The organism is Streptomyces sp. Y7 (assembly GCF_043195415.1).
In the GTDB taxonomy this organism is placed as follows: Bacteria; Actinomycetota; Actinomycetes; order Streptomycetales; family Streptomycetaceae; genus Streptomyces.
On record NZ_JBIDDQ010000035.1, the window covers coordinates 1 to 86,391 of the forward strand.

Here is an 86,391-nt window from a genome sequence, read left to right on the forward strand (position 1 = left end):
TCACCGGCCCACCCCGACCGGCTCCTCCGGCTCGGCCTCGCCGAGGAACGTGCGCCACAGCTCCGCGTACCGCCCGCCCAGCGCCAGCAGCTCCTCATGCGTACCGTCCTCGGCGACCCGACCGTGGTCCATGAGGACCACCCGGTCCGCCCGCGCGGCCGTGGTCAGCCGGTGGGCCACCACGAGGGTCGTGCGGCGCCCCGCGAGCCGGTCCGTGGCCTGGTTGACCTGGGCCTCCGTGGCCAGGTCCAGCGCGGCCGTCGCCTCGTCGAGGAGCAGCACGTCCGGGTCGACCAGCTCGGCGCGGGCCAGCGCGATCAGCTGACGCTGGCCGGCGGAGAGGTTGCGGCCGCGCTCGGCGACCTCGTGGAGGTAGCCGCCCTCCAGGGTCGCGATCATCTCGTGGGCGCCGACCGCCCGGGCCGCGGCCTCGACCTCGGCGTCCGTGGCCTCGGGCCGGCCGTAGGCGATGGCGTCGCGGACGGTGCCCTGGAAGAGGTACGCCTCCTGCGGCACGACGCCGAGACGGTGCCGGTACGACGTGATGTCCAGGGCCCGCAGGTCCTGGCCGTCGACGGCGACCCGGCCGCCGGTCGGGTCGTAGAACCGGGCCACCAGCTTGACCAGGGTCGACTTGCCGGCTCCGGTCTCACCGACGAAGGCGACCGTCTGCCCGGCGGGGATGCGCAGGTCGATCCCGCTGAGCGCCTCCTCCTCGTCGCCGTAGCTGAAGTGCACCTCCTCGAAGGCGACCTCGCCGCGCAGCGACAGCACCTCCATCGGCTCGGCGGCGGACTTCGTCGAGGTGGGCTCGCGGAGCAGTTCCTGGATGCGGCCGAGCGAGACCGTGGCCTGCTGGTAGCCGTCGAAGACCTGGGAGAGCTGCTGGACGGGGGCGAAGAACAGGTCGATGTAGAGCAGGTACGCCACCAGCGCGCCGGTCGTCAGCGTGGCCGCGTCGATCCGGGTGCCGCCCACGATCAGCACCGACGCCGCCGCGGCCGACGACAGGAACTGCACGAAGGGGAAGTAGATCGAGATCAGCCACTGGCCGCGGATACGGGCCTGGCGGTAGCTGTCGCTGCGCTCGGCGAACCGCGCGCCGCCGTCCTGCTCGCGCCGGAAGGCCTGCACGATCCGCAGCCCGGACACCGACTCCTGGAGGTCGGCGTTGACCACCGACACCCGCTCACGGGCGAGTTCGTACGCCTTCACGCTCGCCCGGCGGAAGTAGTACGTGGCGACGATCAGCGGCGGCAGCGTCGCGAAGACGACGAGCGCGAGCTGGATGTCGATGACCAGCAGGGCGACCATGATGCCGAAGAAGGTGACGACCGAGACGAACGCGGTGACGAGGCCCGTCTGGAGGAACGTCGACAGCGCGTCGACGTCCGTCGTCATCCGGGTCATGATCCGGCCGGTCAGCTCGCGCTCGTAGTAGTCGAGCCCGAGCCGCTGGAGCTGGGCGAAGATCTTCAGCCGCAGCGAGTACAGCACGCGTTCGCCGGTGCGCCCGGTCATCCGGGTCTCGGCGACCTGCGCCGCCCACTGGACGGTCACCGCGAGCAGGCCGAGCAGGGACGCCGCCCAGATCGCGCCGAGCGCGGCGGCGGTGACACCGTCGTCGATGCCGTGCCGGATCAGCACGGGCAGCAGCAGGCCCATGCCGGCGTCCATGGCGACCAGGCCGAGGCTGATCAGCAGGGGGCGGCCGAAGCCGCGCAGCAGCCGCTTGAGTCCGTAGGACTCCTCCGGGCGCACCGCGCGCCCCTCGTCGATGTCGGGGACGTCGGTGGCCGGGGGCAGCGCCTCGACCTGGGCGAGCAGCTCGGGTGTCGCCGGTGACTCGGCGAGCGCCAGGTCCTTGGGCTCGCGGTCCCCGGTCCACAGGCGCGGGGTCACCCCGCGTTCGGCGTCGAACTCGGCGTCCAGCTCGTCGCGTACGGACGTGTCCTCGCGCGGGCAGGCCGGCTGGGCGTGGCCGGGTGAGACCCCGCCGAGCTCGTCGGGGTCGGTGAGCAGGCGCCGGTAGAGCGCGGAGCGTTCCTGGAGCTCGTCGTGGGTGCCGATGTCGGCGAGACGGCCGGCGTCCAGGACCGCGATGCGGTCGGCGAGGCCCAGCGTGGAGCGGCGGTGGGCGATGAGCAGGGTCGTGCGGCCCTGCATCACCTGCCTGAGCGCCTCGTGGATCTCGTGCTCGACGCGGGCGTCCACCGCCGAGGTCGCGTCGTCGAGGACGAGCAGGCGGGGGTCGGTGAGGATCGCGCGGGCGAGTGCCACGCGCTGCCGCTGGCCGCCGGAGAGAGTGAGGCCGTGCTCGCCGACCTTGGTGTCGTAGCCCTCGGGCAGTTCGGCGATGAAACGGTCCGCCTGGGCGGCGCGCGCGGCGGCGTCGATCTGCTCGTCGGTGGCGTCGGGGCGGCCGTAGGCGATGTTGTTGCGGACGGTGTCGGAGAAGAGGAAGGAGTCCTCCGGCACCAGTCCGATCGCGGCCCGCAGCGAGTCCGTGGTCAGTTCGCGCACGTCGTGGCCGCCGACGAGGACGGCGCCGCGCGTGACGTCGTAGAAGCGCGGCAGGAGCAGCGAGACCGTGGACTTGCCGGAGCCGGAGGAGCCGACGACGGCGAGGGTCTCGCCGGGCCGGATCTCGAAGCTCAGCCCGTCGAGGACGGGGCGCTCGTCGGCGTAGCCGAAGGACACGTCGTCGAACTCGACCGACGCGGGCGCGTCCGCGGGCAGCGTCTTGGTGCCGTCCTTGATCGACGGCTCGGTGTCGATCAGCTCAAGCACCCGCTCGGTGCCGGCGCGGGCCTGCTGGGCGACCGTGAGGACCATGGCGAGCATCCTGACCGGGCCGACGAGCTGGGCGAGGTAGGTGGAGAACGCGACGAAGGTGCCCAGCGTGATGTGCCCGCGCACCGCCAGCCAGCCGCCGAGGGCGAGCATCGCGACCTGGCCGATGGCCGGGACGGCCTGGAGCGCCGGGGTGTACCTGGAGTTGAACCGGATGGTGCGCAGCCGGCCCGCGAAGAGCCGCCGCCCGACCTCGCGCAGCTTGCCGGTCTCCTGCTCCTCCTGCCCGAAGCCCTTCACCACCCGGACACCGCTGACGGCCCCGTCGACCACACCCGCGACGGCGGCGGCCTGGGCCTGGGCGTACCAGGTGGAGGGGTGCAGCCTGGCCCGGCTGCGCCGCGCGATCCACCACACGGCGGGGGCCACCGCGAGGGCGACCAGCGTCAGGGGCAGCGACAGCCAGGCCATGACGACCAGGGAGATCAGGAACAGGGCGAAGTTCCCGATGGTCATCGGGAGCATGAAGAGCAGGCCCTGGATCAGCTGGAGGTCGCTGGTGGCCCGGCCGACGACCTGCCCGGTCGACAGCTCGTCCTGGCGCCGGCCGTCGAGCCGGGTGATCGTCCCGAACATGTCGGTCCGCAGGTCGTGCTGGACGTCGAGGGCGAGCCGGCCGCCGTAGTAGCGGCGCACGTAGGTCAGGACGTAGACCGCGACCGCGGCCGCTATCAGCAGCCCCGCCCAGACGGCCATGCCGCGGCTCTTGTCGCCGATCACGTCGTCGATGATCACCTTGGTGATCAGCGGCACGATCGCCATGACCGCCATACCGGCGAGGGACGAGCCGAGTGCGAGGACCACGTCCTTGGGGTGACGCCAGGCGTAGCCCCACAGCCGTCGTGCCCATCCCCGTTGCGCTGCCACGCGGTGCCCTCCGTCCGTCCTGATCTGCCGGAAGGCACCAACGCCGACGAGCCCCGATTTCATCCCGCCGCAACAAAAGCGGCGGGTGCCGTGCTCAGATCCGTACGCGCAGCCGGTAGAACCGGGTCGTCTGGGCGGCGTTCTGGTTGTCGTCGCTGACCAGCAGCACCTTCAGGCGGCCCTTCGAGTACCCCGTGATCGCCATGCCCTCGATGTTGTCGAGGAGCGGGTTCGGCTGGGGCTGCTTGGCGGTCGCTCCCAGTGACGGGCAGTTCACGATGTCGGCGAGCAGGGTCTTCTTGATCAGGCGTACGCCGTCCTGGCCGGTGAGGTTCTCGACCCCGCTCGTGTCCGTGGCGCGACGCGGGTCGGCGAGGTAGAGGCGGACCGTGTTGCCGACGCCGGCGGTGAAGCCGCGCTCCAGGACGAGGAGGCGGCCGTCGGGGGTGGCCTGGACCTCGGGGACGCCGAGTCCGGTGTCGGTGCGGTAGGCGTACTGCCGGCCGAGCTCGAAGCGGTCGCCCTTGCTCCGGTTCCAGGTCTGGAAGCGGACGATGCCCGCGCTGTCGCCGGAGAGCGCGTACTCCATCGAGGCGAGCAGGGTGCGGCCGCCCGGGAGGAGGGTCAGGCCCTCGAAGGTGCCGTTGGAGACGGCGCGGCCGGCCGGGGCGACCCGCAGCGCGTCCGGGACGGGGAGGCGGTCGAGGATCCTGCCGTCGCGGGAGTAGCGGCGCACGGACGGCTCGGTCTCACTGGAGATCAGCCGGGTGCCGTCCCGGTCGATGACCAGGCCCTCGGAGTCCAGGGCGGCGCCGCTCTCGTCGGCGAGCGCGACGACGCCCTTCGGCGCGAGGGTCCGGCCGTCGAGGCGGAACAGGGCGGAGCGGTCGGAGACGGCCGCCAGCGAGCCGTCGCGCTCCACGGCGAGCGCGGAGAAGTTGCCGACGAAGGTGCCCTCGTACGTCGTCTTGTCGAGCGCGTCGGAGAAGCGGTCGATGGAGACGGAGGGAGAACAGGCGTGGCCGGACGGCGAGTCGGGGTGGGCGGTCGCCGGGCCGGCGGCGGTCAGACAAGTGGCCGCCGCCAGGCCCGCGGTGGCGGTCGCGAGTACGGTTCTCAGGCGCATGGGGGTCACCGTAGGGCGGGTCGGTGACGCAGGGGAGGCCGGCTCATGAAGCGTCGTCCTCGGCTCCCTGGGGCCGTCAGCTCGCGGCGAGATCCTTGTGGATGGCCTTGGCCACGCCCTGGATCGTCGCGATGCCGTAGTTCATGGTGCTGTTGTCGTGGGTCAGCACGGTGATCATGTAGTCGTGGCCGCGGCCCTTGAACGCGCCGACGCTGTGCACCCGCCAGCCGTGCGTGGAGCGGGACAGCCAGCCGTTCTTCACCGCCACGGAGACACCGGACGGCACGCCGTACGGGGTGCCCCAGCGCTGCGAGGAGACGACCTGGCCCATCAGCTTCAGAATGTAGGCGCGGGCGTTGTCGCTGAGCACCGTGTTCTTGGCGGTGATGAGCTTCAGCAGCTTCTGCTCGTCGGTGACGGTGATCTGCGTCAGACCCCAGTAGCCGTCGGCGCCGGGCTTGGTCTGGGTCATGCCGGCCGCCGCGAGGAAGCCCTTGACCTTCGTCAGGCCGAGCTGCTTCCAGAGCGTGCTGGTCGCGGCGTTGTCCGACTTGGTGATCATGGCCTTGCTGAGGGAGGCCTCGCGGTCGGTGAGATAGCGGTTGTGCTTCTTCGCGTCCCACAGCAGCGTGGCCAGCACGGTGACCTTGACGACGCTGGCGGAGTCGTAGGCGCTGGAGGCCCGCAGGCTGCAGTTGGTGTTCGTCGAACGGTCGTACAGCCCGACGGCGATCGTGCCCTTGCGGCCCGCGAGGGCAGCCGTGATGTCCTTCTTCAGCTTGTCGGCGAGGCCCGCCTTGGCGGACGTACAGCTGACGGTGGGGGCCGCCGCGGCGGCGGGACCGGCGGCGATGACCGGTATGAAGACGCCGGCACCCACGCCCGCCGCGACGACGGCTCTCACACGTCTGGAAACGCCCCTTGACTTCTCTCTCCCGTGAGTCATGCCCTCAAGACTCGTGAGACCCGGGGAAAGGTTGTACGCGAACGGCACCTGATACACCGTCAGGATATTGCCACGGGATCCGTGCGGCTCCGGGGATCGGCGGCGGCGCGTACCCCGCTCCGGCCGCGGTGGGCGCGGGGGCCGTTCCCCGGCGGACTCCTTTGCGGACTCCTTGGAGATTTCACAGCCGGCCGCCAGGTACGGCACAGCCCGCACCCACCCCCGCCGCACACGATGCGCTGGTGACCTCAGCCACCGATCCCCACCCCCACCCGACCGTGACCGCCGACGCGCCCCCGCCGGCCCCGCACCGGGCGCCCCCGGACCGGGCACCGCGCTGGTCACTGCCCGCGCTGATCGCGATCCTGCTCCTCGCGGCGGCGCTGTACTCCTGGAACCTGTCGGGCTCCGGCCTCAACAGCTTCTACAGCGCGGCCGTGATGAGCGGCACGCAGAGCTGGAAGGCGTGGTTCTTCGGCTCACTGGACGCGGGCAACTTCCTCACCGTCGACAAGCCGCCGTTCGCCCTGATGGTCATGGGCCTGTCCTGCCGCGTGTTCGGCTACGGCACCTGGCAGATGATGCTGCCGATGGTCCTTCTCGCGCTGGCGACGATCTGGATCGTGCACGCCTCGGTGAAGCGGGTGTGGGGGCACGCAGCGGCGACGGTGGCCGCGCTGGTCCTGGCCCTGACTCCGATCACGGTCGCCATCAACCGCGACAACAACCCCGACACCCTGCTGGTCTTCCTGATGGCCGGCGGCGCGGCCCTCGCCCTGCGCGCCGTCCACAACGGCAGGCTGCTGCCGCTGGCCGGTTCGGCCGTCTGCTTCGGCCTCGCCTTCAACACCAAGATGCTGCAGGGCTACATCGCGCTGCCGGCCGTCTTCGCGGTCTATCTGTACGCGGCGAAGCCGAAGCTGGTGAAGCGGATCGTCAACCTGCTGATCGCGGGCGTCGCGCTGGCCGTCTCCAGCTTCTGGTGGGCGGGCGCGGTCTCGCTGGTGCCCGCCGACGACCGCCCCTACATCGGCGGTTCGACGGACGGCACGGCCTGGGACCTGATCATGGGCTACAACGGCCTCGGCCGGATCCTCGGCGGCGACGGCAACGGCGGGGGCGGCGGGGGCGGAGGCGGCGGCTTCTCCGGCACGGCGGGCATCGGCCGGCTCTTCAACGACATCCTCGGCGGCCAGATCTCCTGGCTGATCCCCTTCGCCGCGATCGCCTGCGTCGGCGGCCTCCTGCTGTGCGGCCGCGCGCCGCGCACCGACCTCACCCGTGCCGCGCTGCTGATGTGGGGCGGCTGGACGGCCCTGCACTACCTGACCTTCGCCCTGGCCGAGGGCACGATGCACCCGTACTACACGACCGCGCTCGCCCCGGGCATCGCGGCGCTGTGCGGTGGCGGCGGCGTGATGCTGCTGCGCGCGTTCCGCGCCGACAGGCGATGGGCGTGGGTGCTGCCGGCCGCACTCGTGGTCACGGCCGTCTGGGCGGTCGTGCTGCTGCGCCGGGCCGAGGGTTGGAACACCTGGCTGTGGCCGGCCGTCGCGGTCGTCATGGCGCTGGCGATCGTGGGTCTGTTCGTCTTCCGGTCCGCGACCGGGATACGCGTGCGGCTGCTCGCGGCCTCCGTGACGGCGGCGGTCGTCGCCGCGGTGGCCGGTCCGGCGGCGTACGCGTGGTCGGTGCCGGCCGGCTCGGGCGGCGGCATGGGCGGCACGAACCCGACGGCCGGGCCGTCGACGGGGAACGGCTTCGGCGGCGGTCCGGGTGGGGGCGGCGCTCCGGGTGGCGGTCAGGGTGGCGGTGGCGGCGGGCAACTGCCGGGCGGCACACAGCAGGGCGGCCAGGCCGACGGGCCGAGCGGCGGCTTCCCCGGCGGTCAGCCGGACGGCCAGATGCCGGGCGGCGGGAACGGCCAGTCTCCCGACGGCACCCCGCCGAACGGCACCGGCGGTACCGTCCAGGGCGAAACGGACGCGGCCACCGGCAATGGCACCGGCACCCGTCCCGGCGGCACGGGCGGCGGAGGCTTCGGCGGCGGCATGGGCGGCGGCGCGAGCACCGAGCTGGTCGCCTACCTCAAGAAGCACCAGGACGGCGCCAAGTGGCTCCTCGCGGTGTCGAGTTCGCAGAGCGCGGCGCAGCTGATCCTGAGCAGCGGTGAGCCCGTGATCTCCATGTGGGGCTGGTCGGGCAGCGACAAGGCGATGACCCTGGCCAGGCTCAAGGAGCTGGTGAAGAAGGGCGAGCTGCACTACATCCAGATCGGTGGCGGCGGCATGGGCGGCGGCCCCGGCGGCGGAAGCGACGTGAGCACCGAGGTCACCCAGTGGGTGCAGAAGAACGGGACGGCGGTGAAGGAGAGCGAGTACGGCGGCACGACCGGCTCGGACACCGCCCAGTCCCCTTCGTCCTCCCAGTCCTCTTCCTCGCAGTCCACTTCCTCGTCCTCCTCTTCCTCCTCCCAGAGCAACCAGTCCACCGTCTACCGCCTCGACCCGTCGGACGCCGCCTAGCGACACCCGGCGCACCGCCAACGGCCCCCGGCTCACCGCCGGGGGCCGTTTTCGGTGTGTCAACTCGCGTAGCGCTGCCCCGGTTTGCCGCTCCCCGTCACCCGATGGACACGTGCAAGCCCTCGACACGGCTACATGTCCATGTCACTCTCCCGATTGCCGCCTCCATTCAACCCGCGTAGATGGGACACCCCACATGCTGGCGACACACATACGCCCCCGACGCTGGAAGTCGGTGGCGCTGACGACGGCCGCCGTCCTGGCGGGTCTCACCACCCCCACGCTGACGGCGACCCCGGCCGCCGCCACGACGACCGCCTACGACGCGACGTACTACAAGAACGCGGTCGGCAAGACGGGCACGAGCCTGAAGTCGTCCCTGCACACGATCATCAGCAGCCAGACCAAGATCTCCTACTCGGCGGTCTGGAACGCGCTCAAGGTCACCGACCAGGACCCGAACAACAGCAACAACGTGGTCCTGCTGTACAGCGGTGCCTCCCGCAGCAAGTCCCTCAACGGCGGTGACGTCGGCGACTGGAACCGCGAGCACACCTGGGCCAAGTCGCACGGCGACTTCGGCGAGGCGATCGGCCCCGGCACCGACCTGCACCACCTGCGCGCCTGCGACGTACAGATCAACAGCATCCGCGGCAATCTGGACTTCGACAACGGCGGCAGCACGGTCACGGGCGGCGGCGGCAGCACCGTCGACTCCGACTCCTTCGCGCCGCGCGCCGCGGACCGGGGCGACGTGGCCCGCATGATCCTCTACATGGCCGTCCGCTACGAGGGCGACGACGGGTGGGCCGACCTGGAGCCCAACGAGAAGGTCGGCAACGGCAGCGCCCCGTACATGGGCAAGCTCTCCGTCCTCAAGGCCTGGAACGAGGCGGACCCGCCGAGCGCCTTCGAGGAGAGGCGCAACCAGGCGATCTACGACACCTACCAGCACAACCGCAACCCGTTCATCGACCACCCGGAGTGGGTCGAGGCGATCTGGTAACGGTCAATTCAGCTGAACTCCCCGGCTATGAGGGGAGTTCAGCCCGACTTACCGAAGATCACCCATCCAGAGTCGTCGGCCCAACTCATCAAGGTCCGCTCGCCGCTCTTCGTACTCGGGCAGTGCGGTCCGCAGCAGCCGCCAGAAGTCCTCCCGGTGCCCGGACACCTTCACGTGGGCCAGTTCATGGGCGATGACGTAGTCGATCAGATGCATGGGCAGTTGGAAGAGCGGCCACCCGAGACTCATCAGACCCTTTGCCCCCGCCCCGGCCTGCGGCGGCCGGTACGACCCCCATCGGTCTCCCAGGTCCCGTACGTCGAGTTCCGGCTCGGTCACCCCCATGCGGGCCGCCCAGGGCTGAAGCCTCTGTCCCGTCCAGTTCCGGCCGGCCCGGCAATACCAGTCGACCAGCGCCGCCCGGCCCGCCTGCGGCTCCGCCGCCAGATCCGGGCCCATGACGAGGCGCCCCGCGATCAGCCGGACCCCTCCGCCCGCCCCGTGCTCACCGGACACGGCCAGCCGATACGTCCGCCCCAGATAGCGGAAGACCTCTCCGTCGGCGAGCTGCTTGACGGGGCTGAGCGGGCGTGTGCGCTCCCGCTCCCGCCGCTTGGTCAGCAGCCAGTCCCGGTGCGCGCGGACGAACTGCTCTGCCTCGGCCGTCGAGCGCCCGGCCGGGGTGTGCAGGGTGAGGGTCGCGTCGGTCTCAACGGTCAGGGCGAACCGTTTCCTGCGGGCACTGGCACGTACCCGCAGAGACAGTCCGTCCACAGTGAGGAGGGCTTCGGGGGCGGAGTACGTCGAAGGATCGGCCGGCGCGGTCACCCGCCTATTCTCCCCTCGCCCTGCTCCGGAACTGCCGCAGGTTGTTCTGCGCGAAGGACGCCAGGCGCTCAGCCGCGTTGTCCAAAGACGACCAGTCCCCGCCCACAGGCCGGACATCGTTACTGAGCAAGACTTCCTGGAGGTCTCCGGCCAGCATGCTCATGTCCTGGTGCTGCCCCTGGTACGACGCCCTGGCCATGACCCTGGTGGCCACGTCGCACACCTTGCCCGCGAGCCGCCTGACGTCTCCGTCACCGGCGAGCCTGATTCCGGGGGTGTCCTCCAGGATCTGCTCCACCAGCCGGTACACCCGCTGTTCGAGCGGCGTGAGTCCGGCGAGTTCCGGGGACTCCTCCTGTTCCTGTCGGGCCTCATCGATCAGCGGGCCGAACTCCTCGATCTGCTCCTCGAAGCGGCCCGGCATCGTGCGCAGGATCTCTTCCAGACGCTTGGAGAGCCGCTCGTACTTCGCGGGGTCCTCCCTCTTGGTCCGCTCCTCCAGGTGGAAGCGGAGCGCGTGCCCCATCTCCGCCGCAGCCTCCTGCGGCGGCAGCCGCCGCACGGCGTCGTCGAAGGTCAGGGCGGTGAGCGAGACGGGCGGGATGACCTGGTCGATCTCCGGCCCTTCGAGGTGGTCGGCGATCATCGCCCGAACCTTGCGCCCGTACCGGCGCAGGGTGAACGTGCCGCCCTCGGCGTCGCGGCACAGCCTCCGCACCCGCTTCTGGAGCAGGCTCCAACGCCGGGCGTCCGCGACGTAGTCCAGGGCGTCCTCGTGCGGAAGGACACGTTCGAGGGTGGCGAGGAACGCGTGCAGCACCTCGTCGAAGTCGAACCGCAGGTCTTCGGGCTGCAGGGCGAGGGCCGCGGGCCCCAGCTTCGCGAGCTGGTCGAGCTGCGCGTCGTCGATGCCGTTGCGCCGCAGGAAGTCACGGACCTCCTGGGCGGCGGGCCCGAGCTTGTCCACCTCGTAGGACAGATCGCGCATGGTGTCGGTGACGTCGGCGTTCCGGTACCCGGCGAGTGCGCCGGAGAGGTGCTCGAAGACGCCGTAGTAGTCGACGACGTAACCGACCTCCTTACCGGGCGAGGTGCGGTTGACGCGTGCGACGGCCTGGAGAAGTTCAGCGTCCCGGATCGGCCGGTCCAGGTAGAGCACCTGCTCGCGCGGGGCGTCGAATCCCGTGAGCAGCATGGACTTCACGATCAGGAACGCGATGGGGCTGTCGGCGTGCACGGGGTCGGGCACCGAGGTGGGAATCGGCGACGGTTCGCTGTTCGCGGCCTCGGACCACGGAGTGTTCATCCCCCCGGCGGGATCGGTGGAAGGGGCCGGGTCCTGCGGCGGATTGAAAGGGGTCACGGCGACCCACTCCGGATCGGGGGCCAGCTCGGGGAACGCCTTCTGGAAGCGCTCGGTGTACGCCTCCTGGCGACCGGCGTCGGTCCACTCCCGCCATTCCCCCCGCTTGCGGCCGGAACCCGGGGAGATCACGGGAACGAAGTCAATTCGCCGCAGCAACGCCCGGAACTGGTAGGCCTGGTGGAGATAGCGCTGTCTGGCGGACAGCTTCTCCAGCGGTGTCCCCGTCACCACCTCCGGATCGAACTCGGCCAGTCGCGCCAGCAGTTCGTCCCGGGCCTTGCGCAGGGCGTGGTGGTACTGCACGGCCGCCTTCCGGCTGACGGCGGCGACCTGTGCCTTGAAACCGCCGGGCAGCACGGTGGTCACCCAGTGCTCCAGCATGTCCTCGGCCTTCGCCTCGATCATGGGAACGGACTCGGCGACGTCCCGCTCGGTGGGCCACCGCTTGAGGAGCGCGGCCCGCTCCTCGGGGGTGCGGTCCCGGACGAGGTCGTCGAACCCCCTGTCGAGGACCTCCCCGTCACGGACCTCACCCTCCCCCGTCCGCCCCTCGTAGCGGATACGGACGACGACGCCGTCGTGCTCGGCGTCCTCCATCCGGTACTCGTCGAGGAAGCCACGCGGTGAGTCGCCCCGCCCGAAGATCCGGCGCGTGTCCTCCTCGCGCCCGGTGATGATCGGCGTACCCGTGAACCCGATCTTGGCGGCGTTCGGGATCGCCTTGCGCAGGGCCGCGTGCAGGACGCTGGTGTGGGAACGGTGCGCTTCGTCGACGAGGACGAGAATGTCCGGCGACCTGTTGCACTCGGGGAAGTCCGGCACGGGTCCGGGGCTTTCGTCCTCGCCCCCGCCCGTTCCCTCTCCCGTCAGATCCCGGTCGTCCCCGCTGCCTTCCGACTCCCCGGCGAAGGTGAACCCGGTCCCGTACTTCTGGATCATGCCGAAGACGACGCGCCGCCCGCCGTCGCGCAGCAGCCCCTCCATCTGCGTCCGGGTCTTCGCCGTCTCGACGTCGGACTCGCTGAGCTTCAGCGTCCGTGAGAGCTGGGTCTGCAACTGGGTGCGGTCGGTGACCACGACCACCATGAACTCACTGAGCTCATGGTGCAGGTGCACCCGCCGTACCAGGAACGTCATGGTCAGCGACTTGCCGGAGCCCTGCGTGTGCCAGATGACACCGCCGCGCTCGTCCTCGGTGTCACGCCCGGCACGGGCCCGCCCGGTCAGCAGTCTGCGTACGGCCTTCTCGGCGGCACGGTACTGCTGGTGCCGGGCGACGGCCTTCACGATCCGCACAGCACCGCCGTCCGCATCCGACTCGACGGCCATCGGGATCACGTAGTGCCGTACGACGTTGAGCAGGGCGGTCGGCCGCAGGACCACACCGACGAGCTTCTGCTGCTCGCCGAGCGGCGGGGGCGCGACCGGGTCGGCGCCGTCCACGAGCAGGCCGGCGGTACGCAGCTCCAGCCGCAGCGTGCTCTCCTCCTCCGGTTCGACGCTGCGCCACGGGTGGAAGTGCTCGGGCTCGGAGGTGACGGTACCCAGGTGGGCGGTCTCGCCGGTCGCGGCGACGAGGAGCTGCACGGTCCGGAACAGTTCGGGCACACCGGCGGGGACGGGAGCACCGGTGGCGTCGAGGTCCAGTACAGGATTCCCGGCGTAGTGCCGGAGGTCGAGCACGGCGCTGCGGACGGGCTCGGCGAGATCGGGACTCTTGCACTCGACGGCGACGAACGGGATGCCGTTCACGAAGAGGACGACGTCGAGTATCGACAGCTCGCCGGAGCGACTGCGCACGCGGAGTTGGTCGACGACGGTGAAGGTGTTGCGCGTGACGAGGTCCGGATGCCACTCCACGTACTGGACGGTGGCGGACGGACCGCCGTGCGCGGCAGAGGGCGAGGGAAGCGTCCAGCCGTGGAGCAGCATGTCGGTGGCGGCCAGGTTCGCCTGCACGACGCCGCTGCCGAGGGAGAGGGAAGCGAGCTCGCCGACCGCCCGCCGGATGTCGTCCTCACCCATCCAGGGCTGACCGTCACTGCCCCGGAGGTTGATCCGCCGCAGCGCGGGCCCGAGCTGATCGACGAGCAGGGGCACGGCCGCGTCGAGCGTATCCAGCTCCACGCCCGGGACGTGCGTCCACCCCATGGCCTCCAGCTGGGCCACTAACGGCCGCTCCACCTCGTCCCGCTCGACGTGCACCACCACAGCCCCGCACCTCTCCGTACGTCCCGCCGTTCCCCGGAGATCCATTCTGTGCCGAGAGGGCGGGGTGAGGGAAAGGGATGCAGGGGAGTACGTGGCAGATCGTGCGGACGTACGGGGGCTTTGCGCCGGTACGTCCGCACGCTCGGCGGAGGCGGGTGGTCAGGCGCCGGGGACCTCCTCAGGAGCTTCTTCGTCATCGTCCGGGACGGGGAGGCGGGCGCCCCGGCTGCGGGCGATGCGGTGCACGTCGTGCAGAGACTCGGTCAATCTGGCTGCGAGGAAACGGAGTTGAGGCGCAGTGGCCTTGACGTCGGCAAGGAGATCGGCGGCATGGTCGAGAAGGTCGCCGGCCATGCCGAGCTGGACGGCCTCGACGTTGTCGGCGACACGGGAGAGGGGACCAGCGCCGGCGACGTCGGCGACGAGGTAGCAGGGGTTGCCGTCGGGGTTGGCCCAGGGGAGGAGGCGGGGGCGCGTGTCTGTGGGGGCGGCGTCGTGGCTCTTGTAGATCATGCGGCGGCCACCTCGCTGCCCCGGGTCCGGCGCGAGCCGACCTCCACACCGTGGATGCGCCGTGGCCCTACGTCGATGCCGTGCACGGCGAGCCAGAGGGTTCGACGACGGGCACGCTGCTGCCTGGCTTGCACACGCTGTTCGTGGGCGAGGAGGTAGGGGCGGACAAGCGGGGAGTCCTCGCCACGGATGAGGGCTTCGTGCGGGGAGAGGGGACGGCCGGGGGCGGCGGGGGACGCCTGGACGGGGGCATGCAGTTCCTCTGCGCCGACGGAGAGCCTGTGCCGCCCGGAGGCGGGCCAGAGCAGCCGCAGCAGCAGCGCCACGAGGCGAGCGATATGGTGCAACACGTTCTCAACTCCAGAGTGGTTGAGGGCCATGCCCCCGGGCCGTCGCAAGCGGTCGCGGGGGTCCTTGCTTTCGGCCGAGATCACTCGGCGCCTGTGCAAGAGGTAACCGTTCGGACACCCTCCGCAGGTACCGTTGGAAGACGGTGGGACCGTGAACACCGTGAACGCCGTCGATGAACACCGTGCAAGCCGTCGGGAGTTGAGGACATGGCACGGAAGCGCACCCCCAACCGCGCCCTGGACAACCTGATTGACCAGGCACGATGGACCAGAACCCAGCTCGCGCAGCAGGTGAACCGCCTCGGCCCTCAGGCAGGACTCGACCTTACGTACGACCGCACTGCGGTCGCGCACTGGATTGCCGGGGTCCAGCCGAAACCGCAGGTCAGAGCTCTGATCGTCGAGGCTCTCTCGGCACGGCTGGGACGACCCGTCACCCACGCGGAAGCCGGCCTGGAGCCCACGCCATCACTCACGGGTCCCCAAAGCGCCGACACTGTCGAGGAGTTGATCGACCTCGGAAGGGCAACAATGGATCCGTCCCGCCGCAGCCTGCTAGCCGCCACGGTCTTCTCTGCCGCGCTGTCAGTACCTGCGTTCACCCACCCCGCGCGAGCGGCGGCCGAATCCGTGACTCCTGGCAAGAAGACGGTTCGTATCAGCTCTTCGCAGGTGCAGTCGATCCGCACCATGACCGACCGGATCGCGGACATCCTCGACGAACTCGGCGCCGGGCACGCAATGCCCATGGCGTCCGCTTTTCTCGTCAACACCGTCGGCCCCTGGCTCCAGGCGCAGGCCACGGAATCCGTCCGCAAGGACATGCTGGCCGCCGCGTCAGACCTCACCTACCTGACCGGCTGGATGGCCATGTACGAGAAGGCTCACGGCCTCGGACAGCGCTATTACGTCCAAGCCCTCGGCCTGGCACGCGAGGCGGAAGATCACGTCACCTACTGCAGGACCCTGCGCGGCATGTCCCTCCAGGCCTCCAACCTGGGGTACGGGCCCAAGGCCCTGGAACTCGCGGATTCCGCAGCAGAAGCAGCCCCCTCAGCGGGCCCGCGTCTCGTGGCGTTCCTACGCGGCCAGCAGGCCCACTCCGCGTCCATGGTGGGCCTGAAGCAACAAGCACACACCCGCCTGAAGGAGGCGGAGCAGGCGCTGTCGAAGGCGGACAGCCACAGGGACGCGATCGGCGGCTACGACCAGACCGCCTACCTCTTCCACGTCTCCCACGTGCTGTACGAGGAGAAGGATTTCGCGGGCTCGATCAAAACCCTGAAACAGTCGATCCGTCTCCAGCCGAAACAGGAACGCCAGGGCCGCGTGCACGCCTACGCCCTGCTCGCACAGCGTCAGCTGCGCGTCGGTCACCTGGACGCGGCCTGCGAGAGCTGGTCACGCTTCTTGGACGAGTACGAACACGTCTCGTCGAACCGGGGTGACGACCACTTCCGCACGATGAGCACGGAACTGCGTCGACACTCAACTGCGGGTCCTGTACGTGAACTTGCACGACGTGCGCGCGATGTGGCCTCGGCCAAGGCTGCGTGAGGTTCGCAGATCCCGGAAGCGTCGGCGCATTTCATCGGAAACAGCGGAGGAGTGCGAACCCCATGGTTGACCGAACCCTCCTGAACGCTGCCGCGCTGAACGGCTGGCGCAAGTCGACGTACAGCGGCAACGAAGGCGGCAGTTGCATCGAGGTCCTGGACGGCTACCCGACCGGCGTCCCGGTCCGCGACTCCAAAGTCCCTCAGGGGCCTGCGCTGGTCTTCCTGTCGGCCAGCTGGACATCGTTCGTCACAGCAGTCAAGGACGGCCATCTGACCGCCTGACCGTTCACCGCGACGATCCATTCGGCCCGCACCCTTTGGGCGGGCCGGATACCGGTCTCTCAGGCCACCACGCCAGAGGTTGTGACTCGCCCCGACAGCAGATCGCCCACGAGCCCTTGCTTGAGCTCACGGAGCTTTTGCAGCTCCTCTTCCTCACGCCCGATCTGCTCGTCACAGGCCTCCAGCGTGGCTACGATGCGACGCTGTTCAGCCAGATCGACCGGAAGATCGATCTCCAACTCCCTCAAGCGGGTTGGATTGACATTTACCTGCTGCACGGCAACCGTCGAAATCGACCGCACCCGTTGGCGAACGAGAGGGTGCATCAGCCATTCGACAAGGTACTCCGGTGTCACACGTTGCAGGTCCGGGACGAGGCGCACCAAATACGACGCGAAGGTCGCGCTCGGCAACTCGTCACGCCACATGGCTGCCTTGCCAATATGTTCCATACTGTTCGTCCTGTTGAACAGGACGTCTCCACGCCTGAGAAACAACTTCGAAGGAACCGGAACCGGACAATATCGCAGATCATCCGCATCGAACCTGGCGCCCTGAATATTGTTCATACGCAGCACTGGTACGCCGCGGGCATCCCCTTCGAGGGCTTCAGAGATCCCATATTCAGCCGATGGAACAACACTTTTCAACGGCACGCGAGCCCAACCTGCCGCTGGCTGAGCGCTTTCTACAGACTTCATGGAAGCAAGTAGAGATCCCTTGCGCAATTTGTGGAACTTGGCGATCGATGCCTCGATTCCGCGCTCCAACTCCGTGACACTGCCGATCACCTCAATGATCCGCTGCTGTTCTTCAACCGGAGGAACCGGGAACCAGAAACCCGCCAAGTCCCCCCTATTGACCTTGGGAATACCCGTACGTCCCGAAAGACTCTCCACATACCGCGAAAAATCTTCCCCTAGAAGAACAGCCTTAACGAAACCTCCAATCACATCTACCCCTGGCCTCAGGGGATACATGTCGGCGGAGCAAATCCCGGTGAAGTCAGCGAGGGCAACTTTCCGCAGCGCAGGCCTGATCTTGCTGAATACGACGTCACCAGGACGGACAACATACTTTCCGCTCACAGCCCCCTGCGATTCAGCAGTCTCCCGCTTACGGATCTCCCCGGTGCCAGACTCCATATGATCCGGTGCAAGCAGAACCTGACTCTTGTAAGGAGCCTGCAAAGGGCTCACCTGTCCTTTGGGGAGGCTCACAACATCAGTCAGCCGCCGAAGTGGCCACTCACCCGACATAACCCAACTCCCCAAGGAACCCGTCCAGTTTTCCCGCTGCGCCTTCGCGCCCCGCCCGAATCTCCCTCAACGAAATGGCGTACTTCTGCTCCCACGTCTCATAAGACGCCGCCAGTTCCCGCTGCCACCGCACCACATGCCCGTCCAGCTTCGCCGCCAGGTCGTCCCGCAGCAGGTCGAGCACCACCCGGCGTTCCCCGTCCGCGTCCAGCTCCGCCCGCGCCCGGAACAAACGCGGTGGCTCCTCCCCCAGCGTCGGCGGATCGCTCGGGTACGGGTGCCGGTGGAAGTCCGCCTCAAGGCGTTTGATGTCCGCGGTCGCCTTCGTACGCGCCTTCTTCACCTTCGCCAGCTCAGCCGTGAGGCGGTCCAACTCCTCGACGCTCAGGACAACGGTCTCCGAGTCGTCCTCACCGTCGGCCGTGTCGCCGTCAGCCTCCGATTCCTCCCCGCTGCCCCCGGAAAGCCGCGCGCTCAGCTCCTTGAACCGCGCGTCCGCCTCCGCCTTCCGCGCGTCCGCCTCCGCCAGCTCCTCCAGGAATCGCGGAGCGATCGCGGCGACCACCTTGTGGTCGTACGCCTGACGTCGCTCAGCGGCCGTCCGCGTCCGCAGCTTCTTCGTCCGTGCGTCCTGTTCGGGCGAGAGCAACGTGTCAACGTTCTCGACCCACCCGTCGACAACGCCCCCGAACCCGTTCTCCGACAGTGCGAGCAGGTCGTATTTCGCCTCCCACCACCAACCCGCGACCGCCCCAGCCAACGCGTACCGGTCCAGCAGCCCGACCCGCCCCAGCCGGTCCCCGAACGACTTCATCAGCTGCCCCCGCACCGCCATCAACGCGGCCTTGCGCTCGGAGGACGTGGACGAGGCGAGAGCGTCAGGCGTGGCCGCCACCGACTCCAGCCGTTGGGCGGCCTCCTCCTCCCACCACTTGCCGAACTCCGCCCGCAGCGCCTCCTCCCGGGGCCGGGCCAGCTCGCCCAGCTCGGGACGGCCGCCCGCGGCCTCGTCCCGGAAGTCGACGTACGCCGGGTCCGCCGGCTCTCGCTCCACGAACAGATCGGTCACCCCGATGCCGTACGAGTCGAGCAGCGGCTTCTTCGCCTCGATCTCCGCGCGCGGCACCCCGCCCACCAGGTGCGCACGCACGTCCTGCGGCTCCGGCGGCGGCGTGTTGTCCACGTACCGGCGGATGTTGAGGTTGTCGTCGTTGGCGGCGAGTTCCTCGCGGGTCACGATCCGCGAGAAGCCCGGTACCTCCTCGTATGCGTGGAACGTCGAGACGATCTTCTCGGCGTGCTCGGGGAGCAGGATGTTCTGCGCCCGCTCCGCGTGGAACTCGCGGTCGGCGTTGATGAACAGCACCTTGCCCTCCCGCGCCCGGTCCTTCCGGCCCGGCGGGCGGAGCACCAGGATGCAGGCCGGGATGCCGGTCCCGTAGAAGAGGTTCGGCGCGAGGCCGATGACCGCCTCGATGGCGTCCTTCTCCAGCAGCTCCCTACGGATGGCCTGCTCACCGCCACCCCGGAACAGCACTCCGTGCGGCATGACCGTGATCACCATGCCGCCGCGAGCGCCCTCCCGCTTGGTCTCCCACAGCATGTGCTGGAGGAACATCAGGTCGGCCTTGCCGCGCTCGCTCGTCGCCCCGTACTTGGCACGTTCGGCCGGGTGCGCCAGATCCGCGAGGGCGTAGTCCAGGGAGAACGGCGGATTGCTGAGCACCCCGTCGAACCGGTCCTCGTCCGAGAGCGGGACGTGTGCCGGTTGCGAGAGCGTGTCCCCGGTGGCCAGGTCGAAGCGGCGCACCCCGTGCAGGACCATGTTCATCGTCGACATGATCCAGGAGCCGGAGTTGGCGTCCTGACCGGCGAAGAACATCGACGACGTGTCGCCGCCGTGCTCCTCCACATACTCGGCCGCGTGGATCAGCATGCCGCCCGAGCCGACGCACGGATCGTAGATCCTCATGTTCTCGGTGGGAGCGAGGAGTTCGACCATCATGCGGACCACGGCGCGCGGGGTGTAGAACTCGCCGCCCTTGCGTCCGGCCGAGTCCGCGAACTCCTTGATCAGGTACTCGTACGCGGCACCGATCAGATCGGGGAACTCGAAGTCCTCCGTGCGCAGCCGGATCCGCCCGAAGTGCGCGATGAGGAGTTTCAGGCGCTGGTCGGCGAGCTTGGCCGCGCCGGACGCGGCACCCGACCCGCCGATGCGGTTGAAGTCCAGGTGGTCGAAGAGACCTTTGAGCTTGCTGTTCTGCCCCTCAAGCGCTTGGAGGGCGGGACGCAGGGTCATCTCGTTGATGTTGTGGGTGGCGGCGGAGACCTTGGCCCAGCGAGCGTCCTCCGGCACGTACAGCACATCGCGCTTGCGGTACGGACCCGGCTGCTCCAGGTAGCCGGGAAGGTCCTCGTCGGCGAGCTTCAGCTCCTCTATGGCGTACTGCCTGAGCCTGTCCCTGGCCGCCTCGAACTCGTCGTTGGCCCGCTTCAGGAAGAGCAGCCCGAAGATGTAGTCCTTGTACTCGGAGGCGTCCATCGTGCCGCGCAGGATGTCCGCGGCAGCCCACAGATGCCGTTCCAGCTGGGCGAGCGTGAGCTTGGCCACGTACGACTCCCTATGACCCGACCTGAGATGACGGAGAGACCCTATGACCCCGCTCGGGTCATACCGAAATCAGCGCATGATCATGGCCGAGAGGTGTCAGTACGTGTCGATGTGCAGCGCCTTCTCCACGAACTCGTGCACGTCCGTGTAAGGGTCCCTGTCCCACTTGCCCGTATGCGCCGGGTGCTGGCCGTTCATCCGCTCGGCGTTCTTCCGGGCCGTCTTGTAGCGCCCCAGGATCTGGTGCGGCAGGACGACCTTGGGAGTCTTGGCGTCCTGGGAGCCCCGCTGGAACGGGAGCCGCCCAGCTGCCCCGTCGCACACCCCGGCGAAAGAGCCGCTGACCGGCTTGTAGTGGGCGAGGCGCCACACCTCGAAGCACGGATGCGAGAAAGCCACTCCGATGCCCGCCTTCTCCGCCTGGTCCAGTGCGTCGCGGATGTACTTGTAGTTGTCGTGGTCAAAGAGACACCACACCTGAGGCAGGTACTTCGCCTCCAGCTTGGCCCGCTTCGCCTTGCGGTCCTCTTCACGCTTCAGCCTGATCGCCTGCTCGACGAGATCGAGCGGCTTGCGTCCGCTGTCGGCCCTACGGTTGGCGATGTGCATCTCCACCGGGACCTCGTCGGCGAGTGGGACGCCCTGGTCCTTGAGGATGTCGAGGTACGAGGGCTCGGTCACCTTGCCCTCGGTGAAAATGAAGACCTGGCGCTTGCGCTGTCCGCCCCGCCGAGCCGGACGCTCCCACGAGTCCCTGCCCTTCTGCGCCCGCCCCATCAGTCGCGCCCCGCCCCGTCCGCTCGCTCGCCTGTCTCGTCGTACGTGCCGGCCTCACGCGCCACCAGCAGCCGCCGCGCGATCTGCCCCTCCAGAAGGGCCGGAACCCCGCCGAAGGCCCCCGCGAGATAGGACTGCGTGAGGTCCTCGTCCTCGCCCGGCTCCGCATCGGTGAGCGGATACAGCGCGGTCGCCCCGCCCTTGTCCTTCTCCGTCAGCCACACCTGCGCCGGGTCGAGGAGCCGCTCGCCGCTCGGAGTGGTGAGCACCGTCGCGTCGTGCGACGTGAAGACCAGCTGGGCGCCCTTGGGGTTCGCGTACGGGTCGTGGAAGAGCCGGACGACCTCGGCCGCGAAGCGGGAGTGCAGACTGGCGTCGAGTTCGTCGACGAGGAGGACGGCTCCTTCGTCGAGGGCGAGGAGCAGGGGGCCCAGGAGGGCGAACCAGGACCGGGTGCCGTAGGACTCCTCCTGCCAGTCGAAGGAGACGTCCCCGGCAGCCGAGTGGTGCGTCAGCTTCACTGTGTCCCGGCCCGGACGCTCCTGGACCACCGTCGCTCCGGTGATGCCGAGGTCGGCGACCCTCAGCAGCTCCTGGATCCTGGCGGCCCTGGGACCGGACAGTTCCTTCGTGGTGTACCGCGCGCGCTCGTCCCGCTCGACCTCCGGACTGATCATCCAGAAGTTGCGGCGGAACCAGTGGAAGAGGGGGGAGAGCTGCGGGTGGTTGTCCGTGCCGGCCGTGGAGAGAAGCAGGGCGTTCGGCCGTGTACGCCGTACGAGCTGGGACCGGTCCCTGACTCGTCCACCGGGCCACTTGAAGACATCCGGCCGGGAGGCGTCACGGTCGAGCCATTCCTGACGGTGACCACGTGGGTAGCTGTGCAGCCACTCGGACTCGACGCGGGTGGCTCCGAGCTCGAAGCCGTACGTCCAGCGGACCTCGTCGATGACGACATCGACCTCGAAGAAGGAGGGTTCGCTCTCGCTCTTGGGATCCAGGGAGAAGACCTGGCGCGGGATGCCGTCGTAAGAGGCCCAGCGCGCATAGGAGTTGAGGACCGCGTTGCGCATGTCCGTCATCGCCGTCAGCACGTTCGACTTGCCGGAGGCGTTGGCCCCGAAAATGCCGATCAGCGGGAGGACGGAGATGGCCCCTCCGCCCGCAAGATCCACCGGATTCGCCGACCCGCCCTGTTCGTCGCCAGGCGCGACGAAGGACAGCTCCTGCTCGTCTCGCAGGGACCGTACGTTCGCGACGCGGAACCGCAGCAGCACACTGTCCTCCTCTCCGGGCTCAGAGTAGTGGCCGCATCTGACATCGGCCCGGCCGGGACGGCCGCGACCTCACGGAACCTATCCCGTCAAGGTCAACACGACCAGCCGATCGGGTGATCAGTCCGAGCCCAGGTGGGTTGAGGCGATCTGTTAGGCAACCAGCACCTGTCCCGGCAGCCGTGGACGCGCCAAGGGCCCGTCGGCCGCCGGCGCGCTCGGTCTTCACCTGTGCAGCGGAATGACCTGCGCCGATCCGATGCCGTTGACCCCGCCATGAAGAAGATCAGCGCGCTCGCCGCGCTCACCATGGCAGCCCTCGTACTCGCCGCCCCGGCCCACGCCGACGACGGTGACCGGGGACGTATCAACATCGCCGGCTACAGCAGCGCCGGCCTCTGCAAGGAGGCGCTCGCGCTCGTCCCCTGGGCCCTGCCGGTGACCGGCCCCGCCGTGACCGACGCCTGCAACGACCGCGACCACGCCGACGACACCCGCGACCAGGTAGCCGCGCCCGTCGACCAGGAAGCCGCGCCCGTCCTCACGCCGTGAGGTGAGTCGGCGCGAACATGCGCAGCACCGCCGGGAGGACGACCACCGAAGGGCCGGGCTCGGACAGCGCCTTCGTCAGGTCGGCCTCCAGTGTCTCCGGGGTCGTTCGGACCCCGGGGACGCCGAACGACTCGGCCAGGGCCACATAGTCCGGCCGGGTCAGCTCGGTGGCCGTCGCCTCGCCGAAGGCGTCGTTCATGTACTCGCGCAGGATGCCGTAGCCGCCGTCGTCGACGATGAGCCAGGTGACGTTCAGGTCGTACTGGCGGGCCGTGGCGAGCTCGGCGATCGAGTAGAGCGCGCCGCCGTCGCCGGAGACCGCGAGGACCGGGCGGGTCGGATCGGCCACCGCGCCGCCGAGCGCCGCCGGGAAGCCGTAGCCGAGGCCGCCGGCACCCTGGGCCGAGTGCAGGTGGTTGGGGCCCTTGGCGTCGAAGGCCGACCAGGCCCAGTAGGCCAGGATCGTCATGTCCCAGAAGGACGGGGAGTCCGCGGGCAGGGCGCGGCGTACGGACGCCAGCACCTGCTGCTCCAGGGTGAGTTCCTGGGCGTCGATGCGCTCGGCGACCTTGGTGAGGACCGTCGCCACCCGCTCGGGCGCGGTGGGGTCCGTGCGCTCGGACACCGTCTCCAGCAGGGCCTGCAACGCGAGGCGGGCGTCGGCGTGGATACCGAGGGCCGGGTGGTTGGACTCCAGCTTGCCGAGGTCGGCCTCGATCTGGACGACCCGGCCGCGCGGCTTGAACGTGTGGTAGTTCGAGGAGAGTTCACCGAGGCCCGAGCCGACGACGAGAAGGACGTCCGCCTCCTCCAGGAAATCGGTGGTGTGCCGGTCCTCGATCCACGACTGGAGCGACAGCGGGTGGTTCCAGGGGAACGCGCCCTTGCCACCGGGGGTGGTGACCACGGGGGCCTGGATCAGCTCCGCGAGCTGCCGCAGCTTGCCGCTGGCGTCGGCGCGCACCACTCCCCCGCCCGCGATGATCGCCGGGCGGGCCGCCTTCGACAGCAGGTCGGCGGCGACGGCGGTCAGTTCGGGGCGCGGGGGCAGTTCCTCCGGGAACGCGTCACCGCCCGTCACCACCGGGATCGAGGTCTCGGCCAGCAGCACGTCCTGCGGGATCTCCACCCACACCGGTCCGTGCGGGGCCGTGAGCGCCGACTTCCAGGCCGCCTCGATCGCGGACGGGATCTGGGACTGGGTGCGGACGGTGTGCACCGACTTCACCACGCCCCGGAACGAGGCCGCCTGGTCGGGGAGTTCGTGCAGGTAGCCGTGGCGGCCGCCGCCCAGGCCCGCCGTCGGGATCTGGCTGCTGATCGCCAGCACGGGCGCGGAGGCCGCGGCCGCCTCCTGGAGCGCGGCCAGCGAGGTGAGCGCGCCCGGTCCGGTCGACAGCAGCAGCGGGGCCGCCTCGCCGGTCAGCCGGCCGTACGCGTCCGCCGCGAACCCGGCGTTGTTCTCGACGCGCAGGCCGATGTAGCGCAGGTCGCTGCGGCGCAGGGCGTCGAACATGCCGAGGGCGTGCTGGCCGGGGAGGCCGAAGACCGTCGTGGTGCCGAGCGCCGCCAGCGTCTCCACGACCAGGTCCCCGCCGTTGCGGCCGGGTGGAGGGTTCAGCGCTGCCTCCGTCTGGGCGGCGGTGGGGCGGAGTACCAGGTCGTGGTCGTGGGTCACTTGGCTTCCGAGTCCTTCCGGGCCGCCGCGATCTGGCGGGACATGATCGTGGTCAGTTCGTACGCGGTGTGCGAGGCCGCCACCGACGTGATCTCGGCGTGGTCGTACGCCGGTGCCACCTCGACGACGTCCGCCGACACCAGGTTGCAGGATGCCAGGCCGCGCAGGATCTCCAGGAGCTCGCGCGAGGTCATGCCGCCGGCCTCGGGGGTGCCGGTGCCGGGCGCGTGGGCCGGGTCGAGGCAGTCGATGTCGATGGAGATGTACAGCGGGCGGTCGCCGATGCGCTGGCGCAGCTGGTCGGCGACCTCGTCGGCGCCGCGGCGGTAGACGTCCGAGGACGTGACGATGCCGAAGCCCATCTTCTCGTCGTCGGTGAGGTCCTGCTTGCCGTACAGCGGGCCGCGGGTGCCGACGTGGGAGAGGGCGGAGGTGTCGAGGATGCCCTCCTCCACCGCGCGCCGGAACGGCGTGCCGTGGGTGTACTCGGCGCCGAAGTAGGTGTCCCAGGTGTCGAGGTGCGCGTCGAAGTGGAGCAGCGCGACCGGGCCGTGCTTCTTGGCGACCGAGCGCAGCAGCGGCAGCGCGATGGTGTGGTCACCGCCGAGGGTCATCATGCGGGCGCCGGTGCCGAGGAGGTCGTCGGCGGCGGCCTCGATCGTCTCGACGGCCTCGTTGATGTTGAACGGGTTCGCGGCGATGTCACCGGCGTCCGCGACCTGGGCGAGCGCGAAGGGGGACGCGTCCTGCGCCGGGTTGTAGGGGCGCAGCAGCCGGGACGCCTCGCGGATGGCGTTGCCGCCGAAGCGGGCGCCCGGCCGGTACGAGACGCCCGAGTCGAACGGCACGCCGACCACGGCGACGTCGGCGCGGCCGACCTCGTCGAGGCGCGGGAGCCGGGCGAAGGTGGCGGGTCCGGCGTACCGCGGGATGCGGGAGGAGTCGACGGGGCCGCGGGGCGTCTCGTTGCTGCTCATGTGGAAATGCCTTCTTTCCTACGCTTCATCGCGTATGCGGGATATCTGCCTACGACTCTACTGGTGAGCCGGCACCGGTTCGGACACGAGTTCGGGATCCCGGCCGGCCAGGCGCTCGCGCCAGGCGGCGAGGACGGCCGCGTCGGTCGGCTTCGTCGCCAGGGACACGACGAGGTACGCGGCGAGGGAGGCCAGCAGGCCGTAGTACACGGGCTCGTTGGCCAGGATGCCGTGGGTCGCCATCAGGGTGATCACCGCGAGGCCGCCGACCACGACCGAGGCGAGCGCGCCCTGCGCGGTGCCGCGCCGCCACAGCAGCCCGCCGAGGATCGGCACGAGCAGTCCGCCGACCAGCAGGTTGTAGGCGACGGTCAGCGCCTCGACGACGTTGTTCAGCGCGATGGCCGTACCGATCACGGCGAGGCCCATGACGAGGATGAACGCACGGTTGCCCTTGACCTCGTCGTGCGCCTCGCCGTCGGGGCGGACCACGCCGCGCAGCCGGGACCAGATGTCGTTGTTGGCGACGGTCGCGCAGGCGATGAGCGCGCCGGAGGAGGTGGACATCACCGCAGCGAGGGCGGCGGCGAGCACCAGGCCCCGCACACCCATGGGCAGTTCGTCCTTGACGATGGTCGCGAAGGCGTCGTCGGGGCTGCCGAGCTTGGGGTAGAGCACCTTGGCCGCGGTGCCGATGACGGCGCCGGCGAGGGCGTAGACGAGGCAGTAGGTGCCGGCGACGGTGCCGCCCCACTTGGCGGTCTTGTCGCTGCGGGCGGTGAACACGCGCTGCCAGATGTCCTGACCGATCAGCATGCCGAAGGTGTAGATCAGGACGTAGGTGAAGATCGTCTCGCCGCCGATGCCCAGCGGGTCGAAGTACTCGGTCGGCAGCTTCGCCTTCATCTCGCTGAACCCGCCGGCCTTGACGACCGCGATGGGCAGGAGCAGCAGGAGCACGCCGATGGTCTTGACGACGAACTGCACCATGTCGGTGAGGGTGATCGACCACATGCCGCCGAGCGTCGAGTAGGCGACGACGATCGAGCCGCCGAGGATGATCGCGACGGTGCGATTCATGTCGAAGAGGACGTCGAAGATCGTGGCGTACGCGATGGTCGAGGTCACCGCGAGCATGAGGGTGTACGCCCACATGACGAGGCCGGAGATGACGCCGGCCCGGCCGCCGTAGCGCAGGTCGAGCATCTCGGAGACGGTGTAGACCTTCAGCCGGGCGATGCGGGCGGAGAAGAAGACGCTCAGCGCGAGCAGGCCGAGGCCGATGGTGAACACCATCCACGCGCCGGAGAGCCCGTACTGATAGCCGAGGCCCACGCCGCCGATGGTGGACGCGCCGCCGAGGACGATCGCCGCCATGGTGCCGGAGTACATCGTCGGGCCGAGCCGGCGGCCGGCGACCAGGAACTCGCTCTTGGACTTGGCGCGGCGCATGCCCCACCAGCCCATGGCCAGCATGCCGGCCAGATAGACGACGATGACGGTGTAATCGACGGCCATGGTGGGGCCTCCTTCGCGCACATTCCGGTGGCGTGTCGTGAAAGTGGGGGGGTGGAACGGTCGGCAGCGGCTCGCGGGGACATCCGCCCGTACCCGCGGCTGCCGGACTGGAACGACAGTAGGTGGCCGGAAAGTGACTGCGAAGTGTACGTTTCATCCATCCGAGACTGCGCGAGTGTAGGAAACATCCCATGCCGGATCCCGCCGTTCCGCCCACCCCACCCGTAGCGCTGACCGCCCTCCTGGCCCGTGAGGACCTTGGCCTGCGCCAGATCGCCGGCCCGGCGGACGCGCACACGGTGATCCACTGGGCGCACACCTCGGAGATGGCCGATCCGTACCCCTACCTGCTGGGCGGGGAGCTGCTGCTGTCGGCGGGGGTGCACATCCCCGAGGCGGCGGGGTCGGGCACATACTTCGACGACTACGTGTCGCGGATCGTCGCGGCGGGCGGCGCCGCCCTCGGCTTCGGCCTCGCCCCCGTGCACGACACGGTGCCGCGCGCCCTGGTCGAGGCCTGCGACACCTACGCGCTGCCCCTGCTGGAGGTCCCGCCGCAGACCACCTTCTCCGGCGTCGCCCGCGCGGTCTGGCAGCTCATGGCCCAGGCCCGCCACGCCGAGCTGCGCCGGGTGACGGAGGCCCAGCAGAGCCTGGCGGCCGCGGCCTCCCGCCCGGACCCGGTGCGAGCGGTGCTGCGCCGGCTGGCGCAGCGGGTGGGTGGCTGGGCGGTGCTGTACGGGCCCGAGGGGACCGAGGTCGCGTCGGCGGGGCGCGAGGTGAAGGAGACGGTGGGCGGTTCGCTGGCCGAGCTCGCGGAGGTCGTACGTCCCACGGGGCCCGGGACACCCACCTCCGCCACCGACACCGCGGCCGGCACCCACCTCGCCGCCTACGCCCTCGGCGCCGGTCAGGGCTTCGTCCTCGGTGTCGCCGCCCCGCACCGGGACACCGGCGACCACACCATCGCCTCCGTGGCGGCCGTGCTGCTCTCGCTGCTCACCGGCGAGCACCAGAGCGGCTCGGGCACGGCCCGTTCGTCGGCACTCGTGCGGATGCTGCTGGGCGCCGAGCCGGAGGCGGTGGCCCCGCTGCTGGGGGGCGGAAGCCGGCTCGTGGTGCACGGCACTCCGGACGCTCAGCCCTGCGACTCCGTGGCGGCCTCCGCGCTGGGCGCCGCCCTCGGCTCCCCGCTGGTCGACCTGGCACCGGACGTCGTACGCGTCCTCGTCCCGGCGGACCGCGAGCCGGCCCCGCAGCCCGGCTGGACCCTGGGCGTCAGCGCTCCCGCGGCCGCGCGGGACTGGCCGGCGGCCGACAGCCAGGCGGCCCGTGCCCTGGCCCGCGCGCGGGCCACCCGCACACCCCTGCACCGGCACGGCACGCACCGCCCCGCCCTCACCGACCTGCTCTCCCCCGGCGAGGCCGAGAACCACGCCCGGGCACTCCTCGCGCCCCTCACCCCGCCCCTCACCGAGACGCTGCGCACCTGGCTCTCCCTGCACGGCAGCTGGGACCGTACGGCCGTGGCGCTCGCCGTGCACCGCAACACCGTCCGCCAGCGCATCGCCCGGTGCGCGGCACTGCTCGGCACGGACCTGGACGACCCGGACGTACGCATGGAGCTGTGGTTCGCCCTGCGGCACGGCGAGCGCTGATCAACGCAGTGACCCGCGTCGCACGCGCACCGGACGCGACCGTTCCCGGAGTTGTCTGCCTCACAATGGGAACCATGCCGATACCCGGGACACCCAGCCGCGCCGAGCTCGTCGACCACCTCGTCAGAACCCGTATCGCGGGCGACGTCGCCACTCCCCGCGAGAACAACCTCTCCCACTACCGCAAGCTGGCGAACGGCGACCGCCACTACTGGCTCGGCCTGGAACTCGGCGAACGCTGGACCGATGAGCAGGACGTGCTCGCGGTGATGGCGGAGCGCGTGGGCGTGAACGACGACGCCGAGCACCGCCACGGCCAGGACACCATCGACCCGGAGCTGACGGTGGCCGCGCTGGAGCGCATGGCGGCCCGGCTGCGCAAGGCCGCGGACGGCGGCCAGCGCGTGCTGTTCGCGACCGGCCACCCGGGCGGCCTGCTGGACGTCCACCGCGCGACGGCGGACGCCTTGCGCGCGGCCGGCTGCGAGATCGTCGTGATCCCGGAGGGCCTGCAGACCGACGAGGGTTACGTCATGCAGTTCGCGGACGTCGCGGTCCTCGAACACGGCGCCACCCTCTGGCACACCCACTCCGGGGCACCCATGAAGGCCATCCTCACGGGGCTCGAGCGCGAGGGACGCCCGCTGCCGGACCTCGTCGTGGCCGACCACGGCTGGGCGGGCTACGCCGGCCAGCACGGCGTCGACTCCGTCGGCTACGCCGACTGCAACGACCCGGCGCTGTTCCTCGCGGAGTCGGAGGGCACGGTGCAGGTCGTGGTGCCGCTGGACGACCACGTGATCAGCCCTCGCCACTACGACCCGATGACGGCGTATCTGCTGCGGGAAGCGGGCCTGGTCGAGTAGGGGTTGTACTCGACCACGTCGAAATCTCGGCGAACGCTGCGGGATTTCTTCGTGGAGGTCGCCTCTCTGCACACATCCCCCTGAGACACGTCTCTGTCTGTTCAACCGGAAACAGAAGTGACGGGGTTTCTCAGGGGAACGGATGTTGCTGATGCGCGGACTTGATATGAGACATACAGCCCTTCGGGGGGCGTCGGGCACGATGCGCGTGCCCTCGCAGCCGCTTCCCCCGCTCGCCGAGACGATGCCCGTGCGGGAGGGTCGCCGGCTGTACGTCATCGACGGCGTCCGGCTGCTCGCCGCGCTGCTGGTGGCCGTGCACCACTACGCGGGCACCGACCGGCTCGACCGGCCCGGCAACCCCGTCTGGGACCGTCCGGTGTCCGAGATCATGCCCACGGTGTTCCACTTCTCCACCTACGGCTGGATCGGCGTCGAGATCTTCTTCGTCATCAGCGGCTTCGTGATCTGCATGTCGTGCTGGGGCCGAACGCCCCGGCAGTTCTTCGTCTCCCGGGTCATCCGGCTCTATCCGGCGTACTGGTTCGCCATCGCCTTCACCACGGCCGTCGTCGTGGCCCTGCCGGGGGTGTGGGAGCGGCTGCGGATGCGGGACATCCTGCTCAACCTCACGATGCTCCAGTCCGGTTCGGCCTCGCCGCACGTCGACGGCGTCTACTGGACCCTGTGGACGGAGCTGCGCTTCTATCTGCTCTTCCTGGTGGTCGTCGCCATGGGGCTCACCTACCGCAGAGTCGTGGTGTTCTGCTGCGTCTGGGGCACCGCCGCGATGATCGCGCCGATCTCCGAGCTGCGCCTGATGATCCTGATCGTCAACCCGGTCGCGGCCTGGTTCTTCATCGCCGGTCTCGTGCTCTACCTGATGTACCGGTTCGGCCAGGACCTGCTGCTGTGGGGCATGCTGACCCTGTCGTGGCTGATGGCGCAGGTCGAGCTCGGGCGCCGGATCGCCTCGGTCGAGCACGTCTCGGGCTGGCGCGGCAGCGCGCTGATCTACACGGCGTTCCTGCTGTTCATGGTCGCCGTCGCGCTGGGCTACACGGACCGGATCCGCTGGAAGTGGCTGGTGACAGCGGGAGCGCTGACGTATCCGCTGTATCTGACGCACTATCTCGCCGGCACGGTGATGATCAACCGGCTGCGCGACACCATGGATCCGCGGCTGCTGGTCGCCGTGGTGATCCTGGTGTTCCTGGTGCTGAGCTGGCTGGTGCACCGGTGCGTGGAGCGTCCCGCGGCCCGGCTGATGAAGCGGGGCCTGGACACGTCGTTCGCCCGGCTGCGCAACGCGACCCGGTGATGAGGGGGTGGTGCCGGGGCTCGGTGGGCCCCGGCCCTCACCGGCGTCACCGCGGAACGCGGACCACGCCCTCCTGGATCACGGACACCGCGAGCCGCCCGTCCTGCGTGTAGATGCGCGCCTGCCCGAGCCCGCGTCCGCCGAACGCCGACGGCGACTCCTGGTCGTACAGCAGCCACTCGTCGGCCCGGAACGGCCGGTGGAACCACATCGCGTGGTCCAGCGAGGCGCCGACCACGTCCCCGACCGCCCAGCCGCCGCGGCCGTGCGCGAGCAGGACGGAGTCGAGGAGCGTCATGTCGGAGACGTAGGTGGCCAGAACGACGTGCAGGAGCGGGTCGTCCGCCAGCTTGCCGTTGGTGCGGAACCAGACCTGGGAGTGCGGTTCGCGGGGCTCGCCGAACTTTCCGTACGGCGGCTCGTCGACATAGCGCAGGTCGACGGCCTGGCGTGCCTCCAGGAAGCGCTCGACGACCGCCGGGTCGAGATGGTCGTACCCGCGCAGCCGCTCCTCGGAGGTGGGCAGCGACGCCGGGTCGGGCGAGGCGGGCATCGGGGTCTGGTGGTCCAGGCCCTCCTCGTGCGTCTGGAAGGACGCCGACAGCGCGAAGATCGGCTTGCCGTGCTGGACGGCGACCACCCGGCGGGTGGTGAAGGAGCGGCCGTCGCGCATCCGGTCGACGTTGTAGACGATGGGCGCGCCCGGGTCCCCCATGCGCAGGAAGTACGCGTGGAGGGAGTGCGCGGGCCGGTCGGCCGGCACCGTACGTCCGGCGGCGACCAGCGCCTGGGCCGCGACCTGCCCGCCGAAGACCCGCGGGACGACGGCGGAGCGGGACTGGCCGCGGAAGATGTTCTCCTCGATCTGCTCCAGGTCGAGCAGATCGAGGAGATCCTCAAGTGCCTCGTTCATGGCACCTTTTCTACTGGCAGGGGATGTCAGGAGCCTTACAGGCCCATGTCCTTCGCGATGATCGACTTCATGATCTCGCTGGTGCCGCCGTAGATGCGGTTGACGCGGTTGTCCGCGTACAGGCGAGCGATCGGGTACTCGTTCATGAAGCCGTAGCCGCCGTGCAGCTGGAGGCAGCGGTCGATCACGCGGTGGGCGACCTCGGTGCAGAAGAGCTTCGCGGAAGCGGCCTCGGCGGGGGTCAGCTCACCGGCGTCCAGCGCCTCCAGGGCGCGGTCCGCGACGGCCTCGGCCGCGTCGACCTCGGCCTGGCAGGCGGCCAGCTCGAACTTGGTGTTCTGGAAGGAGGCGACGGACTTGCCGAAGACGGTGCGGTCCTGCACGTACTCCTTGGCGAACCGGACGGCCGCCTTGGCCTGGGCGTAGGCGCCGAAGGCGATGCCCCAGCGCTCGGAGGCCAGGTTGTGGCCGAGGTAGTAGAAGCCCTTGTTCTCCTCGCCGAGGAGGTCCTCGACCGGGACCTTCACGTCGACGAACGCCAGCTCGGCGGTGTCGGAGGTCTTCAGGCCGAGCTTGTCGAGCTTGCGGCCGACGGAGTAGCCCTCGGACTTGGTGTCCACGGCGAACAGGGAGATGCCGTGGCGGCGGTCCTCGGCGCTGGGCGCGTCGGTGCGGGCGCAGACGATCACACGGTCGGCGTGCACACCGCCGGTGATGAAGGTCTTGGCGCCGTTGAGGACGTAGTGCGTGCCGTCCTCGGAGAGCTTGGCGGTGGTCTTCATGCCCGCGAGGTCGGAGCCGGTGCCCGGCTCGGTCATCGCCAGCGCCCACATCTCCTCACCGGAGACGAACTTCGGCAGGAAGCGCTTCTTCTGCTCGTCGGAGGCGAGCATCTTGATGTACGGCAGGCCGAGCAGGACGTGCACGCCGGAACCGCCGAACTGCACACCCGCGCGGGCGGTCTCCTCGTACATCACCGCCTCGAACTTGTACGAGTCGATGCCGGCGCCGCCGTACTCCTCGTCGACGCGGATGCCGAAGACGCCGAGCTCGGCGAGCTTGTAGTAGAAGTCGCGGGGCGCCTGGCCCGCCGCGAACCACTCGTCGTAGACCGGCACGACCTCGGCCTCGATGAAGGCGCGGATGGTCTCCCGGAACGCCTCGTGATCCTCGTTGAACACCGTACGGCGCACGCCGTCCACCTCCACCGGTACATGTCTAAGCGCTTGCTCACTCAACCGTACCGGCGAGTATCCGCGGGCGTCCAGGGGTGAAGGTCCGTAACGCTCGTCACGCTCGCAGCCGTACGCCCCATGGGAGGGAGGACAACCTTAGGGGCGCCTCGCGGAAGCCGGCCCTTCCGTCCGCCGCCGCGTCCCACGCCCCGCCCGGAGCAGCCGTACGGCCACGAAGACCAGGGCCGCGACCGCCACGGCCGCCAGGATCACCTTGGAGTAGAGACCGACCAGGTCGGTGACCTCGCGCCAGCGCGCGCCGAGGGCGTAGCCGCCGGCGATGAAGGCGGTGTTCCAGATGAGGCTGCCCGCCGCGGTGAGGGCGAGGAAGACCGGCAGCCGCATCCGTTCGACGCCGGCCGGTATCGAGATCAGGCTGCGGAAGATCGGCACGAAGCGGCCGAAGAAGACGGCCTTGGTGCCGTGCCGGACGAACCACGCCTCGGTCCGCTCCACGTCGGCGACCTTGACCAGGGGCAGCCGGGCCGCCACCGAGATCAGCCGCTCGCGACCGAAGAGCGCGCCCAGGAGATACAACGCCAGTGCACCGGCCACCGAACCCGCCGTCGTCCAGGCGATCGCGGAGAAGACGTCCATCCGACCCTGGCTCGCGGTGAACCCCGCGAGCGGCAGGATCACCTCGCTGGGCAGCGGCGGGAAGAGGTTCTCCAGGGCGATGGCCAGTCCGGCGCCGGGACCGCCCATTTTCTCCATGAGGTCCGCGGCCCAGCCGGCGACTCCCCCGACCGGCGCCTCGGCCGTGGCAGCAATGATCATGCGGGCCACTTTACTAAGTCTTGACCTAAAGGCGGGATGAAGAAGGGCGCACGCCCCCTGCCTCACTCCACCCCGGCCGCCCCGAACGCCCCCCGCCTCACTCCGCCTCGGCCGCCCCGAACACCCCCCGCCTCACTCCGCCTCGGCCGCCCCGAACGCCCCCCGCGCCATCCGGTGCAGCAGCACCGCCGTGCCGCCCCGCCCCGGCAGGGACCCGGGCCGCCCCAGGTGCGGTGTCGAGTTCAGCAGGCCGAAGACCGAGTGCACCGCCGAGCGGGCCGTCGGCTCCGTCAGGCCCGGATAGACCTCACGGACCACCTCCACCCACAGCTCGACGTACTGCCGCTGGAGCTGGCGCACCAGCTTGCGGTCGCTGTCGCGCAGGCGGTCCAGCTCGCGGTCGTGCAGGGTGATCAGAGGGCGGTCGTCGAGGGCGAAGTCGATGTGGCCCTCGATGAGGGAGTCGAGGACCGCCTCGGCCGGCACCCCGTCGGCCTCCGCCAGGCGCCGCTTCGCGCCCGTCAGCAGCTGACCGCTGATGCCGACCAGGAGCTCGGCGAGCATCGCGTCCTTGCCGGCGAAGTGCCGGTAGAGACCGGGGCCGCTGATGCCCACGGCGGCGCCTATCTCGTCGACGCCGACACCGTGGAAGCCGCGCTCGGCGAACAGCCGCGCGGCCTCCTTGAGGATCTGTTCGCGGCGGGTGGGGGCGTCGGTTCTCGTGGCCATGGAGGTAATTCTAGACAGGGAGGTTAGCGGTCGTTAACCTGAAGGAAATGGTTAACGCTCATTAACAGTCGCTCATGAACAGTCGATCACTGGGTGAGGGGACCGCAGGATGCATGAGGCACCGGAGCTCCACAGCGCGGCAGATCCCGCGTCGGAGGCCTTTCGGTCCAACGAGGAGGCCCACCGGGCGCTCGGCGAGGAGCTGCGCGGCAAGCTCGCCGCGGCCCGGCTCGGCGGCGGGGAGAAGGCCCGCGCCCGGCACACCGCACGCGGCAAGCTGCTGCCGCGGGACCGGGTGGACACCCTCCTCGACCCCGGATCGCCCTTCCTGGAGCTCGCTCCGCTGGCCGCCGACGGGATGTACGACGGGCAGGCCCCGGCCGCCGGCGTCATCGCCGGGATCGGGCGGGTCAGCGGGCGCGAGTGCGTGATCGTCGCCAACGACGCCACGGTCAAGGGCGGCACGTACTACCCGATGACGGTGAAGAAGCACCTGCGCGCGCAGGAGGTGGCCCTGGAGAACCGCCTGCCGTGTCTGTACCTGGTCGACTCCGGCGGTGCGTTCCTGCCGATGCAGGACGAGGTCTTCCCGGACCGGGAGCACTTCGGGCGGATCTTCTACAACCAGGCCCGGATGTCGGGCGCGGGCATCCCGCAGATCGCGGCCGTGCTCGGCTCCTGCACCGCGGGCGGCGCCTACGTGCCCGCCATGAGCGACGAGGCCGTCATCGTCCGGAACCAGGGCACGATCTTCCTCGGCGGTCCCCCGCTGGTGAAGGCGGCCACCGGTGAGGTCGTCACCGCCGAGGAGCTCGGCGGCGGCGAGGTCCACTCGCGGGTGTCCGGCGTGACCGACCACCTCGCGGAGGACGACGCGCACGCGCTGCGGATCGTGCGCGACATCGTCGCCACCCTCCCCGCGCGCCGCACCCTCCCCTGGGAGGTGGTGCCCGCCGCGGAGCCGAAGGTCGACCCCTACTCCCTCTACGGCGCCGTTCCCGTCGACTCCCGCACCCCCTACGACGTACGCGAGATCATCGCGCGCGTGGTCGACGGCTCGCGCTTCTCGGAGTTCAAGGCCGAGTTCGGGCAGACCCTGGTCACCGGCTTCGCCCGGATCCACGGCCACCCGGTCGGCATCGTCGCCAACAACGGCATCCTGTTCTCCGAGTCCGCCCAGAAGGGCGCCCACTTCATCGAGCTGTGCGACCAGCGCGGCATCCCGCTGGTCTTCCTCCAGAACATCTCCGGGTTCATGGTCGGCAAGGACTACGAGGCCGGCGGCATCGCCAAGCACGGCGCCAAGATGGTGACCGCGGTGGCCTGCACGCGCGTGCCGAAGCTGACGGTCGTCGTCGGGGGTTCGTACGGCGCCGGTAACTACTCGATGTGCGGGCGGGCGTACTCGCCCCGCTTCCTGTGGATGTGGCCCAACGCCAAGATCTCCGTCATGGGCGGCGAACAGGCGGCCTCCGTCCTCGCGACCGTCAAGCGCGACCAGTTGGAGGCGCGGGGCGAGGACTGGCCCGCGGAGGCCGAGGAGTCCTTCAAGGCGCCCGTCCGGGAGCAGTACGAACGCCAGGGCAACGCCTACTACGCCACCGCCCGCCTCTGGGACGACGGCGTCATCGACCCGCTGGAGACCCGGCAGGTGCTGGGCCTGGCACTGACCGCCTGCGGCAACGCGCCCCTGGGTGACCCCCAGTTCGGCGTCTTCCGGATGTGAGGGGGACCTTGATGAGCATGTTCGAAACCGTCCTCGTGGCCAACCGGGGCGAGATCGCCGTCCGCGTGATCCGTACGCTGCGCTCGATGGGCGTGCGCTCGGTGGCCGTGTACTCCGACGCGGACGCCGACGCCCGGCACGTCCGGGAGGCCGACACCGCGGTACGGATCGGTCCCGCCCCGGCGTCCGAGAGCTATCTGTCCGTGGAGCGGCTCCTGGAGGCCGCGGCCCGCACCGGCGCACAGGCGGTCCACCCCGGCTACGGCTTCCTCGCGGAGAACGCCGACTTCGCGCGCGCCTGCGCCGACGCGGGGCTGGTCTTCATCGGCCCGCCCGCCGACGCCATCTCCCTGATGGGCGACAAGATCCGCGCCAAGGAGACGGTGAAGGCGGCCGGCGTGCCGGTCGTGCCCGGCTCCAGCGGCAGCGGCCTCACCGACGCCGAACTCGCGGACGCCGCCCGTGAGATCGGCATGCCGGTGCTGCTCAAGCCGTCCGCGGGCGGTGGCGGCAAGGGCATGCGGCTGGTGCGGGACGAGGCGCAGCTGGCGGACGAGATCGCCGCCGCCCGCCGCGAGGCCCGCGCCTCCTTCGGGGACGACACGCTCCTCGTCGAGCGGTGGGTCGACCGGCCCCGGCACATCGAGATCCAGGTGCTGGCCGACGGCCACGGCAACGTCGTCCACCTGGGCGAGCGCGAGTGCTCCCTCCAGCGCCGCCACCAGAAGATCATCGAGGAGGCGCCCAGCGTGCTCCTCGACGAGGCCACGCGCGCGAGCATGGGCGAGGCGGCCGTGCAGGCGGCGCGCTCCTGCGGCTACCGGGGCGCGGGCACGGTCGAGTTCATCGTGCCCGGCGGCGACCCGTCCTCCTACTACTTCATGGAGATGAACACCCGTCTCCAGGTGGAGCACCCGGTCACCGAGCTCATCACCGGCCTGGACCTGGTGGAGTGGCAGCTGCGGGTCGCGGCGGGCGAACGGCTGGCCTTCGGGCAGGACGACGTGACGCTCACCGGCCACGCGGTCGAGGCCCGTATCTGCGCCGAGGACCCCGCGCGCGGGTTCCTGCCGTCGGGCGGCACGGTCCTCAGGCTGCGCGAGCCCCACGGCGACGGCGTCCGCACCGACTCCGGGCTCAGCGAGGGCACGGAGGTCGGCAGCCTGTACGACCCGATGCTGTCCAAGGTGATCGCGTACGGCCCCGACCGCGCGACCGCGCTGCGCAAGCTCCGGGCGGCGCTGGCGGAGACGGTCACGCTGGGCGTGCAGACCAACGCCGGGTTCCTGCGGCGGCTGCTGGCGCATCCGGCGGTGGTCGCGGGCGAGTTGGACACCGGCCTGGTCGAGCGGGTGGTGGACGACCTGGTCGCCACGGACGTACCCGACGAGGTGTACGAGGCGGCGGCGGCCGTCCGGCACGAGGCGCTGCGGCCGGCGGGCGACGGCTGGACGGACCCGTTCTCGGTGCCCAGCGGCTGGCGGCTGGGCGGTACCGCACGGCCCGTGAGCTTCCACCTGCGGGTGCAGGATCCGGTGGAGTACGTCCCGCGCGGCACCGCCACCGTCACGGACGACGACGTGTCCGTGACCCTCGACGGCGTACGCCACACCTTCCGGCGCGCCGCCGACTGGCTGGGCCGGGACGGCGACGCCTGGCATGTGCGCGACCACGACCCGGTGGCCGCCTCCCTCACCGGGGCGGCCCACGCGGGCGCCGACTCGCTCACCGCGCCCATGCCCGGGACGGTGACGGTGGTGAAGGTCGCCGTGGGGGACGAAGTGGCCGCCGGGCAGAGCCTGCTGGTGGTGGAGGCCATGAAGATGGAGCACGTCATCTCCGCCCCGCACGCCGGCACGGTCGCCGAACTGGACGTCACACCCGGCACGACGGTCGCCATGGACCAGGTCCTGGCGGTCATCACCCCGGTGGAGGAGGACTGATGACGCTGCCCATGACGGTGCCGGCCGCGGATCTGCCCGCGCGGGTCCGCATCCACGAGGTCGGCGCGCGCGACGGCCTGCAGAACGAGAAGACGACCGTCCCGACCGAGATCAAGGCGGAGTTCGTGCGCCGGCTCGCCGACGCGGGGCTGACGACGATCGAGGCGACGAGCTTCGTGCACCCGAAGTGGGTGCCCCAGCTCGCCGACGCCGAGCAGTTGTTCCCGCTCGTCTCCGGCCTGGAGGGCGTGTCCCTGCCCGTCCTGGTCCCCAACGCCCGGGGCCTGGACCGCGCCCTGAGTCTGGGCGCCCGCCGGATCGCCGTCTTCGCGAGCGCCACGGAGTCCTTCGCCAAGGCCAACCTCAACCGGACGCTGGACGAGTCGCTGGGCGTCTTCGACCCGGTGGTGCGCCGCGCCAAGGACGAGGGCCTGCACGTGCGCGGTTACGTCTCGATGTGCTTCGGCGACCCCTGGGAGGGCGCGGTCCCGCTCCACCAGGTCGCCCGGGTCTGCAAGGCGCTCGTCGCGATGGGCTGCGACGAGCTGAGCCTCGGCGACACCATCGGCGTCGCGACCCCCGGCCATGTGCTCGAACTCCTCTCCCTCCTGAACGAGGAGGGGGTGCCGACGAACGTCATCGGCGTGCACTTCCACGACACCTACGGCCAGGCGCTCGCCAACACCTACGCCGCCCTGGAACACGGCGTCACGACCGTCGACGCCTCGGCCGGCGGCCTCGGCGGCTGCCCGTACGCCAAGTCCGCCACCGGAAACCTCGCCACGGAAGACCTCGTGTGGATGCTGCGGGGCCTCGGCATCGACACCGGCGTCGACCTCGACCGCCTCGTCGCCACGAGCGCGTGGATGGCCGAACAACTGGGCCGACCCAGCCCGTCCCGCACCGTACGAGCCCTCTCCCACAAGGAGCAGTGAACAGCCATGAACCACCGTCTCTCCCCCGAGCTGGAGGAACTCCGCCGTACGGTCGAGGAGTTCGCGCACGACGTCGTGGCGCCGAAGATCGGCGACTTCTACGAGCGTCATGAGTTCCCGTACGAGATCGTCCGGGAGATGGGCCGCATGGGCCTGTTCGGACTGCCGTTCCCCGAGGAGCACGGCGGCATGGGCGGCGACTATCTGGCGCTGGGCATCGCGCTGGAGGAACTGGCCCGGGTGGACTCCTCGGTCGCCATCACGCTGGAGGCGGGCGTCTCGCTCGGCGCGATGCCGATCCACCTCTTCGGCACGGAGGAGCAGAAGCGCACGTGGCTGCCCCGCCTGTGCGCCGGCGAGATGCTGGGCGCCTTCGGCCTGACCGAGCCCGACGGCGGCTCGGACGCGGGCGCGACGCGCACCACGGCCCGCCTCGACGAGTCGACGAACGAGTGGGTGATCAACGGCACCAAGTGCTTCATCACCAACTCCGGTACGGACATCACGGGCCTGGTCACGGTCACCGCGGTGACCGGCCGCAAGCCCGACGGCAAGCCGCTGATCTCGTCGATCATCGTCCCCTCCGGCACGCCGGGCTTCACGGTCGCCGCCCCGTACTCCAAGGTCGGCTGGAACGCCTCGGACACCCGTGAGCTGTCCTTCCAGGACGTCCGCGTGCCGGCGGCCAACCTCCTGGGCGAGCAGGGCCGCGGCTACGCCCAGTTCCTGCGCATCCTGGACGAGGGCCGTATCGCCATCGCGGCACTGGCGACGGGCCTGGCGCAGGGCTGTGTCGACGAGTCGGTGAAGTACGCGAAGGAACGGCACGCCTTCGGCCGCCCGATCGGGGCCAACCAGGCCATCCAGTTCAAGATCGCCGACATGGAGATGAAGGCGCACACGGCCCGCCTCGCCTGGCGCGACGCGGCCAGCCGCCTCGTGTCCGGCGAACCCTTCAAGAAGGAAGCGGCCCTGGCGAAGCTCTACTCCTCGACGGTCGCCGTGGACAACGCCCGGGACGCCACGCAGATCCACGGCGGCTACGGCTTCATGAACGAGTACCCGGTCGCCCGCATGTGGCGCGACTCCAAGATCCTGGAGATCGGCGAGGGCACGAGCGAGGTGCAGCGGATGCTGATCGCCCGGGAACTGGGGCTGGTGGGCTGAGCCCACCGCTCACCGATTGGAGGTCCAACGTCCCTTGATTACAAGGGCGTTGGGCCTCAGCAGTCGCGCGAGGCGCCCTCACAGCTTGCGGACAGCTTCGATCACAAGGGCCCCCACCCCTGGACATCAGCTCAGGTTAGGCTAACCTACCTTCGAATTGTCCGGCCGGTGATCCGCCCTGTTCGAAAGCAGCGTACCCATGTCCAACGCAAGAGCCACCCACCTCACCCGTCGCGGCATCCTCGCCGCGGGCGGCGCCCTCGGCCTCGGGGCCGTGCTCGCGGCCTGCGGGGACGACGACGCGAAAAACGGTGGCTCGGACGAGGCCACGACGGCTGCCAAGTCCGGCCCCTGGACGTTCAAGGACGACCGCGGCACCACGGTCAAGCTCGACAAGGTCCCGACGAAGATCGTCGCCTTCGTCGGCGTCGCGGCCGCCCTGTTCGACTACGGCATCGAGGTCAAGGGCGTCTTCGGCCCGACCAAGACGCAGGACGGCAAGGCCGACGTCCAGGCCGGCGACATGGACGTCAGCAAGCTGACGGTCTTCGGCAACGTCTGGGACCAGTTCAACGTCGAGCAGTACGCGGCGTTCGCCCCCGAGGTCCTCATCTCCACGACCTTCGACAGCGCCGGCACCCTCTGGTACGTCCCCGAGGCGTCCAAGGACAAGATCGCCAAGCTCGCCCCGAGCGCCGCCATCTCCGTCTACGACCGCCAGATCACCCAGCCGCTGGAGCGGATGTGGGAGCTGGCCGAGTCCCTCGGCGCGGACCTGAAGGCCGACAAGGTCGCCCAGTCCAAGAAGGACTTCGAGGCCGCTGCCGAGCGTCTGCGCAAGGCCGCCAAGTCGCGCCCCGAGATCAAGGTGATGGCCGGTTCCGCCAGCCAGGACATCTTCTACGTCTCCGGCACCAACCTCTCCATCGACCTCGAGTACTTCAAGGCCCTCGGCGTGAACTTCGTCGAGCCGCCGGAGAGTGCCAAGAAGGAGGGTGGCGGCTGGTTCGAGAGCCTGAGCTGGGAGAACGTCGACAAGTACCCGGCCGACATCATCATGATGGACGACCGCTCCTCGACGATTCAGCCGAAGGACATCGCCGAGGCGACCTGGAAGAAGCTGCCGGCGGTGAAGGCCGGGCAGGTCATCGCGCGTTCGCCCGAGCCGATCCTGTCGTACGCCAAGTGCACGCCGCTGCTGACGAGCCTGGCCGAGGCCATCGAGAAGGCCAAGAAGGTCGCCTAGACAAGGGCCACTTGGGGTTACGGGGCGACTGCGGGCCCGTCGTGGCTGGTCGCGCAGTTCCCCGCGCCCTCAAAAAGCAGGTCGGATTCCCTGACGCCGATTCAGGAGTTACCCCCCATGACCACGGCCGTAGCCGCCCCGTTCCGTTTCTTCTCTCTCCAGGTCGTACGGACGAGGCGGCTCGGTCCGTCTCTGGTGCGGGTCACCTTCGCGGGGGAGGATCTGCGGCACTTCTTCTCCGACGGCCGCGACCAGTCCCTGTCGCTGTTCCTGCCGCACCCGGGGCAGAGCGAGCCGCAGGTTCCGGTCGAGCTCGGCGACGGATGGTGGCAGGGCTGGCGGGAACTCCCGGACGACGTACGGGCCGTGATGCGGTCGTACACGCTGCGGGCGCTGCGCCGGAACCCCGACGAGATCGACATCGACTTCGTCCTGCACGGCATCGAGCCCGGCGCGGCCACCCCGGCGGGCCCCGCCTCCCGCTGGGCCTCCCGGGCTGCCGCCGGTGACCGGGTCCTGCTGCTCGGGCCCGCCGTCGCCGACAACCGGGCGATCCGGTTCCGGCCGCCGCAGGACACCGACCTCGTGGTGATCTGGGGCGACGACACCGCCGTTCCCGCGATCTCCGCCATCCTCGAAACGCTGCCGTCCGGCACCCGCGCACGGGTGTGGCTGGAAGTGCACGATGCCGGGGACATCCAGGACCTCACGACCGCGGCCGACGCCGAGATCACCTGGCTCGTCCAGGAGGGCGCACGCGCCGAGGGGTCCCCCATGGCCCTCGACGCCGTCCGGGACGCACAACTCCCGTCCGCCGAGCGCCCGTACGTCTGGATCGCCGGCGAGTCGGGGTGCGTGAAGGCGCTGCGCCGGCACTTCGTCGGGGAGCGCGGCGTGGACCGGCGCCGGGTCACCTTCGTGGGGTACTGGCGACAGGGCCTGAGCGAGGAGCAGCTGCGCGAGCAGGCGTAACTGCCGCTGAAAGCAAGGCACTCGGGCGCCTACTGCGACGTAAGTGATCGTAGTCACCCTCACGGGCGCCTTGATCCAAAGGAACTTAGGTTAGGCTAACCTAAGTTGTACGGCATCCCCGCACGGCACCCGCACTTCACGGCCCGTCCCCACCGGAGGACCTCCCCATGCGCTCGCACCTGCTCAATGACACGACCGCGGAGCGGTACCGCAGCTCCGTGACCGAAGGTATAGAGCGGGTGGCAGCCAAACTCGCCGCCACCGACCGTCCGTTCACCGGTGTCACCGTCGACGCCCTCGCCCCGACCATCGACGCGATCGACCTCGACAAGCCGCTGCTCGACACCGCCGCGGTACTCGACGAGCTGGAGGACGTCTACCTCCGGGACGCGATCTACTTCCACCACCCCCGCTACCTCGCCCACCTCAACTGCCCGGTCGTCATCCCGGCCGTGCTCGGCGAGGCGATCCTCTCCGCCGTCAACTCCTCCCTGGACACCTGGGACCAGTCGGCCGGCGGCACCCTCATCGAGCGCAAGCTCATCGACTGGACGACGGCTCGCATAGGGCTGGGCGAGAACGCCGACGGTGTCTTCACCTCGGGCGGCACGCAGTCCAACCTCCAGGCGCTGCTGCTGGCGCGTGAGGAGGCCAAGTCCGACTCGTTCGCGAAACTGCGTGTCTTCGCCTCCGAGGTCAGCCACTTCAGCGTGAAGAAGTCCGCGAAACTGCTCGGCCTGAGCCAGGACGCCGTCGTGTCGATCCCCGTCGACCACGACAAGCGGATGCAGACCGTCGCGCTCGCCCATGAGCTGGAGCGCTGCAGGAAGGACGGCCTGGTCCCGATGGCGGTCGTCGCCACCGCCGGCACCACCGACTTCGGCTCCATCGACCCGCTGCCCGAGATCGCCGAGCTGTGCGAGCAGTTCGACACCTGGATGCACGTCGACGCCGCCTACGGCTGCGGTCTGCTCGCCTCCGTGAAGCACCGGGGCCGCATCGACGGCATCGAGCGCGCCGACTCGGTCACCGTGGACTACCACAAGTCCTTCTTCCAGCCGGTGAGTTCGTCGGCCGTGCTGGTCCGGGACGCCTCGACGCTGCGCCACGCGACCTACCACGCCGAGTACCTCAACCCCAAGCGCATGGTCACCGAGCGCATCCCCAACCAGGTCGACAAGTCCCTGCAGACCACCCGCCGGTTCGACGCCCTGAAGCTGTGGATGACGCTGCGCACGATGGGCGCCGACGGCATCGGGCAGCTCTTCGACGAGGTCTGCGACCTGGCCGTGGAGGGCTGGAAGCTGCTGGCCGCCGACCCGCGCTACGACGTCGTCGTGGAGCCCACGCTCTCCACCCTCGTCTTCCGCTACATCCCGGCCGCGGTCACCGATCCGGCCGAGATCGACCGCGCCAACCTGTACGCCCGCAAGGCCCTGTTCGCCTCCGGCGACGCGGTGGTCGCGGGCACGAAGGTCCAGGGCCGCCACTACCTGAAGTTCACCCTGCTCAACCCCGAGACGACGACCGAAGACATCGCCGCCGTCCTCGACCTGATCGCCGGCCACGCCGAGCAGTACCTGGGAGAGTCCCTTGACCGCGCGTCCTGAAAACCCGACCAGAACCCATGACTTCGTGGGGATCGGGCTCGGCCCGTTCAACCTCGGCCTCGCCTGCCTGACCGAGCCGATCGACGAGCTCGACGGCGTCTTCCTGGAGTCCAAGCCCGACTTCGAGTGGCACGCCGGCATGTTCCTGGACGGCGCCCACCTCCAGACCCCGTTCATGTCGGACCTGGTCACCCTGGCCGACCCGACCTCGCCGTACTCCTTCCTGGCCTATCTGAAGGAGAAGGGCCGGCTGTACTCGTTCTACATCCGCGAGAACTTCTACCCGCTGCGGGTCGAGTACGACGACTACTGCCGCTGGGCCGCGAACAAGCTGAGCAGCATCCGCTTCAACACCACGGTCACGGAGGTGACGTACGAGAACGAGGTCTACGTCGTCCGGACGGCCGCCGGTGACACCTACCGCGCCCGTCACCTCGTCCTCGGCACGGGCACCCCGCCCTACATACCCGAGTCCTGCCGGGAGCTCGGCGGCGACTTCCTGCACAACTCCCGCTACCTCCAGCACAAGGCGGAGCTCCAGAAGAAGGAGTCGATCACCCTGGTCGGCTCCGGGCAGTCCGCGGCCGAGATCTACTACGACCTGCTCAGCGAGATCGACGTCCACGGCTACCGGCTGAACTGGGTCACCCGCTCCCCGCGCTTCTTCCCGCTGGAGTACACCAAGCTCACGCTGGAGATGACGTCCCCGGAGTACGTCGACTACTTCCGCGAGCTCCCCGAGGCCACCCGCTACCGGCTCACCGCCGAGCAGAAGGGCCTGTTCAAGGGCATCGACGGCGACCTGATCAACGAGATCTTCGACCTGCTCTACCAGAAGAACCTCGGCGGCCCCGTGCCCACGCGGCTGCTCACCAACTCCGCGCTGAACGGCGCGCGGTACGAGAACGGCACGTACACCCTGTCCTTCCGCCAGGAGGAGCAGGGCAAGGAGTTCGAGCTCGACTCGCAGGGCCTGGTGCTGGCCACCGGCTACAAGTACGCCGAGCCGGAGTTCCTGACGCCGGTCAAGGACCGCCTGGTCTACGACTCGCAGGGCAACTTCGACGTCGCCCGCAACTACGCCGTCGACGTCACCGGGCGCGGTGTCTTCCTCCAGAACGCCGGCGTCCACACGCACAGCATCACCAGCCCCGACCTGGGCATGGGCCCGTACCGGAACGCGTACATCATCCGCGAGCTGCTCGGCACCGAGTACTACCCGGTCGAGAAGACGATCGCGTTCCAGGAGTTCTCCGTATGACGTTCACATTCCGCACCCTCGACCCCCTCCGGGACGCCGAGCTGCTGCACGGCTGGGTCACCCACCCCAAGGCGGCCTTCTGGATGATGCAGGACGCGACTCTGGTGGACGTCGAGCGCGCCTACATGGAGATCGCGGCGGACGAGCACCACCACGCGGCGCTCGGACTCCGGGACGGCGAACCGGCCTTCCTGATGGAGTACTACGACCCCGCTCACCGCGAACTGGTCGGCCTCTACGAGCCGCAGCCGGGCGACATCGGCATGCACTTCCTGACGCCGCCCACCGACAGGCCCGTCCGCGGGTTCACCCGGTCCGTCATCACCGCCGTGATGGCGCACCTCTTCGAGGACCCCGCGGTGCGGCGTGTCGTCGTCGAGCCGGACGTGGACAACAAGGCCGTGCACGCCCTGAACGAAGCCGTCGGGTTCGTACCCGAACGGGAAATCCAGAAGCCGGAAAAGATGGCGCTGCTGAGCTTCTGCACACGTGAGCAGTTCTTGGCGGCCCGAGGAGCAGCCGTATGACCCTGTCCGACGCCGTAGCGCATCTGTCCCCCCACCGCTGGGCGCGGGCCAACCGCCTCCTGATCCGCAAGGCCCTCGCCGAGTTCGCGCACGAGCGGCTGATCACCCCCGAGAAAGACGGTGACCGGTACGTCGTCCGCAGCGACGACGGCCTGACCCGGTACACCTTCACCGCGGTGCTCCGCGCGCTCGACCACTGGCAGGTCGACGCCGACTCGATCACGCGGCACCGGGACGGGGCCGAACTCCCGCTCGCCGCCCTGGACTTCTTCATCGAACTGCAGAAGTCCCTCGGCCTGAGCGACGAGGTCCTGCCGGTCTACCTGGAGGAGATCTCCTCCACCCTCTCCGGCACCTGCTACAAGCTCACCAAGCCGCAGGTCCCGGTCGCCGAGCTGGCCGGGTCCGGCTTCCAGGCCATCGAGACCGGCATGACCGAGGGCCACCCCTGCTTCGTCGCCAACAACGGACGGCTCGGCTTCGGCATCCACGAGTACCTCTCGTACGCCCCCGAGACCGCGAGCCCCGTCCGGCTGGTGTGGCTCGCGGCCCACCGGTCGCGCGCCGCGTTCACGGCCGGCGTCGGCATCGACTACGAGTCGTTCGTCCGTGACGAGCTGGGCGCGGAGACCGTCGAGCGGTTCCACGGCGTCCTGCGCGAGCAGGACCTCGACCCGGCCGACTACCTCCTCATCCCCGTCCACCCCTGGCAGTGGTGGAACAAGCTCACGGTGACCTTCGCCGCCGAGGTGGCCCGTAAGCACCTCGTCTGCCTGGGCGAGGGCGACGACGAGTACCTGGCCCAGCAGTCCATCCGGACCTTCTTCAACGCCTCCAGCCCCGAGAAGCACTACGTGAAGACGGCGCTGTCCGTCATCAACATGGGCTTCATGCGGGGTCTGTCGGCGGCCTACATGGAGGCCACGCCCGCCATCAACGACTGGCTGGCCCAGCTCATCGAGAACGACCCGGTGCTGCGCGAGACCGGCCTGTCGATCATCCGCGAGCGTGCCGCCGTCGGCTACCGGCACCTGGAGTACGAGGCGGCGACGGACCGCTACTCGCCGTACCGCAAGATGCTGGCGGCGCTGTGGCGCGAGAGCCCGGTGTCGGCCCTGCGTGAGGGCGAGTCGCTGGCCACCATGGCCTCCCTCGTCCACGTCGACCACGAGGGCGCCTCCTTCGCGGGCGCGCTGATCGAGCAGTCGGGCCTGACGCCGACGGAGTGGCTGCGCCGCTACCTCAAGGCGTACTTCACCCCGCTGCTGCACAGCTTCTACGCCTACGACCTGGTGTACATGCCGCACGGCGAGAACGTCATCCTCGTCCTGAAGGACGGCGCCGTCGAGCGCGCGATCTACAAGGACATCGCCGAGGAGATCGCCGTCATGGACCCGGACGCGGTACTGCCGCCGACGGTCGAGCGGCTGCGTGTGGACGTGCCGGAGGACAAGAAGCTGCTGTCCATCTTCACGGACGTCTTCGACTGCTTCTTCCGCTTCCTCGCCGCGAACCTCGCGACGGAGGGGATCCTGGAGGAGGACGACTTCTGGCGCACGGTCGCCGAGGTCACCCGGGACTACCAGCACTCGATGCCCGAACTCGCCGACAAGTTCCAGCAGTACGACATGTTCGCGCCCGAGTTCGCGCTGTCCTGCCTCAACCGCCTCCAGCTGCGGAACAACAAGCAGATGGTGGACCTGGCGGACCCGGCCGGCGCCCTCCAGCTCGTCGGCAACCTGAGGAACCCCATAGCGGGGCTCTGACACAGACAGGCGTGCACCCCCGGAGTACGGTCCTCCGGGGGTGCACGTCTATACGTCCAGGGCGTGCGCGCCCTTTCTTGGGGGCGCGGGGAACTGCGCGACCAGCCCCCACCGGCCGGCAGCCGAAAACACCCCTACGCGGCGGGCCAGGGCACCTGCGGCGACCTGTAGAAGTCGATCCCCAGCGCCTCCCACCGCGGCCCCTGCGCGGCAAGCCGCACCTTGTAGGCATCCCAGTCATGCGTGGAAGCCGGCGACCACCCCAGCTCGGCCACCCCTGCCAGCCTCGGGAACGCCATGTACTCGATGTCGTCCGACTTGGTGAGCGTCTCCGACCACATCGGTGCCTCCACGCCCCGGATCGCCGAAGCCGGCGCCCCCGGCAGGTAGTTGCCCGGATCCCAGTCGTACGCCCGCTTCACCTCGACCAGCCCGGCCCAGTCCAGCCCCAGGGGCGTGTCCGCCGTGTACTTCATGTCGAGGTAGATCCGGTCGGCCGGAGACAGAATGATCCCGGTCCCGTTCTGCGCGGCCCTGGCGACCTGCGCCTTCTCCTCGGCACTCGTACCGTCCAGCCCCCAGTACTGCGCGAGCGCGCCCTTCGCGGGCGTCGCTCCCGTCAGCTGATGCCAGCCGATCACGGTCTTGCCGTACTTGGCGACGAGCGGCTGCACGCGGTCCATGAACGTCACATAGTCCTCGTGGCTGGTGGAGTGTGCCTCGTCGCCGCCGATGTGCAGGTACCTGCCCGGCGTCAGCGCGGCCAGCTCCCGGATCACGTCGTCGACGAAGTCGTACGTGATCTCCTTGCTGACGCACAGCGAGCTGAAGCCGACCTCGGTGCCGGTGTAGAGCGGCGGCGCGACGCCGTCGCAGTTCAGCTCGGCGTACGAGGAGAGGGCCGCGTTGGTGTGGCCCGGCATGTCGATCTCGGGGACGACCTCCAGGTAGCGGGAGCCGGCGTAGCGGACGATCTCCTTGTAGTCGGCCTTGGTGTAGTACCCGCCGGGGCCGCCGCCGACCTGGGTCGAGCCGCCGTGGGCCGCAAGGCGCGGCCAGGAGTCGATGGCGATGCGCCAGCCCTGGTCGTCGCTGAGGTGCAGATGCAGCTTGTTGATCTTGTAGAGGGCGAGCTGGTCGATGTACCTCTTGACCTGCTCGACGGTGAAGAAGTGCCGGGAGACGTCCAGCATCGCGCCGCGCCAGCCGTAGCGCGGACTGTCGGCCACGGAGCCGCCCGCGACCAGCCAGGGGCCGGACTGGACCGAGTCCTTCTCGGCGGCGGCCGGGAGGAGCTGGCGCAGGGTCTGGACACCGTGGAAGAGCCCGGCGGGGGCTGCCGCGGTGATGGTGACGCCCTCGCGGCCGCTGTCGAGGCGGTAGCCCTCGGACCCGAACGGGCCCTTGGCCAGGCGGAGTCGGATGCCACCGGGGCCCTGGTCGGTGACCGGCAGGCGGTAGCCGGTGGAGGGGCGCAGGATGCCCGCGAGGTACTCACCGACGCGGCGGCTCTCGCGGGAGTCGTCCACGCGTATTCGGGTGCCGCTGGTGATCCGGTAGGGGGTTTTGCCCGAGGTGACCGACGCGGGGGCGGGGACCACGCGGTCGAGCGGGGTGGGGGGTGCCGCCTGGGCGGGAGCGGCTGCCGTCACCGAGGTGCCCATCGCGACGAGCAGCAGGGAACCGAGAAGGCGGAGCGTTCTGTGGTGCTGTCTCACGCGGCGATCTCTCACAGACGTGTCCCTTCCATGAGCCATTGCGCTCCAAGAGGTCTGGACCACTCTCTCGTGAGACTGGTGGAACAATCCACCCCATGGCGGAAATCATCCAGAAGGACGGCACGTGGGTCTTCGACGGCGACGCACTGCGGCTGACTCCCGGACGGGACAAGAACGTCAGCCTGTTCCGCAAGACGCTGGGTGAACTGGTGCTCCCGCTGGGGGCGTTGGCGGGGGTCTCCTTCGAGCAGGGCAAGAAGGCCGGACGGCTCCGGCTGCGCCTGCGCGACGGCGCCGACCCGCTGCTGCACGCCACGGGCGGCCGGCTGACCGAGCCCAACGACCCGTACCAGCTGATCGTGGAGTCCGACCGGTACGGCGTCGCGGAGTACTTCGTGGACGAGGTACGCAACGGCCTGCTGCTGGACGAGGTGCCCGCCGACCCGGTGGACGCCTACCTGCTGCCGGGGCCCTCGGTCCCGCTGTCCGTCTCCGCCGGCGACGCCACCGCCGGCTTCGACGGGGAGCGGGTCCGTCTGGAGTGGAACTGGAAGACGGAGGACGCCAAGGCCGCCGCCGGCGCCCGCTCCCTCGCGCTGGCCGACATCGCGGCCGTGGAGTGGCATCCGGCGGCGGGCCTGGAGAACGGCCACCTCCGCTTCACCGTCCGGAACGCGCCCACCAAGGCCCCGCCCAAGTACGACCCCAACGCCGTGGAGCTGTGGGGCTTCAAGAAGGACCCGCTGATGGCCCTGGTCGCGGCGGCGGTCCAGGCCCGCCTGCCGCATCCGGCCAGGGCCACCGCGGACGTGCCGCAGGCGCGTGCGGAGCTGCCCGCTCCCCCGGCCGCGTCCGCGGAGGACGACCACGACGCGCTCCTGCGCCGCCTGCGTGAACTCGGGGAGCTCCATCGCACCGGCGTCCTGACGGACGAGGAGTTCACGATGGCCAAGCAGGCGGTGCTGAAGCGGATGTAGCGGGCGCGGCGGACCTACTTGGCCTTGCGGGCCACCGTGAAGTGGTCGATGCGGTCACCGGTCTCCGCGATGCCCTGCACCTTCAGGGTGGCGTAGCGGCCGCGCGGCGCGGGGTTCACGTCGACACGCAGGAACGAGTAGTTCAGGTAGCGCACGCGCGACCAGGTGACCGTCTCGTTCTTCTTGCCGTCCTTGAGGTTGACGAAGGAGGCCACGGAGTCGACCTCGTTCTCGTGCCCCTCGTAGGAGTCGGGGGCGGAGAATGCGTACAGGCTGCGGCCGGCCGCGCCCGCCGTGACGTAGACGACGCCCTCGCTCTCGGGATAGGCCGTGCCGCCGATCTCCAGCTTCTTGGTGACCTTGTCGCCCTTGATCACGTCGGTGCGCTCGTACTGGTGGTTGTGGCCGTTGATGACGAGGTCCACCTGGTACTTCTCGAACAGCGGCACCCACTCCTGGCGCACGCCCCCCTCCGAGGCGTGCGCGGTGGAGGTGCAGTACGCGCAGTGGTGGAAGAACACGATGACGAAGTCGATGTCGTGGGCGGCCCGGAACTTCCTGAGCTGCGCCTCGAACCACTTGGTCTGGGTGCCCCCGGAGATGCCCAGGTTGGCGGGGATCTCGTACGACACGTCGTTGGGGTCGAGGGAGATGACCGCGGTGTTGCCGTAGACGAAGGAGTACACGCCCGGCAGGTTCTTGCGGTCCGGCCCGTTGTCGGGGAGCGTGAAGCGGGCCTCCTCGCCGCCGTAGCCGTTGGGCGAGTACCAGGCCTCCATGTCGTGGTTGCCGTAACTCACCATCCACGGCACGGACTTGGCCACCGACTCGGTCTGGTACAGGAACTGGTCCCAGGTGCGCGAGTAGAAGCCGGTGTCGGATGCCTTGCCCTGGCCGGCCGGGTCGCCGTACGCGATGTCGCCGGCGTGCAGATGGAAGCTCGGGTTCTGGCCGAGGATCAGGCTGTCGTTGGCCAGCGCGTGGTAGCTGACGCCCTGGTCGCCGAAGGCGGTGAAGGTGAACGGCTCCTTGTGCGAGGGCGCGGTGGTGAAGGTGCCGAGGGTGCCCAGCAGGTGCGGCTCGGCCGGGTCGAAGCCCTGGTGGCCGACGCCGTAGTAATACGTCCGGCCGGGGCGCAGATGGGTCAGCCGGGCGTGGACGTAGTACTGGGTGTGGTCGGCGCTCGCGCCGACTCCGGCCGGGGTGTAGAGGGTGCGGACCTCGGCCTCGATCTTGCGGGAGAGGTCCCAGGGGTGGGCGCCGATCCGGACGAACGGCTTCTTCACGGCGACCGGCACCTGCCACGAGACGGTCATCTCGGTGCGGGCGTCGTTGCCGAAGGCGAGGTGGCGGCCGAAGGGGGCGACGACCGCGCCGTCGACGGTCTCGGTCTGCGTGAGCGGCTGGGTCCTGGTGGCCGCCTGAGCGGTGGCGCCGGGCACGAACGTGCCGCCCGCGACGGCACCGAGCGTGACGGCGCCGCCTCTGATCATCGTGCGCCGCGAGAACGTGGCGCGCAGGTACTCGTGCTGTTCGGCCATGCTCATGCGCTCGGCCAGCTGCTGGGGTACACCCATGCGGGGAATGTCCATGGCGACACAAGCTGGTCTGTGCACACATCCCCCCGCGGAACAACCGCCCAACGAACACCCATGGGCGTTCCATAACTCTCCCAAAGCCCCCTGACACCCTCTTGCCCGGAATCGGGCAGGATTCTTGCGAAGCGGTCTCCGATACCCCAGGATCTACCGAGTGCACGACGACCTTGTTGATCATCTGACCCGCAGCACGCCCCTCAGCCGGGGCGAGGCGCTGCGGGTGATCCAGGACGTGCTCGCCTACTTCGACGAGACGACCGAGGAGTTCGTCCGTCGCCGCCACCGCGAGCTCCAGGCCCAGGGCCTGGTGAACGCGACGATCTTCGAACGGATCGAGGCGGACCTGAAATACCGGACGGTGGCACCGCCGGAGCTCACGCTCCGCCAGCTGCGCCGGATCGTCTACGGCTAGGGATACCTATATATATGTGCGGAATCGTCGGATACATCGGGAAGCGTGACGTGGCCCCCCTCCTGCTGGAGGGCCTCCAGCGCCTGGAGTACCGCGGCTACGACTCGGCCGGTGTGGTCGTCTCCTCCCCGAAGGCGCCCGCCCTGAAGATGGTCAAGGCCAAGGGCCGGGTCCGTGACCTGGAGGCCAAGGTCCCGGCGCGCTTCAAGGGCACCACCGGTATCGCCCACACCCGCTGGGCCACCCACGGCGCCCCCTCCGACGTGAACGCCCACCCGCACCTGGACGCCGAGGGCAAGGTCGCCGTCGTCCACAACGGCATCATCGACAACGCCTCCGACCTGCGCCGCAAGCTGGAGGCCGACGGCGTCGAGTTCCTCTCGGAGACCGACACCGAGGTCCTCGTCCACCTCATCTCCCGCTCGCAGGCGGAGAAGCTGGAGGACAAGGTCCGCGAGACGCTGCGCCTGATCGAGGGCACGTACGGCATCGCGGTGCTGCACGCCGACTTCCCGGACCGCATCGTCGTCGCCCGCAACGGCTCCCCGGTCGTCCTCGGCATCGGCGAGAAGGAGATGTTCGTCGCCTCGGACATCGCCGCGCTGGTCACCCACACCCGGCAGATAGTGACCCTCGACGACGGCGAGATGGCCACCCTCAAGGCCGACGACTTCCGCACCTACACGACGGAGGGCACGCGCACGACCGCCGAGCCCACCACCGTCGAGTGGGAGGCCGCCTCCTACGACATGGGCGGCCACGACACCTACATGCACAAGGAGATCCACGAGCAGGCCGACGCCGTGGACCGCGTGCTGCGCGGCCGCATCGACGACCGCTTCTCCACCGTGCACCTCGGCGGCCTGAACCTGGACGCCCGCGAGGCCCGGCAGATCCGCCGCGTGAAGATCCTCGGCTGCGGCACCTCGTACCACGCGGGCATGATCGGCGCCCAGATGATCGAGGAGCTGGCCCGCATCCCCGCGGACGCCGAGCCGGCCTCCGAGTTCCGCTACCGCAACGCGGTCGTGGACCCCGACACGCTCTACATCGCCGTCTCCCAGTCCGGTGAGACCTACGACGTCCTGGCGGCCGTCCAGGAGCTGAAGCGCAAGGGCGCCCGGGTCCTCGGCGTCGTGAACGTCGTCGGTTCCGCCATCGCCCGCGAGGCCGACGGGGGCATCTACGTCCACGCCGGCCCCGAGGTCTGCGTGGTCTCCACGAAGTGCTTCACCAACACCACGGTGGCCTTCGCCCTGCTCGCCCTGCACCTGGGCCGCACCCGCGACCTCTCCGTCCGCGACGGCAAGCGGATCATCGAGGGCCTGCGCAAGCTGCCCGCCCAGATCGCGGAGATGCTGGAGCAGGAGGAGGAGATCAAGAAGCTGGCCCAGGAGTACGCCGAGGCCCGCTCGATGCTCTTCATCGGCCGCGTCCGGGGCTACCCGGTCGCCCGCGAGGCCTCCCTGAAGCTCAAGGAGGTCTCCTACATCCACGCCGAGGCCTACCCCGCCTCCGAGCTCAAGCACGGCCCGCTGGCCCTGATCGAGCCGGCCCTCCCCACGGTCGCGATCGTCCCCGACGACGACCTGCTGGAGAAGAACCGCGCCGCCATGGAGGAGATCAAGGCCCGCAGCGGCAAGATCCTCGCGGTGGCCCACCAGCACCAGGAGAAGGCCGACCAGACGATCGTCGTCCCGAAGAACGAGGACGAACTCGACCCGATCCTGATGGGCATTCCCCTCCAACTCCTCGCCTACCACACGGCCCTGGCCCTGGGCCGGGACATCGACAAGCCGAGGAACCTCGCCAAGTCGGTGACGGTCGAATAGAGGCCTTTGGCCTTTAGGGGCGCGGGGAACTGCGCGAGCAACCACCCACGACCCGCAGAGGCCGACGAACGACACGGACCCCCACGTGATGCCACCATTCACGGGGGGTCCGTTTTCGATTGCCGGGGAGCCGCCCAACTCCCCGGCCTGCGCAGCTAACCGGCGGCCGTCACCCCCCGGCCCGCAGCGCGTCGAGGAAGTGCGGTCGGCCAGTGGGCCAGAGCGGCGGTCGCGGCGTACCAGGCCACGGCACCGGCGGCGACGGCGAACCAGCCGCCCACCTTGGTGAGCCCGTCGTTGTCGGCGAAGCTCGCGATGGCCATGAGGAGCAGACCGACGAAGAACAGCCCGTACGCGCCCTGACCGAGCTGGTCGCCACCGGCGAGTGTGAGGGACAGCGCCACGAGGGCGAAGAGCAGCAGGAAGAGCCCCGCGGCATTGGCGGACACCTGGTTGTCGGCGGCGACGGCCCAGGTGAACCAGAGCGCCCCGAGGGCCACGAACGCGGTGCCGTTCGCGGCGTCACGATCCCGGAGGGCCATCAGCCCGGCGACGAAGAGGGCAATGCCGCCCACGTACTGGGCGATTGATACGGCGTCAGCGGCCGACACGCCGTCGATCACATCGGCGTACCCGAGGCCGAAGGCCAACAGGGTGATTCCGAGGGCGAGTCGGCCGACCACGCTGGTGATTCCGCTTCCCGCAGAGACGTCGTTGTCCACGGCGGGCTCCCTTCATGCATGTGCAGTTGTGCGGTGTGCGATATATGCCCTTCACAAGGGCACAAACACCTCTACGCGTGAGTAGGTTCACGCTTCGCACAAAGGAGCCCGACGTCCCGAACGGCTCATCTCACCTGGGACAACGACGAGTTACGGAATGACAACGACGGGACGCTTGGCCCGCTTGGCGAGCCGGCCCGCGACGGACCCGAAGATCCGCCCGACGATGCCCTGTGTGGAGCCGACGACGATCGCGTCCGCCTCGTACTCCCGCCCGACCTCTTCGAGTTCGTGGCAGATGTCGCCGCCGCGCTCGACCAGGATCCACGGCACCTCGGCGAGGTAGTCCGCGCACGCGAGTTCGAGGCCGAGCACCTCGGTGCGGTGATCCGGTACGTCGACAAAGACCGGTGGCTCGCAGCCCGCCCACACCGTGGTGGGCAGCCGGTTGGCGACATGGACGATGATCAGGCCCGACCCGGAGCGATGGGCCATGCCGATGGCGTACGCGAGGGCGCGCTCGCTGGAGGTGGAGCCGTCGAAGCCGACGACGACGCCGTGCTTGAAGGCTGGATCGCAGGAGTGGCGTGGCTCTTCCGCCGCCAGGGGCTCGGCCGCCGTGGGGTCGGCGACGGGCCGCTTGCGGTCCGCTGGTTCGAAGAATTCGTGACCGGCCATGGCTGTCTCGGCGTATTGATCCTTATATGGGTGGGCCCGCGAGCGGAGCTCGTTGATGGATGCAGCTGTGCGGCGGAGCTGTGTCCGGGAATGGTCTTCCCAACCCCATACCCCAAGGGTACGGCGGCACGCCTCCTTAGCCCAGATACCCGCTCACGGTCGGTGCGGGTTCCAGGGAGCATGCACGAGGGGACGCCCGTAACGCAATGCTTGCTGCGGTGTACAGGCGGTTTGCACAGGATTCACTTGCGCGCGCCGTACGGACCGCCGATCACCAGTGACCGACCGCCCCCGGCCGCGTTGATCACCACGAGCACCGCCCAGGCAGCCCAGGAGCACACATCCATGTCAGGACCTCGCACCCCCGCCGAGGACAGCGCCACCGACGTGGTCCGCTGGGCGGCCTTCAGCTGCGTCCTGGTCCCCGTGGTCCTGCTCTGGTACGGCACCTCGCTCGCCGGCGCCACCGGCACCGCCCTCGGCCTCGCGGCCGTGACGGGCGCGTGCCGCCTGCTGCTGCGCCAGTCGGAACGCGGCGCGACGCGGCTGCGGCAGGAGGAGCTCCACGGCCCCTCGCCCAGGCGTCGCGGACGCCATCACCGGACCGGAACCGGGGCTCATAGAGGCGGACGTCACACTGGGGGAAATACACCGGTCGGCTGACCGGTTTTCACACACCGGCACGCCACTTTTCAGCCAACTTCTGGCGCGCATGCATCCCCTGCCCAGAACACCCCCCAACCCCCGTTCCACCTGCAGAGAAAGGGCCTCAGGGGCCCTGCGCACCCTACGTGGATTGGCCACTGCGACAAGGCGCACTTCCCTGCACGGCCCGTGAGTGCAACGCTTCGTGATCGAATGCTTCACGCCAAGTTGCCAAGTCGACAATGTACCGAGTGCCGAACCGGCCACTGCGGCGCGATGCGACACAGTAGATTCGATCTTGACTGTCTACGGCGGGGGACTCGTGCAGGACCGAGGGGAAACGTGCAGGAGCGACACAACCGAGGAGCCGCGACCACCGAGGGGGGCTTAGCAGGATGAGCCACGACTCCACTGCCGCGCCGGAAGCCGCGGCCCGGAAGCTTTCCGGGCGACGCCGCAAGGAGATCGTCGCGGTGCTGCTGTTCAGCGGCGGCCCCATCTTCGAGAGTTCCATACCGCTGTCGGTGTTCGGTATAGACCGCCAGGACGCCGGCGTGCCGCGCTACCGACTTCTGGTGTGCGGCGGCGAGGAAGGCCCACTGCGGACCACAGGGGGCCTGGAACTCACCGCGCCACATGGCCTGGAGGCGATCTCACGGGCGGGCACGGTCGTCGTGCCGGCCTGGCGTTCGATCACCTCGCCGCCACCGGAGGATGCGCTCGACGCTCTGCGCCGGGCGCACGAGGAAGGCGCCCGCATCGTCGGGCTGTGCACCGGCGCCTTCGTCCTCGCGGCGGCGGGCCTGCTGGACGGCCGCCCCGCGACGACGCACTGGATGTACGCACCGACGCTGGCCAAGCGCTATCCGTCGGTCCACGTGGATCCACGGGAACTCTTCGTCGACGACGGCGACGTACTGACGTCGGCCGGCACCGCGGCCGGAATCGATCTCTGTCTCCACATCGTGCGGACGGACCACGGCAACGAGGCGGCCGGAGCACTCGCCCGCCGACTGGTGGTCCCGCCGCGCCGATCCGGCGGTCAGGAGCGCTACCTCGATCGATCTTTACCGGAGGAGATCGGCGCCGACCCGCTCGCGGAGGTCGTCGCCTGGGCGCTGGAACACCTGCACGAGCAGTTCGACGTGGAGACGCTGGCGGCACGCGCGTACATGAGCCGCCGGACGTTCGACCGCCGGTTCCGCTCGCTGACGGGCAGTGCTCCCCTGCAGTGGCTGATCACCCAGCGGGTCCTGCAGGCGCAGCGGCTGCTGGAGACGTCCGACTACTCGGTGGACGAGGTCGCGGGCCGCTGCGGCTTCCGCTCGCCGGTGGCGTTGCGCGGGCACTTCCGCCGACAGCTCGGCTCGTCGCCGGCCGCGTACCGGGCGGCCTACCGTGCCCGGCGTCCGCAGGCCGACAGGGCGACGGACCCGGAGTCCGCGGTCGGTCCGAACGTGCCGCAGGGCCCGCCGCCCTCGGTGTACCCGGACGCCGGCCCGGTCCCGCTGCAGACCCGTCGTACCCCCGCGCCCGTGGGGACGTCCGCGCCCCTGTCGGTGGCGTCGGACCACGGCCGCGAGGCGTACGCCGCCAGCCGGGCGAGCCTGCCGGGGCAGCGCAGCGGATCGTGACCTCGTGACCTTGTAGTGCCGGACGGGCCGAGTTTCTCTCTCGGCCCGTCCGGCATGCGAGGACGAGGCCGTCCGGGCCGAGCGGCGGTCTCGGAACGGGCCCCGAGTCTCTGTCTTTCAGCCCGTCCGGCGATTGAGGACGAGGCCGTCCCGGCCGAAGCGGGGGTCTCGGGACGGGCACCGGGTTTTGGTTTCCAGCCCGTCCGGCGATTGAGGACGAGGCCGTCCCGGCCGAAGCGGGGGTCTCGGGGCGGCAGCCACCAGTGACGTCGGCACCGACGCGGGGCACCCAAGAACGGGCGTCAGCCGTAGGGTGGGCGCATGAACGATCGCATGGTGTGGATCGACTGCGAGATGACCGGCCTCTCGCTGTCCGACGACGCGCTCATCGAGGTTGCCGCCCTCGTCACCGACTCCGAGCTGAACGTCCTCGGCGAGGGCGTGGACATCGTCATCCGCCCGCCGGACGCGGCGCTGGAGACGATGCCGGAGGTGGTGCGTCAGATGCACACCGCGTCCGGGCTGCTCGCCGAACTCGCCGGCGGCACGACCCTGAAGGACGCCGAGGACCAGGTCCTCACCTACGTCCGCGAACACGTCAAGGAGCCCGGCAAGGCGCCGCTGTGCGGGAACTCCGTCGGCACCGACCGCGGCTTCCTGCTGCGTGACATGCCGACCCTGGAGGACTACCTCCACTACCGGATCGTGGACGTCAGCTCCATCAAGGAGCTGGCCCGGCGCTGGTACCCGCGGGCCTACTTCAACAGCCCGGAGAAGAACGGCAACCACCGCGCCCTCGCCGACATCCGCGAGTCCATCGCCGAACTCCGCTACTACCGCGAGGCCGTCTTCGTGCCCCAGCCCGGCCCTGATTCGGACACCGCGAAGTCGATCGCCGCGAAGCACGTTCTGCCTGCTCAGTAGGTGCGTGAGAGGGGTGCGCGAGGGCGCCGCGAAAAGGCGTGCGCCAGCACCCCTTCGGACCCTGTACACTTTTTCTCGGCCGGTCGGGGACTCCACGGAAGTCAACAGCCGGTCATGGTGGGTGTAGCTCAGCTGGTAGAGCACCTGGTTGTGGTCCAGGATGCCGCGGGTTCGAGTCCCGTCACTCACCCTTGATGATCAGCCGGTGGTTTCAGCGATGAAGCCACCGGCTGATTCGCTTTTCCGGCAGCCCACGGCGGCACGCCGCCCTAGGCTGCCGACGATGCCCGAGCCCCACGCCTTCGCCGAACCCCTCCGCTCCGACCGCCTCGACCTGCTCCCCCTGCGCGTCGAGCACGCCGAGGAGATGGCCGCCGTCCTGTCGGACCCGGCGCTGCACCACTTCATCGGCGGCGCACCGCTCTCCCCCGACGCCCTGCGGGCCCGCTACGGACGTCTCGTCGCCGGCTCCCCCGACGCGACCGTGTCCTGGTGCAACTGGGTGCTGCGGCTGCGCGCCGGGTCCTGCCTCGTGGGCACGGTCCAGGCGACGATCAGCGCGGACGGCACCGCCGAGATCGCCTGGGTGATCGGCACGCCGTGGCAGCGGCACGGCCTCGCCTCCGAAGCGGCCCGCGCCCTGGTCGCATGGCTGGAGCGGGGCCCCGTCCACACGGTCGTCGCCCATGTCCACCCCGACCACCACGCCTCGGCGGCGGTCGCCGAGTCAGCCGGGCTGACCCCGACCGACGAGCGGCAGGACGGTGAGACCCGCTGGCACCGCCGACTGCCACGCCCGTGACACCGGCTCGCGTACGCCCGCCCGCCGACGGATCGGGCGCGGACGGCTGTCGCGGTTCGACCGGGTCGGAGGTCAGGACGACGCCCGCGTCACCAACTCCGTGGCCAGCACCGCCTGGGTCCGTTCCAGGCCCCTCGACGCCGCCGGACGGCGGTCCGCGATCTCGCTGAGGAGGAGGTCGATCATGCGGCGGCCCATCTCCTCGATGGGCTGGCGGACGCTGGTGAGGGGCGGATCCATGTGGCGGGCTATGGCGGAGTCGTCGTAGCCGACGAGGGCGACGTCGTCGGGGATGCGGCGGCCCGCCTCGCGCAGGGCCTGGCGGGCGCCGGCCGCGGTGACGTCCGAGCCCGCGAAGACCGCGTCGAGATCGGGGCGGCGCTCCAGCAGGGCCCGCATCGCGCGGGCGCCGCCCTCCTCCGTGAAGTCGCCGGGCTCGATCAGGCCCTGGTCCGCCGGGCGGCCCGCGTCACGCAGGGCGTCGCGGTAGCCGTCGACGCGACGCTGGGCGCCGTAGACGTCGAGGCGTCCGGTGATGTGGGCGATGCGGCCGCGGCCCCGGCCCATCAGGTGCTCGACGGCCGAGCGGGCGCCGCCGTAGTTGTCCGAGTCCACCGAAGTCAGCGTCTCCGCGGCCGATCTGGGGCCGCTGATGACCGCCGGGATCTCCAGCTGGGCCAGCAGGTCGGGCAGCGGGTCGTCCGCGTGGACCGAGACCAGCAGGACGCCGTCCACGCGGTGGGCGGCCAGGTACTGGGCCAGCCGGCGCCGTTCCTTGTCGCTGCCCGCGAAGATCAGCAGCAACTGCATCTCGGTGTCCGCGAGCTCGGCGCCCACGCCCTTGAGCATGTCCGAGAAGTATGGTTCCGCGAAGAACCGTGTCTCCGGCTCGGGCACGACCAGTGCGATGGCGTCCGTGCGGTTCGCCGCGAGGGCACGGGCGGCGGTGTTGGGGACGTAGCCGAGTTCGGCGACCGCCGCCTCGACCGCCGCGCGGGTCGCGTCGCTGACCCGGGGCGAGCCGTTGATCACCCGGGAGACGGTGCCGCGCCCGACGCCCGCGCGGGCCGCCACCTCTTCGAGGGTGGGCCGACCGCCGCTCCGGCCCCGCGCTCCGTGGGTTGCCATGGGCTCCGCCTCCCGTTGACCATTCCGTTGGCCTGGAATTTAACAGTCCCGCCGTTGCCGTGACCGGCTGCGGGGACGGTGGATCAAGACCCTGCTTCGGCCAAATACTTGCGATCTTGGCCGAGTTCGTACCCGCGCCACCAGCCCCGCCGAGTTAGTTAACGGGCCGATAACTGAACACATAACTCCGCGTCCGCTCCCTTGACACCCCCGCCCGGACCGACGAACCTTCAACACATCACTTGTGGGAGCGCTCCCACAGTACCTGACACATACACATCCCGCACGTTCCCCGCCCGAGCCGCAGCGAGTACAACGAACGGGCCCAACCATGCAGTTGGCCGGGGGGTCGGCACGTCAGGCAACAGGAGGACGCAATGCGCACGAGTACCCGCGGGTCCCGCCGGCTGATGGCTCTGGCAGCCGCAGCCGCGCTGACGACAGGGCTGCTCGCCGGCTGCGCCGAGGACTCGGACGACGGCTCTTCGAACGAGGGCGGTGGCAACGGCGGCGGTGGCAAGACCACGCTCACCATCGGCACCTTCGGTGTCTTCGGCTACAAGCAGGCCGGCCTCTACGACGAGTACATGAAGCTCCACCCCGACATCAACATCAAGGAGAACGTCACCACTCGTACCGACGTCTACTGGCCCAAGACCCTCACCCGCCTCCAGGCCGGTTCCGGCACCGACGACATCCAGGCGATCGAGGTCGGCAACATCACCGAGGCCGTGCAGACGCAGGCCGACAAGTTCGTCGACCTCGGCAAGGACGTCGACAAGTCGCAGTGGCTGGACTGGAAGAACGCCCAGGCCACCACGCAGGACGGCAAGCTGATCGGGCTCGGCACCGACGTCGGCCCGATGGCGATCTGCTACCGCAAGGACCTCTTCCAGAAGGCCGGTCTGGAGACCGACCGCACCAAGCTCGCCGAGCAGTGGAAGGGCGACTGGAGCAAGTACGTCGACGTCGGCAAGGAGTACATGAAGAAGGCGCCCAAGGGCACCAAGTTCGTGGACTCGGCGTCCTCCGTCTACAACGCGGCCCTCGGCGGCGCGAGCGAGCGCTACTACGACAAGGAGGGCAACGTCGTCTGGGACAAGTCCCAGGGCGTGAAGGACTCCTGGGACGCTGCCATGGAGGTGGCCACCAGCGACATGTCCGCGAAGCTGAAGCAGTTCGACAAGCCGTGGGACCAGGGCTACGCCAACGGCACCTTCGCCACCGTGGCCTGCCCGGCCTGGATGATCGGTTACATCCAGGAGAAGTCCGGTGAGGCCGGCAAGGGCAAGTGGGACGTGGCGGCGGCGCCGACCGCGGCCAACTGGGGCGGTTCGTTCGTCGGCGTGCCGACGGCGAGCAAGCACCAGAAGGAGGCCGTCGAGCTGGCGAAGTGGCTGACCGCTCCCGAGCAGCAGGCGAAGGTCTTCGCCAAGCAGGCCAGCTTCCCGTCGACCCCGTCGGCGTACTCGACCCTGAAGCCGGCGACCGACACCACGGCGTACTTCGCCGACGCGCCGATCACGGAGATCTTCGCCGAGTCGGCGAAGACCATCCCGGTCCAGTACTTCGGTGTCAAGGACCAGCCGATCAACACCGCGCTGACCGACATCGGCATCCTGCAGGTCGAGCAGAAGGGCAAGAGCCCCGAAGAGGGCTGGGACGCCGCGACCAACGAGATCAAGGACGTGCTCGGCCAGTGAGCAGTTCCAAGCAGGCCCTCGCGCATCCCGCGTCGAGTGCCGACGCCGCGCCCGGTGACCAGCCGGGCGCGGCCGGCCGCGCGCACGGTCGCGGTACCCCGCCGCCGGGGAGCAGTTCCTGGCGGAGCCGGCTGTACCGCTGGGACATGAAGGCGTCGCCGTACGCGTTCATCTCCCCCTTCTTCATCGTCTTCGGCGCGTTCTCGCTCATCCCGCTGCTGTACACGGCGTGGTACTCGCTGCACAACGTGCAGCTGGCCAACCTCGACGGCCAGACCTGGGCCGGACTGAAGAACTACGAGAACCTGTTGTCCTCGGACTTCTTCTGGAACGCGCTGTGGAACACCTTCACCATCGGTGTGATCTCCACGGTGCCTCAGCTGCTGATGGCGATCGGCCTGGCGCATCTGCTCAACTACAAGCTGCGCGGCTCGACCGTGTGGCGGGTCGTGATGCTCACTCCGTACGCCACCTCGGTGGCGGCGGCGACGCTGGTGTTCGTGCTGCTGTACTCGTGGGACGGCGGCATGATCAACTGGCTGCTGGACTTCGTCGGCATCGACCCGGTCAACTGGCGCGAGTCCGACTGGGGTTCGCAGTTCGCGGTGTCCTCCATCGTGATCTGGCGCTGGACCGGCTACAACGCGCTGATCTACCTGGCGGCGATGCAGGCGATCCCGGTCGACCTCTACGAGTCCGCGGCCATCGACGGCGCCAACCGCTGGCAGCAGTTCCTCCATGTGACGATCCCGCAGCTGCGGCCGACGATCCTGTTCACGGTGGTCGTCTCCACGATCGGCGCGACCCAGCTCTTCGGTGAGCCCCTGCTGTTCGGCGGGGTCTCCGGTTCCAAGGGCGGCTCCGAGCACCAGTACCAGACGCTCGGTCTGTACATGTACGACCAGGGCTGGATCATCGGCAACCTCGGCAAGGCGTCCGCGATCGCCTGGTCGATGTTCCTGATCCTGCTGATCGTCGCCGTGATCCAGCTGCTGATCTCCCGACGGCTGAGGAAGTCCCAATGACCGCCACCGAACTGACCGCTCCTCAGTCCACGGAGCCCGTGAAGTCCCGGCGCGAGCGACCCCGGGTGATGGGCGCGGGCAAGCAGCTGCACGCCGGTCCGCTCACCTACGTCGTGCTGTCGCTCTTCGCGCTGGTGTCACTCGCCCCGCTGGTGTGGACAGCGATCGCGGCCTCGCGCACCAACCAGCGCCTCGCGGAGACCCCGCCGCCTCTGTGGTTCGGCGGGAACCTGTTCAAGAACATGGAACGGGCGTGGGAGGAGGGCGGGCTCGGCACGGCGATGTTCAACACCATCTTCGTGGCCGGCATGATCACCATCAGCACGGTGCTGTTCTCCACGCTCGCCGGCTTCGCCTTCGCCAAGCTCCGCTTCAAGTTCTCCGGCGTCCTGCTGCTGCTGACGATCGGCACCATGATGATCCCGCCGCAGCTGGCGGTCGTACCGCTGTATCTGTGGATGGCGGACCTCGGCTGGTCCAACCAGCTCCAGACGGTCATCCTGCCGACGCTCTGCACGGCCTTCGGTACGTTCTTCATGCGGCAGTACCTGGTGCAGGCGCTGCCGACCGAGCTGATCGAGGCGGCGCGGGTGGACGGCGCGAGCAGTCTGCGGGTCGTCTGGCACGTGGTGTTCCCGGCCGCGCGGCCGGCGATGGCCGTGCTCGGCCTGCTGACCTTCGTGTTCGCCTGGAACGACTTCCTGTGGCCGATCATCGCCCTGAACCAGGAGAACCCGACCGTGCAGGTCGCCCTCAACTCCCTGGGCACCGGCTACGTCCCCGACCAGGCGGTGATCATGGCGGGCGCGCTGCTCGGCACGCTGCCGCTGCTGATCGCGTTCCTGCTGTTCGGCAAGCAGATCGTGGGCGGCATCATGCAGGGCGCGGTCAAGGGCTGACGCCCGCCCGCGGCTGCGTCCGTCCCACGGCCCCGGGGGCCGCGCCACCGCCGCCCCGGCCCCCGGCCCACCCCTCCCCCCTACTAGCACTCGTCGGTCTCCACGACCTCCTATGGGAGCGCTTCCATGCCTGAGCCCATGACCCCCGTGTCCTTTCCCCCCGCCTTCCTCTGGGGTGCCGCGACTTCCGCGTACCAGATCGAGGGGGCGGTCCGGGAGGACGGCCGCACACCGTCGATCTGGGACACCTTCAGCCACACCCCGGGCAAGACGGCCGGCGGCGAGCACGGTGACATCGCTGTCGACCACTACCACCGCTACCGCGACGACGTGGCGCTGATGGCCGACCTCGGCCTGGGCGCGTACCGCTTCTCGATCTCCTGGTCACGGGTGCAGCCCACGGGACGCGGACCCGCGGTCCAGCGGGGCCTGGACTTCTACCGCCGTCTGGTGGACGAGCTGCTGGCGAAGGGCATCAAGCCCGCCGTCACCCTCTACCACTGGGACCTGCCGCAGGAGCTGGAGGACGCGGGCGGCTGGCCGGAGCGCGACACGGCCTACCGTTTCGCCGAGTACGCGCAGATCGTCGGCGAGGCGCTCGGCGACCGCGTGGAGCAGTGGATCACGCTCAACGAGCCCTGGTGCAGCGCCTTCCTGGGCTACGGCTCCGGCGTCCACGCGCCGGGCCGCACCGAGCCGGTCGCCACGCTGCGCGCCTCCCACCACCTCAACCTCGCGCACGGCCTCGGCGCCACGGCCCTGCGCTCGGTGATGCCCGCCCGCAACACGGTGGCCCTCAGCCTCAACTCCTCCACCGTGCGGCCGGTTTCGCAGGACCCCGCGGACCTGGCGGCGGCCCGGAAGATCGACGACCTGGCCAACGGGATCTACCACGGCCCGATCCTGCACGGCGCCTACCCGGCGACCCTGTTGACGGCGACGGAGCAGCTGACGGACTGGTCGTACGTCCTGGACGGCGACCTGGCGGCGATCAACCAGCCGCTCGACGCGCTGGGCCTGAACTACTACACGCCCGCGCTGGTCTCGGCGACCGACGCCGAGCAGGCCGGTCCGCGTGCCGACGGCCACGGGGCGAGCGAGCACTCGCCGTGGCCGGCCGCGGACGACGTGCTGTTCCACCAGACCCCGGGTGAGCGCACGGCCATGGGCTGGTCCATCGACCCGACCGGCCTGCACGAGCTGATCATGCGGTACACGCGGGAGGCGCCGGGCCTGCCGCTGTACATCACCGAGAACGGCGCGGCCTACGACGACAAGCCCGACTCCGAGGGCCGGGTCCACGACCCGGAGCGCATCGCCTATCTGCACGGCCACCTCGCGGCGGTCCGCCGCGCGATCGCCGACGGCGCGGACGTCCGCGGCTACTACCTGTGGTCCCTGCTGGACAACTTCGAGTGGGCGTACGGGTACGAGAAGCGGTTCGGCGCGGTGTACGTCGACTACGCGACCCTCACGAGGACGCCGAAGTCGAGCGCCCACTGGTACGCGAAGGCGGCCCGGACCGGCACGCTGCCCGAGGTGGACGAGGTCTTCTAGCCGACGGGGGTCCGGGGGACGGGGCGCGGCACGGGGAGGAAACGTGCCGCGCCCCGCGGTCGTTCCTGGGCGAGCCGCGTCCCGAAGTCGTTCCTGGCCGAGCCGCATTCCGAGGTCGTTCCTGGGCGTGGGTGCACAGAAATGCGCGCCCCGGCCGGATGGGGGGAAGACCGGCCGGGGCGCGCCCCCGTGGTCGGTGAGGCCTACCGGGTCAGTTGTAGGCCGCGAACGCCTTCGAGAAGGCGAACTTGTCCTGGAGGATCGAGCTGCACGTCGCGTCGGCCGCCGGCTTCTCGCCGCCCGCGCACTGCTTGTCGCGGGTCGCCGACCACATCGAGAGCCAGCCGAGGCCCTTGGACTTGGCGAAGTTCACCAGCTGGGTGGCGTCGTCGACCTTGAAGATCTCGGTGGTGACGTCGTTGACGCCGATCATCGGGGTGACCGCGACCGTCTTCCAGGCGTCGCTGTCGGAGCGGCCGAGGACGCTCTTGACCTGGGCCTGGGTGGCGGTGGCGGCCTGTTCGGCGTAGGTGCCCATGTCGCCGCTGTAGGCGGGGCCGTAGTCCATCGCCATGATGTTGACGGTGTCGATCGCGACGCCGTTCTGCTTGGCGTTGGCGAGGAGGTCCACGCCCGGCTGGGTCAGGCCCTCCGGCATGACGGGCAGGGTGTAGGAGACGTCCAGGTCCGGGTGCTGCTTCTGGAGCTCGGCTATCGCCTGGGCACGGCGGGTGTTGGCCGCCGCGTCGGGCAGCGCGCCGCCCTCGACGTCGAAGTCGACCTTGGTCAGCTTGTAGGTGTCCACGACCTTGCCGTAGGCCGCGGCCAGTGCGTCCGCCGAGGAGCAGGTGGTCGCCAGCTCGCTGCCGGCCGCGCCGCCGAACGAGACGCGGACGTCGCCGCCCTTGGCGCGCAGGTCGCCGATCTGCGCGGCCACCGCGTCACCGCCGAGGTCCGTGACACCGCCCCACTTCGGGGTGCAGCCGCCGCCGTCGGTGATGAAGGCGAGGTTGTAGTTCTTCACGCCGGTCGCCTCGGCGCTCGCCGCCATGTCGAAGGCCGGGTAGAGGGAGGTGTCGATGTAGGGGGCGAAGCCGGCGGCGGCCTTCGTGCCGGTGCCGGTGCTCTGGGTGGGCTTGGCGGTGGGGGTCGCCGTGGGGCTGGGCGTCCTGGTGGGCTCGGTGGACGCGGTCGGCGTCGGTGCGGGCGACTGCGGCTGCGTCGGGCGGCCGCTCGGCTCGGGGGTCGCGGTGTCGTCCGTGGAGCACGTGGCGTCGTCGATCAGACAACCGGTCGGGGAGGCTGTGCCGTTGACCACGAAGCCGACCGTGACGGACTCGCCGGCGGCCAGGCCGTCGGTGTCCCACTTCGGTGGCGTCACGGTGACGTGCCGCCCGCTGACGCTCGACTCGGCGTTCCACAGGGAGCTCAGCTTCGCGCCCGAGGGCAGGTCGAACTCCAGGGTCCAGTCCTTCTTCGTCCCGGCGCTGTTGTTGGTGACGACGTACTGCGCGGTGTAGCCGGTCGACCAGTCGCTGGTCCTGGTGTACGCCGCTCCGATGCCGGCCGCCTGGGCGGTGCCGGTGAACACGAGCGCGCCGCCGCCGACCGCGGCCGCCGCGACCAGGCCGCCGATCGCCTTGCTCCTGCCGCTGAACCTGCGCCGGTGCGTGCTCATCGCGTGTCTGCCTCTGCTGTTTCGGGGGTGGGGGTGCGGCAGCACGCTAGCGACCCCGAAACGGGCAAAGTGCCTGATCCGGACGGGGGTTGAGGAGCTTATGGCGCCCTTAAGGAAGGGATCGGGGACGGTTAAAGGTCGAGACCAATCTGCCCGGCCTGCGGCGGCGGACGGACCCGCGATGCCCGCGTCGCACCGGCTCCCTGCCGTCCAGCTGGATCCAGATCCGCACCTCGGTCCCGCCGAGCACCGACGACCCGATCCGCACGTCCCCGCCCGTCGACTCCGCGAGCCGGCGCACGATGTCCAGGCCCAGCCCGGTGGAACCGGCGCTGCCCGAGCCCCGCCCGCGCGCCATCGCCGCCTCGGGGTCGGATATGCCGGGCCCCGCGTCCGAGACGAGCACGATCACCGCGTCCTCGCCGTTGTGCACGTCGACCGCGAACGCCGTGCCCTCGGCGGTGTGCCGGAAGACATTGCCGAGCAGGGCGTCCAGCGCGGCCGCCAGATCCGCCCGGGCCACCGGTATCCGCACCGGCCGGTCCACGCCGGCCACCCGCACCTTGCGGCCCTCGTCCTCCGCCAGCGCCGACCAGAACGCCATCCGCTCGCGCACCACCTCGGCCGCGTCGCACCCGGCGCCCGGGCCGGCGGCCACCGTCTGCGGTTTGGCCTCCCGGGCGGTACGGATGATGGTGTCGACCTCACGCTCCAGCTGGGCGACGGCCGTCCGGGTCTGCTCCGCTGCCGGACCGTCCCCGAGGGAGGCCGCGTTCAGCCGCAGCACGGTCAGCGGGGTGCGCAGCCGGTGGGACAGGTCGGCCGCCAGCTCCCGTTCGTTCGCGAGGAGTTGCACGACCTGGTCGGCCATGGAGTTGAACGCCACCGCCGCCAGCCGCAGTTCGGTCGGGCCCTCCTCGGGCACCCGGGCGCCCAGCTTGCCCTCCCCCAGTTCGTGCGCCCCCTCGACCAGACGCTGCGCGGGCCGCACCATCCGCACCCCCAGCCGGTCGGCGACGGCGACCGAGCCGACGATCAGCGCGAGGCCGACCCCGGCGAGCACCGTCCAGGCCGTGGTGAGCCCGTTGGTGACCTCCGCGTCGGGGACGAACACCTCGACGACGGCTATCTCACCGGAACTCAGCGCGACCGGCTGGAGCAGCGTGGACCCGCCGGGGACCTCGGAGGTCGAGGCGCGGCCCAGCCGCCGTACGGTCGCGATGTCGTCGTCGGCGGCACGCTGCCGGCCGAGGTCGACGGCGGCCGTCTCGCCGGAGGCCCTGTCGGCGGACGCCGGTATGTGCACGGCCATGCCCGCGTCCGACCCGGCCGAGGCGACGACTCGCTCCAACTGGTCCCGATCGGTGGTGATGGACAGCGCCGGGGCGACGGCGGCGGCCTCCCGCTCGGCGTTGGAGAAGGCACGGTCGCGGGCCATCTCCCGGATGACGAGTCCGAGCGGCACCGCGAAGGCGACCACGACCATGGTGGTGACCGCCAGGCAGACCTTGACCAGGGCCCATCTCATCGCGGCAGCTCCCCACCGGGCGGTTCCAGCTTCACGCCCACGCCGCGCAGGGTGTGCAGATAGCGCGGTCGCGCCGCGGTCTCCCCGAGCTTGCGCCGGAGCCAGGACAGATGGACGTCGATCGTCTGGTCGTCGCCGTACGACTGCTGCCACACCTCGGCGAGCAGTTCCTTGCGGGGCACGACCACTCCGGGCCGGGTGGCCAGGAACGTGAGCAGGTCGAACTCCCGCCGGGTGAGGTCGAGTCGGACGCCGTCCAGCTCGGCCTGACGGCGCAGCGGGTCGACGGTGAGGCCGCCGACGCGCAGCACGGCCTCCGACGGCACGTCACCGGCGGCGGCCCGGGAGCGCCGCAGGACGGCCGCCATCCGGGCCGAGAGGTGCTCGACGGAGAAGGGCTTGGTGAGGTAGTCGTCCGCGCCGGCGTTGAGCAGCCGGACGATCTCCGTCTCGTCGTCCCGCGCGGTGGCGATGATCACAGGCACGTCGGTGATCCCGCGCAGCATCTTCAGGGCCTCGGAGCCGTCCAGATCGGGCAGACCGAGGTCCAGGATGACCACGTCGAAACGGAGATGGGCGACCTCGCGCAGCGCCTCCAGCGCCGTCCCGACACTGCGGACGGTGTGCGCCGCGTCGGTCAGGTGCCGGATGAGCGCCGAGCGAACGAACGGGTCGTCCTCGACCACGAGCACACTTGCCATGCGCCGCACCGTACGCCATGCCGCCGAGCCCGGTCCGGGCCTGTGGACAACTCACTGGCTGTGGACAACCGGGCGACACTTCTGGGACGCGTGAGGCAGTATGGCCCGCGATGCGCAGAGGACTCGTACACGTACTTGCTTGGTCGCTCGCCACGGGCGCGGCGGTCACGCTGTCGTGGTGGGGTGTCCACACGGTGATGGCGGGCACGGTCTACGACCGCCCGCGCGCCCTGCCCATCACGGCGGCCGACGTGACGACGCAGAAGTCGAAGCCGCTGGCGTCCTCGACGCAGTCCCCGAAGCCGCCGGCCCCGTCGAAGAGCCCGTCGCCGAAGCCGACCGGGAAGCCCCGCACCCCGACCCCGTCGAAGCCGACGACCAGCGCCCCGGACCCCTCCCCCACCTCGTCCGGGCAGGTCAAGAGCTACGACACCGACGGCGGCCGGGTGGTCTTCGACATCGGCGACGCCTCCGCGACCCTGGTCTCGGCCACCCCGGGCTCGGGCTGGTCGATGCAGGTGTGGAAGACGGAGACATGGATCCGGGTGGAGTTCGGCGCGGGCGCGGACCGGGTGTCGGTGTTCTGCACGTGGCACGACGGGCCGCCGCGGGTGGAGATCGGGAACTACTGATCGCCGCACCGGGGGCGGGCCCGGCGAGGGATCGGGCGCCCCGCGCTCGGCACCGGCCGGCTCATCTGAAGACGGACGCCGGCGGTGCCGGTGAGGCCACCGCCGCCGCGTCCGTGACCGGTACGGCGCCCCCCGTGAAGTCCGTGAGGGAGCGGCCGTGTTCGACCCGGGCGGGGTGCGGGTCGGAGGCGGCGCGGCGGGTCAGTTCGGCGACCGGCAGCGGGAGGTCGGCGGCGAGCAGGACCGCGTTGCCGAACCGCTTGCCGCGCAGCACCGTCGGGTCGGCGACCAGCGCCAGCTCGGCGAACCGGGCCGCGGCGGTGGCGATCTGGCCCCGCAGATGGGCGAGCGGTGGTCCGTCGGCGAGGTTGGCGGCGTACCAGCCGCCGGGCCGCAGCGCGCGTCGGACCTCGTCGAGGTACTCCGTGGACGTGAGGTGGGCCGGGGTGCGGGCGCCGCTGAAGACATCGGCGATGACGAGGTCGGCCCAGCCGTCGGGCACCTTGGCGAGCCCTTCGCGGGCGTCGGCGGAGCGCACCCGGACACGGGCGGCACGGTCCAGGGGGAGTTCGCGGCGGACCAGTTGGACGAGGGTGGCGTCGCGTTCGACAACCTGCTGGGTGGAGCGGGGGCGGGTGGCGGCGACGTAGCGGGCGAGGGTGAGGGCCCCGCCGCCGAGGTGCACGGCCTGCACCGGTCTGCCGGGCGGCGCGACGAGGTCGATGACGTGCCCGAGCCGACGCTGGTACTCGAAGGAGAGGTGGGCGGGGTCGTCCAGGTCGACGTGGGACTGCGGCGCCCCGTCGATCAGCAGCGTCCAGGCGCGCGCCCGGTCCCGGTCGGGTATGAGCTCGGCGAGGCCGCCGTCGACGCTCTCGACGACGGAGGCGACGTCCGCGGCTGAGCGCCGGGGCTTCCTGGTCTTTCCCACTCGGCCATTATCAGGGGGTACGGGCACTCTCACCCATCGCCGGGGCGTGCCTGGTCACCGGCCCACCGCGGCATCGGGCGAACGGGGCCGGTCACCGACAGTTGTCGGCCGCCTCGATCAGCCGCGCCGCTTCGCCGAGCGCCGCCCGCAGCACCGCGGGGTCGGTCGCGAGGTCCGCCTCCCCGGGCGGCAGGAGCCAGTCGGAGCCCTCGACCGGCGGCTCGGGGTTCAGGTCGAGGCTCAGGCCCCGCCCGTCGGTCTCCGTGCAGGTGCTGCCCGGCACGTCCCAGGCGGCGGCCGTGCCCGACGGCACCACGAAGCCGAGGGTGTCACCGCCGTCGTCGTGCAGGACGGGCCCCACCGCCTCGCAGGCGCCCCGCCGCAGGATGTCGACGGCCTCCAGTCCCTGTCGCGCGGGGACGGTGACCACGTCGCAGCCCGACTCCGGGTCGCAGCGCTCGCCCGGCGGCGCGCTGCACTCTGCGGTCGGCGCGTGCCTCGCCGTTGTCGACGGCGTACGAGGAACGACGCTCTGGCTGGTCTCCATCCCGACCTCCACCACGGAACCCCTTTTGCAGTCCGAAGAGTTCAACGCGTCGCGGCGTCAACGGCTACGGCGGAAGTCCGCCGCAAAGGATGGCAGTTCATGGCGGATCACGTATGAGATATCCGGTTTGTAGCCAAACCCTGCGTGGCGGCTCCGCTACAGCAGGTACGTTCATGCCCGCCGGACGCAAGGGCACCACACGGATTTTTGGTTCAACTCGTCCTCGTCCCGGCATGGTTCGACGGTTCGCACGAGAGGACCCGGCCATGGCGTCGTCAGAGTCGACCTCGTCCCAGCCCACCAGGCCACCACGGCCGAACCTCGCGTTCCGGCAGATGCGCGGACAGCGCTCGCCGGCCGAGTTCGCCGCGGTGGTGCGACGGGCCGCTCGCGACATCGGCGAGCGGGTCAGCTGTGACGCGCGCTACATCGGCAGGGTCGAGGCCGGCGAGATCCGCTGCCCCAACTACGCGTACGAACGGGTGTTCCTGCACATGTTCCCCGGCCGCAGCCTCACCGACCTGGGCTTCGCGCCCCGCTCGTCCGTACGCGGACGCCGGGCGCGCGCCGAGGACGACGCGCCCCTGGCACGCACCACGAGCCCGGCGTTCGCCACAAGTGAGACGCGGGGGGCCCACGAGCCGTATGACCCACTGAACCCGCAGGACCCGTACGACCCGTGTGACGCGTACGGCACAGCGCAGAACGACGAGAACCACGAGGAGAGCGACGTGCTACGTCGCGCATTCATGACCGGCGGAGGCGCCACGGTGGCCGCCGCCTCACTGGGCCCGCTGGGGCTCGCCTACGACGCCGCGGCCGCGGAGCGTCCCCTCAGACGTGTCGGGGGGCGGGAGGCGGACGCGCTCGAGGAAGCCGTGCGCCGCATCCGCCTGCTCGACGACCGGCACGGCGCCGACGGCCTCTACCGGCGCGCCGCCGCCCCCCTGCGGGCCGCCTACGCCCTGCTCGACGCCGGAACGACCCGGCAGGCGACCGGCGACCGGCTCCACGCGGGCGCGGGTGAACTGGCCATCTCGGTGGGCTGGCTGGCCCATGACTCGGGGCGGTTCGACGACGCCCGCTCGCACTACGCGGAGGCGTTGGCCACGGCCAGAATGGCGGGCGACCCGGGCCTGGAGGCACACGCCTTCTGCAACACGTCCTTCCTCGCGCGGGACGCCGGCCGGCCCCGTGAGGCGGTGCGGGCGGCGCAGGCCGCGCAACGCGTCGGGCGCGCGCTCGGCTCGTCCCGGCTGATGTCGCTGCTCGCGCTGCGCGAGGCCGGGGGCTGGGCGGGGCTCGCCGACCGCACCGGCTGCGAGCAGGCCCTCGCCCGGGCGCAGGCCCTGTTCCAGCGGGGCCACTCCGAGGCCGACCCCGAGTGGATGAGCTTCTACGGGGAGGCGGAGCTGGAGGTCCTGGAGGCGCAGTGCTGGTCGACGCTGGGGAACTGGCAGCGGGCGGCGCGGCACGCGGGGCGGGCGGCCCAGCTGCAGGATCCGCACTTCACCCGCAACATCGCCCTGTACACCGCGCAGCTGGCGGACGACCTGGCGCGGGGCGGACGCCCCGACGAGGCTGCGGCGGCCGGGATGCGGGTGCTGGATCTGCTGGACCTGGTGCAGTCGTCGCGGGTCCAGACGATGCTGGCGGGCACGGCACGCGTGCTGTTGCCGCACCGGCGGGCGAGCGGGGTGTCGGCGTTCCTGGAGCGGCACGCTTCGGCACCCCGCACAGCCTGAGCGGCGAACGAACCGCGCGTTCCGCCGGCAGGACGGTGTGCATGTCCGGGCCGGAGGCGCGGTTCCCCGCGCCCCTTACGGGGCCAGGTGCCCCGAGTCGTTCCAGCTCTCGATCGCCGGCTCGCCGTAGGCCCACCCGAGGACCGACAGCGAGGTCGGGTTGAGCCGGATCCGGGCCGCGAAGTCGAGCGGCAGCCCCAGCCAGCGGGCGCCTATGGACCGCAGGATGTGCCCGTGCGCGAACACCAGCACATCCCGGTCCGCCTCACGGGCCCAGGCCACCACGTCGTCGGCCCGGGCCGTCACCTCGGCCAGGGTCTCCCCCTCGGGCACGCCGTCGCGCCAGATGAGCCAGCCCGGGCGGATCGCCTGGATGTCCGCCGGCGTCATGCCCTCGTAGGCGCCGTAGTCCCACTCCATGAGCGGGTCCCAGGTCTGCGCGCGGTCGCCGAAGCCGGCGAGTTCGCACGTCTCACGCGCGCGTGACAGCGGGCTGGTGCGCACCTCGACGCCGTCCAGCCCGTCGAACGGCGGCCGGTGCAGACGCTCACCCAGCAGCTTCGCGCCGCGGCGGCCCTCCTCCAGAAGGGGCACGTCGGTCCTGCCGGTGTGCTTGCCGGACAGCGACCACGCCGTCTGTCCGTGCCGGGCCAGCAGGATGCGCGGTGCCATTGCGGGGCCTTCCGGGAGAAATGAGAGGCGGAACGCTTACATCATCGCGCACCCTGGGCGCGGGCAACCCGCCGGGCGATCTCTGCGTCTTGTGGGCCGGGGCGCCCGAAAGGGGCGCGCGCGTACACCGTAAAGTGGTTCGACCGGTCCACCGGGCGCCGTGAAGAAAGAAGGGGGAGGCGATCGGATGCCGCACGCCGACATAGCTGGCGTGGAGGCGACGCCGCGGACCCGCCTGCGCTGGTGGACCGAGCTGCCGCTGATATTGCTGGTCTACGCCTGCTACTCGGCGGGCCGGCTGCTCGCCCGGGGGGACGTCTCCACCGCCGTCGACCACGGCCTGGCGATCCTGGACATCGAGAAGGCCCTGCACCTCAACGCGGAGCACCCTCTCAACCGCCTCTTCACCCGTGAGGCCTGGATCGGCGTCCCGGCCGACTTCTGGTACGCCTCGCTGCACTACCTGGTCACGCCCGTGCTGCTGGTCTGGCTGTTCAGGTCCCGCACCGTGCACTACCGCGCGGCCCGCACCTGGCTGATGACGTCGACCTTCATAGGTCTGATCGGCTTCACCCTGCTGCCGACCTGCCCGCCCCGGCTGCTGGACGACGGCCACGGCTTCGTCGACACGATGGCCCAGTACAGCTCCTACGGCTGGTGGGCCGGCGAGGCCAGCGCGCCGAAGGGCCTCGGCGGCATGACGAACCAGTACGCGGCCATGCCGAGCCTGCACGTGGGCTGGGCGCTGTGGTGCGGGGTGATCCTGTGGCGGTTCGGCGGGACGCGCCTGACGAAGGTCGCCGCGGTCGCCTACCCGCTGATCACGACGATCGTGGTGATGGGCACCGCCAACCACTACTTCCTCGACGCGGTGGCGGGCGCCGCCGTGATGGGCGCCGGTCTGCTGCTGGCGCCGTATGTGATGCGGATCATGGAGCGGCTGCGGACGCGCTTCGGACCGGCGGCGACGCCCGTCGCGGCCTCCGCCGCAGTGGTCGCCGCCGACGTCGGCGCCACCGTCACGGTGGGCTCCGGTGCCACTTCTTCCTCGATTGTCAGTGGCGGATGCCAGACTTCCGCGGGTGAGCGAATTCCACGGCAGCGCGAGTCCCGGCACGGATCCGGAGCCGGGCAAAGTGCCTCCCCCCAGGACGCGGGGGACGGCGCTCCGGCACCGGCTCGCTGAGCTGCGCGGTCCCGACGTCCCGGCGAAGGCGCTGGACGCGCGCGCCCTGGCCGCCCTCGCCGCCAACCCGGGCTGCAGGCGCCGCGCGATCCTGGACGGCGCAGGGGTGAACAAGACCGCGCTGGCGAGCGCGTTGGGTTCGCCGTCGGCCTTCGGACAGTCCCAGTTCGCCCTCACACGCGGCAACGCCTTCGAGGCCAAGGTCAAGGCGGACGGCGGCGCGGAGCTGCTGCGCCTGGTGCGCGAGAAGCTGGACCGCGGTGCCGAACCGCCCGCCCACACGCGCGTGCCCGAGCTCACCGCGACCGGCCCGGAGGGCCGCACCGCCCGTACGGCACTGGCGCTGCGCGAGGCCACCGAGGCGCGCGGCGAGTGGACCCTGCTCGACCACCCCATGCTCGCGCTGGACGTCGCCGGCTCGCCGGCCTTCCTGGAGCCGGACGCGGTCGTCGTGCACCCGGACGGCAGCTGGACGGTCGTGGAGATCAAGTCCTTCCCGATGCTGGACGGTTCGGCGGACCCGGCGAAGGTGGGTGCCGCCGCCCGGCAGGCGGCGGTGTACGTCCTGGCGCTGGAGCAGGTCGCCGCCCGGCTCGGCGCGGAGCCCCAGGGACGCACCGACGTCGAGGCGACGAGCGCCCGGACGCCCGACGGGCCGAACACCGACATCGCCTCGACGGCGGCCGAGGCACCCGGGAGTCCGGGCATCTCCGCCCCGCGCGTACGCGACCGCGTGCTGCTGGTCTGCCCCAAGGACTTCTCCAACCTCCCCACCGCCTCGGCCGTCGACATCCGCAAGCAGCGCGCGGTGACCGCCCGCCAGCTGGACCGGCTCACCCGGATCGAGGACATCGCCGACGCGCTCCCCGCCGGCACCTGCTTCTCCCCCGAGCTGCCCTCGGCCGAGCTGACGGCCGCCGTCGAGTCGGTCCCCGCGACGTACGCGCCCGAATGCCTGTCCGCCTGCGAGCTGGCCTTCCACTGCCGCGCCCGCGCCCTGGAGTCCGGCGCCGTGACGTCGCTGGGCCGCTCGGTGCGGGCCGAGCTGGGCGGTCTGAGCACGGTCGAGGACGTCCTGTCGGCGGCGCGCGGCGAGTCCGGCGATCCCGACGACCCGGCGGTGGCGGCGCTGCGCAGGGCGGCCCGGCTGCGTGCGGAGGCCCTCGGCGACCTGGCGGTGGCCGCGTGTCGCTGATCTCCACGCTCGCCCGGCTGGAAGCCGTCAGCACCGGCCGCGCGCAGCCCGCCGCGACCGTCTGCCACCGCCATCTGTCGCGGCGCCCGCTCGTCTTCGTGCCCCTGACCACCGCCGGTGAGGCCGGTGCCCCGCTCGGCGCGCTGGTCGGCACCGACCGGGACGCCCCGCACCTGCTGGTCGTGGCGCAGCCGCGCGACCGGGACCTCAGGTTCGCGTTCCTGTCCGAACTGGCGGACATCGTCCTGCCGTACGTCGACGCCTTCGCCGAGGACGTGGAGGCGGCCGAGCGCAACGAGACCGATCCGGAGACCGGCAAACGGGTCAAGGTCGAGGTCGAACTGTGCGCGGACGCCCCGCAGTTGATCATGCCGAGCCGCGCGGGCGTCGACTTCGTACGGCTGCTGGGCCGCTCGATGCGGTTCCGGCGTACGGCGGAGCAGGACCCGGAGGCCCCGTATCCGGCGCCCCCGCGCGTGCCGTTGCTCGGCCGCTGGCTGACCCACTTCAGTGAGCGGGCCCGCGTGCCCGGCTCCTCCCTGCTGCCGGCCATGACGGACCTGCTGTCCCGGCACTGGGCGACCGGCCAGTCCACCCTGGAGGACCAGCATCTGGGCGCCCTGCTCGCCTGGATCGACCCTCCCGAGGGTGAGACGGGCGCCGAGGCGGCGCTGCGCGCGGAGCTCGCGCGGGACCGGGACGGCCAGTTGCTGTGCCCACCCGCGGGCCCCGCCACGGACCCGGCGTTCGACAACAAGCTGCTCGCCCCCGCGATCGAGCGCTACGACCGTGCCCGCACCGCCCTCGCCGCCTCCGAGGACGGACTGGAGGCCGACGACCGGCTCGGGGATCTCACTGCCGCCGAGCAGGCGATCCGGGCCTTGGTGGAGAGCCGGACCCGGCCCACCTGGGACGCGGTGTGGCGGGGTCTGGACCTGCTGCGGGAGCTGCCCGTGGGCGGGCGGGTGGAGGAGCGCTGGACCCGCGACCGCTGGTCGTTCACCGCCCACCGGGACCGTGTGACCGCCGGGGAGCCCCCGCAGCCGCGCCGCGACGACGCGGTCACCGCCGCGAACAAGCTCGCCGCGCGCGAGCGGGAACAGGCCCGATTGGAAGCCCAGGAGGCACTGGACGATCCGCTGGTGATGGCGGGGCGGCGGCTGGCCGGGGAGGCGTTCGCGGGCGAGGTCACCGATGTGGTGATGGCGTACAGCGAGGGCAAGCGGCCGAGCCCGCGGCCCCTGGTCACCGTGCGCACGGACGACCGGCCCCATCTGGGCGAACGGGCCAAGGTGTTCCGTTCCCTGGGCGGCAAGCCCCAGTCGGCGGAGTTCGTCGGCCACGAGGAGGCCGTCGACGAGGACGGCGGCGCACTGCTCGTGCTGCGTGTGCTGGACAAGATGGGCCGCGGCAAGGAGCCGGAGGAGGGGTCGGTGCCGCAGAAGGGCGACCTGGTCTGCTTCACGCTGTTCGAGCACGAGCAGCGAGGTGGCGCGAAGCTGCCCGAGCCGGAGCAGACACCCTGGACGCACGGCGGGCCGCCCGGGGAACAGGTGTCCGAGGCTGCCGACGCGCTCACCGAGGGAGACGTGCTGTGACCGCCGTGTTCGACCCCGGTGCCGCGGCGGCCGCGGCCACCGACGCGATCCTGCACAACACCCTGCACAGCGAGGCGCGCGGGGTCGTCGTGGACTCCCCGCCCGGGGCGGGCAAGTCCACGCTGGTCGTCCGTGCGGCCCTGGAACTCGCGGACGCCGGGCGCCCGTTGATGATCGTGGCGCAGACCAACGCCCAGGTCGACGACCTGGTGCTCAGGCTCGCGGAGAAGGACCCCGAGCTGCCGGTGGGCCGACTGCACAGCAGCGACTCCGACCCGTACGACAAGGCGCTGGACGCCCTGCCGAACGTCCGCAAGTCGGCGAAGGCGGCCGATCTCGCGGGCCTGGCGGTGGTCCTGTCCACGGCCGCGAAGTGGGCGCACGTCAAGGTCGAGGAGCCGTGGCGGCACGCGATCGTCGACGAGGCGTACCAGATGCGGTCGGACTCGCTGCTCGCCGTGGCCGGGCTGTTCGAGCGGGCGCTGTTCGTGGGCGACCCGGGTCAGCTCGACCCGTTCGCGATCGTGGGCAGCGAGCAGTGGGCGGGCCTGTCGTACGACCCCTCGGGCTCGGCGGTGACCACCCTGTTGGCCCACAACCCGGACCTGCCCCAGCACCGCCTGCCGGTCTCCTGGCGGCTCCCGGCCTCGGCCGCGCCTCTGGTCTCCGACGCGTTCTACCCGTACACCCCCTTCAGCAGCGGCACCGGCCACGACGACCGCCGGCTCACCTTCGCGGTCCCGTCGGACGGCTCGGGCCCCGACCGGGTGATCGACGAGGCGGCGGAGTCGGGCTGGGGGCTGCTGGAGCTGCCCGCCCGGCACACCCCGCGCACCGATCCCGAGGCGGTGCGGGCGGTGGCGACGGTCGTACGGCGCCTGCTCGACCGGGGCGGCGCTGCGACGTCGGAGCGCTCGCCGGACGCCGCTCCCCTGACCGCCGACCGGATCGCGGTCGGCACGGCCCACCGGGACCAGGCCGCGGGGGTCCGGGCGGCGCTGGCCGAGCTGGGCGTGACGGACGTCACCGTCGACACCGCGAATCGTCTCCAGGGCCGCGAGTACGACGTGACCGTGGTCCTGCACCCGCTCTCCGGCCGCCCCGACGCCACCGCCTTCCACCTGGAGACGGGCCGCCTGTGCGTCCTCGCCTCCCGCCACCGGCACGCCTGCATCGTGGTCTGCCGCGCGGGCGTGAGCGACCTCCTGGACGACTACCCGTCGACGGAGCCGGTCCAGTTGGGAACGCTGGTGAAGTTCCCTGACGGCTGGGAGGCGAATCACGCGGTGCTCGCACGCCTGGCGGAACATCGGGTGGCCTGGCGGCCTTGAAAGCCCTGGAAGGGCGGCACCCTGTGTGACCTGTCCCGACGCCCCCTTGCGCGGGCGCGGGACAATGGACGGTGGACCGGTTCACAGCCGGGTCGCCGGGGACCGACCAGATCGGTGACGTACGAGGAGGACAAGGACATGGCGGATCCCACGCCGCGTCGGAACGAACCGCGGCTACGCCCCGCGCCGCTGCTCTTCGAGCCCGCGCAGGTGGCCGCCGACCCGGAGCACTTCTTCGACCTGGAGTCGATGGACGACCCCCAGGCGCTGCTCGCGCGCGCGACCGAGCTGACCCAGGCGTTCCGGGCGGCCACGGACCGGGCGGTGGAGTTCCAGGCCATCGCGGCGGCCCAGCTCGCCGACCCCCGGCGGTTCGACCGGCTGACGCACGCCGACATCGCCGAGCGGGCCGAGTGGACCGAGGACTACGCCAAGAAGATGGTGGAGTTCGGCAGGGACCTGATGCGGGGGGTCGAGGGAGCGGGACACGTCGACCCGGTGTGACCGGCCCTGCCGGGGCGCTCACCCACCGCCACCCTTTGGCATATGCCAGGCGCGCAAGATACCCGCTCCGGCCCTCCCCTGTCCGGCTTTTCGGCAACCCTGCGGGATCGCGCGCTCACGCCAGGTAGATCTATGCGTCATGAGCAGCACACGGGACGACCTCTTCGCGGACACCCGGTTCCACACCACCGGGGGCGACACCGCCGCACGGATCACCCCTGACGGCGTCGCCTGGCTCGCCTCGGCAGGAACGTATCCGCGCAGCACGCTCGCCCTCTGGGAGGAGCGCCCCGCGGCCCCGGTGGTGCTGCCCTGCGGCTCCGCCTTCGACGTCGTCAGCGCACCCGCGCTCTTCGGGCGCCGGATGCTCGACCGGCTGTGGGACGGGGGCCCGGGCTCGGGGCCGGTGGCCGTCTATCGGGGACGGATCCTGATGTTCGCCGCGCCGGGCACCGCCCAGCGGCTGCCCTCGCTGCTGCGCTGGGAGGAGTTCGGCCGCACGGACGGCATCCCGCCGCTCCTGTGCCACGGCACCGGCGACGCGGTCACCGTCCCGGCGCCGTCAGACCCGGCCGAGCCGGCCGCGGACGCCCCCGTTCCGGCCCCCTCCGGCTCCCGCTGGCTGGTCGCGCCCGACACCCGTAATCCCTGGTTACCGGGCCCCGAGGTACTGGTCTGGGCAGCCGTACGGGCGGCTCGCGCTGCCGTGCGGATATCGATTTTTCCCCACGCCGATCAGGATGCTAAGGTCTACGACGTCAGCAGGCGCCGCTAGCTCAGTTGGTTAGAGCAGCTGACTCTTAATCAGCGGGTCCGGGGTTCGAGTCCCTGGCGGCGCACAGACGGTGAAGGCCCCTCGCAACAGCGGGGGGCCTTCGCATATGCCCCGAGTCCTGCAGGGACGGCTGGGGGTCCGGGGGTCACCCCCCGGAAAATGCAGCATCAGCGGGTCCGGGGTTCGAGTCCCTGGCGGCGCACAGACAGTGAAGGCCCCTCGCAACAGCGGGGGGCCTTTCACACATACCCCGAGCCCTACAGGGACGGCTGGGGGTCCGGGGGTCACCCCCCGGAAAATGCAGCATCAGCGGGTCCGGGGTTCGAGTCCCTGGCGGCGCACAGACAGTGAAGGCCCCTCGCAACAGCGGGGGGCCTTTCGCGTGGGTCACGAGGACGGACGGCCACGGGTGCCCCAGGGGCCGGCGCCTCGGCGGCCCGGCGTGCAGCGCCCCGGCGCTACCCCGCTCTCCGTGCGCTCCCCGCCGTCGTGATCTTCACCGTCCAGGCTCCGGAGGCCGTCCGGCCCTCCACGTCCACGCGGACGTCCTCGCCCGGCACCGTGAAGCTCTCGCCGAGGCCGACCGGGGCGTCCGCGAGGGGCGGGTACACCGACTCCTCCCAGCAGGCCTCCGTGCGCGGATGGGCGTCGATCACCTCCACCGGGCCGCCGCCGGACTCGGTCCGGCTGCGCACCCGGTACACCAGCACTCCCTGCCGACAGGTCTCCACGTCATTGCCCACCGAACCGCGCACCTCGAAGGCGAGTGCGCTCTCGGCGCCGGTGCGCACGACGGCGAGCTTGGTGCCGTGGCCCAGCCCGAACCCCGGCACCGTGGCACGGGAGGAGCCGGCCGGATCGGAGGGGCCGTTCGCGCCGAAGGCTCCCTCCGCCCCGGCCGCACCCGTCCGCGGCGGTTGTCCCGGCCCCGCCGACAGCGGCTCCAGCGTCAGCCGGGCGGACCCGGACCCGCCGCCCTGCACGCACACCACCTGCCGAGGCTCCAGCCAGCCCAGCTTCCACTTGTGCCAGCCGAAGAGGTCCGGTGCCATACCGAACTGGCTGCCCATCAGGTCCCAGTCACCGACGTAGGTGTCCCAGTCGCCCTTGCCGTCCACCGGACGGTGGTACAGGTCGGGCAGATCGAAGACATGGCCGGTCTCGTGCGCGAGGACCAGCCGGTCCGGCGGATGGTTCTCGAACACGGTGACGACGCGCCGGATGTCCGTGCCGTCGGCCCGCAGCGGCGTCTCCAGGTTGACGACCTTCGTCGCGTCGGAATCGACGCCGGGCGCGTCCGGGTCGGCGACGAAATAGACGACGTCGTAGCGGGAGAAGTCCACCTGCCGGTCCGCCACCGCGAGGGCGTCCCGCAGATAGGCGGCCCGGTCGGCGACACGCCAGTCACGCTGTATGGCGTACGCCGTCGACGGACGCGGCATCCGCAGCCAGTGCCGCAGCGGATGCGGGCGCAGGGTGAATCTGCCGTAGGAGGCACGTTCGAAGAAGCGGGTGGTGGCCGGGAAGTGGTCGGCCGTCAGTTCGGCGGGGGTCGTCAGGGGGGCCGCGTCCGGGAAGGACAGGAACACCATGACGGCGTCCAGCTTGCGGGCCGGACGGGGGTAGGCGGCGTTCCAGGTGTCCAGGCCCTCGGAGTGGTGGGCGTCGGTGCGCTCCAGGGCGCAGGGTGCCGCGTCGAACGGTTCCGCGACCGACGGGCCGACGACCAGGGAGGTCGCGGCGAGCGCCGACATCGTGGTGAACACAGCGGCGGCGCTGCGCAGTCGGGGCCGGTCCCGCAGCAGGCCCATCCCACGGAGCAGGGGGAGCTGACGCGGCACGTGGACCTCCGGAAGCGGTTCGCGGGACACCGCATCCAGACTGTGTCGGATTGTCGTACTACGTCCTGTTGTGCTGCACCGGATGGGTGAGCGGACCGTGCCCTCCGCGGAATCGACACCCCGAATCGCTCACGGAACGTCACAAGTGGTCGGGGGCTCGAAGAAGCTGTCCAGGTGCGAGCAGAAACGATCTGTCGGATGCGCGCGTTGCGCGGGAACACTGGACAGTAGGTGGAAGGGCCGGAGACCAGCCTCTATGATCGGCACACTTTCCTGACACTTTTCCTGCATGGACACGGCCCCTCGGCCGTCCCCCATCCACCCGGCCGACCATTCCGATGAGACCCATCCGAAGATCGAGTGCACTGCGGGAGCGAGCGGTGAGCGGAACGTCCGAAGGGCCGACGCCCGCGGCAGACCTCATCGGGCCAGCCGTCACAGAGAGTAATGCCCAGCCATCGCCCGGTACCGGGATGCCGCCGTACTCGTCGGCCTTCTCCGCCGCGCCCCTGGCCATGGCCGTGGTCGACCGCGACGGCCTGGTGGCCGGAGCCAACTCCACCCTTGCCGAGCTGCTCGGCACCCCCGCCGAGGAGCTGACCGGGACCGCCGCCGCCGACCTGGTCGACCTCGCTTCCGACGCGCGGACCTGGCACACGTACCGCGAGGTGCTGCGCGGCCGGCAGGCCGAACTGCGGTGCACGCGCCGCCTCAAACACCCGGAGGGCCACTCCCTGTGGGTCCGGGTCACGGTCGCGCCGCTGCCCGGCGACGAGTCCGGCGGCGTCCTGCTGTCCGTCGCCGACATCAGCGCCCACCGCGAACTCCAGGCACGACTGCGGCACTTGCAGATGCACGACCCGGTGACCCGGCTGGCCAACCGCACGCTGTTCTTCGAGCGGCTGACGACGGCGCTGGAGGTCGAGTCGTACGACGAGAGCGGCACCACGGGCCGAATCGGCCTGTGCTACCTGGACCTTGACGGCTTCAAGGCGATCAACGACACCCTCGGCAACCGCGTCGGCGACAAACTGCTGGCCTCCGTGGCCGAGCGGCTCACGCGCTGCGCCGAGCAGGCCGGGGTCGGCCGGTCCAGCCCGCCGCTGGTGGCCCGGCTCGGCGGCGACGAGTTCGCCCTGCTCGTCGAGGACTCCACGGGCACCGAGCAACTGGCCGATCTGGCCGAGTCGTTGCTGGAGGCGCTGCGGGAGCCCTTCGACCTGTCCGGCCGGCGTCTGTCGGTGTCGGCGTCGATCGGGGTCGTGGAGCGGCACGCGGCCGGCACCACTCCGACCGCCCTGATGCAGGCCGCCGACACGACGCTGTACTGGGCGAAGGCCGACGGCAAGGACCGCTGGACGCTGTTCGACCCCGAGCGCAACGCCCACCTCATCACCCGCCAGGCACTGGCCGCCACCCTTCGCGCGGCCATCGAGCGCGATGAGTTCGCCCTGGAGTACCAGCCGTTGGTGGGGATGGAGGACGGGCGGCTGCGCGGCGTCGAGGCGCTTGTCCGCTGGAATCATCCTCAGTTCGGCGTACTGGCGCCGAATCGGTTCATCGGACTGGCCGAGGAGGACGGCTCGATCGTGCCGCTGGGCCGCTGGGTGCTGGCGACCGCCTGCCGCCAGGCACGCGCCTGGCAGGTGGCACACCCGGACGAGCCGCCGATCTTCGTCAGCGTGAACGTCGCCGTCCGCCAGGTGTGGGACTCCGACCTGGTGTCGGACGTGGCACGGATCCTCGACGAGACCGAACTCGCGCCGCATCTGCTCCAGTTGGAGCTGACCGAGTCGGCGGTGATGGGTTCCTCCGGCAGGCCCCTGCAGGACCTCCAGGCGCTCAGCGACATGGGGGTGCGCATCGCCATCGACGACTTCGGCACCGGCTACTCGAACCTGGCGTATCTGAGCCGGCTGCCGGTGTCGGTCCTGAAGCTGGACGGCTCCTTCGTACGGGGCTTCCAGTACGAGAGCGAGAACAGCGCCGCCGTCCCGCCGAACCCGGCCGACGAGGTCGTGGTCGAGGCGATGATCCAGCTCGCCCACCGGCTGGGTCTGACGGTCACCGCGGAGTGCGTGGAGACGCTGGCGCAGGCCTCACGGCTGCGCCGGATCGGCTGCGACACCGGCCAGGGGTGGCTGTACTCACGGCCGGTGTCGCCGGATCGTATCTCCGAGCTGATGGGCGCACGCGTTTGACGCGTGCGCTGCCGGGTCGGGCGGCGGCAACGCCTGGGTGTCGGCGCCGGTGCCGGGTCAGGCGGTCGGCAACCCGTAGGCGTCGGCGCCGGTTCGCAGTCAGGCGGTCGGCAACCCATAGGCGTCGGCGATGAGTTCGTACGAGCGCAGGCGCACGTCCATGCCGGGCGCGTTGCTCGTGATCATCAACTCGTCGGCGCCGGTGCGCTTCTGGAGGTCGTCGAGGCCGGCCCGGACCTCGTCCGGGGTGCCGTGGACGACGTTGGCGTTCCAGCTCTCGACGAATTCGCGCTCCATCGGGCTGAACTCGTACGCCTCGGCCTCCTCCGGGGTCGGGATGAGGCCGGGGCGTCCGGTGCGCAGGCGGACCATGCCGAGGGCGGCTGCCCGCACCTGGCGGCGAGCCTCCTTCTCCTCGTCCGTGGCCAGCGCGGAGACGCCGATGAGGGCGTAGGGCCGGTCGAGGACGGCGGAGGGCTGGAAGGACTCGCGGTACAGGTCCAGGGCCGGGATGGTGTTGCGGGCCGAGAAGTGGTGCGCGAAGGCGAACGGCAGGCCGAGGACGGCGGCCAGGCGGGCGCTGAAGCCGGAGGAGCCCAGCAGCCAGATCGGCGGCCTGTGCGGCGACTGGACGCCGCCGGGCGAGGTCGCCTGGACCGGGCCGGGGACGGCGTGGATACGGCGGTAGGGGTGGCCGTCGGGGAAGTCGCCGTCCAGGAAGCGGGTGAGCTCGGCCAGCTGCTCGGGGAAGTCGTCGGCGCCCTCGTTCAGGTGGTCGGTGCGGCGCAGGGCGGCTGCGGTGGCGCCGTCCGTGCCGGGGGCGCGGCCCAGGCCCAGGTCGATCCGGCCCGGGGCCATGGCCTCCAGGGTGCCGAACTGCTCCGCGATGACCAGCGGGGCGTGGTTCGGGAGCATCACGCCGCCGGAGCCGAGGCGGATGCGGTTCGTGTGGGCGGCGAGGTGGGCGAGGATCACCGCGGGTGAGGAGGACGCCACGCCGGGCATGGAGTGGTGTTCGGCGACCCAGAAGCGGTGGAAGCCGCGGGACTCTGCGAGGCGGGCGAGGTCGACGCTGGTGCGCAGGGCGTCGGTGGCGGTGTGGCCGGCGCTGACCGTGACCAGGTCCAGTACGGAGAGGGGGACGGGGGCGGTGCCCTTTGTCTCGCCTCGGGTCTCGTCTGCCGTCACCGGTGCCTCCTGCCGTTTCGCTGTGCGGTGTGCGTCAGCTGGTAACAGGAGGCCGTCTCCGGTTTATTCCCTCGCCCCCGCCGCCCCTACCCGTCCCCGGGGGCTGCCGCCCCCGGACCCCCGCATCGGCCTGAACGGCCTCGTCCTCAAA

At 70.6% G+C, this 86,391-nt stretch carries 70 protein-coding genes and 2 tRNA genes; 40 read left to right on the forward strand and 32 right to left on the reverse strand.

Annotated elements, in window-relative coordinates; all coding sequences use genetic code 11:
- The 3 genes from ACGFW6_RS41130 to ACGFW6_RS41140 form a co-directional block, all read right to left on the reverse strand.
- On the reverse strand, positions 1-3,720 hold the full coding sequence (locus ACGFW6_RS41130) for an ABC transporter ATP-binding protein (RefSeq protein WP_393521808.1): 3,720 nt from the start codon (positions 3,718-3,720) through the stop codon (positions 1-3).
- Between the two features lie 94 nt (positions 3,721-3,814).
- Complete coding sequence (locus tag ACGFW6_RS41135) at positions 3,815-4,846, reverse strand: esterase-like activity of phytase family protein (protein ID WP_393521809.1); 1,032 nt, start codon at positions 4,844-4,846, stop codon at positions 3,815-3,817.
- Positions 4,847-4,922: 76 nt separating this feature from the next.
- Positions 4,923-5,792, reverse strand: a complete 870-nt coding sequence (locus tag ACGFW6_RS41140; protein WP_393521811.1) for a serine hydrolase — start codon at positions 5,790-5,792, stop codon at positions 4,923-4,925.
- A 242-nt stretch (positions 5,793-6,034) separates the two neighbouring features.
- Here ACGFW6_RS41140 and ACGFW6_RS41145 point away from each other — a divergent pair, with 242 nt between their 5' ends.
- Complete coding sequence (locus ACGFW6_RS41145; RefSeq protein WP_393521813.1) at positions 6,035-8,317, forward strand: ArnT family glycosyltransferase; 2,283 nt, start codon at positions 6,035-6,037, stop codon at positions 8,315-8,317.
- Between the two features lie 196 nt (positions 8,318-8,513).
- Complete coding sequence (locus tag ACGFW6_RS41150; protein WP_393521815.1) at positions 8,514-9,323, forward strand: endonuclease I family protein; 810 nt, start codon at positions 8,514-8,516, stop codon at positions 9,321-9,323.
- A 48-nt stretch (positions 9,324-9,371) separates the two neighbouring features.
- Here the strand turns inward: ACGFW6_RS41150 and ACGFW6_RS41155 are convergent, their stop codons facing one another.
- From ACGFW6_RS41155 to ACGFW6_RS41170, 4 genes are all read right to left on the reverse strand, one after another.
- Complete coding sequence (locus ACGFW6_RS41155; protein WP_393521817.1) at positions 9,372-10,151, reverse strand: M48 family metallopeptidase; 780 nt, start codon at positions 10,149-10,151, stop codon at positions 9,372-9,374.
- Positions 10,152-10,155: 4 nt separating this feature from the next.
- A complete protein-coding gene (locus tag ACGFW6_RS41160) occupies positions 10,156-13,728 on the reverse strand; it encodes a type I restriction endonuclease subunit R (RefSeq protein WP_393521819.1) in 3,573 nt (1,190 codons plus the stop codon).
- A 159-nt stretch (positions 13,729-13,887) separates the two neighbouring features.
- Entirely contained in the window at positions 13,888-14,241 is a 354-nt protein-coding gene (locus ACGFW6_RS41165; RefSeq protein WP_393521821.1) for a hypothetical protein, read from the reverse strand.
- Positions 14,238-14,591, reverse strand: coding sequence for a hypothetical protein (locus tag ACGFW6_RS41170; protein WP_393521823.1), 354 nt, complete (start codon positions 14,589-14,591; stop codon positions 14,238-14,240). The genes ACGFW6_RS41165 and ACGFW6_RS41170 overlap by 4 nt, the downstream gene beginning before the upstream one ends.
- Positions 14,592-14,798: 207 nt before the next feature.
- Between ACGFW6_RS41170 and ACGFW6_RS41175 the strand changes: the two genes are divergently transcribed.
- Both ACGFW6_RS41175 and ACGFW6_RS41180 read left to right on the forward strand, forming a co-directional pair.
- Entirely contained in the window at positions 14,799-16,148 is a 1,350-nt protein-coding gene (locus ACGFW6_RS41175; protein ID WP_393521825.1) for a tol-pal system YbgF family protein, read from the forward strand.
- 62 nt (positions 16,149-16,210) lie between these two features.
- Complete coding sequence (locus tag ACGFW6_RS41180) at positions 16,211-16,432, forward strand: DUF397 domain-containing protein (protein ID WP_393521827.1); 222 nt, start codon at positions 16,211-16,213, stop codon at positions 16,430-16,432.
- Positions 16,433-16,491: 59 nt separating this feature from the next.
- Here ACGFW6_RS41180 and ACGFW6_RS41185 read toward each other — a convergent pair whose 3' ends face one another.
- The 4 genes from ACGFW6_RS41185 to ACGFW6_RS41200 all read right to left on the reverse strand — a co-directional run bounded on the left by ACGFW6_RS41185 (position 16,492) and on the right by ACGFW6_RS41200 (position 22,359).
- A complete protein-coding gene (locus ACGFW6_RS41185; protein WP_393521829.1) occupies positions 16,492-17,631 on the reverse strand; it encodes a restriction endonuclease subunit S in 1,140 nt (379 codons plus the stop codon).
- 49 nt (positions 17,632-17,680) lie between these two features.
- Entirely contained in the window at positions 17,681-20,305 is a 2,625-nt protein-coding gene (locus ACGFW6_RS41190) for an N-6 DNA methylase (RefSeq protein ID WP_393521831.1), read from the reverse strand.
- Between the two features lie 96 nt (positions 20,306-20,401).
- Entirely contained in the window at positions 20,402-21,082 is a 681-nt protein-coding gene (locus ACGFW6_RS41195) for an RloB family protein (protein WP_393521833.1), read from the reverse strand.
- Entirely contained in the window at positions 21,082-22,359 is a 1,278-nt protein-coding gene (locus tag ACGFW6_RS41200; RefSeq protein ID WP_393521835.1) for an ATP/GTP-binding protein, read from the reverse strand. Before ACGFW6_RS41200 ends, ACGFW6_RS41195 begins: the two co-directional genes overlap by 1 nt.
- 273 nt (positions 22,360-22,632) lie before the next feature.
- Here ACGFW6_RS41200 and ACGFW6_RS41205 point away from each other — a divergent pair, with 273 nt between their 5' ends.
- Positions 22,633-22,908 (forward strand): hypothetical protein, encoded by a 276-nt coding sequence (locus ACGFW6_RS41205; RefSeq protein WP_393521837.1) that lies wholly within the window; start codon positions 22,633-22,635, stop codon positions 22,906-22,908.
- Here the strand turns inward: ACGFW6_RS41205 and ACGFW6_RS41210 are convergent.
- The 3 genes from ACGFW6_RS41210 to ACGFW6_RS41220 are packed head-to-tail and all read right to left on the reverse strand — an operon-like array spanning position 22,898 to position 27,081.
- Complete coding sequence (locus ACGFW6_RS41210) at positions 22,898-24,586, reverse strand: thiamine pyrophosphate-binding protein (RefSeq protein ID WP_393521839.1); 1,689 nt, start codon at positions 24,584-24,586, stop codon at positions 22,898-22,900. The two genes, ACGFW6_RS41205 and ACGFW6_RS41210, sit on opposite strands and share 11 nt — an antisense overlap.
- The gene (gene speB, locus ACGFW6_RS41215; RefSeq protein ID WP_393521841.1) at positions 24,583-25,563 is read right to left on the reverse strand and encodes an agmatinase; all 981 of its coding nucleotides are present in this window, start codon (positions 25,561-25,563) and stop codon (positions 24,583-24,585) included. Before speB ends, ACGFW6_RS41210 begins: the two co-directional genes overlap by 4 nt.
- A 57-nt stretch (positions 25,564-25,620) precedes the next feature.
- Positions 25,621-27,081 (reverse strand): sodium:solute symporter, encoded by a 1,461-nt coding sequence (locus ACGFW6_RS41220; protein ID WP_393521843.1) that lies wholly within the window; start codon positions 27,079-27,081, stop codon positions 25,621-25,623.
- 191 nt (positions 27,082-27,272) lie between these two features.
- Between ACGFW6_RS41220 and ACGFW6_RS41225 the strand changes: the two genes are divergently transcribed.
- The 3 genes from ACGFW6_RS41225 to ACGFW6_RS41235 all read left to right on the forward strand — a co-directional run bounded on the left by ACGFW6_RS41225 (position 27,273) and on the right by ACGFW6_RS41235 (position 30,926).
- Positions 27,273-28,739: a PucR family transcriptional regulator ligand-binding domain-containing protein gene (locus tag ACGFW6_RS41225; protein WP_393521845.1), complete on the forward strand. Its 1,467-nt coding sequence runs from the start codon at positions 27,273-27,275 to the stop codon at positions 28,737-28,739.
- A gap of 74 nt (positions 28,740-28,813) precedes the next feature.
- Complete coding sequence (locus ACGFW6_RS41230) at positions 28,814-29,605, forward strand: phosphatase (RefSeq protein WP_393521847.1); 792 nt, start codon at positions 28,814-28,816, stop codon at positions 29,603-29,605.
- A gap of 202 nt (positions 29,606-29,807) precedes the next feature.
- Positions 29,808-30,926, forward strand: coding sequence for an acyltransferase family protein (locus ACGFW6_RS41235; RefSeq protein ID WP_393521849.1), 1,119 nt, complete (start codon positions 29,808-29,810; stop codon positions 30,924-30,926).
- A 46-nt stretch (positions 30,927-30,972) separates the two neighbouring features.
- Here ACGFW6_RS41235 and tesB read toward each other — a convergent pair whose 3' ends face one another.
- The 4 genes from tesB to ACGFW6_RS41255 form a co-directional block, all read right to left on the reverse strand.
- Positions 30,973-31,839, reverse strand: coding sequence for an acyl-CoA thioesterase II (gene tesB / locus ACGFW6_RS41240; RefSeq protein WP_393521851.1), 867 nt, complete (start codon positions 31,837-31,839; stop codon positions 30,973-30,975).
- Positions 31,840-31,874: 35 nt separating this feature from the next.
- The gene (locus ACGFW6_RS41245; protein WP_393521928.1) at positions 31,875-33,032 is read right to left on the reverse strand and encodes an acyl-CoA dehydrogenase family protein; all 1,158 of its coding nucleotides are present in this window, start codon (positions 33,030-33,032) and stop codon (positions 31,875-31,877) included.
- 138 nt (positions 33,033-33,170) lie between these two features.
- Positions 33,171-33,851 (reverse strand): DedA family protein, encoded by a 681-nt coding sequence (locus ACGFW6_RS41250; RefSeq protein WP_393521853.1) that lies wholly within the window; start codon positions 33,849-33,851, stop codon positions 33,171-33,173.
- A gap of 132 nt (positions 33,852-33,983) precedes the next feature.
- Positions 33,984-34,580, reverse strand: a complete 597-nt coding sequence (locus ACGFW6_RS41255; RefSeq protein WP_393521854.1) for a TetR/AcrR family transcriptional regulator — start codon at positions 34,578-34,580, stop codon at positions 33,984-33,986.
- A 109-nt stretch (positions 34,581-34,689) separates the two neighbouring features.
- On the opposite strand from ACGFW6_RS41255, the gene ACGFW6_RS41260 reads away from it, so the two are divergent.
- From ACGFW6_RS41260 to ACGFW6_RS41305, 10 genes are all read left to right on the forward strand, one after another.
- A complete protein-coding gene (locus ACGFW6_RS41260; RefSeq protein ID WP_393521856.1) occupies positions 34,690-36,306 on the forward strand; it encodes a carboxyl transferase domain-containing protein in 1,617 nt (538 codons plus the stop codon).
- 17 nt (positions 36,307-36,323) lie between these two features.
- The gene (locus ACGFW6_RS41265) at positions 36,324-38,249 is read left to right on the forward strand and encodes an acetyl/propionyl/methylcrotonyl-CoA carboxylase subunit alpha (RefSeq protein ID WP_393521930.1); all 1,926 of its coding nucleotides are present in this window, start codon (positions 36,324-36,326) and stop codon (positions 38,247-38,249) included.
- Positions 38,249-39,184: a hydroxymethylglutaryl-CoA lyase gene (locus tag ACGFW6_RS41270; RefSeq protein ID WP_393521858.1), complete on the forward strand. Its 936-nt coding sequence runs from the start codon at positions 38,249-38,251 to the stop codon at positions 39,182-39,184. The genes ACGFW6_RS41265 and ACGFW6_RS41270 overlap by 1 nt, the downstream gene beginning before the upstream one ends.
- A gap of 6 nt (positions 39,185-39,190) precedes the next feature.
- Entirely contained in the window at positions 39,191-40,351 is a 1,161-nt protein-coding gene (locus ACGFW6_RS41275) for an acyl-CoA dehydrogenase family protein (protein WP_393521860.1), read from the forward strand.
- A gap of 199 nt (positions 40,352-40,550) precedes the next feature.
- The gene (locus ACGFW6_RS41280) at positions 40,551-41,597 is read left to right on the forward strand and encodes an ABC transporter substrate-binding protein (RefSeq protein WP_393521862.1); all 1,047 of its coding nucleotides are present in this window, start codon (positions 40,551-40,553) and stop codon (positions 41,595-41,597) included.
- A 117-nt stretch (positions 41,598-41,714) separates the two neighbouring features.
- Positions 41,715-42,569: a siderophore-interacting protein gene (locus ACGFW6_RS41285; protein WP_393521863.1), complete on the forward strand. Its 855-nt coding sequence runs from the start codon at positions 41,715-41,717 to the stop codon at positions 42,567-42,569.
- Positions 42,570-42,736: 167 nt separating this feature from the next.
- Entirely contained in the window at positions 42,737-44,179 is a 1,443-nt protein-coding gene (gene desA, locus ACGFW6_RS41290) for a lysine decarboxylase DesA (RefSeq protein ID WP_393521865.1), read from the forward strand.
- On the forward strand, positions 44,163-45,440 hold the full coding sequence (locus ACGFW6_RS41295) for a lysine N(6)-hydroxylase/L-ornithine N(5)-oxygenase family protein (RefSeq protein WP_393521867.1): 1,278 nt from the start codon (positions 44,163-44,165) through the stop codon (positions 45,438-45,440). Before desA ends, ACGFW6_RS41295 begins: the two co-directional genes overlap by 17 nt.
- Positions 45,437-45,967 carry a GNAT family N-acetyltransferase gene (locus ACGFW6_RS41300; protein WP_393521869.1) on the forward strand — a complete coding sequence of 177 codons (531 nt, stop codon included), beginning with the start codon at positions 45,437-45,439 and terminating at the stop codon, positions 45,965-45,967. Before ACGFW6_RS41295 ends, ACGFW6_RS41300 begins: the two co-directional genes overlap by 4 nt.
- Positions 45,964-47,733: an IucA/IucC family protein gene (locus ACGFW6_RS41305; RefSeq protein WP_393521871.1), complete on the forward strand. Its 1,770-nt coding sequence runs from the start codon at positions 45,964-45,966 to the stop codon at positions 47,731-47,733. Before ACGFW6_RS41300 ends, ACGFW6_RS41305 begins: the two co-directional genes overlap by 4 nt.
- 134 nt (positions 47,734-47,867) lie before the next feature.
- Here the strand turns inward: ACGFW6_RS41305 and ACGFW6_RS41310 are convergent, their stop codons facing one another.
- Complete coding sequence (locus tag ACGFW6_RS41310; protein WP_393521872.1) at positions 47,868-49,451, reverse strand: beta-N-acetylhexosaminidase; 1,584 nt, start codon at positions 49,449-49,451, stop codon at positions 47,868-47,870.
- Between the two features lie 95 nt (positions 49,452-49,546).
- Between ACGFW6_RS41310 and ACGFW6_RS41315 the strand changes: the two genes are divergently transcribed.
- Positions 49,547-50,428 (forward strand): DUF4429 domain-containing protein, encoded by an 882-nt coding sequence (locus tag ACGFW6_RS41315; protein ID WP_393521874.1) that lies wholly within the window; start codon positions 49,547-49,549, stop codon positions 50,426-50,428.
- A 14-nt stretch (positions 50,429-50,442) separates the two neighbouring features.
- On the opposite strand, the gene ACGFW6_RS41320 is transcribed toward ACGFW6_RS41315, so the two are convergent.
- Positions 50,443-52,005, reverse strand: coding sequence for a purple acid phosphatase family protein (locus ACGFW6_RS41320; protein ID WP_393521875.1), 1,563 nt, complete (start codon positions 52,003-52,005; stop codon positions 50,443-50,445).
- 175 nt (positions 52,006-52,180) lie between these two features.
- On the opposite strand from ACGFW6_RS41320, the gene ACGFW6_RS41325 reads away from it, so the two are divergent.
- Positions 52,181-52,438 carry a hypothetical protein gene (locus tag ACGFW6_RS41325; RefSeq protein ID WP_030944376.1) on the forward strand — a complete coding sequence of 86 codons (258 nt, stop codon included), beginning with the start codon at positions 52,181-52,183 and terminating at the stop codon, positions 52,436-52,438.
- Between the two features lie 14 nt (positions 52,439-52,452).
- Complete coding sequence (gene glmS / locus ACGFW6_RS41330; protein ID WP_393521877.1) at positions 52,453-54,270, forward strand: glutamine--fructose-6-phosphate transaminase (isomerizing); 1,818 nt, start codon at positions 52,453-52,455, stop codon at positions 54,268-54,270.
- A 155-nt stretch (positions 54,271-54,425) separates the two neighbouring features.
- Here the strand turns inward: glmS and ACGFW6_RS41335 are convergent, their stop codons facing one another.
- The 3 genes from ACGFW6_RS41335 to ACGFW6_RS41345 form a co-directional block, all read right to left on the reverse strand.
- On the reverse strand, positions 54,426-54,992 hold the full coding sequence (locus tag ACGFW6_RS41335) for a GPR1/FUN34/YaaH family transporter (protein ID WP_393521879.1): 567 nt from the start codon (positions 54,990-54,992) through the stop codon (positions 54,426-54,428).
- Positions 54,993-55,142: 150 nt separating this feature from the next.
- On the reverse strand, positions 55,143-55,670 hold the full coding sequence (locus ACGFW6_RS41340; protein ID WP_030944387.1) for a universal stress protein: 528 nt from the start codon (positions 55,668-55,670) through the stop codon (positions 55,143-55,145).
- A 242-nt stretch (positions 55,671-55,912) separates the two neighbouring features.
- On the reverse strand, positions 55,913-56,137 hold the full coding sequence (locus ACGFW6_RS41345) for a hypothetical protein (RefSeq protein ID WP_393521934.1): 225 nt from the start codon (positions 56,135-56,137) through the stop codon (positions 55,913-55,915).
- Between ACGFW6_RS41345 and ACGFW6_RS41350 the strand changes: the two genes are divergently transcribed.
- From ACGFW6_RS41350 to ACGFW6_RS41370, 5 genes are all read left to right on the forward strand, one after another.
- A complete protein-coding gene (locus ACGFW6_RS41350) occupies positions 56,058-56,333 on the forward strand; it encodes a hypothetical protein (protein ID WP_393521932.1) in 276 nt (91 codons plus the stop codon). The two genes, ACGFW6_RS41345 and ACGFW6_RS41350, sit on opposite strands and share 80 nt — an antisense overlap.
- 377 nt (positions 56,334-56,710) lie before the next feature.
- The gene (locus ACGFW6_RS41355) at positions 56,711-57,949 is read left to right on the forward strand and encodes a helix-turn-helix domain-containing protein (protein ID WP_393521881.1); all 1,239 of its coding nucleotides are present in this window, start codon (positions 56,711-56,713) and stop codon (positions 57,947-57,949) included.
- Positions 57,950-58,270: 321 nt separating this feature from the next.
- A complete protein-coding gene (orn, locus tag ACGFW6_RS41360; protein ID WP_380857780.1) occupies positions 58,271-58,873 on the forward strand; it encodes an oligoribonuclease in 603 nt (200 codons plus the stop codon).
- A 117-nt stretch (positions 58,874-58,990) separates the two neighbouring features.
- A tRNA-His gene (locus ACGFW6_RS41365) sits at positions 58,991-59,063 on the forward strand.
- 93 nt (positions 59,064-59,156) lie between these two features.
- On the forward strand, positions 59,157-59,675 hold the full coding sequence (locus ACGFW6_RS41370; protein WP_393521883.1) for a GNAT family N-acetyltransferase: 519 nt from the start codon (positions 59,157-59,159) through the stop codon (positions 59,673-59,675).
- 72 nt (positions 59,676-59,747) lie between these two features.
- On the opposite strand, the gene ACGFW6_RS41375 is transcribed toward ACGFW6_RS41370, so the two are convergent.
- Positions 59,748-60,803, reverse strand: a complete 1,056-nt coding sequence (locus ACGFW6_RS41375; protein ID WP_393521885.1) for a LacI family DNA-binding transcriptional regulator — start codon at positions 60,801-60,803, stop codon at positions 59,748-59,750.
- 377 nt (positions 60,804-61,180) lie between these two features.
- Between ACGFW6_RS41375 and ACGFW6_RS41380 the strand changes: the two genes are divergently transcribed.
- The 4 genes from ACGFW6_RS41380 to ACGFW6_RS41395 all read left to right on the forward strand — a co-directional run bounded on the left by ACGFW6_RS41380 (position 61,181) and on the right by ACGFW6_RS41395 (position 65,987).
- Positions 61,181-62,506, forward strand: coding sequence for an extracellular solute-binding protein (locus tag ACGFW6_RS41380; RefSeq protein ID WP_393521887.1), 1,326 nt, complete (start codon positions 61,181-61,183; stop codon positions 62,504-62,506).
- The gene (locus ACGFW6_RS41385; protein WP_393521889.1) at positions 62,503-63,531 is read left to right on the forward strand and encodes a carbohydrate ABC transporter permease; all 1,029 of its coding nucleotides are present in this window, start codon (positions 62,503-62,505) and stop codon (positions 63,529-63,531) included. The genes ACGFW6_RS41380 and ACGFW6_RS41385 overlap by 4 nt, the downstream gene beginning before the upstream one ends.
- Positions 63,528-64,430 (forward strand): carbohydrate ABC transporter permease, encoded by a 903-nt coding sequence (locus ACGFW6_RS41390; RefSeq protein WP_393521891.1) that lies wholly within the window; start codon positions 63,528-63,530, stop codon positions 64,428-64,430. Before ACGFW6_RS41385 ends, ACGFW6_RS41390 begins: the two co-directional genes overlap by 4 nt.
- 126 nt (positions 64,431-64,556) lie before the next feature.
- Positions 64,557-65,987, forward strand: a complete 1,431-nt coding sequence (locus ACGFW6_RS41395; RefSeq protein ID WP_393521893.1) for a GH1 family beta-glucosidase — start codon at positions 64,557-64,559, stop codon at positions 65,985-65,987.
- A 211-nt stretch (positions 65,988-66,198) separates the two neighbouring features.
- Here ACGFW6_RS41395 and ACGFW6_RS41400 read toward each other — a convergent pair whose 3' ends face one another.
- The 3 genes from ACGFW6_RS41400 to ACGFW6_RS41410 all read right to left on the reverse strand — a co-directional run bounded on the left by ACGFW6_RS41400 (position 66,199) and on the right by ACGFW6_RS41410 (position 69,894).
- Positions 66,199-67,665: a cellulose binding domain-containing protein gene (locus ACGFW6_RS41400; protein WP_393521895.1), complete on the reverse strand. Its 1,467-nt coding sequence runs from the start codon at positions 67,663-67,665 to the stop codon at positions 66,199-66,201.
- Positions 67,666-67,774: 109 nt separating this feature from the next.
- Positions 67,775-69,193 (reverse strand): sensor histidine kinase, encoded by a 1,419-nt coding sequence (locus ACGFW6_RS41405; RefSeq protein ID WP_393521897.1) that lies wholly within the window; start codon positions 69,191-69,193, stop codon positions 67,775-67,777.
- Positions 69,190-69,894, reverse strand: coding sequence for a response regulator transcription factor (locus tag ACGFW6_RS41410; protein WP_393521899.1), 705 nt, complete (start codon positions 69,892-69,894; stop codon positions 69,190-69,192). The genes ACGFW6_RS41405 and ACGFW6_RS41410 overlap by 4 nt, the downstream gene beginning before the upstream one ends.
- A gap of 110 nt (positions 69,895-70,004) precedes the next feature.
- On the opposite strand from ACGFW6_RS41410, the gene ACGFW6_RS41415 reads away from it, so the two are divergent.
- The gene (locus tag ACGFW6_RS41415; protein ID WP_393521901.1) at positions 70,005-70,526 is read left to right on the forward strand and encodes a hypothetical protein; all 522 of its coding nucleotides are present in this window, start codon (positions 70,005-70,007) and stop codon (positions 70,524-70,526) included.
- A 61-nt stretch (positions 70,527-70,587) separates the two neighbouring features.
- Here the strand turns inward: ACGFW6_RS41415 and ACGFW6_RS41420 are convergent, their stop codons facing one another.
- Positions 70,588-71,457: a spermidine synthase gene (locus tag ACGFW6_RS41420; protein WP_393521903.1), complete on the reverse strand. Its 870-nt coding sequence runs from the start codon at positions 71,455-71,457 to the stop codon at positions 70,588-70,590.
- A 91-nt stretch (positions 71,458-71,548) separates the two neighbouring features.
- Complete coding sequence (locus ACGFW6_RS41425; RefSeq protein ID WP_393521906.1) at positions 71,549-72,004, reverse strand: hypothetical protein; 456 nt, start codon at positions 72,002-72,004, stop codon at positions 71,549-71,551.
- A 266-nt stretch (positions 72,005-72,270) separates the two neighbouring features.
- Here ACGFW6_RS41425 and ACGFW6_RS41430 point away from each other — a divergent pair, with 266 nt between their 5' ends.
- Positions 72,271-73,749, forward strand: a complete 1,479-nt coding sequence (locus ACGFW6_RS41430) for a hypothetical protein (RefSeq protein ID WP_393521908.1) — start codon at positions 72,271-72,273, stop codon at positions 73,747-73,749.
- A gap of 75 nt (positions 73,750-73,824) precedes the next feature.
- Here ACGFW6_RS41430 and ACGFW6_RS41435 read toward each other — a convergent pair whose 3' ends face one another.
- Complete coding sequence (locus ACGFW6_RS41435) at positions 73,825-74,421, reverse strand: histidine phosphatase family protein (RefSeq protein WP_393521910.1); 597 nt, start codon at positions 74,419-74,421, stop codon at positions 73,825-73,827.
- Positions 74,422-74,608: 187 nt separating this feature from the next.
- Here ACGFW6_RS41435 and ACGFW6_RS41440 point away from each other — a divergent pair, with 187 nt between their 5' ends.
- The 7 genes from ACGFW6_RS41440 to ACGFW6_RS41470 all read left to right on the forward strand — a co-directional run bounded on the left by ACGFW6_RS41440 (position 74,609) and on the right by ACGFW6_RS41470 (position 81,074).
- Positions 74,609-75,607, forward strand: a complete 999-nt coding sequence (locus tag ACGFW6_RS41440; RefSeq protein ID WP_393521912.1) for a phosphatase PAP2 family protein — start codon at positions 74,609-74,611, stop codon at positions 75,605-75,607.
- Positions 75,558-76,802 carry a hypothetical protein gene (locus tag ACGFW6_RS41445; RefSeq protein ID WP_393521914.1) on the forward strand — a complete coding sequence of 415 codons (1,245 nt, stop codon included), beginning with the start codon at positions 75,558-75,560 and terminating at the stop codon, positions 76,800-76,802. The genes ACGFW6_RS41440 and ACGFW6_RS41445 overlap by 50 nt, the downstream gene beginning before the upstream one ends.
- Positions 76,793-78,400 carry a hypothetical protein gene (locus ACGFW6_RS41450; RefSeq protein ID WP_393521915.1) on the forward strand — a complete coding sequence of 536 codons (1,608 nt, stop codon included), beginning with the start codon at positions 76,793-76,795 and terminating at the stop codon, positions 78,398-78,400. The genes ACGFW6_RS41445 and ACGFW6_RS41450 overlap by 10 nt, the downstream gene beginning before the upstream one ends.
- On the forward strand, positions 78,397-79,731 hold the full coding sequence (locus ACGFW6_RS41455) for an AAA domain-containing protein (protein WP_393521917.1): 1,335 nt from the start codon (positions 78,397-78,399) through the stop codon (positions 79,729-79,731). The genes ACGFW6_RS41450 and ACGFW6_RS41455 overlap by 4 nt, the downstream gene beginning before the upstream one ends.
- A gap of 138 nt (positions 79,732-79,869) precedes the next feature.
- Positions 79,870-80,235: a hypothetical protein gene (locus tag ACGFW6_RS41460; protein ID WP_393521919.1), complete on the forward strand. Its 366-nt coding sequence runs from the start codon at positions 79,870-79,872 to the stop codon at positions 80,233-80,235.
- Between the two features lie 139 nt (positions 80,236-80,374).
- Positions 80,375-81,010, forward strand: coding sequence for a bifunctional DNA primase/polymerase (locus ACGFW6_RS41465; protein ID WP_393521920.1), 636 nt, complete (start codon positions 80,375-80,377; stop codon positions 81,008-81,010).
- Positions 81,001-81,074, forward strand: a tRNA-Lys gene (locus ACGFW6_RS41470). Before ACGFW6_RS41465 ends, ACGFW6_RS41470 begins: the two co-directional genes overlap by 10 nt.
- A gap of 394 nt (positions 81,075-81,468) precedes the next feature.
- Here ACGFW6_RS41470 and ACGFW6_RS41475 read toward each other — a convergent pair.
- Entirely contained in the window at positions 81,469-82,881 is a 1,413-nt protein-coding gene (locus ACGFW6_RS41475) for a M6 family metalloprotease domain-containing protein (protein WP_393521922.1), read from the reverse strand.
- A gap of 308 nt (positions 82,882-83,189) precedes the next feature.
- Here ACGFW6_RS41475 and ACGFW6_RS41480 point away from each other — a divergent pair, with 308 nt between their 5' ends.
- The gene (locus ACGFW6_RS41480; RefSeq protein ID WP_393521924.1) at positions 83,190-85,052 is read left to right on the forward strand and encodes a putative bifunctional diguanylate cyclase/phosphodiesterase; all 1,863 of its coding nucleotides are present in this window, start codon (positions 83,190-83,192) and stop codon (positions 85,050-85,052) included.
- 99 nt (positions 85,053-85,151) lie between these two features.
- On the opposite strand, the gene ACGFW6_RS41485 is transcribed toward ACGFW6_RS41480, so the two are convergent.
- The gene (locus ACGFW6_RS41485) at positions 85,152-86,240 is read right to left on the reverse strand and encodes an LLM class flavin-dependent oxidoreductase (RefSeq protein WP_393521926.1); all 1,089 of its coding nucleotides are present in this window, start codon (positions 86,238-86,240) and stop codon (positions 85,152-85,154) included.
- Positions 86,241-86,391: the final 151 nt, after the last annotated feature.

Bases quoted from the DNA above. Each gene is read 5' to 3' on its own strand.
- ACGFW6_RS41175 (WP_393521825.1), top strand. From the start codon at position 14,799: ATGGCACGGAAGCGCACCCCCAACCGCGCCCTGGACAACCTGATTGAC.
- ACGFW6_RS41465 (WP_393521920.1), top strand. From the start codon at position 80,375: ATGAGCAGCACACGGGACGACCTCTTCGCGGACACCCGGTTCCACACC.
- ACGFW6_RS41220 (WP_393521843.1), bottom strand. From the start codon at position 27,081: ATGGCCGTCGATTACACCGTCATCGTCGTCTATCTGGCCGGCATGCTG.
- ACGFW6_RS41235 (WP_393521849.1), top strand. From the start codon at position 29,808: ATGCGCGTGCCCTCGCAGCCGCTTCCCCCGCTCGCCGAGACGATGCCC.
- ACGFW6_RS41180 (WP_393521827.1), top strand. From the start codon at position 16,211: ATGGTTGACCGAACCCTCCTGAACGCTGCCGCGCTGAACGGCTGGCGC.
- ACGFW6_RS41375 (WP_393521885.1), bottom strand. From the start codon at position 60,803: ATGGCAACCCACGGAGCGCGGGGCCGGAGCGGCGGTCGGCCCACCCTC.
- ACGFW6_RS41440 (WP_393521912.1), top strand. From the start codon at position 74,609: ATGCCGCACGCCGACATAGCTGGCGTGGAGGCGACGCCGCGGACCCGC.
- ACGFW6_RS41165 (WP_393521821.1), bottom strand. From the start codon at position 14,241: ATGATCTACAAGAGCCACGACGCCGCCCCCACAGACACGCGCCCCCGC.
- glmS (WP_393521877.1), top strand. From the start codon at position 52,453: ATGTGCGGAATCGTCGGATACATCGGGAAGCGTGACGTGGCCCCCCTC.
- tesB (WP_393521851.1), bottom strand. From the start codon at position 31,839: ATGAACGAGGCACTTGAGGATCTCCTCGATCTGCTCGACCTGGAGCAG.
- ACGFW6_RS41395 (WP_393521893.1), top strand. From the start codon at position 64,557: ATGCCTGAGCCCATGACCCCCGTGTCCTTTCCCCCCGCCTTCCTCTGG.
- ACGFW6_RS41230 (WP_393521847.1), top strand. From the start codon at position 28,814: ATGCCGATACCCGGGACACCCAGCCGCGCCGAGCTCGTCGACCACCTC.
- ACGFW6_RS41265 (WP_393521930.1), top strand. From the start codon at position 36,324: ATGTTCGAAACCGTCCTCGTGGCCAACCGGGGCGAGATCGCCGTCCGC.
- desA (WP_393521865.1), top strand. From the start codon at position 42,737: ATGCGCTCGCACCTGCTCAATGACACGACCGCGGAGCGGTACCGCAGC.
- ACGFW6_RS41425 (WP_393521906.1), bottom strand. From the start codon at position 72,004: ATGGAGACCAGCCAGAGCGTCGTTCCTCGTACGCCGTCGACAACGGCG.
- ACGFW6_RS41300 (WP_393521869.1), top strand. From the start codon at position 45,437: ATGACGTTCACATTCCGCACCCTCGACCCCCTCCGGGACGCCGAGCTG.
- ACGFW6_RS41135 (WP_393521809.1), bottom strand. From the start codon at position 4,846: ATGCGCCTGAGAACCGTACTCGCGACCGCCACCGCGGGCCTGGCGGCG.
- ACGFW6_RS41195 (WP_393521833.1), bottom strand. From the start codon at position 21,082: ATGGGGCGGGCGCAGAAGGGCAGGGACTCGTGGGAGCGTCCGGCTCGG.
- speB (WP_393521841.1), bottom strand. From the start codon at position 25,563: ATGAGCAGCAACGAGACGCCCCGCGGCCCCGTCGACTCCTCCCGCATC.
- ACGFW6_RS41430 (WP_393521908.1), top strand. From the start codon at position 72,271: ATGGCGTCGTCAGAGTCGACCTCGTCCCAGCCCACCAGGCCACCACGG.
- ACGFW6_RS41305 (WP_393521871.1), top strand. From the start codon at position 45,964: ATGACCCTGTCCGACGCCGTAGCGCATCTGTCCCCCCACCGCTGGGCG.
- ACGFW6_RS41415 (WP_393521901.1), top strand. From the start codon at position 70,005: ATGCGCAGAGGACTCGTACACGTACTTGCTTGGTCGCTCGCCACGGGC.
- ACGFW6_RS41260 (WP_393521856.1), top strand. From the start codon at position 34,690: ATGCATGAGGCACCGGAGCTCCACAGCGCGGCAGATCCCGCGTCGGAG.
- ACGFW6_RS41255 (WP_393521854.1), bottom strand. From the start codon at position 34,580: ATGGCCACGAGAACCGACGCCCCCACCCGCCGCGAACAGATCCTCAAG.
- ACGFW6_RS41280 (WP_393521862.1), top strand. From the start codon at position 40,551: ATGTCCAACGCAAGAGCCACCCACCTCACCCGTCGCGGCATCCTCGCC.
- ACGFW6_RS41340 (WP_030944387.1), bottom strand. From the start codon at position 55,670: ATGGCCGGTCACGAATTCTTCGAACCAGCGGACCGCAAGCGGCCCGTC.
- ACGFW6_RS41320 (WP_393521875.1), bottom strand. From the start codon at position 52,005: ATGGGTGTACCCCAGCAGCTGGCCGAGCGCATGAGCATGGCCGAACAG.
- ACGFW6_RS41205 (WP_393521837.1), top strand. From the start codon at position 22,633: ATGAAGAAGATCAGCGCGCTCGCCGCGCTCACCATGGCAGCCCTCGTA.
- ACGFW6_RS41380 (WP_393521887.1), top strand. From the start codon at position 61,181: ATGCGCACGAGTACCCGCGGGTCCCGCCGGCTGATGGCTCTGGCAGCC.
- ACGFW6_RS41355 (WP_393521881.1), top strand. From the start codon at position 56,711: ATGAGCCACGACTCCACTGCCGCGCCGGAAGCCGCGGCCCGGAAGCTT.
- ACGFW6_RS41480 (WP_393521924.1), top strand. From the start codon at position 83,190: ATGAGACCCATCCGAAGATCGAGTGCACTGCGGGAGCGAGCGGTGAGC.
- ACGFW6_RS41140 (WP_393521811.1), bottom strand. From the start codon at position 5,792: ATGACTCACGGGAGAGAGAAGTCAAGGGGCGTTTCCAGACGTGTGAGA.
- ACGFW6_RS41390 (WP_393521891.1), top strand. From the start codon at position 63,528: ATGACCGCCACCGAACTGACCGCTCCTCAGTCCACGGAGCCCGTGAAG.
- ACGFW6_RS41410 (WP_393521899.1), bottom strand. From the start codon at position 69,894: ATGGCAAGTGTGCTCGTGGTCGAGGACGACCCGTTCGTTCGCTCGGCG.
- ACGFW6_RS41460 (WP_393521919.1), top strand. From the start codon at position 79,870: ATGGCGGATCCCACGCCGCGTCGGAACGAACCGCGGCTACGCCCCGCG.
- orn (WP_380857780.1), top strand. From the start codon at position 58,271: ATGAACGATCGCATGGTGTGGATCGACTGCGAGATGACCGGCCTCTCG.
- ACGFW6_RS41315 (WP_393521874.1), top strand. From the start codon at position 49,547: ATGGCGGAAATCATCCAGAAGGACGGCACGTGGGTCTTCGACGGCGAC.
- ACGFW6_RS41400 (WP_393521895.1), bottom strand. From the start codon at position 67,665: ATGAGCACGCACCGGCGCAGGTTCAGCGGCAGGAGCAAGGCGATCGGC.
- ACGFW6_RS41370 (WP_393521883.1), top strand. From the start codon at position 59,157: ATGCCCGAGCCCCACGCCTTCGCCGAACCCCTCCGCTCCGACCGCCTC.
- ACGFW6_RS41150 (WP_393521815.1), top strand. From the start codon at position 8,514: ATGCTGGCGACACACATACGCCCCCGACGCTGGAAGTCGGTGGCGCTG.
- ACGFW6_RS41405 (WP_393521897.1), bottom strand. From the start codon at position 69,193: ATGAGATGGGCCCTGGTCAAGGTCTGCCTGGCGGTCACCACCATGGTC.
- ACGFW6_RS41270 (WP_393521858.1), top strand. From the start codon at position 38,249: ATGACGCTGCCCATGACGGTGCCGGCCGCGGATCTGCCCGCGCGGGTC.
- ACGFW6_RS41250 (WP_393521853.1), bottom strand. From the start codon at position 33,851: ATGATCATTGCTGCCACGGCCGAGGCGCCGGTCGGGGGAGTCGCCGGC.
- ACGFW6_RS41225 (WP_393521845.1), top strand. From the start codon at position 27,273: ATGCCGGATCCCGCCGTTCCGCCCACCCCACCCGTAGCGCTGACCGCC.
- ACGFW6_RS41285 (WP_393521863.1), top strand. From the start codon at position 41,715: ATGACCACGGCCGTAGCCGCCCCGTTCCGTTTCTTCTCTCTCCAGGTC.
- ACGFW6_RS41275 (WP_393521860.1), top strand. From the start codon at position 39,191: ATGAACCACCGTCTCTCCCCCGAGCTGGAGGAACTCCGCCGTACGGTC.
- ACGFW6_RS41435 (WP_393521910.1), bottom strand. From the start codon at position 74,421: ATGGCACCGCGCATCCTGCTGGCCCGGCACGGACAGACGGCGTGGTCG.